The organism is Myceligenerans halotolerans (genome assembly GCF_054782975.1).
In genome coordinates, this window is the sequence record NZ_BAAGRL010000033.1 from 57,085 (window position 1) to 151,125 (window position 94,041).

Genomic DNA, 94,041 nt, shown 5'->3' on the forward strand with positions numbered 1-94,041 from the left:
GCGGGAACTCGGGCACGCCGGAGTCCGCGAGGAAGCACTTGAACCCGAACACCCCCGCGTCCCAGAGCGGCTCCAGGTCGTCGACATTGCCGGGGACGGCCCCGCCCCAGAAGCCGACGTCGCAGGCCAGGCCACCGCCGAAACCGGACCCGCGGCCCGGGCTCACTCCGCGACCCGCCCGGGACGCGGCCTTTTCGCCGGCGGCGCGGGCGGCCCGCCGCTTGATCTCCAGCGCCTCGACGGTGGTGGTGGACGGGATCGAGTTCAGCGGCATGTCGATCACGGTGGTGACACCGCCGAGGGCCGCGGCCCGGGATGCCGACAGGAATCCTTCCCACTCGGTGCGGCCGGGCTCGTTGACGTGCACGTGCGTGTCGACCACGCCGGGCAGGACGACGGCGTCGCCTGCCGCCAGGACCGACGGGCGTGCCGGGATGCCCGCCACCGGCCCGCCGAGCACCTCGTCGTCACTGCCGTCGCCCGCGATCCGGTCCGGGTCGGAGGTGCCCCACCACACCTGGGCGATCCGCCCGGCCTCGATCCGCAGAACCCCGGGACGCAGCTCGCCCTCGACCAGCATCCGCTCGGACCCGATCAGCATGTTCATACGAAGCCCCCGATCGTCGCCCACACCGGATGCTCCGGGCGAGGGCCGGCCTGGGCGCCGTCGCCGGACCGGGTCACCGCAGCCTCGATGAGCCCGTACGGGCGGTCGGCGGCGAAGAACACCTCGCCGGGGTTGTCCAGGCCGAACGGCTCCAGGTCCACGAGGAAGTGGTGGTTGTTGGGGCAGCTCAGCCGGATCTCGGCGATGTCGTCGAACTCCTCCAGCACGGCCCGCCCCATCGCGAACACGGTCTGCTGGAGCGCGAGGGAGTGCAGGTCGGCGAAGGTCTGCAGCAGGATCGAGCGGACGGCGTCGTACCGCGCGTCGAAGACGGCGCCCGCGTCCCCGGCGTCGAGCGTGCCGGCCGCGAAGTCGTCCGTGTAGCGCCACCAGGCGGTGACGTCGGTGGCGAGGATCCGGTCGGTGACCTCGGGCAGCGTGGTGTAGCGGTCGCGGGGGAAGCCGTGGAACTCCGAGCCGGTGGACTTGAGCAGCGTCGCGTCCCGCAGGCCGGCCAGGACGGTCAGGCTCGGCCCGCCGTCGGCGGGGGTGTCTGCGTGCACGAGCGCGGTCCGCTTCTCCCCGCCGGAGCGGACGAACGCGTGGTCGTGCCCGGCCGCGCCGCCGGGCCGTGGCACGGCCGCGGCATCGCGCACGGCCGCCCCTCCACGTTCCGGCCCGGCCTCGGCGCCCGGACCCGGCCCGGCGGCGTCGGCCCCGATCCGTTCCCAGGTGTACTGCTCCGCGGCCCAGCGTCCGCCCGTCACCTGGGGTTGCGCGAGGAAGTGGCGCGCGAGCCGCGCGAGGAAGGCCTCCGGCGAGCCGACGCCGTCGCGCGCGAACGCGTACACGGTGTTCTTCTGGGTGTCCGTCGCGATGACACCGCTGTTGTCGCCGGTGAGGTGCGTCGCGGCGAAGTCGCCGCGGAGCTGGGAGGTGACGCTCAGATCGGTGAGGCGGTGGCGCGGGGTGTCGCGGTCCACGCGGACCAGCCGCACCTCGGCCTTGCCGTACTGGTTGGCGCCCAGGACGATCGGCATTCGTCAGCTCCCCCGGTAGGTCGTGTAGGCGAACGGGCTCAGCAGCAGCGCGACGTGCGTGTGTGCGGCGCCGAGCGCCACCTCCAGCACGACGCGGGGGTAGAACGTCTCGCGGTCCTGCGCCGCGAACCAGTCGCCGGTCGTGAGTTCCAGCGTGTAGGTGCCGGGGCCGGGCAGGTCGCCCCAGGCGATGCGGCCGTCGTCGTCCGTGATCGCGTAGCGTGGCTCCGCGCCCGCGTCCCCGGCGGGGTCCGGCAGCGGTCCTGTCAGCCTCGCGGCGAGGCCGGCTGCCGGGAGGCCGCGGGCGGCGTCGAGCACGTGGGTGGAGGCGGTGGTCATGCGGGGGTCTCCTCGTCGATCAGGCCTTCGAGGCGCAGCAGGGCGATCTGGCGCAGCTCGTTGATCGCCACCAGCGTCTCCGTGGGCTCGTCGTTCCGCAGCCTGGCGGTGAGGTTCTCCAGGATCTCGGGTCCCGTCCGGCCGGCGGCACGGATGAGGAAGATGCGCCCGAACCTCTTCTCGTACACGGCGTTGCCGTTGGCGATCGCGGCCGCCGTCGCGCTGCCCGCCGACGACGACGTCCCCTGCTCCTTCCGCGACATGGCCGCCTCGCGCGTGTTGCCCCCGGCGCGCTCGCCGATCCGCGGATGGTGCGCGAGCGCGGCCTCGAGGTCGGCCTCGCCCCAGTGCGCGGCGGACCGCGTCGCGCGGCGCAGCAGGGCGTCACGCGTCGGGTAGGGGCGGCCGGAGACGACGTCGTCCACCCATGCCGGGATGTCCGCGCACGGCCGCACGACGGCGACCGCCTCGGCCTCGGGCAGAGCGTTGAAGCTGGCCAGATCCATGGTGCTGAACCTACTGTTTCACCGCATCGCTTCTGCGACACACATGTTTCGCCAAGGTAAAAGATCGCGTCCGGAGCGCCGACCACCCCGGGCATGCGACCGAGGCACCCGCCAGCCCAGGAGATCGCTGAAGGCACGTGTCGAGGCGGCAGGCCTCACCGAACAGCCGGTCTCGACGCTGCGCCTCAGCGAGGACGGGAGCTACTCGATCCGGATCGGCACCTCCGAGAGCATCGCCTACCGCGCCCTCGGCGTCGCCCAGCCCGAAGGACAGACCGACCCCGACGACTTCAGCATCGATGTCGGTGAGGAGAACCTCGACCTGCTCGACTCCGCCCACACCCTGTTCGTCTACGTCGACGACACCGCCGACGGCGAGCGCGAGAAGGTCGAGTCCTCGCCGCTGTGGAAGACGCTGCCGGCGGTCGAGAACAACCGTGTCCACTTCGTGGACTCCGGCGTCTGGAACAGCGCGGGTAGATGTGACCTCGTGCGTGTGGTCGGGGGATTGGCGTGTGGTCGGTCAAGTGATTGACCGACCACACGCAGAACGACCGACCACACCTATCCGCGCGACCTCTCGGCGACCGTCGGGAGCTCGCGGGGGTGGGCTAGCAGGGCTGGGTCAGCAGGGCTGAGCCAGGAGGACCGGGTCAGGGGACCAGCTCCGTCGCCAGGGCCAGGAGAGCACGATCGGAGCCGGGAGGGCCGACGAGGCAGGCAGCCGTCGGGAGTCCGTCGGCAGTGCGCAGCGGAACCGTCAGCGCCGGCAGACCACCGAGCACCACCGTGGCACACAGCGCCACTGTCGCCGCCCGGACCGCCTCGGCCGCCCCAGGGTCGCCCGCGGGCAGCGCCACCGAGGACGCGGCAGGCAGCACCAGCAGGTCGCCACCGAACAGCCCGCGGATGGTGGAGCGCGCCTCGGCGGCGACTCCCCGTGCCTCAGCGGCCTGATCCGCGGTGATCGACCGGGCGAACTCGAACCGGCCCCGCACCGCGGACCCGAGACCGTCCAGGTGCCCGGCTATCCATTCGCCGTGTTCGGCCCAGGCCTCGGCGGCCTGCACCACCCGGACCGCGTCGACCCACTCCTCCGGGAGCCCGGTGAACGGTGGGGCGTCCTGGGCACCCCGGCCGAGCGTTCCGGCTGCCGAGATGGTAAACCCAGCCGAGAAGGCACGCCGCCCGCCAGGGGCAGTGTGCTCACCCGGGGCAGTGCGCCCCTCCGTACCGGCACTCCCACCGGGAGGCGCTCCATCACCCGAGGCCTCGCGCCTCTCCAGCGCGGCGAGCCAGCCGTCGACGGCTGCGCGGACATCCGGTGCGGCCAGGCCGAGGAGAGCCTCAACCGGCATCAGCCGGCCCGCGAGCGCTCCCGGCTCGGCGAACATCCCCGAGCCTGGCTGCCCCGCCGGCCCCGCGAGCGCCGGGCCGCCGCGTGCGGGCCCGCGGACGGCTGCGGCCCCGTCCGGCGGGAGCGGCATGTCCGCGGTGGCCGTGTGCGCGGCGGTCGACGACGCCGGCCGGGCCTCCCTGTCCGGCGCCGCGGTTCCGCCGAGCGGCAGCAGCACGTCCCCCACGCGGGCGAGCAGCCCGGGATCCCGGGACAGCCAGCCGACCGTGTCGAACGACGGCGCCAGCGGGAGCACACCCTCGCCGCTGATCGCCCCGTGAGTGGGCCGGAAGCCCCACAGCCCCTGGTAGGCAGCGGGGACGCGGATCGACCCGGACGTGTCGGTGCCCAGCCCGATGCTCACCTCGCCGCCCGCGACCGCCGTCGCCGGTCCCGACGTCGAGCCGCCGCTGATCCGGCCCGGCGCGGCGGGGTTCGGTGGTGTGCCGTAGTGCGCGTTCGCGCCGGTCAGCGACCAGGCGAACTCCTCGGTCCGCGCGATCCCGGCGACCGACGCGCCCGCCTCCAGGAGCCGCGCGACGGCGGGAGCGTGCGCCGTCTCGACGGGCGCCTCCGCGAGCCAGGCGGGGTTCCCGGCCCCGACCCGCTGCCCGGCCACCGCGAAGAGATCCTTGACGGCAACGGTCTCGCCGTCCAGCACGCCGGACGCCGTCGGCGCCACCAGCGCTCCGCCGTCGTCCCCGAGCACCCGCCACACAGAGGTATCCATGCGGGCCATCGTGCCAGCCCTCGGAGCGGGCCGGTCGGCAGTTCCGTGAGTGATCGGCACGTTGAACTGCCGATCACTCACACACGTACCGATCGCTGGTGACGCAATGATCGCGTCAACCCGTCACGACCCCGGGCAGGCCGCGTCCTCAGCCCGCGAAGTCCGACTTCCGGATTCGAGCGTGCACGCCCTTGACCACGTCCACGACCTGGGAGATGTTGAAGTCCGTCGCCGCCGACAGGTAGGCGTACGCGTGCCCGGCGTCCATCCCGTACCGGGCCTGCAGCAGGGCGATCGCCGCGCGGACGCAGTTCTGCACGGCCACGTCGAGGTCGCGGTCCAGGCCTGTGGGGACGAGGAACTCGCTCGTCTCCCCCAGCGGTCCGGCGAGTTTCCCGAACATCGCGGTCGCGTCGCCGGCCGGGATGAGGTCCAGGCGCAGCCGCATCCGCAGCGACGCCTCGAACGCGGTGAGCGCCACCTCGCCGTCGCCCTGCGCGAAGTGCGGGTCGCCGACGTACGCGAGCGCGCCGTCGGCCTGCACGGGCAGGTAGAGCGTGGTGCCCGCGCCGAGGAGGTTGATGTCGATGTTGCCGCCGAAGCTCCCCGGCGGCACGGAGTGTGGCCGTTCGCCGCCCGCGGCGGCGACGCCCATGATCCCGCAGAAGGGCGCGAGGTCGAACCCGACCGTCGGCGTGCCGCCCCCAGCGTTCGTGCCCGACGGCGCGACGCTGTCCGACGTCGGCCCGCTCGGCGCCGGCCCGCCCGACAGCGGGAGTCGCCCCCGGTCGTCGTCGTCCACCTGGGCGAACACGCTCACCACGTCGGCGCCGGCGGCGGGGTACTCCCCGGGCAGCGCCCCGCGGCCGTGGCGGTTGGAGATCACGCCGTAGGGGACGCGCGGTGTCGCCTCCAGCACGCGGATCGCGAGCAGGTCCCCCGGCCGGGCGCCCCGCACCGCGATCGGCCCCGTGACCACGTGCCCGCCGTGGGCTCCGGGCGAGTCGGGCAGGCCGGGCGCGCGGACGCCGAGCCGGCTCGCACGCCGGCCCGCGCGGGCGGCTCGCGCCAGGTCGACGGCGTCGGCCAGCACCGCCCGTTCGGACACGCCCCGCTCGCCGAAGTACGTGAGCGGGTCCGATCCCTGGTCCTCCAGGAGTCCCTCGTGGGACAGGGTGTCGACCACGACGTCGTCCCCCGGGTCGACGGTGAGGACCGGCTCGTCGGCGGCGCACGGCAAGCGGCCCCAGAAGGCTGTGTCCTGCTCGGTGGCCAGGTAGTGCACCTCCGGCGGGACGTCGGTGCCGGGCTGGAGGATGGTCTGGTCGCGCATGGCCCGAAACTACCTGCCCACGACCTCCACGGTCGCACCTGCCCGTTCCAGCGCGGTGCGGTAGCGGTCGGCCTCGGCGGCGGTGACCCGCTCCGCGACCGTCGCCGGGATCGTGCGGAACAGGTCACGGGCGTCGTCCATCCCGAGGGCCGTCACCCGGCACAGCGCGCTGATGAGCTCCACCGCGTCGTGATCGAGTGTCGCGTCCACGCCCACGAGCCGTACGGTGAACGGCCCGTCGACGGAGAACGCGGGATCCGCCGCGCCCGGCCGCGGCACCAGCACGTCGATCGCCAGGTAGGCGAGGAAGACGAGCACCGCCCACCCGGCCACGGCGCTGAGCGGGCCCACGAAGGGCAGCAGGTCGAGCCCGCCGACCGCCGTGAGCACCACGGGCGCGCTGAGCACGGGAGCGGCGTGCAGCAGCAGCCGGTGCAGGACGGCGCGCGAGTCCACGTCCCGCACGGCGCGGATCCCCCGCACCGCGAGGTGCGCCACCGCCTGCTCTGCCCGGACGCTGGTCAGGCCGTGCGCGACGACCCAACCCTCGGCCTCGGGCCCCGCGCCCGGGCGGGGTGCGCCGGGCGGGCGCTGCCGTGCGGCTGCGCCGAGGGGCTCGAGCCCGAGGATCGTGCGCACCCGGTCGCGCGACGAGCCGCCGGTGTCGAGGACGCGCACCACGAAGCCCTTGGGGTCGGCGACGTCGTGGGCGGGGTGCCGCACCGCCAGGACCAGCAGAATTGCGGCAACTGCCCACAGAACGCCGTCGAACCACCCGGCGAGCGCCTCGCGCGCTTCGACCGCGATGGTATAGACGAGCGCCCCGACCAGGAACAACGCAACCCGTGTTCCGTGCTTCACAGGTGGCAGTGTGCCAGACTCCAGGAGCCGCACCGGGTGATTCTTGACGTCAGAACGCCTCGGGGTAAAGCGCCTGGGCGACCTTCTCGACCGCGCTGACGTTGCCGACGGAGCCCGGGAAGAGTCCCGACGACGGGACGGCCACGAGACGGTCCTCCTTGACGGCGGTCACCTCGGGGAACGTCGTGGTCAGGCTCGCGTCGTGGTCGTGGTCGCGCACCGGCCCGAGTCGCTCGACGGCGTCCGCCGCGTCCTCGAACTGCAGGCCGAGCTGCGCCACGAGTACCGCGCCATCGCGCTCACCACGGCCGTCGTCACGGTCAGCCTGCTCGCGCTGAGCACGCTCACCGTGCTGCCCGCCTTCGCGCTGGGCCGTGCCGTCGTGCTCGGCGAGGTGCCCGCCCCCTGGTTCTGGGCCGCCATGGCCGGACTCGTCCTGACCCGCGCCCTGCTCACCTGGTCCGAGATGGACCTGTCGCACTCGGTCGCGTACCGGGTGCTCGCGCGCCTGCGCATCGCCTTGTTCGACCGGTACGCCGTCGCCCTGCCGTCCCGCCGCCGCGAGAACACCGGCGACGCCGCCGCCACCGCGCTCACCGACACCGAGAAGCTCGAGTTCTTCTACGCCCACACCGTCGCGCAGCTCTTCGCGGCGGCCGTCGTCTGCCTGACGGGCCTCACGCTCCTGACCGTCGCGTACCCGCCGCTCGCCGTGGTGGCGCTCGTCTGCCTCGCCGGCGTGGGCGGCACGGCGGTCATCGGCCGACGCCGGCTCCACGACCTGGGCGTGCTCGCCACCGAGCAGACCGGCGCGCTGTCCTCGCACGTGGTGGACGTCCTGGGCGGCCTGCGTGAGGTGCTCGGCTACGGCCTGGCCGCCCGCGTCGGCGCCGACGTCGCCGCGCGAGGAGCCGACGCCGCCCGCACCGCCGGACGCATCGAGACCACCCAGCGCGTCCTGGCCGCGCTCCGCGAGACCGGGGTGACCGTCGCGGTGGTGGCGGTCCTCACCGTCGCCGCGTTCGGCGGCGTGGCCCCCGAGCATCTCGCCGGGCTGGTCACGATGGCGCTCGCGACCATCGCCGCGGCCGCCGACGCCGCCACCACGCTCACGCAGCTGCGCCCGATCGAGGCCAGTGCGGCCCGCGTGCGCGACGAGCTCACCCGGCCCGCCGTCGTCGTCCCCGCCGAACGGCCGCGGCCTCTGTCCGACGGACCGCTCGCGCTGTCGTTCCGGGACGTGACGTTCGGGTACGGGGGAACGGTGGTGCTCGACCGGTTCTGCCTGGACGTCGCACCCGGTGAGCGTGTCGGCGTGCGAGGGCCGTCCGGAGCCGGGAAGTCCACGCTCGTGGCGCTGGCCGGCCGCCTGTGGGACCCCGACGACGGCGTCGTCGCGCTGACCGGGGGTGGCGGCACCGGCGCGGTGGACGGATCCCCTGGCGCGCCTGGGCGGGCCGAGGTCGGGCTGACCGAGCTGGCGGACGCCGAACTGCGCGGCGCCGTCGGCGTCGTCGAACAGGACGGGCGGCTGTTCTCCGGGACCGTCGCGGAGAACCTGCTGCGCGGCACCGGGGCGAGCGAGGCCGAGCTGCACCGCGTGCTCGAGGCCCTCGGGCTACGGGGCGTCGTCGGGCCCGACGACGGCGTGGGCGAGGGAGGTCTCCGGCTCTCGGGCGGGCAGCACTCCCGGCTCCGGCTGGCCCGCGCCGCGCTGCGACGCCCCCGGGTGCTGGTCGTGAACGAGCCGACCGCCGACCTCGACGCCGACAGCGCCCACCGCGTGCACGAGCTGCTCGCCTCCCTGTCCTGCACCCTGCTGGTGGTCTCGCACCAGGAGCGGACCCTGGCCGGCATGGACCGCGTGATCGACCTGAACCGCACCCCGGTCACGGCGGAGGCTCGCTAGGGTCCTGCGCCTGAGGTTCATGGTGGAAGTCCGTTGCGGTTCGTCGCGAACCGCAACCTCATGCCGGGCTGTCGAACCGCAGTCTGAGTCCGCTGGTGTCCGCCGAACCGCACCCTGAGTCCGCCGGTGTCGGCCGAATCGCAGCTCGCAGACGGATTCCGTCGCCGAGCCGCAGCGACACGCCGACAATTCCCGGTGTTCTCGGCGTGTCCCTGCGGTTCGACGGCGGTCAGCAGACGCAGGCTGCGGTTCGAAGACGGTCGACGCACGCAGACTGCGGTTCGCCGACGCCGACCGACACACGATTGCGGTTCGCGACGAACCGCAACGGACTTCCACCATGGATCTCCGGCGCAGGACACCAGGAGCACGCCAGCTGGAGCAGCTCGGGCCGCACGCCGGCGGCCGCGGCGTTCCTGAACGTCCTCGCCCTCCCGCCTGACCCGGCACCCTGACACCCCTGACACCCCTGACACCCCATGACGTCCAGGGCCGACGGCGTGAGGGCGGCCCGTTGTCGAGTGTTCGGTCCCCCGGGGAGCCGATCACGCGACAACGGACCGACCTCACGGCAGGAGAGCGACCACACGGCCGGCGACCTGGACGGCAGAAGGCGGGGACGGCGCGCCGTCCCCGCCTTCCGGAGGAATACCTCAGTCGCCCGTGCGCTCCGCCCGGTTGACCGCCGAGACGATCGCCTTCAGGGACGCCGTGGTGATGGACGGGTCGATGCCCACGCCCCACAGCACGTCGTCGCCCACCTGGCACTCGACGTAGGCGGCCGCGGTCGCGTCGCCGCCCTCGGACAGCGCGTGCTCGGTGTAGTCGAGCACACTGACCTTCACGCCCACGTGGGAGATGGCGTCGACGAACGCGTCGATCGGGCCGTTGCCGGACCCGGTCAGCGTGTGCGACTCGCCCCGGTCGACGACCTCGACCTCCATGGTGGCGGTCCCGCCCTCGGCGCCCGTCACGCGCGTGTGCTCCAGCGTGAGCCGGCCCCACGGCCGCAGGCCCGACTCGACGGTGCCCGCGGAGCCCTCCTCGATCGGCAGGTACTCGTCGGTGAAGATGCGCCAGATGTCCTCGCCGCTGACCTCGTGTCCGCCGACGTCGGTGACCCGCTGCACCGCGCCGGAGAACTCGATCTGCAGGCGGCGCGGCAGGTCCAGGCCGTGGTCGTGCTTGAGCAGGTAGGCGATCCCGCCCTTGCCGGACTGGCTGTTCACGCGGATGACGGCCTCGTAGGAACGGCCCACGTCACGCGGGTCGATCGGCAGGTACGGCACCCCCCACGGCAGGTCGTCCACGCTCACGCCGGCGGCCTCCGCCTGGCCGGCCATGTGCTCGAAGCCCTTCTTGATCGCGTCCTGGTGGGACCCGGAGAACGCGGTGAACACCAGGTCGCCCACGTAGGGCATGCGCTCGGGGACGGGGAGCTGGTTGCAGTGCTCGACGGTGCGGCGGATCGCGTCGATGTCGGAGAAGTCGATCTGCGGGTCGATGCCCTGCACGAACAGGTTCATGCCGAGCGTGACCAGGTCGACGTTGCCGGTGCGCTCGCCGTTGCCGAACAGGCAGCCCTCGATGCGGTCGGCGCCCGCCAGGTAGCCGAGCTCGGCCGCGGCCACCGCCGTGCCCCGGTCGTTGTGCGGGTGCAGCGACACGATGACGTTCTCACGGTGGTTCAGGTGCAGGCACATCCACTCGATCGAGTCGGCGTACACGTTGGGCGTGGCCATCTCGACCGTGGCGGGCAGGTTGATGATGACCTTGCGCTCCGGGGTGGGCTCGAAGACCTCGAGCACCTCGTTGCAGACGCGGACCGCGAACTCCAGCTCGGTGCCCGTGTACGACTCCGGCGAGTACTCGTAGTAGATCCGGGTCCCGGGCAGGGTCTCCTCGAGCTTGCGGCACAGCTTCGCGCCGTCGAGCGCGATGTCGACGATGCCGTCCTGGTCGGTGCGGAACACCACGTCGCGCTGCAGCACCGACGTCGAGTTGTACAGGTGGACGATCGCCTGCTTGGCGCCGCGGATCGAGTCGTAGGTGCGCTCGATCAGGTGGGCCCGCGACTGCGTCAGGACCTGGATGACGACGTCGTCCGGGATCCTGTCCTCCTCGATGAGGCGGCGGACGAAGTCGTAGTCGGTCTGGCTCGCCGACGGGAAACCGACCTCGATCTCCTTGTAGCCCATCTTCACGAGCAGATCGAACATCCGCAGCTTCCGCTCGGCGTCCATCGGCTCGATGAGGGCCTGGTTGCCGTCCCTCAGGTCGACCGCGCACCAGCGCGGCGCCTGCTCGATGCGCTTGGTGGGCCAGGTCCGGTCGGGCAGTTCGACGGCGAACTGCTCGTGGAACGGCCGGTACTTGCTCACCCGCATGCCCGACGGCTGCTGCGGGTTGTCCTCGACGAGTCCGCCGGCGGTGCCGTACACGGGGTCACCGTGGGTCGTGACAGGGGCGGTCGTGCTCTCCGTGCTGGTGTTCATGACTTGCGCGTCCTCCGGGTAGAAGTGACCTTCTCTCAGCGACGGCCCGGGTCACGGGCCGCGGCCGGCATCACGAAGCCACCGCGGCGAGGAAACCGGCCTCTCTATGGGGCCTCGCCGCGGCACCGAAGGAGGAGGCTCTTCGCCGGGTGCACGCTGTCACTGTACCTCCGCGTGTTGCCCGCACCACACCTGTCCACCATGTGGTGCGGGGTTGGTCACGGACGGCCGGTCGGCAATTCGTCGGGTGGTCGGCGGGATGTCGGATGATCGGCCGCTCGGGGGACCGATCATCCGACATCCGACCGACCACCCGACATCGGACCGATCTCAGACCCGCTTCTTCTCCAGGAAGTCCGCGATGCGGCCGATCGCGTCCTCCAGGACGTCCACGGCGGGGAGCATGACGAGACGGAAGTGGTCCGGGGTGGGCCAGTTGAAGCCGGTCCCGTGGGTCACCAGGATGTGCTTCTCCCGGAGCAGCTCCAGCACCAGCTTCTCGTCGTCGTCCACGGCGTAGACCTCGGGGTCCAGGCGCGGGAAGCAGTAGAGCGCGCCCTGCGGGGCGACGGTATGCACCCCGGGGATCGCGTTGAGCAGGCGGACGGCCGTGTCGCGCTGTTCGAGCAGCCGTCCGCCGGGGAGCAGGAGCTCGTCGACGACGGCCGGGTCGCCGCCCAGCGCCGCGGGGATCGCGTACTGCGCCGGGACGTTCGCGCACATGCGCATGTTCGCCAGCAGGGTCAGGCCCTCGAGGAAGTCGGTGGCGAGCCGCCTCGGCCCGGTGACCGCGACCCAGCCGGTGCGGAACCCGGCCACGCGGTACGCCTTGGACAGCCCCGAGAAGGTCAGGCACAGCACGTCGTCGCCGGCGAACGTGGCGGTGTGGTGGTGGCTCACGCCGTCGAACAGGATCTTCTCGTAGATCTCGTCGCTCAGGAGCACGAGCCCGTGCCGCCGCGCGATGTCGGCCAGCGCCCGCACCGTGTCGGCCGGGTAGACCGCGCCGGTGGGATTGTTCGGGTTGATCACCACGAGCGCCTTGGTGCGCGGCGTGATCCTGGACTCGATGTCGGCCAGGTCGGGCGACCATCCGGCGGACTCGTCGCACACGTAGTGCACGGGCGTGCCGCCGGTGAGCGTCACGGCGCCGGTCCACAGGGGGTAGTCGGGCGCGGGGATGAGCACCTCGTCGCCGTCGTCCACGAGCGCCTGCAGCACGAGCGAGATCATCTCGGACACGCCGCTGCCGATGAACACGTCGACGGGGGTCATGTCCAGCCCGCGGCCCCTGTAGTAGGCCGCCACGGCCTCGCGCGCGGGAAGGATGCCGCGCGAGTCGGAGTAGCCCTCCGCCTCGCGCAGGTGCTGCCGCAGCCCGTCGACCACCGCGTCCGGCGCCTCGAACCCGAAGGGCGCCGGGTTGCCGATGTTCAGCTTCAGGACCTTGTGGCCCTCGGCCTCGAGCCGCTCGGCCTCGACCAGGATGGGCCCGCGCACGTCGTAGCGGACGTCGCGGAGCTTGTTCGACTGGGTGATGGGGCGCACAGGCAGCATTCTCACATTTATCGGCGGGAGCGGAGCGCGGCGTCCACGTCCGGGTCGCCGAGCGCGCCCAGCCAGTCGAGCAGCGCCGGGTAGGTGGCGGGGTTCCGTGCGACGTGCGGCCGCAGGTGCGGAGCCTCCTGCACGATGACGGCGAGGTCGGCCAGCGGCGTGCCCGGGTCGAGGGCGGCCTCGGGCGTCCAGCCGCGCGGCTGCGGCTGGACGGAGCGCGGGGTGTGGCCCACGGTCGTGGGCTGCGAGCCGGTCCCCACCGGCTGCATGACGGCGGTCTCGCGCGCGGCGTCCTGTCCCGGCAGCCCGCGCATCTCGCGCGCCGTCGGCTCCTGCGCCGCCTGCGACACGGACGGCTGCTCCCCCGAGGCGGCGCGATGTTCCTGACCCGCGTACGTGCGGACGGCACCGGACGAGGAGACCCGCTTGCGCGGCCGGTCCGGCGTCGCCGGCGTGCTGCCGGTGTCCGACGGCGTGACGGCGGGCGAGGACCCGGTGGCGGCGGCCGACGCCGCGGCGGCAGCGGCCACCGCGGCCGTGCCGGGCCTCGTCCTCGAGCCGGAGCCCTCGGGCACCGGGCGCAGCATCGCGGTGACGTCCCGCGTGGACCGGTCGTCGCCCGCGGCCGAGTCGGCGTTCGTCACGGGCTGGGCGCCGGACACGGGCACCGCCCCGGACCACGTGGCCTGGTCGGTGGCCGGACCACCGGTCGCCGCACCACCCTGCGCGTTCGCGGCCCGCTGCGTGCCGCCCGTGGGGATCTGCTCGCGCTCCCGGGCGGGCTTGTCCGGCAGTGTCGCCGGGCGCGCCTCGGCTGCCGGTGCCCAGATCCAGGCGGGGCTGTGGTCGACGGCGCCGTCACCGGCGATCCCGGAGGTCTGGAAGTGTTCGCGCACGGCCTTCGGGACCATGAGCGAGGACGCGGCGATGCCCGGGAGCCCCAGCGCCATGACGAGGTCCACGATCCGCACGCCGTCCCCGGCGCCGGACGTCGCGACGACCACCACGAGGCCCAGCACACCGGTGACGCAGGCGGCGCCGACGGCCGGCACGTGCCCGGCCGAGGTGTCGCGCCGCAGCGAGCGCTGCCCGAACCAGGCGATGCCCGCGATCACGAAGCTGAGGATGAGGCGGAGCAGGGGGGCCAGGTCGAACCCGTCGGCGACCAGGGTGACGAGGCCGCCGACGCCGCTGCACAGCGCCACGAGCAGGAGCACCTGGAAGGCGCGGATCGCCGCGCGGACCCACACGTCGACGGCGCCGGGCACGGACGACGCGCCACGCGCCTCCCAGACCGGCGACCGTCGCACGGCCGGGGCGCCGGCCAGGGCGGCGAGGGCCGGGAAGAGCACGAGTCCGAACCGCTGATCGTGGGTGGACTCCACACCGTGCAGGGCGCCACCGGAGGTGAACACCGCAAGGACGATGAGCACGACGCCGAGGGCGAGCAGGACGAGCCGCGCGGCGCGGTCACGACGCCACGTCGCGACCACCAGGAGCAGGAGAAGTCCCGCGACCAGGGCGAACCCGAGGGGCGCGCGCAGCATGGGGCCGAGCTCGCGATCGGCGACGTAGGTCTGGACGAACGAGAACAGGGCGCCGAGGGCGACGAGCCCGCCGGCCACGGCGAACACGGCGCGCCACCGGTCGTGGACGCGGCCGTCGAGCTCGGGCGGCCCGAGCTCGCTGTCGCGCGGCGTGGCCGCCAGCAGCGCGCCGGCGAGGCCGAGGCCGAGGCCCGTTCCCACACCCGACCCGTTCGCCAGGTCGAGGACGACGACCAGCAGCGCGACGGCGACGGCGGGCACGTTCGCCCAGACCCGCCACTTGCGCGTGGTCTGGACCGTCCACGACGCGGGCAGCGCGCCGAACCGCGCCAGGTACGGCAGCGCGAGGGACGCGAGCGAGACCGCCGTGACGAGCACGACCTCCACCCGGTCGGCACCCCGGTCCGCGGAGGTCCACGGCAGGGCGAGCGCCAGCAGGAGGACGAGCGCGGCGACGACGTCACGCACGTAGTCACCCGGCCGGTAGCCGGCGAAGGGGGAGGCGGCAGCGTCCGGGACGTTCCGAGGGGCGACGCCGGCTCCGGCGCTCCGGTGCTCCTCACGCTCTGGGGCGTGGATATCCGTCATTCACTACTCCTGAGGTGACGCCGCGGGCCAGGGTTGCGGGACAGGGCGGCATGGGTGTCCGCCACCGTTTCTACCCGGTCAAGCGTGGGCGTGTCGTTCCGAAGCGCGGCGAGTCGCATCACAGCGTGGGATCTCCGCACCTCCCTCACAACCGCTCCGTCATCGATCGCCGGGGCGTTCGGCGGACGCGACCCGGCGTCCGGGTCAGATGCCGAGCTGGTAGACACCCCAGTAGGCCAGGACCAGGCCGAGCGCGACCGTCCCTCCGGTGACGGCCCAGAACGCCACCGTCACGATCCGGGTGCCGACCGGGTGCCCTCCGTCGGACACGCCGCCGGAGGCGACGCGCCACCTCACCGCCTGGCAGCGCAGCAGCAGGATCGCCGCCGCGACCACCGCGACGATGCCGAGTGTCCGCACCCCGATCCAGCCACCCTGGACCATCACCGGGTTCTGGTCGTAGTCCTGTGCCAGCCGCGCCACCGCGACCAGGTACGCCACGAGCCCGACGGCGGTCGCGACGGCCACCCCGGCCATCACGGCGAGCGGCCCCGCCAGCCCGGGCGCCGGCCTCGGGGTGTCGTGGTCGGGGGTTATCCGTGTGGTCGGTCGATCACTTGCCCGACCACGCGGAAACCCCCCGACCACACGACGGGCGACCCGCGTGCGGCGTACTGCCATCGCCACCAGGGTCAGTCCGCCGCCCAGCATCAGCACGGCGGAGCCGATCAGGATCCCCAGCACGACGCCGCCGTCGGCGTACCACTGCGGCTGCGGCACGGGCCCCGCGAGATTCAGCTGCTCTGGCTGCGCACCCGCGATCCGGGGCTTCGCCGTCGCCGATGCCGGCAGACCGTGCACCCAGGCGGCCACGTCACGCGCGTAGCCGGGATGGAGGTGCAGATCCTCGCCGTGGGGCACGATGTCGCCGTTCAGCGGATCGTCCGACACGTTGATCCCGTGGTTCGCGCCGCCGTAGAACCGCACGGTGACCGGCGCCTCCCCGCCTCCGGCGGCCGTGTCGGCGAGGACCTGCCGGACGGCCTGCTCGATCGGCATCGAGGGGTCCGTCGCGCCGTACGCCATGAAGATCGGCGCCGTCTGACGGGCGAGCCACGGGCTCACGTCGAAGTCCGCGTACTCGAATCCGCCGCCCGGCAGCCGCATGCCGACCGCCCGGGGGATCGCCCGGAACACGCCTTCGGGCACGTCCGTGTTGCGCAGGTAGCTGTCCATGGCGAACGCCGCCTGCTGCCGTGGCGGCACCACGGGGGCGGACACCCAGATCTGGAACGCCAGGCCTGCGTCCTGGGTCATCATGACCGGCGCCACCCAGCAGCCCTCCGACTCCGCGTACAGGCCCACGCGAGCCGGGTCGACGCCGGGAACCGTCCGCAGGAACTCCACGGAGTGCTGGTAGTCGCCGGCCATCTCGACGTAGTCGCGGTGGCGGGTCGAGTAGTGGGCGAGGTACTTGTCGGGCACGAGCGTGACGACGCCGGCGCTCGCCAGTGCGGTGGCGGCCTCGGTGAACGCGTCGCTCGCCTTCCCGGTGCCGGCCCCGTGCACGAACACGACGCCGGGAGCGCCCGCGTCGCTCCCCGCATCGTCCGGTGGCGGCGCGCCGGGGCCGGCCTCGGACGACTCGCCGACGCCATCGTCACCAGCCCTGTCGGACTCCGCCGCCCCGACGCTCCCGTCGCCGGTCTCGTCGCCATGGACGACGCCGGTCACCGGCTCGCGCAGCAGCCCGCCGACCGACGCGCCGTCGTCCAGCTCGATCGCTACGGCGGTCTCCAGCACCTCGAAGCGGCCGGGCTCCGGGAGGTCGTCGAGGCCGCCCAGATCTCCCGCGTCCGCCGGCGGTTCGGACCCGCCGATCGTCGTGTCCGCCGAGGCCGGCCTGATGTGGTCCGTGACGGGGACGGGGTCCCATCCTGGCCCGGCGAGCGCACCCGCGGCCGCCAGCCCGAGCAGTATCGCGGCGCTGGCGGAGGCTGTCCGGAAGAGCATCTTCCGAGGCTACTCGGCAATCTTGACGGGCCAGGCGAGCCACGAGGCGCGCGTCGGCCGATACGCGATCCCTGCGGCGCGGGGCGGCGACCCGGCGACCACGAGGTCAGCAACGCAACCACGAGGTCACCGGCCGTCCCTCTCGGGCGATGCGCGGCAACCTCGTGCTCGTGTCGACAACCTCATGCCACGCCGCAGGCACGGGTCGGGAACGCCGACGTCGACGGCGGCTTGACGCGCATGCCCCGAAGGGGCCATGATCGTCTTGCTCAATCGATTTATCAGACCACGTCGCTGTGGGGAGGACGAGATGGCCCGAGTTCGGATCTCCGATGTCGCCGCTGCGGCGGGCGTGTCGACGAGCACCGTCTCCCTCGTCCTGAACAACCGGACGGCGCGGATCTCGGAGGAGACCCGCGAGCGGGTGCGCGCGGCGGCGGCCTCCGTGGGCTACACGCCGAACTCGATCGCCCGCGGACTGCGGACGCAGCGGACGCGGACCATCGGCCTCGTCTCGGACGTGATCGCGACGACGCCGTTCGCCGGCCGGATGCTCGCCGGTGCGCAGGACGCGGCGCGGGAGCACGGGCACCTCCTCGTCCTCGTGAACACGGACGCCGACCCGGTCGTGGAGCGGGAGGCGATCCGCGCGCTGGTCGACCACCAGGTCGACGCGATGATCTTCGCCACGATGTGGCACCGGGTCGTGGAGACGCCGGAGGGACTCCCCGACCGGACGGTGTTCCTCGACTGCCGCCCGGTGGACGGGACTCACCCGGCCGTCGTGCCCGACGAGGTCGGCGGGGGCCAGGCCGCCGTGCGAGAGCTTCTGGCCGCCGGGCACAGGCGCATCGCCTGGGTCGACATCGACGAGCCGCTCGCGCCCGTCGCGTCAGGACTGCGCCACCAGGCGTACCTGGAGGTGCTCGCCGAGGCGGGCATCACACCGGATCCGGCCTGGCACGTCCGTGGCGAGGAGACCACGGCCGCGAGCGGCCGCGCGGCGACGGAACGTCTGCTCGACCTGCCGCCGCACCGTCGGCCGACGGCAGTCTTCTGCTTCAACGACCGTATGGCCGCGGGGGCGTACGTCGCCGCCCGGCATCGCGGGCTGGAGATCCCGGCCGGCCTCTCCGTCGTCGGCTACGACGACCAGCAACTCGTCGCGGGCGAGCTCGACCCGCCCCTGACCACCATCGCCCTGCCCCACTACGAGATGGGGCGGTGGGCGGCCGAGGTCGCCCTCGGTGCCCGGGAACCCCCGGAGCCCGATCACGCCTACCTCATGCCGTGCCCGATCATCCGTCGGGACTCCGTGACCTCGCCGCCGGCAGCAGCAGCCAACTCCGGCCGGCGGCGAGCCTGACACAACCCCATGACCGCCTCGGCGGTCGCAGAGCGGTGACCGACGTGGACGTCGGTCACCAGGAAAGGAATTCCTCATGAACCGAGGATCCCTCGCGAAGATCCTATCCGTGTCCGCACTGGGGGCCCTCGCCCTCAGCGCATGTGGCCAGGCCGGCCAGGGCGGCACCACGTCCGAGGACGGGCGTGCGCAGCTGACGATGTGGACCCACTCGGCGGGCAACCCCGCGGAGCTGGAGGTCTACGAGCAGATCATCGCCGACTTCAACGCGTCCCAGGACGACTACGAGGTCGTCACCGAGGCGTTCCCGCAGGGCGCGTACAACGACGCGATCGTCGCCGCGGCCGCCGCGGACGACCTGCCGTGCCTGCTCGACATGGACGGCCCGATCGTCCCCAACTGGGCGTGGGCCGGATACATCCAGCCCCTCGGTCTGCCGCAGCAGATCACGGACTCCCTGCTCCCCACGGCGGTGGGCACGTACCAGGACGAGATCTACAGCGCGGGCTACTGGGACGCCGCTCTCGGCATCGTCGCGCGCGAGTCGGTGCTCGAGGAGCACGGCATCCGCATTCCGACGGTGGACGAGCCGTGGACGATCGACGAGTTCGACGCCGCGCTCGCCACGCTCCAGGAGGCGGGGTACGAGACGCCGCTCGACATCGGCGCCGAGGACACCGGTGAGTGGTGGCCGTACGCCTACTCGCCCATGCTGCAGAGCGCGGGCGGCGACCTGATCGACCGCGACACGATGCGCACGGCCGAGGGTGCCCTCGACGGGCCGGAGGCCGTGGAGTTCTTCACCTGGTTCCAGGACGCCTTCACCAAGGGCTGGGCCAGCAACTCCGGGACGATCGGCAACGAGGAGTTCAACAACGACGAGGTCGCCCTGAGCTACACGGGCATGTGGAACGCGCTCGACGCGCTCGAGGCGGCAGGCGACGACGTCCTGTTCCTGCCCCCGCCGGACTTCGGCAACGGCCCCAAGATCGGTGGCGCCTCCTGGCAGTGGGGCATCTCGTCGTCGTGCAACTCACCCGAGGGTGCCCGGGCCTACCTCGAGTTCAGCTTCCAGGACGAGTACATCACCGCGTTCAGCGACAAGCAGGTCGTGATCCCGGCGACCGAGGGCGCCACTGCGGCCTCCGAGCACTTCGGGCCGGACGGCGCACTGCGGCCGTTCGTCGAGCTGTCGCAGCAGTTCGCCGTGCCACGGCCGGAGACACCGGCCTACCCGGTGATCTCCTCGACGTTCGAGAAGGCTGCGAAGGACATCATGAACGGCGCGGACGTGCAGCAGGCGCTGGACACCGCCGTCGCCGAGATCGACGCGAACATCGAGTCCAACGACGGGTACGGCTTCTAGCCGACCGTCCTGAGGCGCGCGGGGCGACCTCCGGGGCGTCCCGCGCGCGGACGGAGTCGATTCATCATGACAACACCCATCTCGACGTCTCCGGCAGCGGGCGTGCCCGTCCCGGACGCACCTCGGGAGGCAGGCACGAGGCGGTCGACGCGCGGCGTCGCACTGCGTCGCGAGCGCCGGACCGGCCTCGCGATGGCTGCACCCGCGCTCATCCTGCTCCTGCTCTTCCTGGTGATCCCGGTGCTGCTCGCGTTCGGGCTCTCCTTCACCAACGCGCGTCTCATCTCGCCGAACCCGCCGCGGTTCGTCGGGCTCGACAACTTCGTGCGCGCCTTCACCGCCGACCCCGCGTTCCTGCGCTCGACGATCAACACGTTCGTGTTCGCAATGGTCGTCGTGCCGGTGCAGGCGGGCCTCGGCCTCCTGCTCGCGGTGCTCGTGAACCGGAAGATCCGCGGCGTCACCATGTTCCGGGTCATCTACTTCATCCCCGTGGTCACCTCGATCGTGGTGGTGTCGATCCTCTGGAAGTTCATGTACCAGGAGGACGGCCTGGTCAACTCGTTCATCGACACGATCACGTTCGGCGCGTGGCAGGGCACGGCCTGGCTGAACAACCCGAGCACGGCGCTCGGCGCGATCATCGTGCTGTCGATCTGGCAGGCCGTGGGCTTCCACATGCTCATCTGGCTGTCCGGCCTGCAGACCATCCCCGAGGAGCTCTACGAGGCCGCCCGGATGGACGGTGCGACGCCGTGGCAGCAGTTCACCAACGTCACCTGGCCGGGCCTGCGCTCGACCATGGTGTTCGTGCTGGTGACCATCACGATCGCCGCGCTCGGCCTGTTCGTGCAGATCGACGTCATGACGCAGGGCGGGCCGGTGAACTCGACGTCAACCCTCGTCTACCACGCGGTGCGCAAGGGCTACCGGGAGATGGAGACGGGTTACGGCGCCACGATCTCGCTGATCTTCTTCGTGCTGGTGCTGATCGTCGCGCTGGTTCAGCGGTTCCTCACGCGAGAGAAGGACTGAACATGGCCACCGATTTCCTCACGTCCGGAACTCGTTCCCGCACCGCCTCCCGGACCGCGACCGATCGCGGCGAGCACGACCTGCGCCGCCGCCGCAAGGTCTGGTCCTACGTCGCGATGAGCGCCCTCGCCGTCGTCTTCATGTTCCCGCTCGTGTTCATGTTCGTCTCGTCCCTCAAGCCGGACGCGCAGATCCTCGGGGACGTGGATTCGCCGCGCGCGTTCCTGCCCGTCGGGGACATCAGCCTCGACAACTACTTCGGCGTGTTCGACCGGGTGCCGGTCGGGCAGTTCCTGTTCAACTCCGTGCTGGTCACGGTGCTGACGGTGGGGCTGGGCCTGGTCGTCAACTCGATGGCCGGGTTCGCGCTGTCGCGCCTGCGCTGGAAGGGCCGCTCGGTGGTCCTGGCGCTCGTCATCGCGACCCTCATCGTGCCCTTCGAGACGATCGCCGTCCCGATGGTCTACTGGGTCTCCAAGCTGCCGACCCTCGTCATGGAGGGCGGCATCCTCAAGTACGACTTCGGCTGGCTGAACAGCTACCACGTGCAGATCGTGCCGTTCATCGCGAACGCCTTCTCGATCTTCCTGTTCACGCAGTACTTCTCCACGATCCCGAAGTCGCTCGACGAGGCCGCGCGCATCGACGGCGCGAGCTGGTTCACGATCTACCGCCGGATCGTCGCCCCGCTGGCGGGTCCCGCCTTCGCGACGGTGGCGATCCTCACCTTCCTGCCCGCGTGGAACCAGTACCTGTGGCCACTGATGGTGGTCCAGCAGGAGGACCTGCGCCCCGTGATGGTCGGCATGCAGTACTTCTTCCAACTCAACACGGCGTGGGGCGAGGTCATGGCGTACACGTCGCTCATCACTCTGCCCGTGCTCATCGTCTTCCTGTCCTTCCAGCGGGCGTTCGTCTCGAGCGTCGCCGCGAGCGGGGTCAAGGGCTAGCGAGCCCACCTGTCCGTACTTCCGTACTTCCGTACTTCCGAAAGGCTCATATGTTCACGCTGCCCGACTCCTGGGTGTGGGACTTCTGGTTCGCCGACGACGGCGAGCGGCACCATCTCTTCTTCCTCTACGCCTCGCGCGCCCTGCACGAGCCGGACGCACGGCACTACCGCGCCTCGATCGGGCACGCGGTCTCCGACGACCTCGTGACGTGGACGCGGGTCGAGGACGCGCTCGTACGCTCCGACTCAGGCGCCTGGGACGACCTCGCCACCTGGACCGGCTCCGTGGTGCGGCATCCCGACGGCACGTGGTTCCTCTTCTACACGGGCTCGACCCTCACGCCCGCGGGGAACGTCCAGCGGGTCGGGTACGCGACGTCGGCGGACCTCATGACCTGGCGCAAGGTGCCCGAGAATCCGGTGCTCGCCGCCGACGACCGGTGGTACGAGACGCTCGCCGACGGGCAGTGGCACGACGAGGCGTTCCGCGACCCGTGGGTCTTCGCCGACCCCGGTGGCGACGGCTGGCACATGCTGCTCACCGCGCGCGGGCGCACGGGCCCGGCGGACGACCGGGGCGTCGTCGGGCACGCGTGGTCGCCCGACCTGCGGACGTGGGAGCAGCGCCCGCCGCTCACGCAGCCGGGGCAGGGATTCGGCCAGCTCGAGGTGACGCAGGTCGAAGAGGTCGACGGCGTCCCGGTGCTGCTCTTCTCGTGCCTCGCCGGCGACATGTCCCAGGCCCGCGCGGCCGGCACGACGGGAGGTGTGTGGGCGGCACCCGCCGCCTCGCTGCTCGGCCCCTACGACATCGCGGGCGCGCAGCAGCTCACGGACTCCTCGCTCTACAGCGGGCGCCTGGTGCGCGACCGGACCGGGCGCTGGGTGCTGCTCGCGTTCCACCACGACGCGCCGGACGGGTCGTTCGTCGGCAGCGTCAGCGACCCGATGCCGGTGCGCTGGGTGGACGGCCGGCTCGTCGTCGAACGGGCGATGGCCGGCAGGTGATGGCCCCGATCGGCACGCCCCGCCCCGCGCGGCGGGGCGTGCCGGTCGCGCACGACCCTGCTCAGAACCCCAGGCGCCGCAGCTGCTTCGGGTCGCGCTGCCAGTCCTTGGCGACCTTCACGTGGAGGTCGAGGTACACGCGGGCGCCCAGCAGCGCCTCGATGCCCCGGCGGGCCTCCGTGCCGACGGAGCGCAGGCGGGAGCCTCCCCGGCCGATGACGATCGCCTTCTGCGAGTCGCGCTCCACGAACAGGTTGACGCGGACGTCCAGCAGCGGCGGACGCCCCTTCGCCTCGTCGCCCGTCCCCTCGCGCTCGAGGATCTCCTCGACCACGACGGCCAGCGAGTGCGGCAGTTCGTCGCGGACGCCCTCCAGCGCCGCCTCGCGCACGAGCTCGGCGACCATGACCGCCTCGGGCTCGTCCGTGAGCTCGCCGCCCGGGTAGAGCTCGGGCCCCTCGGGCAGGTGCCCGACCAGGACGTCGGCCAGCTCGCCGACCTGGAACCCGTCCTTCGCCGAGACCGGCACGATGTCGGCCCACTCGCGTTCCACGGACTTCGCGAGCTCCTGCACGGCGATCAGGTGCTCCACCATCACGGCGCGGTCCACCGCGTCGGCCTTGGTCACCACCGCCACGACGGGCACCGCCCGGCGTCCCCGCATCAGCTCGGCGAGCTGCTGCGCGATGTACCGGTCGCCCGGCCCCACCTTCTGGTCCGCGGGCAGGCAGAACGCGATGACGTCGACCTCGCTCAGCGTGTCCCGCACCAGGTCGTTCAGCCGCTCGCCGAGCAGGGTCCGGGGCCGGTGCAGCCCGGGCGTGTCCACCAGGATGAGCTGGGCGTCGGGCCGGTGCACGATCCCGCGGATGGTGTGCCGCGTGGTCTGCGGCCGCGCGGACATGATCGCGACCTTCTCCCCCACCAGGGCGTTCGTCAGGGTGGACTTGCCCACGTTGGGCCGGCCGACCAGGCAGGCGAAGCCGGACCGATGGGCCGGTGAGGTGTCGTCGTTCACGCGTGTGCTTCTTTCTCGTGCTTCTGTCGCCCGGTCTCCGGGTGCCCCGCCTTCGGCGGTTGCGCTGCCCTCGGGGGCTGCGCGGCCTTCGGCGGCTGCCCGACGGCGTCGGGCGGGCCGGGCTCGCCCCCATTGTCGCCGTCCACGGGGCTCACCCGGCGCACCACGAGGGTCGCGAGCTGTTTGCGACGTCCCTCGACACGCTCCGCCATGAGGTGCAGGCCCGACACCTCGGCCGCCGAGCCCGCGAGCGGCACCTTGCCCAGCGCCTTGGCGAGCAGCCCGCCGGTCGTGTCGACGTCGTCGTCCAGGCGCAGGTCGAAGAGCTCGCCGAGCTCGTCCACGGGCATCCGGGCCGGCACCCGGAACGCGCCGTCGGGCAGCTCCTCCGGCTCCTGGACCGGGACCGTGTCGTGCTCGTCGGTCAGCTCGCCGACGAGTTCCTCGAGCAGGTCCTCGATCGTGACCAGGCCGGCGATCCCGCCGTACTCGTCCACGACGAGCGCGATGTGCGACGTCGAGGTCTGCATCTCGCGGAGCAGGGCGTCGACCGGCTTGGACTCGGGCACGAACACCGCCTCGCGCGCGACGTCCGCGGCGGGGCGCACGCCCGCGGGCCCCGCGTCGTCGTCCACGGGCCAGTGCACGGCGGCGACGACGTCCTTGAGGTAGGCCACGCCGACGACGTCGTCCACGGACTCCCCGACCACCGGCACGCGTGAGAATCCGGAGCGGAGGAACAGGCGCAGCACCTTGGTCAGCGGGGTGTCGGCGGCGACGGTGATCATGTCGGTGCGCGGCACCATCACCTCGCGCACGATCGTGTCGGCCAGCTCGATGGCCGACCGCAGCAACTCCCGGTCCTCCTCCTGGAGGTCCTCGGACTCGCCGACGCGGTACGCGACGTCGCGCCGGTCCTCCTCCGACGACGGCGGCACCCGCGGGACCGACAGCCGCGTGAGGCGCGCCACGCCGCGCGAGACCACCGTCAGCGTCGGCGCGAGGGAGAGGAGCACCTGGACCGGTCGCCGGAAGCCGAGCGCGCGCGGCGAGACGCGCACGAACAGCACGCCGACCCCCAGGCCGGCGGTCAGGGCGACGAGCATGACGACCAGTTCCGGGACCGGATCGCCCGACGCCGGGTCGGGGATCGCCTGCTGGACCAGCAGCGTCGCGGCGGCGATCGCCACCACCTCGGCGGTGACGCGCACCAGGGCGAACGACGCCACGGTCGCCGTCGGCTCCACCACGAGGGCCAGCGCGGAACGCGCGCGGGCGGCGCGGCGAGCGTCGGGTTCGGGCCCGTGCTCGGCCTCGGCGAGGCACTCCACGAGGCCGGACCGGGTGACGCGCAGGAGCGCGGCCTCACCGGCCGAGAGCACGCTCGCCAGGACGAAGCCCACGAGGGAGGCGAGAGCGAGAAGACTGACGGTCACGGGGGCAGTTCCTCAGCGGTTCGCGAGAAAGGTCAGGAGAAGCTTGCGCTGCAGCGCGAACATCTCCTTCTCCTCCTCAGGATCTGCGTGGTCGTAGCCGAGGAGGTGCAGGATGCCGTGCACGGTCAGCAGCAGGAGTTCCTCGGCCGTCGAGTGTCCCGCCGTCCGCGCCTGCTTGGCGGCGACCTCCGGGCACAGCACGATGTCGCCGAGCGTCCCCGGGGCCAGTTCCTCGCCCTCCCGGCCGGGGCGCAGCTCGTCCATCGGGAACGAGAGCACATCGGTGGGGCCGGGCTCGTCCATCCACTGCACGTGCAGGTCGGCCATCGTGGCGGTGTCCACGAACAGGATCGACAGCTCCGACTGCGGATGCACGTGCATGGCATCCAGCACGTACCGGCCCAGCGCGGCGAACTCCGCCTCGTCGGTCTCGTGCCCCGACTCGTTGTTGACCTCGATACTCACCCGTGCTCCTCGGAGATCAACGCCGGCGACGCTGCTGCTGCGGCGGCCGGTGATCCTGCGGCTGACGCCCGGGCCGCTGCCCGTCCGTGATGACGTCCCACCGCGCGTACGCGTCGATGATGTCGCTCACGAGCCGGTGGCGCACCACATCGGCCGAACCCAGCCGGCAGAACTCGACGTCGTCGACGCCGGCCAGGATGTCCTCCACGACCCGCAGGCCGGAGGTCTGGTTGCCGGGCAGGTCGACCTGCGTGGAATCGCCGGTGATGACCATGCGGGAACCGAAACCGAGACGCGTGAGGAACATCTTCATCTGCTCGGTGGAGGTGTTCTGCGCCTCGTCGAGGATGATGAACGCGTCGTTCAGCGAGCGCCCGCGCATGAAAGCCAGCGGAGCGACCTCGATGGTCCCGCTCTCCACGAGCTTCGGGACCTGCTCCGGGTCGATCATGTCGTGCAGGGCGTCGTACAACGGGCGCAGGTACGGGTCGATCTTGTCGCTGAGCGTGCCGGGCAGATAGCCGAGCCGCTCCCCCGCCTCGACGGCCGGGCGCGTGAGGATGATCCGGTTGACGTGCTTGGCCTGGAGGGCCTGGACCGCCTTCGCCATCGCAAGGTACGTCTTGCCCGTGCCGGCCGGGCCGAGCCCGAACGTGATCGTGTTGGCGTCGATCGCCTCGACGTAGTGCTTCTGACCGGGCGTCTTCGGCCGGATGGTGCGACCGCGGTTCGACAGGATGTCGAAGGTCAGCACGTCGACGGGGCGCTGGGCCGACGCCGCCGTGAGCATCCTGATCGAGCGGGTGACGACCTCAGGCGTGAGCTGCGTGCCGGCCTCGACCACCTGGATCAGCTCGTCCAGGAGCCGCGAGACGAGCTCGACGTCGCCAGGAGGGCCGGAAACGGCGATCTCGTTGCCCCGGGCGTGGACGTCGACCTGGCCGAACCCGTCCTCGATCGCGCGGAGCACCGCGTCCTGACTACCGAGCAGAGCCACCATCGGGATGCGGGCCGGGACGACGACGCGATGTTCGGTGCCGCGCTGCGGCTTGCGGTCCGTCTGCTGAGCGGGTGCGTGCGATGCGGAAGTTGTCATGGGCCGGCTGATGCCGATGCGCTCCTCGGTTCCAGGACTGGGTAACAACCTCATCCTATCGACCAGGGACCGGTCTGTGTCGCCCGATTTCCCCGGAGATTCGGAGTGCGTCGCCGAGCCTCCTCGGACTCCGCTCCGGGCACGTGCCACTGCGCCCTTGGCCGGCTCAGAAGCCGGTGAGCTGGGTTCCCGCCAGGACGTGGGCGTGGGCGTGGAAGATCGTCTGGCCGGCCTTCGGGCCGACGTTGCAGATGAGGCGGTACTGGCCGTCCGCCAGGTCGGTGGCGACCTGATCGGCCAGCGCGACGACGTCGGCCAGGAGCTCGGGGCTGGCGCCGGCCAGCGCGCTCACGTCGGCGTGATGCCTGCGCGGCACGACCAGGACATGGACGGGCGCTTTCGGGTTGATGTCCTTGAACGCGACCGCCGAGTCGGACTCCGCGACCAGGTCGGCCGGGATCTCGCCCGCGACGATCTTGCAGAACAGGCAGTCCGCGATCATCTCCGCGGTCGCGCCCGTGCTCGTCTCCGTCGTCCTCACCATGGCCGCAGGCTACCGGGCGCGGGACGCCGCTGCGCGGGGGTGCCGTCGCCGCTACCGCTACCATCCGGGGCATATTCGAAATTGTTATCTCGTCCGAAGTGCCAGACTTCGCCAACTGTGGTTGAGTCTGCCCGTTCGACGGGTGGCGCCCCAGACCCCCGCAGATCGGACACGTTCTCGCCGATGCCGCCGCCCTGACCGGCGGTTGTCCGTACACCCAGGAGGTTCAGCGTGGGTTGGTTCATCACCCAGTCGCTCCTATTCATCATCATCACCGCGATCATCTTCTTCCTGATCGGCCTGTGGGTCGGCTGGATCCTGTGGGCCCGCCGGAACAAGGCCACCGGCAAGCACACGGCTGAGACGGTCGAGAAGAAGTCGACGGCGAGCACGACCACGAAGACCCGCACCGCGAAGTCCGACACCGCGAAGTCCGACACCGCGACGAAGGCCGATGCCACGGCCAAGGCTGGTGCCACGGCCAAGGCTGGTGCCGCGACGGCCGCCGCTGCGGGCTCTGCGGACGCCGACACCGGAACCACGACGGCCGATGCCAGGACACCCGACACCACGGCTCCCTCGGGCGACACCGAGGCGGACACGGACACTCCCGCGCCGGCGGCCACGCCTCTCGCCGCTCCCGCCGACGACGCGAAGACCGACGACGCGGCCGAGAACACCGCGGACGCAGGCACCGAGTCCCCCGCCAAGAAGTCCACCACCGAACCGTCCGACATCGAGGACGAGAACCTCGCGGTCTTCGCGGGCGCCGAGGCCGAGGTCGTCGCCGAGGCGGAGGCCGCCACGCGCGAAGCCGTGGTCGACGGCGAGACCCCGGGCGGCACCGACGACACGGCCGGCGCCACGCTCGCCGGCGCTGCCGCGGGAACTGCGGCAGCCGCCGTCGTCGGCTCCGACGAGGATGCGGACAGCGAGGCCGAGGCCGACGACCTCACCCGCATCGAGGGCATCGGCCCCAAGATCGCCGCCGCGCTCCAGGCCGGGGGCTACGGCTCGTACGCCAAGGTCGCCGCGGCCTCCGAGGACGACCTCCGGAAGGCCCTCGCGGACTCGGGCATCAAGTTCGCGCCGGCCGCGATGTCCTTCGCCGCCCAGGCGCAGTACCTGGTGGAGGGCGACGAGGAGGGCCTCGAGGAGTACCAGGACTACCTGATCGCCGGGCGGGAGCGGCGCAGCGCCGACTTCGTCGAGGACGTGGACTACACGGACGTCGACGAGGTCGAGGGCGAGGCCGCCAAGCAGGCCGCGCTCGCCGCCGACGCGGAGAAGGCCGCCGAGGCGACCGGCGAGGACGTCGACGCCGAGGCGGTGGCCGCCGACGCCGCGTCCGTCGTCGCGCCGGAGCCGGAACAGCCGGCCGACGAGGACCTCAAGGTGGTCGAGGGCATCGGCCCGAAGATCGAGAAGGCCCTCAAGGCTGACGGCATCACCTCGTACGCCCAGGTCGCGGCCGCCTCCGAGGCGGAGCTGCGCGCGTCGATCCGCAAGAGCGGCATCAAGTTCGCCCCGTCGGTCAAGACGTGGGCCGCACAGGCGCAGTACCTGGTGGACGGTGACGGCGAAGGCCTCGGCGAGTACCAGGACTACCTCATCGGCGGTCAGGAGCGCGGCACGACGAAGTTCGTCGACGAGGTCGACTACACCGACGTCGACGAGGTCGAGGGTGAGGCCGCGAAGCAGGCCGCGCTCGCGGCGGACGCACGGAAGGTCGCGGAGGCCGAGGGCGGGAAGGCATGAGCACGCTGAAGGCACTCCTCGCTCCGATCATCGTCGCGGTCCTGGTCCTCGCCGGGCTGTCGAGCTGGCAGGACACCGCGTTCCGCGAGCAGATCGAGGGCACGCTCACCACGAGCTCGCAGGAGGCCCTCGCCGAGGCCGACCTCGGCGACGCGGACGTCAGCTTCGTCGGTCGCGACGCGACCGTGGAGGCGGACACCGCCGCTGCCGCGGTCACGGCGGGCGCCGTCGTCGGGGATGTCACGGGCGTGCGGGTGGTGCAGGCCGTCGGCCCGGAGGGCGAGGTGGACCTGGACTCCTCCGCGGCCGGCGCGCTGGACGACGACGGCGCGGGTGACGGCGCTGCTGGTGACGACGCGACCGACAGCGGCTCCGACGACACCGGGGACGGCAGCGCCGAGGGCGGCTCGGAGTCCGATTCCGCAGACGACTCCGACTCGGACGACGGCTCCGACTCCGGCTCCGGCTCCGGCTCCGACGACGGCGACTCGGACGGCGGCGACTCCGGTTCCGGATCGGACGACTCCGAGGCGGGTGACGGGGACGACTCCGAGTCCGACGACTCCGACGACACCGACGACACCGACCGCGAGCCGACGAAGAAGGAGAAGACCGAGGCCCAGGAGGACCTGGTCGAGATCCCGAACATCACCTTCGTCACGGACAGCGCTCGGCTGACCAAGGACGGCAGGAAGGTCGTGCGGCACGCGGCCGACGTCCTGGAGGAGCACCCGGGCGTGCGGGTCCGGATCGAGGGTCACACCGACTCGCGCGGCGACGCGGACGACAACCTGAAGCTGAGCAAGCGCCGTGCCATCACGGTGCTGGACCGGCTCGTCGACCTGGGCGTGGACGAGGACCGGCTGTCGTTCAAGGGATTCGGCGAGTCCGACCCGCTGGTCACCCCCAGGACGTTCGCGGACCTGGAGAAGAACCGCCGGGTGGAGTTCGTGGTCCTGAACTGACCCGGACACCCCGGCATCCGTCGCCGAACCGCAGGATCATCCCAGCGGCCGACGCCGAACCGCAGGCTGATCCCGGTGGCCGTTGCCGAACCGCATGGTGAATCGTGCAATTCGCAGATTAGTACGATTCACCACGCGGTTCGGCAACGGCCGCCGGGATGATCCTGCGGTTCGACAACAGCCGCCGACATCAGCCTGCGGTTCGACGACCGTCGGCGGGGCCGGATCTTGCGGTTCGGCGGCCGTGACGGGTCGTCAGTGACCCGAGGCCGTCCTGGCGCCAGGACGGCCTTGGGTCACGGGATCAGGACGGTCCCGGATCAGGACAACCCCGGGATCAGGACAACCCCGGGATCAGGACAACCCCGGGTCAGGACCGCCCCGGGTCAGGACCAGCGGCCCAGGCGTTCGTTCAGCATCGCCACCGCCACCGGGCCCGCGGTCGACGTGCGCATCACGTGGGGGCCCAGCCGGGCGGTCACGGCGCCGGCCGCGGTCAGGGCACCCACCTCCGCGTCGGAGATCCCGCCTTCCGGGCCGACGATCAGCAGCAGCTCCCGCCGCTCCCGCCGCCCGGCGACGGCAGGATCCGTCCCCGGTTCGGACACCGCCTCCGAGTTCGCGGTGTCCCGGAACGTCGCCCCCTCCCCGGAAGGCACAGCCTCACCGGAGGCCGCCGCCTCCCTCTCCTCCGCCGACGCCGCCGTGCCCGCGGGCGCCGCCCCCGCCGGCAACGGCACCCCCCGCAGCGGCGTCGTCGCCTCCTCGTGGAGAACGACGACGGTGCCGCCAGCGCCGACCACGTCCCGCACCCGTGCGGTGAGCTGTTTCGTCGTCAGCGGCGCGGCCACCTCGGGAACTCGCGCCCGCCGCGCCTGCTTCGTCGCCGCGCGCACCGTCGCCACCCATTTGGCCTGCGACTTCGCCGCGCGGGGTCCGCGCCACACCACGATCGACCGCTCGGCCTGCCACGGCACGACGGCGTCGACACCTGTCTCCGTCGCGGCCTCGATCGCCTGTTCGTCCCGGTCGCCCTTCGCGAGCGCCTGGACGAGGGTCACGACGGGCACCGGCGGGTCCTCGGCCACCACGCGCTGGACCCGGAGGTGGACGTGACCGTCGTCGACGGACTCGACCACTCCTTCCAGGCGCAGGCCGTCACCGTCGACGACGTCGATCCGCTCGCCCGGCCCGCGACGCTGCACGACGCCGGCGTGGCGCCCTTCCGCGCCGTCGAGCACGAACACCGAGTCGACGCCGTAGTCGCCGAGCGGCGTGCCCTCGGCGAGGAAGACCGGTGCGCTCATCGCGGGCCCACCGGGTTCAGCGTCCGGACAGCTTGTCGCGCAGGCGGGAGAAGACTCCCGGGTGCGCGGCGGCCAGGCGCGGCTCGGGGCGTTCCTCGCCGCGTAGCGCCGAGAGCTGCCGCAGGAGCTCGGTCTGCTCGTCGGTGAGTCCGGTCGGCACCTGGACCTCGATGTGCACGTTGAGGTCGCCTCGCCCGCTGATGTGCAGGTGGCCCACGCCCAGGCCCTTGAGCGTGACGATCTGCCCCGGCTGGGTGCCGGGCCGGATGTCGATCTCCTGCGGCCCGTCGAGCGTGTCGAGCGAGAGCCTCGTGCCGAGCGCGGCGGCCGTCATCGGGACGGGGAGCGTGCAGTGCAGGTCGTCGCCGCGGCGCACGAACGTGTCGTGCGACTTCTCGCGGATCTCGACGTACAGGTCGCCTGCCGGGCCGCCGCCGGGGCCGGTCTCCCCCTGCGCCGACAGCTTGATGCGCGTCCCGGTGTCCACGCCGGCCGGCACGTTCACCGTCACGGTGCGCCGGGAGCGCACGCGGCCCTCGCCGGAGCAGTCCGGGCAGGGCTCCGGGATGACCGTCCCGAACCCGCCGCATGCGGAGCACGGCGCAGTGGTCATGACCTGGCCGAGGAACGACCGGGCGACCCGCTGCACGGAACCGCGCCCGTGGCAGACGTCGCAGGTGCGGGACGTGGTTCCGGGGCGGGCGCCGTCGCCGGTGCAGGTGGAGCACACCACGGCGGTGTCGACCTGGAGCTCGCGCTTGACGCCGAACGCGGCTTCGGCGAGGTCGATGTCGAGCCGCACCAGAGAGTCGTTGCCGCGGCGCGCGCGCGGCACGGGGCCGCTCGGCTGGCCGCCGCCGAAGAACGTCTCGAAGATGTCCTGGAATCCGAACCCGTTCCCGAATCCGCCGCCGGCGCCACCACCGGGGGCGCTGGGGTCGACGCCCATGTCGTACTGCTGGCGCTTCTCCGGGTTGGAGAGCACCTCGTACGCGCGCGCGACGTCCTTGAACTTGTCCTCGCCGTCGCTCCCGGCGACGTCCGGGTGCAGGGTGCGGGCGAGCTTGCGGTACGCCTTCTTGATCTGCTCGGGCGAGGCGTCCCGCGGGACACCCAGGATCTCGTAGTAGTCGGTCACAGGTCTCTCTTCGCTCGCTCTGGGTCGGAAGGCAGCGCTGCCCGACGGTCGTCGTGGCGCACCCGGGTCTGCGGGTGGCGCTGGTCGTCGGGCGGGTCGGTCGGGATCCTGGGGCTCACGTGGGCAGCACCCGGGACAGATAACGGGCCACGGCACGCACCGCGGCGATGGTGCGTGGATAGTCCATGCGCGTCGGCCCGATGGAACTGAGCAGGGCGACCGTGTCCCCGTCGGTCCCGTAACCGGTGCTCACCACGGACGCGCGCGAGAGCCCGGCCAGTCTGTTCTCGTGGCCGATGCTGACCGCCACGTTCTCGTCGGACGTCATCTCGGTCAGCAGCCCCAGGAGCACGACCTGCTCCTCGAGCGCCTCCAGCAGCGGACTCAGGCCCTGGTCGAACCCCATGCCCGCGCGGGCCAGGTTCGCCTGGCCCGCCACGACCAGCCGTTCCTCCTGCTCCTCGTCGAGTGCGCTGGTCACGACCTCGCCGATCGCGGTGACGAGCGGCCGGTGCTCCGGCGCGACGACGGCGGCCACCTCGCCGAACGCCACGTCCATCTGCGTGAGCCGGCGCCCGGCGGCCGCGGCGTTGAGCCGGGCACGCAGTTCCCCGAGCGTCGCCTCGTCGGCGTCCTCCGGCACGTCGAGGAACCGCTGCTCGACGCGCCCGTTGTCGGTGATGACGACGACGAGCAGCCGGCTCTCGCCGGTGGGCACGAGTTCGAGGTGCCGCAGCCCCGAACGCCGCAGCGACGGGTACTGCACGACGGCGACCTGGCCGGTGAGCTGCGCGATGAGCCGGCCGGCACGCCCGATGACGTCGTCCAGGTCGACCGCCTCGGACAGGAACTTCTCGATGGCCCGCCGCTGCGGCTGGCTCAGCGGCCGGGCCTCGGAGAGCCGGTCCACGAACAGCCGGTAGCCCTTGTCCGTGGGGATGCGGCCGGCGGACGTGTGCGGCTGGGCGATGTACCCGGCGTCCTCGAGCGCGGCCATGTCGTTGCGCACCGTGGCGGGCGAGACGCCGAGCTGGTGGCGCTCGGTGAGCACGCGTGAGCCGACCGGCTCCTGCGTGTGCACATAGTCCTCCACGATGGCACGCAGCACATCAAGGCGACGCTGGTCGCTCATGGGGTCACCTCCGCCCAGCACTCTCGTTCTACGAGTGCCAATCTTACGCGGGGTGACCGACACGCCGAACGCGCCGCGCCAGGGCCGCCTCCGTGATCCGTGCCGCACGTGCCAGGTGCCGCCGCGCGTTGCGGCTGGCGCCCGTCGCGTTCGCGAAGGCGTGCACGTGTCCGCTCGCCACCTGCACCGTCGTCGGGACCCCCGCCTCGCGCAGCCGCTCGGCGTAGGCCAGGCCCTCGTCGCGCAGCACGTCGAACCCCGCGACGACGACGTGTGCGGGCGCCACTCCCGTCAGGTCCTCGGCGAGCATCGGCGACACCCGCGGGTCCTTCGTCTGGCCGGGTTCGGTGAGGTAGCGGTCCAGGTACCAGTTGACGCGCGCGGCAGGAAGGCCGTACCCGTCGAACATCGTGCTCGACGGGTACCGGGTGGTCGCGTCCGTCGCCGGGTAGAGCATCAGCTGGAAGTCCGGCCCCCCGGCACCGGGGCCGGCGGGGCCGTCGTCGTCCCGCGTCAGGTTGGCGACGACCGCGGCGGCGTTGCCGCCGGCACTGTCCCCGCCGACGGCGACCGGGAGGCGGCTCAGGTCAGGCCGCCAGCGGCGGGAGTTGTCCCGCACCCAGCGGAACGCGGTGACGGTGTCGTCGACGCCTTCGGGGAACGGATGCTCGGGGGCCAGCCCGTAGCGGACCGCCACGATCACCAGGTTGGCGCTCAGCGCCAGGGAGCGGCAGACCGGGTCGGCCGTGGACAGGCCACCCACCACCCAGCCGCCGCCGTGGTACCAGACCAGGACGCCGTCGGGCCGGCGGTCCGGGTCGGCCTGGTACACACGCAGCGGGATGCGGTCCCGCGGACCGGGAATCGTGAGGTCCTCGACCCGGCCGACGGCGGGCCGCGACCCCATGACCCTGGCCTGGCGTTTCACGCGGTCGCGGGTCTCGCCGACACCGGCGTCGGGCAGAGGGCGCAGCACGCGGAGCCGCTGGGCGATGCGCACCTCCGGATAGAGGGTCTGCCCGTCGATGACGTGCGGCGCACCCGCGAGCCGGCGCAGCACCGGCTCCGGGATACGGCCGATTCCCACGGCCGCGGCGTGCGCGGCCCCGACAGCGAGGTCCACCAGGAGAGGCGCCATGTTCAGAAGCTACCGGCGCGACGCCGAACCCTCGCGCCGGGGCGGCCTCTAAGGTGCACACCGCCTGCTCGGCCGTCCCCCGGATCCGGCGTCTAGGGCGATGCCTTAGGCGGGCACCGCGCCCGCCCGGATCGGGGTCGCGAAGATACGGCGACCGCCCGATCCGCCGGTGCTACCTCATCGCCGAGGCTGGTACCAGCGCCGATGAGGAACCGGCGACCGACCGCCAGAAGGTAGAGGGATCAGAGATGTTCGGGTTCACCGATTACTCCGAGTACCGCCGGAACGAGCAGGAGATCACCCGCCGGAACGAGCAGAAGCGACACGAGCGCGAGATCCGGGACGCCCGGAGGACGAAGGACGCGCGGGACACCGGCCGTCGGGCCGGCCGCCCCGCCGCCGAGCCCCGCGCCACCCGGGCACGCTGGGCATGACCGGGGCGGGCCGCGAAACGGCCGCAGCGGGCACCGGCGAACCGGCATGGGACGATGCTCCCATGCCGGTCAGCCGTGCCCGTCTCGCGGGTCGCACCCACGAGCTCGCGGAGCTGCGGACGGCGCTGGACGAGGTCCGCGCCGGCGCGGGGCGCACCGTGATCGTGGCCGGCGAGGCCGGGATCGGCAAGACCCGCCTGATCGAGGAGCTGACCTCGGCGGCCGCGGACGCCACGGTCGTCGTCGGACAGTGCGCCGACTCGGGGTCCGGTCCGGTGCCCTACGCCGCCCTCACCGGGGTTCTTCACGGCGTCGTCCAGGAACTCGGCACGGAGGCCGTCCTCGCGGCGGCCGGACCGGCTGCCGGTTCGCTGTCCGTCGTCGCGCCTCAGCTCGTCGAGCCCGACGGCGACCCCGGCGCCGAGCGCCTCCCCGAGGTACTCGCGAGCCTCGCCACCGGCCTGGCGGCCACGCGCCCCGTCCTGCTCGTCCTCGAGGACCTGCACTGGTCCGACGACGTCACGCGTGCCCTCGCCGTCCGGCTGGCCCGCATCGCGCCCGCCGGCCTGCTCCTGGTGCTCACCTACCGCAGCGACGACGTCGGGCGCGGGCACCCGCTGCGCGCCGCCGTCGCCGAGCTCGACCGCGCGCGGGTCGCGACGCGCCTCGACCTGGGCCGTCTCGGGGAGGACGAGGTCCGGACGATGGCGCACGACCTGAGCGACGCGGCCGACCTCGACCCCGCCGCCCTCAACGACCTCGTCGAACGCAGCGCGGGCGTGCCGTTCTACGTGGAGGAACTCGCGGTGTTCCTCGGCTCGGAGCTGCCCGGGTCGCTGCGGGACATCCTCCTGCTGCGCTACTGGCGCCTGAGCCCGCAGGCCCAGGCGCTGTGCCGGGTCGTGGCCGCCGCCGGGCCGCGCGTCTGGCACGACGTGCTCGACGACGTCGTCGCCGACGCCGGCCCTGCCGTCGGTGACGACCCCGACCAGATCACCCGCGAGGCCGTGGAGGGTTCCGTGCTCGTCGCCACCGACGTGGGCTACGAGTTCCGGCACGCCCTGGTGCAGGAAGCCGTCTACGCCGAGCTCCTTCCCGGCGAACGACGCCGGCTCCACGCCGCGTACGCCCGCGCCCTGACCACCGCGCTCACCACCCGCACCCGGTCGGTCGCGAAGCTGTCGCGCATCGCCGACCACTGGTGGAAGGCGGGTGTGCTGGACAACGCCCTCGCGGCCGCCGTCGTCGGGCACGACGCCGCGGCGGGCGCGGCCGCGGTCTCCACCGCCGTGTCCCTGGGCGAACGAGCCCTGGAGCTCTGGGAGCAGGTGCCCGACGCCGCGGGCGTCGCCGGGCGGACGCACCACGAGCTGCTCATGCACGTGGCCGAGTCCGTCCGGGGCTCGACACGGACCGAGCGGGCCCTGGCCCTGGCGCACGAGGCGCTGGCCGAGTGGCCGCAGGATGACCCGGTCGGCCTGGCCCGTGCTCGGACGACGACGGCTCTCATCGCGGGCCATGCCGGGACGGACGAAGGGCCGGACCTGCTCGACCGCGCCCTCGCCCTGGTACCGCCCGGCGTCGATGACTCGGTGCGCGCTCAGGTCCTGATCATGCGGGCGCGACATGCCATGCTCGCGGGATGGCCGAGCGAGGCGATCGAGGCGGCGAACGGCGCCTATGACGCCGCGGAGGCCGCCGGGGACCGCCCGAGCCTCGCCACCGCCCTGAACCTGCGTGGCGTGAGCCGGCACCTGACGGGCGACACCGGGGGCCTCGACGACATCGAGCACGGGTTCGAGCTCGCGGGCACCGACTGGTACGCGGCGAGCCGCTACTACATCAATGGGTCGGACGCCCGCCTGATCGTGGGCGACTGGGCGGGTGCGGAGGCCATCGCCGCCCAAGGCGCCGAGCGCCGGCACGGCTCCACGGGCGGGAAACTGTCCATACCCGACGGCACGCGTTCCATGCTGGGGGGAAACATCGCCGAGGCATGGATCGGGCAGGGACGGTGGGCCGACGCCGCCACCTGGTACGAGCGCCAGATCCCCCTGTTGCACACCAGCATCCACGCCGCGTACCTCACCGAACGCTGGACATGGCTCTCGATGTGGCGAGGTCTGGTCGACGAGGCCCAGGCCGAGGCGCGGCGGCGGTCTGCCACCTGGGATCGGTTCGGGAGCCTGGAGGTGCAGGTCCGGTCCAAGGTGGCCGTCACCCAGGCGGAGCTCGCGCTGCTGCGCGACGAGCCGGCTCAGGCCCTGCTCCTCGTGTCCGAGGTCGTGGCCGCAGGACACCAGGCCCTCCCCCCGTACGACCTGCCGAGGCTCGCCGTCGCGGCTCGGGCGATCACACGCCTGCGAGCGGCGGGTGAGGTCGTGGACGACGCACCCTACCGTGCCGCGATCGACGCGTGCTCCTTCTGGCGGACGTACCCCGTGTGGGCGGCGCTGTTCGAGGCGGAGCTCGGTACCGGGCCGTGGTCCGCAGTCGTCGACCTGCCCGGGCCCGCCCATCTCCGCCCGTACGCGCTGTACCGGGAGGGTGAGGCGCTGCTCGACGCCGGCGACCGGGCCGGCGCTCGCGACCGGCTGGAACGCGCGGTGGCCGAGGCCGAGCGCATCGGCGCGGGGCTCATCACCGGCTGGGCGAGCAGGCTGCTGGAGCGGGCGGGGCTGGCGGCGAGGCGTACCGGGGCGTCGGGCGCGCAGGCCGGACGGTCCGGCGAACTGACAGGACCGTCGGCCGAGGCGGGCGGGCTGCCGGGCGGGCTCTCGGAGGGTGACAGCAACGAGCGTTCCGGGGAACCACGTGCCGAGGGCCGGTCCGACGCAGCGAACGCGGTGGCGTCGTCGGGCACGGAGCCGCTGGTGTCGCTGACGGCGCGCGAGCAGCAGGTCCTCGATCTGGTCGCGAAGGGGATGACCAACGGCGAGATCGCCGGTCGCCTGTTCATCTCGCCGAAGACGGTCTCTGTGCACGTCTCCGCGATCCTGCGCAAGCTGGGTGTCTCGTCCCGCACGGAGGCCGCTCTCCGCGGGCGTTCGTAGGTGCCGTACGGCGGGGGCAGTCGGACGGATGTCGAGTGGTCGGCGCGTTGTCGGATGGTCGGTCCCCCGGGCGACCGACTTCGCGACATCGGGCCGACCGCGCGGCTCCGAGGGTCGGGTGGTCGGCGTGGCCTGCCGGGGGCGAGGGCGCCAGCGGCCTACGATCGGCGTCGTGCACGACCGATACGGAGCCGACGTCCTGAACCCCGAGTTTCCCGGGGCGCACCGCGGGCGGCGCAAGCCCGAGACGCGGCCTGTCGTGGCCGAGCCCGGACTCGTCGTCGAGGACGTGGAGACCGGGTGGGTCGGCGCGGTGGTGCGGGTCGAGAAGTCGGGCGGGATGCGGGTCGTCGTGCTGGAGGACCGGCGCGGGCGGACGCGGTCGTTCCCGCTCGGCCCCGGCTTCTGGGTCGAGGGGCGGTCCGTCGAGCTCACGGCGCCGGTCGTGTCCGGCGCCCCGCGACCGCCGTCGCGCACGGCCTCCGGATCGGTGGCGGTGCCGGACTCGCCCGCGCGTGTGGCGCGCGGCTCGCGCATCTGGGTCGAGGGGAAGCACGACGCCGAGCTCGTGGAGAAGGTCTGGGGCGACGACCTGCGCATCGAGGGCGTGGTGGTCGAGATGCTCGACGGCGTGGACCACCTCGCCGAGCGGCTCGCGGAGTTCGGGCCCGACGACGGCCGCCGGGTGGGAGTGCTCGTCGATCACCTGGTCCCCGGGTCGAAGGAGCGACGACTTGCCGACGAGGCGCTCCGCGAGGTCCGGCCGGGCTCCGTGCTCGTGCTGGGGCATCCCTACGTGGACGTGTGGCAGGCGGTGAAGCCCGGGCGGCTGGGGCTGGAGCGCTGGCCGGTGATCGAACGCGGCGTCGAGTGGAAGCACGGGATCCTGCGGGAGCTGGGCTGGCCTGCGGCCTCGCAGGCAGATGTGGCGCGGGCCTGGCAGCGGATCCTCGGATCGGTGCGGGACTTCCGCGACCTCGACCCCGCCCTGCTGGGCCGGGTCGAGGAACTCATCGACTTCGTGACGGCGCCCGGGGCGGCCTGACGGCATCATTACGACAACGACCGCGTGGTTGTCAGCCCATTACCGCGTGCGAAGCCCTAGGGTGGGTGTATGTCCGAGACGCCCCAGACTCCCGGCGCCGAGCCGAACCCGCAGCCGGGTGCGACGCCGCAGCCGGAGTCCACGCCCCAGCCGAACTACGACCCCCAGCCTGGCGCCGCCGGTGCGCAGCCCCCGGCCGGTGACCCGGCCGCCGGTGCGCCGCAGCAGCCGTACGGTGCGCAGCCGGGTCAGCAGCCCTACGGCGCCCCGCAGCCGGGTCAGCAGCCTTACCAGGGTGCGCCGGGCTACGCACCACCGGTTCCGCTGCGCCCCGACGAGGAGCGCACCTGGGCGCTCGTCGCGCACCTCGGCGGCCTCATGTGGATCATCGGCCTGGGTTTCGTCCCCTCGCTCATCGTCTGGCTCGTGTACAAGGACCGCAGCCGGTTCGTGGAGGCCGAGGCGAAGGAAGCGCTGAACTTCCAGATCACGCTCGTCATCGCCGGTATCGGGATCGCCATTATCACGGCCATCACGTTCGGGCTCGGCGCGCTCCTCTACCTGGTGTTCATCGCGGCGCTCGTCTTCATGATCATGGCCGCCGTCGAGGCGTCGAAGGGGCGCCCGTACCGCTACCCGGTCAACATCCGCCTGATCAAGTGATCGGGTTCGCCTGATCCCACATCGAGGTGGTGGGTCCCCGTGGGGGCCCGCCACCTCGGTCGTGTGAGAGCAACTGTCTCGCGCTGCGGAGCTGTCCGTCAGGCCATGACCGGGCCGCCGGTGAGGCGGCGGTACGCGAAGGACAGGGCGATGTAGCTCAGCGGGATCGTGACCAGCAGGCCAAGGCCGCACGGGATCAGTCCCAGGATGTTGATCCCGAACAGGGCGAGTTCCAGGAGGAACACCGCGCCGAAGTTCTGCCCCACCAGCTTGAAGCTCGCGATGAAGGCTTCCCAGGCGTTCTGGTTCTTGTCGATCACGCCCTGATAGGTGAAGACGGCGAAGACCAGGACCACCGGAAGGCCGATGAGGCACAGCAGCACGCCGACGAACTGCGCTGCCATCAGCAGGAGCGCGGCGACGACGATCATCCCGAGGTTCGGCGCCCGGAACAGGGACGCGAACGTCGGCTTCCGGCCCGAGACCTCACTCAGGGCAGCGTTGGTTCCCAGGCCCTGGAGGATGCCGACGAGCACCGCTCCGATCAGGCCCAGCAGCGAGCCGCCGGTGTCGATCTCGGCCGACGCACGGCCGGCGTCCCACACGTCCTGGTAGCTCGTCGCGTTGCCCGTGTTGAACACGATGCCCACGACGAGCAGCAGCAGGGCGAACAGGATCCAGACCAGCGCATTACCCGCGAACTTGCCCCAGCCGTACCCGAGCGCCTCGCCGACCCGGAAGCTTCCGGTCGGCACACCCGCGCCGCCGCCCGCCGGACCGCCACCGCCGTACGGGGGCGGCGTGCCCTCTCCACCGGGAGGCGGCGCCCCGAATCCGCCGCCGGGCTGGACCCCGGGCCCCCCGGCGGGCTCAGCCCCGGCTGCTCCTGCTCGGGACCCCTCGGCCCCCTCGGGCGAGGACGCACTGTGCCGGCCATGCGGCGAGGCCCCGTATCCACCGGACGGCGGCGCCGCTGCCGGAGTCGCCCCGGCGGGTGGCTCCGCGGACGACGGCGTCTCGGATGCGGGTTCGGCGGGCTGCCGCGGTTCTGCGGGGCGGTCGGACGTCGGTCGCTGCTCGGCATCGTCCGTACCCGGTGCGTCGGGCTCGGGGTCGCGCGGGTCGTCGGGATCACGCGGCGGGTTCTCGGTCATGGTGCGACTTCCTCTCGGGACTCTCCCGAGCAACTGTCACCCGCAGCCCCGCACGTCGCGACCCGAACTCGCACTCACCGGTCGATAGCGGGCACCAGGAGGCCGCGCGAGCGCCCGGCGGGCCGCAACCCACCCGGGCGATCGCCGGGATCAGGCCGCCAGCTGCTCCGCCTCGATCGGCTCGCCATGCAGCCTCCGGAAGAGGTGCGCGCCGAAGATCGCCGAGAACGGCCAGACCACGAAGAACGCGAGACCACACGTGCACACGGACGCGAACGCGTACCCGACGACGATCAGGTACGCGAGGACGACGATCCCTAGATGAGACGTCACCAGTTTGACGCTCGAGGTGACCGCCTCGATGGCGTTCATGTCCTTCGCCAGGACGAAGTAGGGCGCGGCGATCATCAGCACGCCGGCCACGATCGAGAGAAGCCAGCCGGCGACGGGGATCATCCCGAGCACGGTGCTGATGACGACCATGAGGAGGGCGAGCAGCAGGATGCCGGCCCAGTTCCGCAATGCGAAGAAGTCGCCGAAGCCGATCCGCTGCTTCCGCGTGGACGCCAGCCCGGCCGCGTAGAACGTCATCGAGATCACCTGCAGCATCGCGCCGGAGAGGGCCCCGAACACCACTGCGGCGGGCTCATACGACGCGGCCGTCATCTCTGTCTCCCACCGAGCGATCGCCGCGGGATCGGGGGTCGTCATCAGAGCTGGAAACTGAGCGAGCGCCGACCCGAACCACGGGTTCATCACGGCGTAGACGACGATCCCCACCACGAAGAGCAGCAACCCCATCACGATCCAGACCCCGGCGTTCCGGCCGAACGACTGCCAGGCGTACCGGTGCGACTCACCGATCGACGGGGGCGCCCAGGGCACCGAGTGACCCATGGGAACCGGGGTCTGAGCCTGATATCCGGGCGGAGCGTACTGGCCGTACTGCGGCTGCCCGTACCGCGGAACGCCGGGCTGCTGCTCACCGGGGCCCTGCGGCCCATTCGGCGGCTGCTGCCAGCCGCCGCCGGCGGCAGGCCGCCCGTACGGGTCCTGCGGATCCTGCGGGTTCTGCCCGCCCTGGCCGGGCACGCCACCGTCGTTGCTCATCGACTCATCTCCCGAAGAGGTGCTGGTGGCCACAACCTAGCCTCACTGGCTGACACTCCCAACCACATAGCCTGTGCCGATACCGGATCGCGGCCGATACCGGATCGCGTCAGGCCGTGAGCTCGCGCACGACGGCGTCGGCGAGCAGCCGCCCGCGCAGCGTCAGCACGACCCGGGGTGGCACGCCCCCGGCGCCGAGCGCGGCCGCGCCGTCGAGCAGCCCGCGGGCGACCAGGCCCGCCACCGCCTGGCGCCCGGCCGGCCGCAGCACGCCCAGGTCGAGTCCCTCGGCCAGCCGCACACCCAGCATGACCCGCTCCAGGTAGGCCTCGTCCTCCGTCAGCAGTTCCCGGCCCGCACCCGGCGATCCCCCGGCCTCGAGTGCTGCCGCGTACCGCCGCGGGTGCTTGACGTTCCACCAGCGCACGCCGGCGCGGGCGCCGTCGGCCCCAGCCTCCGCCACGTCCGCGGCCGCCACGTAGGAGTGCGCCCCCGGCCCGATCCCCCACCAGTCGTGCCCGCGCCAGTAGGCCAGGTTGTGCCGGCAGGCGTCGTCGTCGGTCCGCGCCCAGTTCGACACCTCGTACCAGCCCAGGCCCGCCGCCGTGAGCAGTTCGTCCGCGAGCTCGTACTTGGCGGCCTGGTCGTCCTCGTCGGGCAGCGTGAGCTGCCCGCGCCGCACCTGGGCCGCCATCTTCGTGCCGGGCTCCACCACGAGTGCGTACGCCGACACGTGGTCCACCCCCGTTGCGGTCGCCACCTCGAGCGACTCGCGCCAGTCGGCCAGTGTCTCGCCCGGGGTGCCGTAGATGAGGTCCAGCGAGACGCGCAGCCCGGCGTCCCGCGCCCACCGTACGACGTCAGGGATCCGCGCGGGATCGTGCGTCCGCTCCAGCGTCGCCAGCACGCGCGGCACGGCGGACTGCATCCCGAACGAAACCCGGGTGAACCCGGCCTCGGCCAGCGCCTCGAGGTACGACGGCGTCACGCTGTCCGGATTCGCCTCGGTCGTGACCTCGGCCCCGGGCTCCAGCCCCCACGCGTCCCGGACGCCGTCCAGCATCCGTACGAGGTCGCCCGCGGGCAGCATCGTGGGCGTCCCGCCCCCGAAGAACACCGTCGAGGCCGGGCGTTCCGGCAGCCCGACGTCGGCCAGGACCTTCGCGGCGAGCGTCACCTCGCGCAGTGCGGTGTCGGCGTACGCGACCTGCGACGCCCCGCCGCCCAGCTCGGCAGCGGTGTACGTGTTGAAGTCGCAGTACCCGCACCGCACGGAACAGAACGGCACGTGGACGTACACCCCGAACTGCCGCTCCGGGGCGACGCCGGACCGCGCCGTGCCCACCCACGCAGGCAGGGCGCCGTCGTCGGGCACCGGAACACCATCGGGCAGTGCCGGCACTACTTCTTCTTGTCCTTGCCCGACGACGGGTCGCTGGACAGCGCGGCGATGAATGCGTCCTTCGGGACCTCGACGGACCCGATGTTCTTCATGCGCTTCTTGCCTTCCTTCTGCTTCTCCAGCAGCTTGCGCTTACGGCTGATGTCACCGCCGTAGCACTTGGCGAGCACGTCCTTGCGCATCGCCCGCACCGTCTCGCGTGCGATCACGCGCGCGCCGATCGCGGCCTGGACCGGGACCTCGAACTGCTGCCTCGGGATGATCTCCTTGAGTTTCGCGGTCATCAGGACGCCGTAGTCGTAGGCCTTGTCCCGGTGCACGATCGCGCTGAACGCGTCGACCTGGTCGCCCTGCAGCAGGATGTCGACCTTGACGAGGTCGGCCGTCTGGTCGCCGGTGGCCTCGTAGTCGAGCGACGCGTAGCCACGGGTGCGGGACTTGAGCTGGTCGAAGAAGTCGAAGACGATCTCCGCGAGCGGGATGGTCCAGCGCAGCTCGACGCGGTCCTCGGACAGGTAGTCCATGCCCTGCATCTGCCCGCGCCGGTCCGTGCACAGCCCCATGACGGTACCCACGAACTCGCTCGGCGTGAGGATCGTGGCCCGCACGACCGGTTCGCGGACGTCGCGGATCTTACCGGTGGGGAACTCGGACGGGTTGGTGACCTTGACCTCCTCGCCGTCCTCCATCGTGACGTCGTAGATGACGTTCGGCGCGGTCGAGATGAGGTCGAGGTTGAACTCGCGCTCCAGGCGCTCCCGCACGATCTCCAGGTGCAGCAGGCCGAGGAATCCCACGCGGAAACCGAAGCCCAGTGCCACCGACGTCTCCGGCTCGTAGTTGAGCGCGGCATCGTTCAGCTTGAGCTTGTCGAGGGCCTCGCGCAGCGCCGGGTAGTCCGAGCCGTCGATCGGGTACAGGCCGGAGAACACCATGGGCTTGGGGTCGTCGTAGCCCGCGAGCGCCGTGGTGGCCGGCTTGTGGGCGTTCGTGACCGTGTCACCGACCTTGGACTGCCGCACGTCCTTCACACCGGTGATCAGGTAGCCCACCTCGCCGACGCCGAGGCCCTTGGTGGGCGTCGCGTCCGGCGAGTGCACGCCGATCTCCAGGAGCTCGTGCTGCGCGCGCGTGGACATCATGACGATGCGCTCGCGCGGGTTGAGGTCGCCGTCGATGACGCGGACGTAGGTGACGACGCCGCGGTAGGTGTCGTAGACGGAGTCGAAGATCATGGCGCGAGCGGGAGCGCCGGCATCGCCGGTCGGCGCGGGAACGGTCGCCACGATCTTGTCGAGCAGGACCTCGACGCCCTCGCCCGTCTTGCCGCTGACCTTGAGCACGTCCGACGGTTCGCCGCCCACGAGGTGCGCGAGCTCCTCGGCGTACTTCTCGGGCTGCGCGGCCGGCAGGTCGATCTTGTTCAGGACCGGGATGATCTCGAGCTCGTTCTCCATGGCCAGGTACAGGTTGGCCAGGGTCTGGGCCTCGATGCCCTGGGCGGCGTCGACCAGGAGCACGGCGCCCTCGCAGGCGGCGAGGCTGCGCGAGACCTCGTAGGTGAAGTCGACGTGGCCCGGCGTGTCGATCATGTGCAGCGCGTGCGGCGTCTCGGTCCCGTCCTCGCCGATGACGGCCCACGGCATGCGGACGGCCTGGGACTTGATGGTGATGCCGCGCTCGCGCTCGATGTCCATGCGGTCCAGGTACTGTGCCCGCGCGTCCCGGGGCTGCACCACGCCGGTGTACTGCAGCATCCGGTCGGCGAGCGTCGACTTGCCGTGGTCGATGTGCGCGATGATGCAGAAGTTGCGGATCAGCTCGGGTGCCGTGGCGTTCGGCTGGATGCGCGCGGTGGCGGGCTCGGTGGGGATCGGGGGCAAGGCGGGTTGCTCCTGGACTGTGGTGGGCGGCGATGCGTGAGTCTGTGGACGACGGCGGCGTGGCCGGGTTGGCCTGACCACTGACCGTCAGGGAAATTGTCCCACGGGTGACGGGAGCGGGGGGTGGTGTCTCTGTCGCCGGCCTCGTGCGAGAGACGCCGGCCTCATCCTGCCGGCGCGACCTCTAAGCTTGCGCGCGAGGCGGGATCGTGGCCCGCCCCTGGCGAACGAGGAGCGACACACGATGTCCGAGCGCGAGATCAAGTCCTGGCTCACCGACATGGACGGTGTCCTGGTCCACGAGGGGACGGCCCTGCCCGGCGCGGCGGACTTCGTCGAGCGCCTGCGCGACAAGGACGTGCCGTTCCTCATCCTGACCAACAACTCCATCTTCACGGCACGTGACCTGCGAGCGCGTCTGGCGTCGAGCGGTATCGAGGTGCCCGAGGACGCGATCTGGACGTCCGCCCTGGCGACGGCCCAGTTCCTGCACGACCAGATCCCCGGCGGCAGCGCCTACGTCATCGGTGAGGCCGGCCTGACCACGGCCCTCTATCAGGCCGGGTACACGCTCACCGAGTCCGACCCGGACTACGTGGTGCTCGGCGAGACGCGCACCTACTCCTTCGAGGCGATCACCAAGGCGATCCGGCTGATCCACGGCGGCGCGCGGTTCATCGCGACCAACCCCGACGTCACCGGTCCCTCGCAGGAGGGGCCGCTGCCCGCGACCGGCTCGGTGGCCGCCATGATCACCGCGGCCACGGGCCGCAAGCCGTACTTCGTGGGGAAGCCGAATCCCATCCTGTTCCGCTCCGCGCTCAACCAGATCGGCGCGCATTCCGAGGTCACCGCGATGATCGGGGACCGGATGGACACCGACGTGCTGGGCGGCCTCGAGGCGGGGTTGCAGACCTTCCTCGTGCTCACCGGCTCCACGCGGCCCGACGAGGTGCAGGACCACCCGTTCCGCCCCAGCCGGGTCGTGGACTCGATCGCGGACCTGATCGACCTGATCTGAGTGTCGGTGTGCGGCGCTACCTTGGGCCCATGACGACGGCAGGCATCCCGGACTACCTCCCCCTGCTCGAGCGACTGCAGAACGCCTTCCACGCCTCGATCGACGGCGTCGATCCTGCGGCGGTCGTGCCCGCCTGTGGTGACTGGACGGCGCGAGGCCTCGTCGAGCACCTCGCCCAGATCCACCACTGGGCCGGCGCGAAGGCCCGTGCGCGGGACACGCCCGGGCTGGGGCCGGGGCCGTACGACCTGGCGCCGCACTATGCGGCGCAGGCCGCCGAGCTCCGGGAGATCCTCCGCCTCCTGGGGCCCGACGCGACGGCGCACGTGCTCTCCTACCCGGAGCCGCTCGGCCCGGGGCCCGCGTCGTTCTGGCACCGGCGCCAGGTGCACGAGACGCTGATCCACCTGCACGACCTGCGTGCGGCCGCGGCCGGGCACGCGCGCGAGGACCTCGTCGCGGACGTGCCGCCCGTCGTGTGGGCCGATGCCGTGGACGAGGTGGTCACGCTGTTCCAGCCGCGCCAGGTGGGGCTCGGGCGGATGCGTCCGCTGCGGGTCCACGTACTGCTCGAGGCCGAGGACGCGCCGGCCCCGCACGCCTGGGTGCTCGGCGCCCCGGACCGGGACCGCGCGCAGGAGGTCGTGCCCGATGTGACGGTGACGGGCCCGTCCCGCTCCCTCGCCCTGCTGCTGTGGGGCCGGCTCACGCCGGACCAGGCGAGCGTCGCGGTGGAGGGAGACCGCCGGGACCTGGACGCGGCCCTCGCGGAGCCGATCGTTCCCTGATCGGCGTCCGAGGGGCTAGCAGCCGGGACAGGGTTCCGCCACTCAAGTGAAGGTGAAATACTCCCAGATAGGTGCCCATTTCGACCGGTTCCCGGCACGATGGGCACGGCCCGCGCCATAGCGGGCTCAACCCACTTGTCCCGACTGCCGGAGCACCGACATGCCGCACCCCGTGAGGCTCACCGAGCTCACCGATCTCATGCCCATCACCCGGACCACCACGGCTCAGGACCCCCACGCCGTCTACCGAGATCTGCGCGAGCAGTGGGGGCCGGTCGCACCCATCGAGCTGGAGCCCGGCGTCCCGGCGTGGCTCGTGCTCGAGCACGCCGACATCGTCCGCATCTCCCGGGACGACACGCTGTTCTCCCGTCGCAGCGAGAACTGGAACGGCCACGAACGAGGGCTGCTCCCCGCCGGCAGCCGCCTGCCGCCCATGATCCCGGCCAGCGAGCGGTTCTCCTCCCACTTCCAGGACGGCGCCGAGCGCGCACGGCTGCGGGCGCCGCTCGACGACGTCTTCAACGACCTGGACGAGCCGTTGCTCGGTGCGATGCTCCGGCGCACCTGCAACCAGCTCATCGACGAGTTCGCCGAGGACGGGAAGGCCGACATCGTCTCCCAGTACAGCGCCGTCCTGCCCCTGCTGGCCGTCGGCCAGCTCTTCGGGTTCGACTTCCGGACCGGCCGCCGCGTCGCTCACCTGGCGCGCGAGGTGATGAGCCCGATGGCGAACAACACCGACGTACTGCCCGAGCTCGAGGGCCTCCTCACCGAGCACATCCGCGCCAGGTACGCCGAGCCGACCGACGATCTCACGAGCCGGCTGATCGAGCACGGCGCCTTCACCGCACCGATCGAGGTGGCCCACTCCCTCATCACCGTCCTCGCCGGTGCGAACGGACCGCTCGAGTCCTGGGTGTCGGCCACCCTGCTCAGCCTGCTCACCGACCAGCGCACGCCCGGCAAGGTGGGCAGCGGCTACTACGGCGTGGACCAGGCCATGGAGGAGACCCTGTGGGGCAACTCCCCGAGCGGCAACCTGCCGCCGCTCATCGCGACCAAGGATTTCCTGATGGGCGACAAGTACATCGAGCGCGGTGACGCCCTGGTCCTCGCGGTCAGCGCGGCCAGCCACGAGATCGCCCGGCAGAGCCAGGATGCCTGGGACCGCGCCGAGAACCGCAGCCAGCTCGCCTTCGGCAACGGCCCGCACCGCTGCCCGGCTCCGCGGCTCGCGCGCATCGTCACGCGGAACGCCGTCGACACCCTGCTGAAGCGGCTCGACGTGCGCCTCGCCGTCGACCTCGACCAGATCGACTGGATCCCGTCGCCGTGGGAACGCCGGCCGATGCGGCTGCCGGTGACGTTCACGCCGCCGATCGAGGTCCGGCCGCACTGGAGCGACTCCCAGGTCCCCGCGTACGCCGGCCGGCCGGTGCGCACCTGATCCGATCCGGTAGCGTCCACTTCGTGACATTTTCAGCAGAGAACCCGTATCCCGGCGACTTCGAGGGTGAGGTCCACCCCATCTACAACCCGGAACTGGACGGCGAGCCCGACCCGGGCGAGGTCGTGTGGACCTGGGTGCCCTACGAGGAGGACCACGCCCAGGGGAAGGATCGTCCGGTGCTGCTGGTCGGCAAGGACGGGCCGTACCTGCTCGGTCTGCAGCTCACCAGCAAGGACCACGACCAGGACGCTCTGCAGGAGGCACGCGAGGGCCGCATCTGGATGGACATCGGCACCGGCCGCTGGGACCGGGACGGTCGTGACTCGGAGGTCCGCATCAACCGTGTCATCCGGATCGACCCGGACGACGTGCGCCGCGAGGGCGACATCCTCGACGAGAAGATCTTCGACGAGGTCGTGAAGTACATGGACCGCGCCCTCGAACTCACCTGAACCGCGCCCTGTCCCGGTCGGCCGGTAGCCTTCCCGCGTGAGCGACAACCGGTGGATCCGGCTGCTCGGCGAGATCGCCCAGGCAGTCATCAAGGCATTCCTGTCCGACGGCGGCCGTGGTGCGTCGTCCCGCGACGCGTCGTCGGACACGCGGGCGCCCAAGCCGCGGCCGCCGGTGGACGGCCGACGAGCGTCGCCGGGACCGTCGTCGGGCAACGGCGCCTATCCGGGCGACTTCACGGGGACCATCCGGCCCGCCTACTCCCCCGACCTGGACGGTGAGCCCGACCCGGGCGAGGTCGTGTGGACCTGGGTGCCCTACGAGGAGGACCACAGCCAGGGCAAGGACCGGCCGGTGCTGCTCGTGGGGCGCGACGGCAAGTGGCTCCTCGGCCTGCAGCTCACCAGCAAGGACCACGTGCAGCACGGCAAGCAGGAAGGCCACGGCGGTCGCCGCTGGATGGACATCGGCACGGGCGGCTGGGACCGCCAGGGTCGCCCCAGTGAGGTGCGGCTCAACCGGGTCATCCGGATCGCCCCTGACGCGGTCCGCCGCGAGGGCGACATCCTGGACAAGGCGATCTTCGACAAGGTGGTCGCGGCGCTCTGAGCGGGCTGCGCGCCGCGTGGTCGGTCTGAAGTCGTGACGCAGGTCGCCCGAGGGACCGACCATCCGACGTCGGACCGACCATACACAACCGGCGGCCCCGGGCCCGTCCGCGGTCCCCCGCGGCAGGCGCCGGTTCAGCCCAGGTACGCCTGCACGACGGCCTCGTCCTCCAGGAGCTCGGCCGCGGGGCCGGACCGCACCACCTCGCCGCCCGCCAGCACGTAGCCGTGATCGGCGGCGGCCAGGGCGCGGCGCGCGTTCTGCTCCACGAGCAGCACCGCCGTCCCGGCATCGCGGATCTCGGCGATGACGCGGAACACCTCGTCGACGATCTTCGGCGCGAGCCCCATCGACGGCTCGTCCAGCAGCACGAGACGCGGCCTGGCGACGAGCGCCCGCCCGATGGCGAGCATCTGCTGCTCGCCGCCCGACAGCGACCCGGCGGGCAGGTCGCGCCGCTGCGCGAGCACGCCGAACCGCTCGTAGACCTCGCCGATCAGGCCCGGCCCGGAATGCCATCCCGCGAGCCTCAGATTCTCGTCGACGGTGAGCGTCGCCAGGACCTGCCGCCCCTCCGGCACCTGGACGAGCCCGGCCTTCACGAGCCGGTGCGCGGGCCAGCGCGTCACGTCGCGCCCGTCGTACGTGACGGTGCCGACGGCCGGCCGCACCACGCCCGAGACGGCGTTGATCACCGAGCTCTTGCCCGCGCCGTTCGCGCCGACCAGCGTCACGAGACCGCCGTCGGGCACATCGAGGGACAGCCCGCGCACCGCGTGCACGCGCCCGTACCGCACATCCAGGTCTCGAACCGTGAGCATCAGTCCGCCTCCGTCCCGAGATAGGCCGCCACGACGTCCGGGTGGTCGCGCACGTGCGCGGGTTCGCCCGAGGCGATGACGGCGCCGAAGTCGAGCACCGTGACCCGGTCGCAGGTGCGCATCACGAGGCCGACGTCGTGCTCGATGAGCAGGACCGTCAGCCCGTCGTCGGCGAGCGAGGTGATGAGGTCGCCGAGCGCCGCCGCCTCGACGCGGTTCATCCCGGCAGCGGGCTCGTCGAGGATCAGCAGCGCCGGGTCGGCGGCCAGTGCGCGCGCGATCTCGACGCGCCGCTGGTCGCCGTAGGACAGCTCCCCGGCGGCGAGGCCCGCCTTGTCGGCGATGCCGACACGTTCCAGGCAGGCGCTCGCGTGCACGACGGCGGCTCGCTCCTCCCGCCGCGCCGAGGGCAGCCAGAGCAGGCGGCGCAGGTAGGTGCCGCGGGTGACGAGGTGGGCGCCGGCGAGCACGTTGTCCAGCACCGACAGCCTGCCGAACAGCTTGGCGTGCTGGAACGTCCGGGCCACGCCGGCGGCCGCGACGCGGTGCACGGGCGTACGGACGGGGTCGGTGCCGAGCACCTCGACCGTGCCGCCCGACGGCGGGACCAGCCCGCTGAGGATGTTCACGCACGTGGTCTTCCCGGCGCCGTTGGGCCCGATCAGGCCGACGACCTCCCCGGCCCGCAGCTCCAGGTCGACGCCGCGCAGCGCGTGCACGCCGCCGTAGTCCTTGGAGACGCCGGTCAGCCGGGCCACGACGTCCCCGGCGCTGACCTGTGTACGACGGCGGCCGCGCCGGAGCGTGCCGGAAGCGCCGTCGTCGGCGGGCGCACCTCCCGCGCCGGCCACGAGCGGTCGCGTGCCGCGGCCGGCCGGGAAGAAGCTCGCCAGGCCGCCGGGCCGGAACAGGATGACCGCGAGCAGCAGCAGGCTCGCGAGGAACGGCCGGATCCAGCCCGCCTCCAGCCCGGCGGCCCGCTGGATCTCCGGGACCAGGGTGAGGAACGCACCGCCGAGCACGGGACCGAACCACACCGTGGAACCGCCGACCACCGCCATGACGAGACCGTCGATGGCGGAGGCGAAGTCGAACAGGCCCGGGTCGATGAAGCGCATGGTGAACGCGACGAGCGCGCCGTACGCGCCGGAGATCGCGCCCGCCGTGACGAACGCGGTCAGGCGGTGCGCCCCGACGTCGATCCCGGTCGCGCGGGCGGCGAGCTCGTCCTCACGGATCGCGGCCAGCGCCCGCCCGTAGCGGGTGGGGCCCTGCCGCCAGAACAGGTAGGCGACGACGGCCAGCAGCGCCCACGCGATGCCGGGGGTGACGATCTTCGGCACGCTCATGCCCTGCGCGCCGCCCGTCCACTCGGCGTTGACGAGCAGGATGCGCACGGCCTCGGCGAACCCGAGGGTCGCGATGGCGAGGAAGACGCCGCGCAGCCGCATGGTCGGGAGGCCGAGCAGCACCGCCGCGACGGCTCCGACGACGACACCGATCCCCAGGGCGACGACGAGCGTGACGGCGTCACCGGCCTCGGCGGGGTCGGGGGCGAGCACCGCGGACGCATAGGCCGCGAGCGCGGCGAAGCCCGCCTGGCCGAGGCTGAGCTGCCCGGCCACGAGCACCGCGTAGAAGGAGAAGGCGAAGATCCCGGCGAGCGCGACGAAGACGAGGGTGGAGTCGGTGAACATCACACCTCCCGCAGCCGTCGGGACCCGAAGAGTCCCTGCGGGCGCAGGATCAGCAGCCCGAAGAGCAACGCGAACGCGACGAGGTCGCGCCACGAGGACCCGATGTACTGCACGGCGAGCACCTCGGAGACGCCGAGCAGCAGTCCGCCCACGAGCGCGCCGGGCAGTGACCCCATGCCGCCGACGATGATCACGGCGAGCCCCTTGAGCTCGATCGCGGACCCCATGCCGAGCTGTGCGCTGTTCACGTTCATCGCGAACAGCGCGCCCGCCACCGCGCCGAGCGCGGCGGAGATCGCGAACGTGGTCGCGGTGACCCTGTCCACGTCCACGCCGAGCACGCGGGCGGCGGTGGGGTTCTCGGCCACGGCCCGCATGGCGCGGCCGAGTCGTGACTTCGCGACGAGCCACGCGAGGGCGACCATCAGCACCACGGAGATGATGAGGATCGACGCCTGCAGGATCGTGAACCGGGCGCCGAGCAGCTCCAGCTGCCCGTCGGGGAACGTTCCGGCCGGGAATCTCCGGGTGTCCGGCCCGTAGCGCCACTGCAGCAGCGCGATGATCATGCCGCCGAGCGCGATCGACGAGATGAGGCCCGCGAAGTGGGCGTCGGCGCGCCCCTTGAGCGGGCGGAACGCGACGCGTTCCACGACGATGCCGAGCACGCCGCCGACGACGGCGACCGCGGGCAGGGCCGCCCACCAGGGCAGCCCTGCCACCTCGACGAGCTCGATCCCGATGAACGCCGACGCCGCGAACACCGACGGGTGGGCGAGGTTCAGCCGGTCCAGGATGCCGAACACGAGCGTGAACCCGATCGCGAAGAGGGCGTAGATCGACCCGACGAACAGGCCGTTGAGGAGCTGTTGCACAGTGCTTGCCGTTCTGTTCCCGGGAGGTCAGTCGAGGGCGACGAACGCGCCGTCGGTCACGACCTGGACGACGGCCTCGTGCTCGGCGTCCCGGGCGTCGTTGATGGTGAGCGCTCCGAGCACGGTGTCGAGCCCGTCGATCGTGCCGAGGCCGTCCTTGATCGCCTCCGGCTCGCCGGAGCACTCGGCACGGACGGCGGCGTCGATGGCCATGAGACCGGTGTAGGCCTGGGCGGCGAACTGGTCCGGGGCCTTGCCGTACTCCTGCTCGTAGGCGGTGAGGAAGTCGGTGTTGAGCTCGTTCTGCGTCGCGGCGGAGTTCCAGGCGGCGCCGACGACGACGCCCTCGGCCGCCTCACCGGCGTCGGTCATGAGCTGCGGGTTGTTGAAGCCGTTGCCGCCGACGATCGGCACGTCGAGACCGGCCTCGCGCGCCTGGGTGACGAGCGGGATGGCGGCCTCGATGAGAGCGGAGACGATGATGGCGTCCGGCTCGGCCTTCGCCGCCTCGGTCAGGAGCGGGCGGAAGTCGGTGTCCGTCACGGAGAAGGTCAGGGTCTCGGCGACCTCGACGCCCTCGTCCTCGAGCGCCTGGGCGAACACGTCGTAGCCCGACTCGGTGAACGCGTCGTCGTCGCTGTACATGACGACGACCTTCTCCAGGCCCTCGGACTCGGTCACGGCGGCGACGGTCTGCGGGATGACCTGGCCCTCGGTGAGCGAGACACGGTGGATGTACTCGCCCTGCTCGGTGATGCCTGCCGCCGTGTTCGAGACGGCGACCACGGGGACGCCCTCGTCGTTGGCGATCGGCTGTGCCTGGAACGCGGTGGTGGACAGCGTGGGCCCGATGATCGCGGACATGCCGTCGTTCGTGAACTGCTCGAAGAGGGTGATGCCCTGCCGCTCGTCCGTCTGGTCGTCCTCGACCGCGAGCTCGTAGGTGACGCCGCCCTGCTCGTTCAGCTGCGCCGCGGCGAGTTCGAGCCCGTTGCTCTGCGACTCCCCGTAGCTTCCGGCAGCTCCCGTGAGGGAGAGCGCCGCGCCGACCGGGACGGGGTCGGGGATGGTGCAGTCGGCGCCGGAGCCCTCGCCCTGGAGGTTCCCGCTGCCTTCCGAGCCGCCCGACCCACAGGCGCTCAGGCCCAGCAGGGCAGCCATCGCAAGGGACAAAGGAGCACTACGTCGCATCATGAGCCTCCGGACATCATCGTGCTTTGCGTGCGTTCGTAACGACGCTGGTTGAAATAGTAGAAACATCCGGTACGCACACTAGCGCCCCTGACCGACATGCCCGCGGAGAATCTCAGCGAGCGAGCTTCTGGTAATGTTGAGGGCTGCGTGTCCGCCCAGGTCGGCGGGCACCGTCGCAGATCCTCTCCACGGGTTCCCCACCCCAGTCCCGGAGCTGCGGCCGCTCTCTACGACCTATCCGCTCGCCGACAGGCGAACACACCAGGAAGTCCACCAGTGGCAAACATCAAGTCCCAGCTCAAGCGCATCAAGACGAACGAGAAGGCGCGCCAGCGCAACCGTGCCGTCAAGTCGGAGCTCAAGACGCACGTGCGCAAGGTGCGCGAGGCCGTCGCCGCGGGCGACAAGGAAGCCGCGACCACCGCGCTGCAGACCGCGACTCGCAAGCTCGACAAGGCCGTCTCGAAGGGCGTCATCCACAAGAACCAGGCCGCGAACCGCAAGTCGGCCATCGCGAAGTCGGTCGAGGCGCTCTGATTCAGCCTCCGCGCTGATCGCTGGCGAAAGGCGCCGCCGCCCTCCGGGGTGGCGGCGCCTTTCGGCGTGCCCGGACGTCCGGTGTCGCACCACCGTGCCGCCAGAGTGAAATAGACTTTTAGTACCGACCTATACCAAACGACAGAAACCGGCTACGGTGGTCGCTTCAGATCGGAGTCTCGCCAAAGGAGGTCACTCCGATGCTCCAGATCCACCGTGCGTCGGCGGCCGTGTTCTGCGCTGTAGCGATCACGACCGCCCTCGGCCTGTCCGGCTGCGCCGCTCCCGGACCGACGAACGCCTTGACCGGCACGTCTGCCTCGCAGAGCCCGACTGCCTCGGAGAGCCCGGCGGTCACGCAGAGCCCGACGACGAAGCCGGAACCGGTCACGACGACCAAGAAGATCACGAAGAAGGAAGCGATCCCCTTCCAGAAGGTCACGAAGAACGACCCGAACCTCGACAAGGGAACGAAGAAGGTCACGACGAAGGGCGTCAAGGGAGTTCGGACCAAGACGATTCGCGTCACCTACGTCGACGGTGAGGAGACCGGCCGCAAGGTGGTCAAGAAGGTCGTCACCAAGAAGCCTGTCGACCAGGTCACCTCGATCGGCACCCGCACACCCCCGCCCCCTCCCCCCGAGCCGGCCGACCCCGAGCCGTCGAACTGCGACCCGAACTACTCGGGCTGCGTGCCGATCGCCTCGGACGTCGACTGCGCGGGCGGGAGCGGCAACGGGCCCGCGTACGTCACCGGTCCGGTCCGAGTGACCGGGACCGACATCTACGGGCTCGACGCCGATGGGGACGGCATCGGCTGCGAATAGGCGGCCGTGGCCGGAAACCGGTGCATCCGGCACCGGCCGGACGGCGCGCGCCACGAGTCATCACGACTCGTGGCGCGCGCCCTCGCACGTCGTTCCGGCCCCCGTCAGCGGCGGGAGGGCCGGCACGGCAGCATCAGGACGCGACGGCGTCCTTCGCCGACGCGTGTCGGGTCGCCTCGGCGAACTCCTCGCGGATCGCCTCGGACGGCGCCGGGGTGATCAGGCTGACGACGATCGCGACGAGCGCGCCCAGGACGAAGCCGGGGACGATCTCGTAGAGCGTGTCGCCCAGCTCGGTCCGGCCCCAGACGAAGGCGACCGTGGCGCCGACGACCATGCCGGCCAGCGCACCCCAGCGGGTGAGGCGGCGCCAGTACAGGCTCAGGATGACGATCGGGCCGAACGCCGCGCCGAATCCGGCCCAGGCGAACCCGACCAGGTCCAGGATGGTGTCCGTGCGGTCGAACGCGATGAGCCCGGCGATCACGGCGACCAGCAGGACGCCGAGGCGGCCCAGCATCACCTGGAAGCGAGCGGTCATCTCCTTGCCCGCGATCTTGACGAGATCCTCCACCAGCGCGGAGGAGGACACGATCAGCTGCGACGAGATCGTCGACATGATCGCGGCGAGGACCGCGGCCAGGACCAGGCCCGCGACCAGCGGGTGGAACAGCACCTGCGACAGGTACAGGAACACCGTCTCCGGGTTCTCCAGCGTCTCGCCGCGGACGTTGACGTAGGCGACGCCGATCAGGCCCGTGAGGATCGCGCCGACCGTGCTGACGATCATCCAGCTGATGCCGATGCGCCGGCCGGCGACGGCATCCTGCGGGGAGCGGATCGCCATGAAGCGGACGATGATGTGCGGCTGGCCGAAGTAGCCCAGGCCCCATGCCGCGGCGGAGATGACTCCGGTCACGGACGCACCGGCCAGGAACGAGAGGTGGTTGACCGCGCCGCTGGTCTCCGCGGCAAGGAGGCCCTCACGGACCGGTCCCCAGCCGCCGAGATCGAAGAAGGCCACGATCGGCACCGCCACGAGAGCGAGCAGCATCATGCTTCCCTGCGCGACGTCGGTCCAGGTGGCACCGAGGAAGCCGCCGAACAGCGTGTACGCCAGCGTCACCCCGCCGACGACCCAGATGCCCGTGGTGTAGTCCAGCCCGAACGAGCCCTCGAAGAACGTCCCGCCGGCCACCAGGCCGGAGGAGACGTAGAAGGTGAAGAACACGAGAATGATGGCGCCCGAGGCGACGCGCAGCAGGCGCGACGTGTCGTGCAGTCGGTTCTCGAAGTAGCTGGGAATCGTGATCGAGTTCCGCGCGGTCTCCGTGTAGGCACGCAGGCGGGGCGCGACGAACTTCCAGTTGAGCCAGGCGCCGATCGTGAGGCCGATCGCGATCCAGGACTCGACGAGCCCGCTCACGTAGATGGCACCCGGGAGGCCCATGAGGAGCCAGCCGGACATGTCCGAGGCACCGGCGCTGAGCGCGGCGACGCCCGGACTCAGGCGCCTGCCGCCGAGCATGTAGTCGTCGAGGTTGTCCGTGCGGCGGAACGCCGCGTAGCCGATACCCAGCATCACTGCGAGGTATCCGACGATCGCGATCGTCTTCCAGACATCGGGGGACATGGAGTCACTCCAGGTTCGTTGCGGAAAAGGCACTCACGCATGGGTGGCACGCGCGCCCGGCGTTCTGGTTCCGGTGCCGGCGGCACGCCTGTGTCACTCGCCGATCGGATCCAGGTTGGGGCTCCGCAAGATCATTCAGGAAGAGACGTCCTGTGTATTGTTCACATCACCCGCGACGAGCCTGTGTTATTGCCAAAACGGCCTTCTCGACGGCATAGACCGGGTCGCGGGTCTCCCCTTTGACGTCCGCATCGGCCTGGGCGACGGCCGTGATCGCGGCGGCCAGCCCTTCCGGGGTCCAGCGGCGCAGGTCCTTCGTGGCACGGTCCACCTGCCACGGCGCCATGCCCAGCTCGCGGGCCGTGATCCCGCCGCCGCGCATCGCGGCGACCTTCGCGAGGTTGCGCAGCCGGACCGCCAGTGCCGCCACGATCGGCACGGGGTCGAGCCCGGTCGAGAGCGCATGACGCAGGAGCGCGACGGCAGCGCCCGAGTCCCCCGCCACGGCCGCATCGGCCACGCGGAAGCCGGTCGCCTCGACCCGTCCTCCGTAGTACCGGTCGACGGTGGCCTCGGTGATGGTGCCTGTCGTGTCCGCGATGAGCTGGGAGCAGGCGGAGGCGAGCTCGCGCAGGTCGTTCCCGAGGCCGTCGACGAGCGCCCGCACGGCGTTCGCGTCCGCGCGCCGGCGGGCGGCCTTGAACTCCTCCATGACGAACGATGCCTTCTCGCCGTCCCGGGTGATCGGATCGCAGACCATGACGGGCGCGCCGGCCTTGGTCACGGCGTCGAGCATCTTCTTGCCGCGCTGGCCACCACCGTGCACGACGACGACCGTGGTCTCCTCGTCCGGCCGCGCGACGTAGGCGACGACATCGTGGATCAGATCCTCCGTGCCGGACTCCCCACCCCGCACGACGACGATCTTCGCCTCCCCGAACAGCGACGGGCTGGCGGCGACGGTGAGCTGCCCCGCCGTGTAGGTGGCGCCCTCGAGCTCCACCTTCTCCGCCTCGGGATCGCGCTCGCGCGCGAGGCGGACGACGCCGTCGACCGCACGCTCCGTCAGCAGCGGCTCCGCCCCGCGGACCAGCACGACCGGGGCGAGCGCGGGCTCGTTCCAGGAGCGGCCGGGTGTCTTGGCCGAAGGACGGGAACCGGTCTTGCGACGGGTAGCTGGAGGCACGAGGCAAACTGTAGTTCGCCACTCCGACATCGACGCGAGGGCCGCGCGAGGTGCGAGCCGGCGGGCCCGATCCCGTCAGCATCCTCCGACCGCCAGGGCGTCGTCCCGAACCACCAGCGCGAACGTGCCGCACTCGTCCGTCCGGAGCACCTCGGCGCCCACGCGCTCGTAGAGGTCGAGCGCCGTGTCCGTCGGATGGCCGTAACCGTTGTCACGACCCGCGGAGACGAGCGCCACGGCCGGGCTGAGCTGCTCGGCGAGCGCCTGCGACTGGACGCGGGACCCGTGGTGGGCGACCTTCACGACGTCGACGTCCACGATCCCCCGGCTCCTCGCCTCGGACAGCACGGCCTGCTGGCCCGCGTCCTCCAGGTCGCCGAGCAGCACCACGTCCAGCCCCGCCACCCGGACGAGCAGGGTGACGCTGGCATCGTTCGGGCCCGCCCCGGTAGGCCCTGACGCCGTGGAGAGGCTCGTCCCGTCTCCTGGTGTCCCGCCGGCCGGCGCCGCGGGCAGCCCGGCGAGCAGCACGTCCCAGCTGACGTTCCCCGCCGTCCCGCGCTCGCCCGCCACAGGACTCCGTACGGGGACGCCGGCCGACGCCAGCTCGTCCAGGGTTCGTGTCGCGTTGGCTTCTGGCTCCGCGACCGTGGAGACCAGGGCGGACTCCACCTCGCGCCCGTCCAGCACGGCAGTCAGGCCGCCCACGTGGTCCGCATGGAAGTGGCTGAGCACGAGCAGGTCCACTCGGGTGACCCCGAGCCGGTCGAGGCAGCGGCCTGCCGCGTCGCCGTCCGGCCCGACGTCCACGACGACGGCCGACGCCGGTCCCGTGCGCACCGCGAGCCCGTCGCCCTGCCCGACGTCGCACGCGGCGACCACCCAGTCCTGCGGCACGGCCGCGCCGGTGACCATGCGCGGCACCGTCAGGACGACGGCACCGAGCATCACGCCGACGAGCACGATCCCGGCCGGCAGCGCCAACCGGTTCCCACGCGGCGCCGCCCCGCCCGGCGCTCTGCCCGCCGCCCCGCCCCGTGCCCTTCCGTCCGACGCTCCGCCCGGCGTCGCGCGGAAACCGGATGACGCCGGGAGCCACAACTCACCTCGGCGGCCGTGCGGCAGAAGGCTTCGCCCGAAACCACGACCGGACGGGGACCGGGCTCCGGGAACGGCCCCGCTGACGGCCAGGTACACCTGCCGGAGCCCGGACCGTGCCGCGCGTCGCCACGGGTCCGGCCATCCCCGTGGGCGCCGGAGGAGCATCACGGCGAGCGCGGCCGCCGTCGCCACGGCGAGCAGTACCGCACCCGCGGGACCGCCCGGCCAGGGCACGGCGCGGCCGGGCAGCGCCGCGCCATGGAGCGCGACCTGCGCGATCCACCACGTGGCCCCGCCGGCGACCCAGGCCACGAGGTGAGCACCCCAGGGCCACCACGGCGCGAGGACGGTGGCGGCGAGTCCGAGCACCGTGGCCGGCACGAGTGCGGGCGCGGCGAGCAGGTTGGCGGGAACGGACACGAGCGACGCCTCCGGATCGAGAAGAACGAGCACCGGCCCGCACGCGGCCTGTGCGGCGAGCGGGACGGCCAGCGCGAAGGCGAACGCCTTGCCTGTCCACGGCGCGATGCGCGCCACGAGCGGCGGCACGAGCAGCACCAGCCCGGCGGTGGCCGCCGCCGACAGCGCGAACCCGAACGAGCGCGACAGCCACGGGTCGGCCACCAGCAGCCCGATCACTGTTCCCGCGAGCGCGGGCACGGACTGCGCGGGTCGCCCGAGAACGATCCCCGCCATGGCGAACCCGGCCATGACGGCGGCCCGCAGCACGCTCGGTTCGGGCCGGACCAGCGCGACGAACGCCGCGCCCGCCACGGCCAGGAGCACCACTCGCGCCCAGCGCGGCGCGCCGAACATCGCGGCGATGCCGGTGAGCACCGCGATCACGATGGAGAAGTGCCCACCCGAGACCGCCGTGATGTGAGTCAACCCGCACAGCTTCATGGCTTCCGCGAGCTCGTCGGACAGGCGCGTGGTGTCGCCGATCGCTGCGCCGGGCACGAGGCCACGGGCCTGCGGCGCGAGGTCACCGGTCACCGCCATGAGGGTGTCGCGGTGCCGATCGAGCAGCCGGAGGGGCGCGGGTGGTGAACGCTGCACCGCGAGGACGTCCGCGGTCAGCCGCGCCGACTCGGGCCCGCCCGGTTCTGCGGGTCGCAGCCCGCCGCGCACCACGACGACCGAGCCGAACCGCGGAGACGACGCGGCGACCACGTCCTCGCCACTGCCGCTGCCGCTGCCGCTGCCGCTGCCCGGAGCATCGGACACGCTCGCGGAGGAGAACCCGCCGACCCCGCCCCGGGCGGGACCCCCGCCTGTCGTCTCCGGCTTGCTGGCTACGGGCGGCGTCCACGTCACCGTCACCCGAGCACGTGCCGCGGTCGTCACTCCCCGGGCCGTGACCTCTCGGACGTCCAGCATGAAGCGGACGGGCCCGCCGGCGCCCCGCTCGGCCGCAGCCCCATCCCCGGCCCCGTCCCCTCCGCCCCTCCCAGCGCCCGCCGCCGTCCCGCCGTCGGCCGTCCTGCCATCGATCGCCCCGGCATCAGCCGTCCCGGCACGCACCGCCGACGCCGGCCCACCCCATGAGACCGGCTCCGGCTGCGAGACCACCGTGCCCGTCAGCTCGGCGGTGAACCGCCCGTCCGCCAGTTCCTGGATCGCCGCCGCACGGGCGGTCGTCACCGTCGCGGTCGCGACGACGCCGAGCGAGCACGCGGCGGCGAGGGCGACGTGGACGACCACGCTCGCCACGGCCCCGCCGCGCGTCACGCTCTGCATTCCGGCCAGCGCGATCGCCCCGGCGCCCGCGAGCGCCGCCAGCCATCCGCACGCCACCGCGAGCGCCGTGGCTCCGGTTCCTCCTGTCGCGGCCCAGGCGGCGATCCAGGCGAGCACGGCGGCGGGTGCCAGGCGCAGGTCGAGGCTTCTCATACGCGCGCCGCCGGCCGGATCTGTTCCAGCACCGCGGGTCCGATACCGGAGACGTCGTCCAGTTCGTCGACCGACGCGAAGGGGCCGTTGGCCGTGCGCCAGTCGATGATCCGTTGCGCCAGCGCGGGTCCGATGCCGGGCAGGGTCTCGAGCGTGGCGGCGTCGGCGGTGTTGAGGTCGACCACGTCGCCGCCGCCGGTGTCGGGGACGGCGCCGGGGTCGCCGGAGGTCACGGGTGTCTCGCCGGGCTTCGGCACGTGGATCTGTTCGCCGTCGGCGACCGGGCGTGCGAGGTTGACGCCGGACAGGTCGGCTTCGTCCGTCGGCCCGCCCGCCGCCTCGACGGCGTCGGCGATGCGTGCGCCGCCGGGTAGTTCGACCAGCCCGGGGTCGCGCACCGCACCCACGACGTGCGCGACGACCTCGAGGCCCGCCGCGCCCGCCGGCGACCCGGCACCCGTTCCAGCCCCGTGGCCGGTGCCCGCTTCACCCGCGTTGCCGGCCTCGCCCGCAGCGCCGTCGTCGTCGGCTCCGAGCTCACCGGCCGAGGCGATCGGTCGCACGCCACCGGTGCCCAGTGCGTCCCGTCCGAGCGCGACGGCGCCCGTGACGCAGGCCAGCAGGAGCACGGTCACGACCGCGACGACGCCGGTGCGTCCGCCGAGGGCCCAGCGTCGCCCGGGGGCGTCGTCGTCCATTCCGAGGGGATGTCCGTGGGCTGCGGCGTAGGCGGTCGCGACCCTGCCCGCCGACCGCCGCTGCCGCAGCCGGTCCACGAGGTCGTCGGCGGTCTCGGGGACCGCCGGCATCACGTCCGTGTCTGCTCTCATGCCGCGACGCTAGGCAGGCGCGGCGCACGCCGGGGCGGCGCCGAGCGTCGCCTGTGCACAAGTCCGGTGATCCACAGCCTTCGGTCGGTGTCTCTTCGGCCCGGGTTCGGTGGGAGGGGCGCCACTCCCGAGCACCTTCTTCCGCCCGGCTCCTGAGCGAGCGGCCTCGTGAACACGTCGGCAGAATGACGACGAGCCGCACCGATGAGTTTCGCGGACCACCGGCGTCAACCTCATCGACCGGCGGACACCCCGTCGGCAGGCCGTGAAGGAGACCCCCATGCCCGACAAGAAGACTCTCACCCTGGACGTCCCCGGAGCCGTCCTCACCTACGACGTACACGAGCCGACGACGCCGTCCGGCGCCCCGACGCTGGTCGTGATCGGCCTGCCCATGGGTGCGCACGGCTTCGGCAGCCTGGTGGCCCACCTCACCGACCGCACGGTCGTCACCTACGATCCCCGCGGCGTCGAGCGCAGTACCCGTGAACCGGACAGCAGCACCCTGCTCGCGGATCATGTCGACGACGTGCTCCGTGTGATCGAGGCGGTGGGTGGCGGGCCGGTGGATCTCGTGGGCTCGAGCGGGGGCGCCGTCGTGGCCCTCGAGCTCGCCGTGCGCCGTCCCGAGGTGCTGCGCACCGTCGTCGCGCACGAGCCGCCGCTGCCGGCGCTCCTGCCGGACCGGGACGTCGTCGTCGCCGCCATGCAGGACATCCACGAGACCTACCGCGCCCAGGGCGCGGGCCACGCCATGGCGAAGTTCATCGCGCTGGTCATGGAGCCCGGCGAACTGGGTTCCGACTATGTCGGCCGCCCGGCCCCCGAACCGGCCGTGTTCGGTCTTCCGGCCGACGACGACGGCGCCCGTGACGACGTGATGCTCGGGTCGAGCATGGTCTGGCTGCCGCGCCACGAGCCCGACTGGGAGGCCCTGACCCGGTCCGAGCCCCGCATCGTGGTGGGCGTCGGCGCCGAGACCGGCGAGGAGATCACGGGCCGCACGTCCCGCAGCATCGCGGAACGTCTCGGCCGGCAGCCCGTCGTGTTCCCGGGCGGCCACGGCGGCTTCAGCGGCGGCGAGTACGGCCAGCCCGCGGGTGACCCGGAGGGCTTCGCGGAGATGCTCCGCCGCGTCATCGACGCCTAACCGTGAGGATGGCTGTCGCGGCCCGCCCGGCCCGCCCGGCCCGCCTCGTCAGTGCTCGTGGTCCCCGAGGTCGGCGACGACGACGGCGAGCGTCCCCGGGCCGACGTGCACCCCGATGACCGCGCTGATGTCGGAGATCTCCACCTCCGCCCGGGTGCGGGTGCGCAGCCGTCCTGCCAGGGTGCCCGCGCGGTCCAGCGCGCCGAAGTGCTGCACGCCCACCACCGGCCGGGTCGCGGTCGCGACGGACTCGCCGGCCAGGTCGAGCAGGCGCTCCAGCCCGGCCGCGCGAGTGCGGACGCGCTGGGCGAGCTCGATCCGGCCGTCGCGCATCGCCAGGATCGGCCGGACGCCGAGCACGGTCCCGAGCGCGGCCACGGGGCCGGACAGGCGGCCGCCGCGGCGCAGGTGCTCAAGGGTGTCGACCATGAACACCGAGGTCGAGGAGTCCGCCACCGCGCGCGCCCGCGCCGCGACGTGCGCGGCGTCGCACCCGGCCGCCGCGCATTCCGCGGCCGCGCGCGCGGCGAATCCGAGGCCGGACCCGACGGTCCGGGAGTCGACGACGCGCACCGCGAGCGGTGACCGCGCCGCGGCCACACTCGCCGCGCCGACCGTGCCCGACAGCTCGCCCGACATGTGCAGGGAGACGATCGCGCGGGCGCCCTCGTCGGCGAGGTCGCGGTAGGTCGCGGCGAAGCGTTCCGGGGACGGGTGGGACGTCGTGACACGGACCCCGGCGTCGAGCATCCGGACGACGTCGGCGGCGGTGACCTCCACGCCCTCGTCGTAGGACTCGTGCTCGGTCACCACCCGCAGCGGGACGACGCGGGCCCCGGGCTCCGGCGTGTCCACCGGGAGGCACGACGTGGAATCGGTGACGACACGGACGGCCTGGTTCGAGCGCGTCTTCCCCGTGCGCGGCTCAGGGTGGCGACGGAAGAGTGGCATGGCCGAGCGATTCTATCGGCAGATCCTCCTGCCGAGCGCTGCGCCGGAGTTGTCCACAGGCCCCCGCGGCCCTGGCCAGCCAGGACGGCCGTCCGGCGCCTCGCCACACACATGATGAGAATGAATCTCAGAGTCGCGGTACGATCCCAGCGCGAATCGTTCCGACGAGCCAGGAAGGTCCTCCTCCCCGTGCCCACCCTGCTGATGATCGAAAGCTGGCTACAGTCCACCGGCCTGAGCCTCCCGCCGCTGCTCCGTTCGCTCGGGCACGAGTACGTGCTGGTCACACGTGATCCGCGGGTCTACACGCTGCCCGGCGGCGGCACGCACCCGGTGCTCGCCCTCGCGACCGAGGTCGTGGTCGCCGAGACCAACGACGACGACGCCGTGGTCGACGCCGCACGCCGCGTGGCCGCCCGGTACGACGTCCACGGCGTGCTGACCACCTGCGACTACTACCTGCCGACGGTCGCGGTCGTGGCCGAGGCGCTCGGGCTCCCCGGTTCGCCCGCGGGCGCGCTGCGCACCGCGACGAACAAGCACCTGGTCCGGGCCGCCGTGGCGCGCGCGGGCATCCCCGACGTGCCGCACGAGGTGGCCGCCACCTGGGAGGAGACGCGTGCCGCCGCGGCCGCGCTCGGCTACCCGGTGGTGGTCAAGCCCGTGGACCTGAACTCCGGCACCGCCGTGCGGCGCGTCTCCGACGAGACCGGCTTGGCCGACGCGTTCTCCGAGGTCACCGCGTCCGAGCGGAACACCCGGGACCAACCGCTGGCCAGGCTCGCCCTGGTCGAGCGGGTGCTGGACGGCCCGGAGTACAGCGTCGAGGCGGTCACGCGCGACGGCGTGACGACGGTGCTGGGCATCACGGCCAAGTCGGTGGCCGAGGTGAACCGGCCGGTGGCGGACGGCGCGGACGCCGTCGGCTACGTGGAGAGCGGGCACGACTTCCCCGCCCCGCTGGACCCCGCCACCCGCGCCACGATCACGGGGCATGTCACGCGCGTGCTCGGCGCGGTCGGCTACACCCACGGCATCAGCCACACCGAGGTGCGGCTCACCGCCGACGGGCCGCGCCTGGTGGAGCTCAACCCCCGCCAGGGCGGCGGGTACATCTTCGAACTGGTGCGGCTCGTGACCGGCTACGACCCGCTGCGCGTGCTGACCGACCTGGCGCTGGGCCGCGAACCCGCCGCCGACGCGCCGGCGGCCGGGAGCGCCGCCGTCCGGTTCCTCCTGGCCCCGGAGGACGGCTTCCTCGCCGAGGTGTCCGGCGCCGAGGCGCTGGCCGACGACGACCGCGTGGTCGCCCACGATCTGCCCCGCCCAGGCGCGGTGCTCCGCGCCGCGGACAACAACGACCGGATCGGCCACGTGCTGGTGGCCGACCGTGACGGCGACCGCGCGGCCCGCTGGGCGGACGAGATCATGGCCGGCCTGGCGGTGGACGTGCGCCGCACGGCGCCCGTGCCCGCGCGCGCTCACTCCTGACCCGGTTGCGGCGCGGCGCCCCCGGCGTTCTCCTGGAGTGGTCGGCACCGCCCGACCCGAGAGCGAGGAGCGATCATGACCACCGAGGCACACATCGCGGAGCACACCGTCGCGGAGCACCAGCACGGCGAGGGCTGCGGACACGAGGCCGTCTCCCACGGCAGCCACGTGGACTACGTGCACGACGGCCACAAGCACGCTCCCCATGGCGACCACTACGACGAGCACGAGTCGGTCGCGGAGCACACCGCCACGGAGCACCAGCACGGCGAGGGCTGCGGACACGAGGCCGTCCCGCACGGCAGCCACGTGGACTACGTGCACCACGGCCACAAGCACGCCGCCCACGAAGACCACTACGACGAGCACTGATCCTCGTCGCCCGGCGCCGGGCGAAGCGCGGTCCGGCCCGGGTCTTCCACCCGGACCGGACCGCGCCACTCAGTCACTGATCACAGCAGGCCGCGACGGGCCGCGCGGGCGAGCCGCTGCGGCACCCGCACCACGCTCCCGTCCGGAGTGGTGACCTCGACCAGCTCGGGCAGGCTCGTCTTCCACTGTGCGCGGCGCGAACGTGTCCGGGACCGCGACATCTTCCGCTTCGGGACCGCCATCAGGCACGCCCCTTCCCGCTCGCGCCGCCGTCGGCCGCGTCGCTGCCCGCGGCACCGCCACCGGCCGCACCGCCCGTGGCAGCACGCGTGCCGTACCGCTGCCGGAACTTCTCCACGCGCCCGGCGGTGTCGACCACGCGGGAGCTGCCGGTCCAGAACGGGTGGCTCGCACTGGAGATGTCGACCTCGACCAGCGGGTAGGTGTTGCCGTCCTCCCACTCGATCGTGGCGTCCGGGCGGCCCGGCCCTGCCGCCGTGCGGCCGGCCAGGGTGGACCGCGTCAGGAACGCGAAGCCCGCGCTCCGGTCGCGGAACACCACGGGCCCGTACTCGGGGTGGATGCCCTGCTTCATCGGTCAGCCCTCCTCGTGATCCTCGTCCTCGTGGTCCTCGTGGTCCTCGTCCTCATGGTCCTCGTCCTCGTGGTCGTGGCCCTCGTGCGCGTCGTGCTCGGGCGCCTCGCCCAGCACGCCCGCGATCTCGTTCGGCACCACGCCCAGCTCCGCCGACTTCCAGACCTCGCCGGTCTCGACGTCCACGGCGTGGATGGCGCTGTTCGCCGGATCGGTCACGTACACGGACCCGTCCAGCGTGAGGATCGCCGGGCGCGGCTCCTGCCACTCGAGCGGCTCCTCCCAGGCGTCGATCACCTCGATCGAGTCGGTGATCTCCCCGCTCTCCGGGTCGATCACGTGCACCTGGCCGTCGGTGCCGAGCACGAGCGCCTCGCCGTCGTCCCCGCGTGCCAGGGACCGGAAGTTGTACGACGACGGCAGGTCCACCAGCGTGAGCTCGCCGGACCGGGTGTCGATCAGCGAGACGCGCTCGGGCCGCTCCAGCTCGGCGTCCTTGTCCACCTTGTAGTCGCCGAGCACCACCGGCGACTCCTCGGAGCCCGCCTGGTTCCCGATCCGGCCGTAGGAGTCGGGCGCGTCCACCTTGGTGATCTCGCCGTCGCGCACCAGGATCGCGCCGTCCTCGCAGCCGATCAGGACCGCCTCGTCGGCAGCCATGGCCTCGCCGTGCACGCCGGGGCAGTCGTCGCTCGCGGCGATCTCCTCGCCGTCGGCGTCCAGGACGCGGATGCCGGTGCGCCCGTCCTCGGTCCCCTCGGACACCACGAGGGTGTCGTCGGTCAGCTCGACCGCGACGCCGTGGTGCGGGGACGGAAGCGTCTCGGAGCGCGCCACCTCGCCTTCGGCCACGTGCTCGGTGTCGAGGACGGAGATCTCCCCGGTGCCGTCGTCGAACAGCGCCGTCCGCCCCTCGTGGACGACGACGTGCCCCGGCTCGGTCGCCGGATACACCACGTCGGTGAGGGCCGGGTCGGCCGTCCAGTAGTGCGCGTGGTCGCCGTGCGCCGCGGCCCAGGTGCCCAGGTCCAGGACCTGGAAGCCGCCCGTGGTGGAGACCATCAGGTGCTGCTCGTCTCCCGCCGGGTTGAGCCGGTTGAAGCCCTCGAGCGGGATGTCGCCGACCTCCTCCAGGCTGAGGGCGTCGAGCACCTTGATGCCGCCGTCGTAGGTGACGGCGATACGCGCGGTGCGCGACTGCGCCTCGGTCGCCTCACGGCTCGCGGCGGCCGACGGCGTCGCCTCGCCCGCGTCCTCACCGGCCGACGAGCCGGTCGAGGCGCAGGCGCCGAGCAGCGCGAGCGGGAGCGCGGCGGCCATCACCGCGGCGGCACGCCTGGTGCGATGACGGGCATGGGACAGGGTGTTCATCGAGACTCCTTGAAGTCGACGTGGCGCCGGACCACCGGGTCGTACTTGCGCAGCACGAGCCGGTCCGGGTCGTTGCGCCGGTTCTTGCGGGTGACGTAGGTGAAGCTGGTCCCCGCGGTGGAGACCATGCGGATGATCGGGCGCACGTCGGCGCGCTTCGCGGCCATCAGCCCTGCCTCGCCTTCCAGCGCGGGTTGAGCTTGTTGATGACGAACGTCTTGCCACGGCGGCGGACCACCTTCGCACCTGGCTTGTCCTTCAGTGAGCGCAGGGAGGCACGCACCTTCATCTCGGTTCTCCTTCTTGTCGGTCGGTGGGAGGGGACGGGCGGCCGGGGCTCACCAGCTGGACTTGGTGACGCCGGGCAGCTCGCCGCGGTGCGCCATCTCGCGCAGCCGGATGCGGGACAGCCCGAACTTGCGCAGGTGGGCGCGCGGCCGGCCGTCGACGACGTCCCGGTTGCGCACGCGGGTGGCGCTCGCGTCCCGCGGCTGGCGCCGGAGCTCGGCGGCGGCCTCGGTCTTCGCCTCCTCGGAGGCGGACGGGGACGCGATGATCTGTTTGAGCTCCGCGCGACGCTCGGCGTACCGCGCGACGACGGCGCGGCGCCGCTCGTCAGCGGCGATCTTCGACTTCTTGGCCATCAGACCTTCTCCCCCCGGGCGAGGATCTCGGCGACGACGACGTCGATACCCCGCCTGTCGATCGTCTTGATGCCCTTCGTGCTCACGCGCAGCGTGACGGTCCGTCCGAGCGACGGCACCCAATAGCGCTTCTTCTGGATGTTCGGGTTCCAGCGGCGCTTGGTGCGCCGATGGGAGTGCGACACCGAGTTCCCGAACCCGGGCTTGGTGCCGAGCACCTGGCAGACGGCCGACATGGCTACCCCTCCTTGCTCACGACAATCATTCTCAAACTCGGGGTACAGTACCCGCATTGAGAATGGTTATCAAATGCGTGCGAGCCGCCCGGCGGCGGCCCGCACGCCGATCACAAGGAGGTCCGCATGCCCCGTCACCACCCCGCCGACCAGCGCATCCCGATCAGCGTGCTCGCGTCGGTCGACCCCGTCCTGCGCGACTCCGCCGTGCTCGGTCTGGTCGTCGACTCGCCCGGCACCGTGGCGCTGCGGCACGACATCCTCGCCGACGAGGGCCTGATCCGGCGCGTGGTGGTCGACGCGTCGGGCGTCGTCGAGCAGGTGCTCGTGCCGCTCGAGCACGCGTGCCTGTCGTGCTCCGTGCGGGAGGACGCCCTGCCCACCCTCGCGGCCCTCACCGAGGACGGACGCTGGACCGACGTGATCATGGCACTGCCCGTGAGCGCCGAGTCGCTGCCCGTCACGCGCGCGCTCGCCGCCGAGACCCGGCGCGGCGGCCTGCTGCACGGAGCCCGCATCGCCACGGCCGCCACCGTCGCCGACGTCGAGACGTTCGAGCACGACCTGCTCGCCGCCGACCTCCTCGCCGAGCGTGGTATCGCCCTGACCCCCGACGACGAGCGTTCCGTGGGCGAGGCCCTCGCCGCGCAGGTCGAGCACGCCGACCTGGTCGTCGCCGCCGGCGAGTCCGCCGCCGCGCCCACGGGGTCCGGACTCATGGACCGGATCCGCGCCGAGGACTCCCACCGGGTCGAGGGCCTGCACGGCGTGACCGCCGCCGAGCTGGCCGCGGGCCGGTACGACCCGGTTCGCGGTGAACGCCGCAGCAACCCGCTCGGGGCCCGGCGCACGTCCCCCGCCGGGCGCGCGGGAGACCGGAGCTGGACCCTCGAGCTGCGCTCCGACCGCCCGTTCCACCCGGAGCGCCTGCTGGACCGCATCGAGGACCTCGGCACGGGACGGATGCGCAGCCGCGGCGTCTTCCACGTGGTGGACCGCCCGCTGTCCGCGTGCCTGTGGGACGGGGCCGGCGGCCAGCTCTTCCTGGGCGACCTCGGCACCTGGGACGAGGCCGCGGCGTCGGCCGAGCCGCACACGCGGATCGTCGTCGTCGGATCGGCGGACGACGTGGACCCGGACGTGAACCAGGACGTCCGCCACGACCTGGTCGACGCCTTCCACGACGCCCTGGTCCGCCCGGACGAGATCGCGGACGGCGGGCTGTCGTGGCTCGGCCGCCAGGACGTCCTGAGCCCCTGGCTCGGCTCCCGCTCCTGACCCGCGCGGGGCGTTCAGTCCGGCGTCTCCGTGTGCGTGTGGATGCGGGCGCCGTCGTCGTTGAAGATGCTGATCACCTGGGCCGGTTTGCCGCCGGCCGCGCTCATGGCGTGCGGGGTGCGGGTGTCGAACTCGGCGGCCTCGCCGCGGGTGAGCACCAGGTCCTGGTCCCCGAGCCGCAGGCGGAGCCTGCCGCTGAGCACGTAGAGCCATTCGTAGCCGTCGTGGACCCGCTGCTCGGGCGGGGTCGCGGCGGGCGGGTAGGTGATCTTGTAGGTGTGGATCGCCGAGCCCTCCGGGGCGAGCGGGGCGATGACCAGCCCGTCGCGCCGGATCACCGGCCGCCGCACCCGCGGGTCGGTGTCCTCGGGCGGCAGCAGGTCGTCCACGCGGATCCCGAGCCGGCGGGTGAGCGGCAGCAGCAGCTCGAGGCTCGCCTGCCGCTTTCCGGACTCCAGCCGGGAGAGGGTGCTGGCCGACATGCCCGCGCGGGAGGCCAGCTCGTCCAGGGTCCAGCCACGCGCCCGGCGCGCCGCGCGCAGCCGCGGGCCGATCTGCCTCAGCTCCTCCGCCATTGGTCCTCCTTGCCAATTCTGCAAGATTGTTTGCACAAGCCTAGCGTCCCGGCGATGGTGGACGCATGAACGAGACATGGGATGTGATCGTGATCGGCGGCGGCGCGGCCGGGCTGTCGTCCGCGCTGATGCTGGGCCGGGCCAGGCGCCGGGTCCTGGTGGTCGACGCCGGGAGCCCGCGCAACCGCTTCGCAGCGCACATGCACGGCGTGCTCGGCAACGAGGGCACCGACCCCGCGGACCTGCTGGCCCGCGGACGCCAGGAGGCCGCCCGCTACGGCGTCGAGGTCCGCGGCGGCCGGGTGGACCGGGTGGACGAGGAGGCCCGCACCGTCGTCGTCTCGCTCGACGACGGGACCACGCTGTCCGCGCGCGCACTGGTCGTCGCCACCGGGATCACCGACCGACTCCCGGACGTGCCCGGCCTGGCCGAGCGCTGGGGGAAGTCGGTGCTGCACTGCCCCTACTGCCACGGCTGGGAGGTGCGGGACCGGAGACTCGGCCTCCTCGCGACCTCGCAGATGGACGTGCACCGGGCACAGCTCGTGCGGCAGTGGAGTGACGACCTCGTGGTGTTCACCGCCGGTGTCGGCGCCCTCGATCCCGACGTCGAGGCGCGGCTCCGCGCCCGCGGGGTCCAGCTTGTCGCCTCCCCCGTGACCGAGGTGCTGGGCGACGGCGACGCGATCACCGGGGTCCGCACGGCCGACGGGGCGATCGTCGAGGTGGACGCGATCTTCGCCGGCGGGGAGCCCGTGCCGCACGACGCCTTCCTCGCCCACCTGGGCCTGAACCGTTCCGACACCCCGATGGGCAGCTTCCTCGCCGTGGACGAGACGGGCAGGACCAGCGCCGAGCGCATCTGGGCGGTCGGCAACGTGGTGAACCCCGGCGCGACGGTACCGATGGCGACCGGGGCGGGCGCGATGACCGGCGGCGCGGTGAACATGGCCCTCGTCACCGAGGAATTCGACCTCGCTGTCGCAGCCGACGTCGCCGAGGAGCCCGCGCGATGAGCGACACGATGACCGCCCGGGAGTTCTGGGAGGACCGCTACGCCGGGACCGACAGGGTCTGGTCGGGGCGTGTCAACCAGGTGCTCACCGACGTCGCCGGCGAGTCGGCGCCCGGCCGCGCGCTCGACCTGGGCTGCGGCGAGGGCGGCGACGCCGTCTGGCTGGCCCGGCAGGGCTGGACGGTCACCGGTGTCGACCTCTCCCCCACCGCCGTCACCCGCGGACGGGCCGCGGCGGCGGCCGCCTGCCTTCCGCCGGACCGGTTCCGGCTCGTCGCCGCGGACCTCGCCACCTGGACCACCGAGGAGTCCTACGACCTGGTCACGGCGTCGTTCCTGCAGTCGTGGCCCGTGGAGATCCCGCGCGCGGAGATCCTGCGGCGGGCCACGTCGTTCGTCGCGCCCGGCGGCCGGCTGCTCGTCGTCGCGCACGCGGCGGCCCCGTCGTGGGCCCCGCCGGAGATGGTGCAGGGCTACCCCTTCCCCAGCCCGGACGGCGACCTGGCCGCCCTCGCGCTCGACGCCGGCTGGACCGTCCTCGCGGCGGAGACGCGGAAACGCGCCACCACGAGCCCCGACGGCGGCCCGGCGACCCTGCTCGACGGCGTGGTCCTGGTCCGCCGCGACCGCTGACCGCAGGCCGCTGACCGCAGGCCGCGTGCGGTCGGCAGTTCGTCGGGAAGTCGGCTCCCCGAGCGACCGATCTCGCGACAACGAGCCGACCACTCGACATGCGACCTACCTCAGGCCCGCGCCGCCCGCGCCGGCCCCGGCACGGCCAGCGCGGCGATGCCGGTCGTGACGGGGATGGCGAGCACCAGCCCGATCGAGCCCACCAGCGTGCGGACCACCTCCTCGGCGATCTCGCCGGAGGTCAGCGCCAGTACCGGCGACTGGTCCACCAGGGACACCATCATGAGCAGCGGGAGCGCCGCGCCCACGTAGGCGAACGCGATGGTGTAGACGGTGGAGGCGATGTGGTCGCGCCCGATCCGCATCGCGCGGGCGAACAGCACGCCCCGTGAGGCGCCGGGCGCGACCTCCCGCAGTTCCCACACGGCCGACGCCTGCGTGATCGTGACGTCGTTGAGCACACCCATCCCGGCGAGCACGAGCCCGCACAGCGCGACGCCGCGCAGGTCCGTCAGGGGCGCCTCGGTCAGGAGGAACTGGGCGTCGTGGTCGGCCGCGCCGAGGTACGTCGCGCCGGCCGCCCACACCCCGATTCCCGCGGTCAGCGCCAGCCCGAGCAGCGTCCCGAGCAGCGCCGCCGACGTCCGGGCGCTGAAGCCGTGCGCCAGGTACAGCGTCACGAACATCACCAGCGACGACGTCACCAGCGCCACGCCCAGCGCGCCCTCTCCCGTGAGCAGCGCGGGCATGGTGAAGCCGAGGAGCACGACGAACGCGATGCCGAGACCGGCGAGCGCCGCCAGCCCGCGCCACCGGGCCACGGCCAGCACGACGATCGCGTACGCGGCGGCCAGCCACCCCACCGGCACCTTGCGCTGATGGTCCTTGAAGACCAGGGGGTCGGGTGACATCGGCGAGACGGTCGAGATGTCCACGGCCACGATCCGGTCGCCCGGGGACAGGGGCACCGACGGTCCGGGCGAGGCCATGGTGGTCTCCTCGCCGTCGGCCAGGCGTACCCGGACGCTCGCACCCTCGGGCGGTGCCTCGAGAACGGTCGCGTCCACCGTCGTCGCCCCCTCGACGACGGCCGGCACCCGCTCGGGGACCGATCCGCCGTCGGGCCACAGCAGGAACAGCCCCGCGAGCGTGGCGAGCATCGCCGGTATCAGCGCGGCGGCGAGGACCGCCCGCGTCCTGGGCGACGACGGCGCCACCGGGCCGCCGTGCGCGTGCGAGTGGGAAGGGGTGTCGAGGACGGACTGCGCCATGGCGGAATGCTGTCACGTCCGGCGGCCCTGGACATGCCGGCCGGCGTGGTCGGACCCGCGCGATCCCTCAGGCCGGCACGATGTTGACCAGCTTCGGCGCCCGCACGATCACCTTGCGGACCTCGCGGCCGTCCAGGAACCGGACCACGTTCGGCTCGGCCAGGGCGGAGGCCTCCAGGTCCGCCTCGGAGACGTCGGGTGCGACCTCCATCTTGGCGCGCACCTTGCCCTGGACCTGGACCACGCAGGTCACGGTCTCGGCCACCAGGTACGCCTCGTCCGCGACCGGGAACGGCTCGTGGGCCAGCGACTCGGTGTGTCCCAGCCGCTCCCACAGCTCCTCGGCGATGTGCGGCGCGAGCGGTGCCGTCATCAGGACCAGCGGCTCCACCGCCGCGCGCGGCACGGTGTCCAGGCCGGTCAGGTGGTTGTTCAGCGTGATCAGCTTGGCGATGGCCGTGTTGGGGCGCATCCCCTCCATCTCGGTCCGCACGTCCGCGATGGTGCGGTGCAGCACGCGCAGGGTCGCGGTGTCGGGGGCGTCGTCGGACACGGTGACCTCGCCGGTCTCCTCCGACACGACGTTGCGCCACAGCCGCTGCAGGAACCGCTGCGAGCCGACGACGTCGCGGGTGTTCCACGGCCGCGACTGGTCCAGCGGGCCCATCGACATCTCGTACAGGCGGAACGTGTCGGCGCCGTAGGCCTCGTACATGTCGTCGGGCGAGACGACGTTCTTCAGCGACTTGCCGATCTTCCCGTACTCGCGGTTGACCGGCTGTCCCTGCCAGGTGAAGCCGGTCTGCTCGTCGCCCTCGACCTCCTCGGCGGGCACGTACGCCCCGCGTGAGTCCGTGTACGCGTACGCCTGGATGTAGCCCTGGTTGAACAGCCTGCCGAACGGCTCCAGGCTCGACACGTAGCCCAGGTCGAACAGGACCTTGTGCCAGAACCGCGCGTACAGCAGGTGCAGCACGGCGTGCTCCACGCCGCCGACGTACAGGTCGACGCCGCCCGCCGGGCCCGACGTCGCGTTGTGCCGCGGCCCCATCCAGTACTTCTCCAGCGCGGGGTCGGCGGCGTGCCGGGTGTCCGCCGGGTCCAGGTAGCGCAGGTAGTACCAGCACGATCCGGCCCAGTTCGGCATCGTGTTCGTGTCACGGCGGTACTGCTGCGGCCCGTCCCCCAGGTCCAGGGTCACGTTCACCCAGTCCTCGTTGCGGCCCAGCGGCGCCTCCGGCTCGGAGTGGAAGTCGTCGGGCTCGAAGGTGCGCGGCGCGTAGTCGGGCACGTCGGGCAGGTCGACGGGCAGCATGCTGTCCGGGACTGCGATCGGCCGGTTGCCGGAGTCCCACACGACGGGGAACGGCTCGCCCCAGTACCGCTGCCGGGAGAACAGCCAGTCGTTCAGGCGGTACGTGGTGGTCCCCTGCCCGACGCCGTGCTCGCCCAGCCAGGCGATCATCCTGGCCTTGGCCTCGTCGACGCCCAGGCCGTTCAGGCTCAGGGTCTCGCCCGAGGAGTTGATCGCGACGCCGTCGCCGGAGTACGCGCCCTCGAAGCCTTCCGGCAGGCCGCCCTCGGGGGCCACCGTGTGGATCACCGGCAGGTCGTAGGCGCGCGCGAAGTCGTGGTCGCGTTCGTCGCCGCCCGGGACGGCCATGATGGCGCCCGTGCCGTAGCCCATCAGGACGTAGTCCGCGGTGAAGACGGGGATGTGCGTGCCGGTCACGGGGTTGACGGCCAGGTGGCCCGTGAAGACGCCAGTCTTCTTGCCGGCGTCGGCCTGCCGCTCGACCGCGCTCTTCCCCGACGACTCCTTGCGATAGGCGGCCACGGCCGCGACGGGGCTCTCGTGGCCGCCGGTCCAGGCGCTCCGGGTGCCGTCCGGCCACGCGACCGGGACCTCGTCCAGCAGCGGGTGCTCGGGTGCCACCACCATGAAGGTCGCGCCGAACAGCGTGTCCGGGCGGGTGGTGAAGACCTCGATCTCCTCGCCGGCGCCTGCGGCGTCGTTGTCGGCCGTGCCGACGACGTCGAACCGCACGTGCGCACCGTGCGAACGGCCGATCCAGTTGCGCTGCATCGCCTTGACCTTGTCCGGCCAGTCGATCAGCTCCAGGTCGTCCGTCAGGCGGTCCGCGTACGCGGTGATGCGCATCTTCCACTGGCGCAGGTTCTTGGTGAACACGGGCATGTTGCCGCGTTCGGACCTGCCTTCGCTGGTGACCTCCTCGTTCGCCAGGACGGTGCCCAGTCCGGGGCACCAGTTCACCGGCGAGGAGTCGACATAGGCCAGGCGCTGCGCGTCGACGACATCGCGCCGCTCGGCCTCGCTCAGGGCCGCCCAGACCGCGCCGCCGGCGTTGTCGCCGTCGTGCCCGGGGACGGGGCGGGTGCCCGCGGCCAGCTCGTCGCGCAGCTCGGAGATGCGGCGCGCGCGACCGCGGCCGGTGCCGCCCGGGGCCGGCTCGGCGTCGGCGTCGTACCAGGACTCGAAGATCTGCAGGAAGATCCACTGCGTCCAGCGCACGTACTCGGGGTCGATCGTGGCGAACGAGCGGCGCTTGTCGTGGGCCAGGCCGGCGCGGCGCAGCTGGCGCCGGTAGGTGACCATGTTCCGCTCGGTGACCCCGCGCGGGTGCTCGCCCGTGGCCACCGCGTACTGCTCGGCCGGCAGGCCGAACGCGTCGAAGCCCATGGTGTGCAGCACGTTGTCGCCGCACATGCGCTTGAAGCGGCCCACCACGTCGGTGGCGATGAAGCCCAGCGGGTGCCCCACGTGCAGGCCCGCGCCCGACGGGTACGGGAACATGTCCATGATGAAGTAGGGGCTGCCCGAGGCGTTCTCGCCGTCCGCCCCGACCAGGTCGCCTGACGGGTTCGCGGCGTGGAACGTGCCGCGCTCCTCCCAGCGGTCCTGCCAGCGCAGTTCGATCTCCTGCGCGAGTTCCGGGGTGTAGCGGTAGCGGGGCCCTTCGGGCGTGCTCGTGGTGCGTTCAGCGGCGGGGGTCGTCACCCGCGGGATTCTACCGACCGGCCGGGGTTCGGACCCGGGTTGGCCGATGGCCGGGCTGAAGATCGTGTCGGTCATGATCGCTGCTCCGTCTGCGTGATCGGGTTCCGGGCACGAAAAAGCCCCCATGCTCCGAGGAGCAGCAGGGGCGGCCGCACCGGATGTGCCCGATCAGGGGGCGGGAGCCGGTGCGGCTACATAAGCAGCGAGCGGATAGACCTCATAGATCCAGGATGCCAGGCCTGTCCGGTGGCAGCAACCATGAGGCTGCTTACGAACCACGAGGTTGCTTTCGCCTCGCAAGGGTGGGGCGAAAGCAACCTCATGCCTCGTAAGGAACACCTCGGCGGGCCGGGCCGCATCGCCCTCCGCGCGATCGCTCAGAAGGAGCGGACCAGGTCGCCGCCCACGGCCAGGAGCAGCCAGCCGATCGCGACCACGTAGCCGATGGCCAGGATGATCGTGCGGTTGCCGACCAGCGCGTCCCGCAGCCCGGCGGCCATCGGCAGGTCCCCGGTCTGCGCCCCGCGCACGATCTGGTACCAGAGCAGCGGCCACATGATCGTCCACACCACCATGCAGTACGGGCACAGCGCCACGATCGCGTAGAAGCTCGTCCACATCAGGAAGAACACCAGCACCTGGCCCAGCACCGTCCCGACCAGCAGCGACGTCCAGTACCACCGCGGCAGGCGCGCGCCGGTGAGCAGCACGACACCGGTGGTGATCACCACGGGGAACGCCGCGACGCCGAGGTAAGGGTTCGGGAAGCCGAGCAGCGCACCCTGCCACGAGTCCATGGCGGCGGTGCAGGTGACGAACAGATTGAGCGAGCACGACGCCGCTCGGTCCGGCTCGATGAAGCCCAAGTACTTCTCCCAGGCCAGCGCGAACGACGCGGCGAACCCGATCGCCCCGAGCGCCAGGAGGAGGAACGCCGTCGTCCGCTCGCCGAGCGGCTTCGGGCGGGGTACGGCGGCGAGCTCGTCGTCGGCCAGCCCGTCCGGTACGTCGTTGTCCGACGACGCCACGGCCGCCGCGCTCTTCTCGTTCACAAAATAAACATACTGTCTCACCCTGAGCCCCCGCTGAGAGAGCCGATCCCGCTCAGTCCCGGTCGACCCAGAGGCGGGATGCCACCAGGAGGCCGAGATCGGCGGAGCCGGGCACCGGCGACGTCCACTCCACGTGCAGGGTTCCCGCGAACTCGCGCCGCGTCGTCACCGCCACCTGTGCGTCGAGGCCGAGCCCGATCTCGTCGAGGTACCGCAGGGCCTCGGGGTCGGCGTCCGAGATCCGCACGACGACGCCGGACTCCCCCGCCGCCATCTCCGACATCGGTACCGCCTCCGGCCGCACCACGGTCCCGTCGGCGGACGGGATCGGGTCGCCGTGCGGGTCGCGGGTCGGGCGCCCGAGCCGCACGTCGAGCCGTTCGACCAGCAGGTCGCTGACGGCGTGCTCGAGGACCTCCGCCTCGTCGTGCACCTCGTCCCAGCCGTAGCCGAGCTCGTTGACCAGGAACGTCTCCAGCAGGCGGTGGCGCCGTACCATCTGCAGCGCGAGCAGCCGGCCGGATTCGGTCAGCTCCACGGCTCCGTAGGGCGCGTGGTCGAGGAGTCCCTGGTCGCAGAGCCGGCGGACCGTCTCGGACACCGTCGAGGCCCCGACCCCGAGCCGGTCCGAGAGCTGTTTGGAGGTCACCTTCTTGGTGGACCACTCCTGCTCCGACCAGACCGCCTTGAGGTAGTCCTGCGCCACGGGCGTCAGCTCGGCGGGCACGGTCGGCACGGAGGAGTTCACGCCTCCGAGCCTATCGGCCCCGGCCGCGCTCACCGAGCCTCACCGCGGCTCGCCCGGGCGTACCGGTTCGTTGCCCGGGAGCGGCCAGGCCGGTGGCATGGCCTCCCAGTCGCCCACCGCGACGTCCTGCTCCGGGTCCACGGTGATCTCCCGGAGCTGCGTGAACGACCGCGATACGGTGTCGAACCGCAGCACCGTCATCGCCGTCGGGTACTGGAGCGGGCCTACCGACAGCTTGCCGAGGCTCGCGCCGCCGGTCGTGCTGTTCACGTACCGCAGGCCGTAGCCGATCGCTTCCGGCCCGATGCGCTTGTGCATGTGGCCGCTGAGCTGGAACGGCACGCACCCGGAGCGCAGCCCGGTGTCGCCGACGGCGGGCGTGTGCACCAGCAGGACGTCGATCCGCTCCCCGGCGTCGCGGGCCTCGCACGCGACGTCGCGCAGCCGCTGCCCCGCCTCGGCAGGCGTCTCCTCGCGGACGGCAGTGGTGCCGCCGCCGATGCGGGTCTCCAGTGGGTCCCGGTCCCCGAGGATGCGCAGCCCGGCCACCTCGACGATCTCGCCGTCGAGCACGATCTCTCCCTGCCGACGCTCGGCCGCCGAGGTCAGCACCGAGTCGTGGTTGCCGTCGGAGACGACGAACGGCACGTCGTCGGGTACCGCCGTCGCGAACGAGTCGACGCACACGTTCTCGACGTCGGTCCCGTTGATCGTCGTGTCGCCCGCGTTGAGCACGAGCCCCGCCCCGGACCGCGCCACGGCTGCCCGCAGCAGCGGCGTCATGCCGGTGTTGCAGTGCAGGTCGGAGACCAGCAGCACGGTGATCGTGTCCGACGGCGGCTGTGGGGGCCCGCTCGGCTGCGGCGCGCCGACGCCGTCGCCGGCCCCGGGCTCGCCCTCCCCCGGGATGTCCGGCCGGCCGGCGGTCGCGGCCTGCTCGCGGGCGTCGGCCTCGTCCCACGCCGCCTCCAGGTTCTCCCGGGCGACCGTGTAGTAGCTGGAGTTGTTCCGGTAGAGCCCGGTGAGCTGGCCCGCATAGGTGTCGATCACGCGGGCGAGGCGGCCGGTGAGCGTGGCGCCCTCCAGCGCCGTTCCCGTGAAGACCATCGAGGCCTCGGCGGGCTCGGAGGCCCGGCGCACGGGGACGCTCCCGGTGGACGTCGCCCAGACGATGACCACGAGGGCCGCCGTGCCTACGATCTGCCAGGTACGCGGCGCGAGCATCACGGCCAGTTCGCCGCGGCGCCGGGCGCCGAGGGCCGTGCGGACGGCGACGCCGACCAGCACGACGAATCCGAACGCGCCCAGGGAACGGGTCACCGCGTCCTCGATCAGCGCCCGGGACGCGGTGTCGATCGTCTGGTCCGGCGAGTCGAAGAACTGCAGGTAGGCGTCGAGGTCGCGGCTCATCGCGTCGAGCGTCCGGGGGGCGTCGACAGCGGTCAGGTCGGCGGGGATCTCCTGCACGGTGACCGACACGCCGAGCCCGAGGGGCAGCGGCGAGGACGACACGATCCGGCCCAGGGGCCCGAGGTCGACCACCAGGTGCGGGTCGCCCGTCACCTCGTACAGTGCCTGGTGCGGGCCGAGGCTGAGCTCGGCGCGGGCCGTCGTCACGCCGAACCCGGCGCACACCAGCAGCGCGGCCACGACGGCGAGGGTCCACCGAGCCCAGCGGGGCGGCAGATGGTTCTGATCGTGCATCGCCCCAACCCTATGCCGGGCCGGGCAGGCGCCGGACCGCACGTTCACGTCACCCGCCGGCGCCGAGCCGTGGTCGGCAGCGGGGCCGGTCAGCCGGTGCGGCGTTCCTTGGCCTCGTCCACGCTGCGGCGCAGGGCCTCCATGAGGTCGATGACCTTGCCGCCCTCGCCCTCCTCGGCGGCGGCCTCGCCGAACGTCGCCTCGGTGTCGATGACGTCGCCCTGCTCGATCTTCGCGTCGATGAGGGTGCGGAGCTGGACCTGGTAGTCGTCGGTGTAGTCGTCGGGCGCGAAGTCGGACTCGAAGCTCGTCACGAGCTGGGCCGACATCTTCAGCTCCTGGTCCGTGACCGCGGCCGGCTCGTCGAGGGAGCCGAAGGCCGGCTCGCGGATCTCGTCGGCCCACAGCAGGGTCTGGAGCACCAGGACCTCGTCCCGCACCCGGAGGGCGGCGAGCCGGGTGCGCTGCCGCAGCGCGAACTTCACGATCGCCGTCCGCTCGGTCTCCTCGAGCGTGCGGCGCAGCAGCACGTACGCCTTCGTGGACCTGGAATCCGGCTCGAGGTAGTACGTCTTGTCGAGCATGATCGGGTCGATCTGGTCGCTCGGCACGAACTCGACGACGCCGATCTCGCGGTCCTTCTCGGCGGGCAGCGCCGCCAGGTCGTCACGGGTGAGGACCACGGTGTGCTCGCCGTCGTCGTAGGCGCGGTCGATGTGCTCGTACGGGACCTCGTCGCCGTCGAGCTCGCAGACCCTGCGGTAACGGATGCGCCCGCCGTCGGCGTCGTGCACCTGGTGCAGGGGCACGTCGTGGCCCTCGGTCGCGCTGTAGAGCTTGACCGGGACGTTCACGAGCCCGAAGGTGACGGCACCCTTCCAGATAGCGCGCATACCCCGATGGTGCGCCCGATCCGGCGGTCACGCGAGAAGGCCAGGTCAGAGGCCCCGGTGGTCCAGGTGTGCGGCCAGTTCCGCGTTGGTCGGCTCGACCAGGTGGGAGCCGTCCGGGAAGACGATCACGGGGATGGTCTTGCGGCCGGAGATGTCCTCGGCCTCGCACGCACGCCCCGGGTCGCCCTCGAGATCGACGTAGTCGAAGTCGATGCGGCGGATGTCGAGCACCGCCTTGGACCTACGGCAGTCCCGGCACCACTGAGCTCCGTACATCGTGAGGCGATCCGGCCGGCGGTGCGCGATGTCCGCGACGGGAACGGAGCGGCGTTCTGACAGGTTCACGGGCGATGAGCCTAGACCCCGAACCCCCACCAGAAGGTAAAGGTCAGGCAACGATCAAGGTGTGTCGAGATGTGAATCTCGTCGCAGGTGCGGACCATGAAGACATGACCGGACCTCCCGGGATGGACGCGCGCTCGGGTGACACCACCGTCACCGTCGACGGACGCCGCCTGCGCCTGTCCAACCTGGACAAGATCCTGTACCCGGCCACGGGCACCACGAAGGGCGAGGTGCTGCACTACCTCGCACAGCTCGCACCCGCCATGCTCCCGCACGTCACCCGCCGTCCGGCCACCCGCAAGCGCTGGCCCGACGGCATCGACGGCCAGTCGTTCTTCCAGAAGAACGCCGCCCCGGGGACGCCGTCGTGGGTGACGCTCCACGAGATCCGGCACAAGACGTCGGTCAACGAGTACGTCCTGGTCGACGACGTCGCCACCCTCGTCTGGCTCGGCCAGACCGCCACGCTCGAGATCCACACCCCGCAGTGGCGCGTGGGCCGCACCGGCACGGAACTCCCGCCGGACCGCCTCGTCCTCGACCTGGACCCCGGCCCCGGCGCCGGACTCGCCGAGTGCGCCCAGGTCGCCCGCTGGGCGCGCGACATCCTCACCGGCATGGACCTCGACCCGCTCCCCGTGACCAGCGGCTCCAAGGGCATCCACCTCTACGCGGCGCTCGCGGGAGCCGCCCAGCCGACGTCGGACCAGGTCACCGCCGTGGCACGTGAGCTCGCCCGGCACCTCGAGGCCGAGCATCCCGACCTCGTGGTCAGTGACATGAAGAAGTCCCTGCGCGCGGGGAAGGTCCTCGTGGACTGGTCGCAGAACAACGGCGCCAAGACGACCATCGCGCCCTACTCCCCGCGGGGCCGCGAGCGCCCCTGGGTCGCCGCGCCCCGCACGTGGGCGGAGCTGGACGACCCCGAGCTGCGGCAGCTCGACATCCACGAGGTGGCCGAGCGTGTGGCGGCGGACGGCGACCTGCTCGCCCCGCTGCTGCGGGGCCACTACGCGGCGCTGGAGCCGACGGCGGAACGCATGGCCGCGTGGTCCCGGCTCGCGGAGTACCGCGCCAAGCGCGACCCGGGGCGCACACCGGAGCCGTTCGGTGACGGGAGTCCCGCGGCGGGGCCGCCGTCGTACGTCATCCAGGAGCACCACGCGACGCGCCTGCACTGGGACTTCCGGCTCGAGCACGACGGCGTACTGGTGTCCTGGGCACTGCCGCGCGGCGAGCCGACCGACCCGAGCCGCAACCATCTGGCGATCCAGACCGAGGACCATCCGCTGGAGTACGGCACGTTCGAGGGCACGATCCCGCGCGGTGAGTACGGCGCGGGTGAGGTCACGATCTGGGACTCCGGCACCTACGACCTGGAGAAGTGGCGCGACGGCGAGGTGATCGCCGTCCTGCACAGCGAGCGCCGCGGCACCCGCCGCCTGGCGCTGATCCGCACGGGCGGCAACCAGTGGCTCATCCACCGCACGAAGGCACAGCCCGCGGGAGACCGCGGCGCTGGGGCCGGTCCGGGCGAGCAGGCCTCAGGCGGGGCAGCAGACCCGGTGGAGGTCACCGGGCACACCGGTCAGCCGCTCGGCGCGGAGACACCCCCGGACCTGCGCCCGATGCTCGCCACCAGCGCCGACCCGCGCGAGCTGCCCCGCCTGGAGCCGGACGACTGGGCGTTCGAGATGAAGTGGGACGGGTTCCGCGTGCTCGCGCACCTCACGGCCCCGGGCGAGGTGAGGCTGGTCAGCCGCGCCGGGCTCGACATGACCGCGACGTTCCCGGAGCTGGGGGCGCTCGCGGAGGCGGTGGGAGCGGAGGCCCTGCCCGCGGTGCTGGACGGTGAGGTCGTCGCCCTCGACGCGGACGGCAGGCCGAGTTTCCGCCGGTTGCAGCAGCGCGCCAACCTGTACAAGGAGCGGGATGTCGAGCGCGCGCGGCGGCGGGTCGGGGTGGAGGTGTTCCTTTTCGACGTGCTGCGGGTGGGCGGCCGTGACCTGACGGGCGAGCCGTGGTCGGCGCGGCGCGAGGTGCTGGAGCTGATCGTGGCGGAGGGGCCGCTGGTGCACGTGCCGCCGGTGCTCGACCTCGGCGGGGTCGCCGCGCTGGACGCTTCGCGGGACCTGCGGCTGGAGGGGGTGGTCGCGAAGCGCCGGGCCTCGCGGTACGCGCCGGGCCGGCGGTCGCGGGAGTGGCTCAAGGTGAAGCACGTCGAGTCGCAGGAGGTGGTGGTGGTCGGCTGGCGCCCTATGCACGCGGACACCGGCCGGCCGGACCCGCGGACGGCGGGAGCGCTGCTCCTCGCGGTCCCGGAGCGCGCGCACGACGACGGTTCCGACTCCCTCCCGCTCCGGTTCGCGGGCCGCGTGGGCACGGGCTTCTCGGAGAAGGATCGCCGCGAGATCGTCCGGCGGCTCGACGAGATCGGCACCAGAACGCCCGCCGTGGCCGATGTCCCGGCCCTCGACGCCCGCGCCGCCCGCTGGTGCGAGCCGACGCTGGTGGGCGAGGTGAACCACGCGGGCTGGACCGAGGACGGCCGCCTCCGCCACCCGGTCTGGCGCGGCTGGCGCCCGGACCGCTCCCCGGACGACGTGTGATCCGCCAGCCATGAGCCTGCTTACGCCACGACCGGCCTGTCGGTAAGCAGGCTCGTGGTCCGCGAGCGCCACGGACCGACGTGCCGGGCGCCGGTCAGCTCTGCGATGCCCTGCCGTGCTTCCAGTAGCCCACGAAGTCCACGTGCCCCTTGGGCAGCTCCCGGTCGTTCACCAGGTGCCGGCGCGTGCCCGTGGCCAGTGCCGATTCCCCGATCGCGAACGCGTAGCCGACACCGTCGGGCAGTTCGGCGGTGCGCACGGCGTCCAGCGCGGCCGCGCCGGGGACGACGTCGTGTCCGGCGCCCGCGTCCGCCGTCGCACCCTCGAGCTCGTCGCGCACGACCCACCGCACCTCCACGCCGGGCGGGACCCGGAACTCCTGCTTGTCGGCGGCGGTGGGGACCTCGACGATCGCCAGGCCCTGCCTCCCGGAGGGGAGGGACTCGGAGATGCCGGCCACGGCAGGCAGGCCGGACTCGTCGGCGACCAGCAGGACCCAGTCGTGGTCGTGCCGCGGGTTGTAGCCGATCCCCTGGTCGAGGATCCCGACGCGCTCACCCGTGGTGCAGCTCGTGGCGAACCCGGCGCCGGGGCCGGTGCTGCCGTCGGCCTCCTCGTGCACCACGAAGTCGATGTCGATCTCGTACATCTCCTCGCGCGAGGCGCGGACGGTGTAGTTCCGCACGTACGGCCGCCTCGACCGGGGCGTGGCGAGGTACTGGGCGTACCACCAGCCGGAGGACGCCGTCGGCAGCTTGAGGTTCTCCTGGCCGGGCCGCGTCATGAACAGGCGGAACCACTGGTCGTAGCCCTGCAGCGTGAGCCGGCCGACCCCCTCCCCGCCGAGCGTCACGCGCATCATGTGGGGTGAGACTCGCTTGGTCCCCACGACCTCGGCCATGACGACCTCGGGGTCGACGGCCCTGCGCCCGTTGTATCCACTCATGCGGGCAAGGTTAGGCAAACCTTAGTATCCCTGGCAAGCGGCGTCGGCTTCAGCCGATCTCCGCCTCGCTGCGCAGGATGCAGAACTCGTTCCCCTCCGGGTCCGCCATCACGATCCAGCCCGTGCCCGGGCCGTCGATCCCCCGGTGGTCCTCCACCTTGGTCGCGCCGAGCCGCAGCAGGCGCTGATACTCGGCGTTGCGCTCCCCGGCCCTGGGCCGCAGATCGAAGTGGAGCCGGTTCTTGACCGTCTTCCCCTCCGGGACCTTGATGAACACCACCGGGACCCGCCTGCCCTTCGGATCCTCGATGTAGCACTCCTCGTGCTCCGGGTCGTTCGGGTCGTCCGGGTCCTCGACGTAGCCGAGCACGTCCTTCCACCACTCGGACAGCGAGTAGGGGTCGTGGCAGTCCACGGCGACATGAGAGATGAAGGCAACCATGCCCTGACTCTAACGACGCCGCGAGCACCGATGAGTTTCGGGATGCCGCTCCGTCGACAGAGGTGTACGCACGAAGGACACACCGACTCCCAGGAGCAGACCGATGTCTATCAACCAGATCTACGTCAACCTTCCCGTCGCCGACGTCGCCAGGAGCACCGAGTTCTACGAGGCCATCGGCTTCGCGAAGAACCCGCAGTTCAGCGACGAGAACACGACCGGCCTCGTGATCGGCGAGAACATCTTCGCCATGATCATGACCAAGGAGAAGCTCCAGGGCTTCACCTCGCACGAGGTCGCCACCGACGGCGTCCGCACGATCACGGCGCTCGGCGCCGGGTCGCGCGAGGAGGTCGACCGCATCGTCGACGCCGCCCTGGCCGCGGGCGCCACGGTCCCGAACGAGACGCAGGACTACGGCTGGATGTACAACCGCGCGTTCGCCGACGCGGACGGCCACCACTGGGAGGTCGCCTACATGGACGAGGAGGCCATGAAGGAGGCCTTCGCGCAGGAGGCGTGAGTCAGCGTCGCGCCGCCGGCCAGGGCAACAGCTCCGGGAGCGGGACGTCCGCGCCCCCTCGCGTCGCGTGGACCGGACCCGCCGGTTCACGGCCGGCCAGCCAGGCGACGACGTCGACCGGGGTGCCCGAGACGACCGTCACCGAGTCCGACGGCGCGGGAGACGGAGACCCGGACAGCACCACGTCCCCCGGCAGACGCACCCCGAGGAAATCCCGCAGATGCGCCTGCAGCTCCGCGTCCCACGTGTCGAATCCGATACCCACGCCCGCATCGACGGCATGGATGCGAATCTCCCGCCACCAGGCCAGGAGGCAGCCGTTCACCGGGCCCTCCCGGTACGACGTCGGCGCGTCCCACAGCGACGAGCCCGGCTCCGGCCACGCGGCCGCGAGGCGCTCGCGGGCGGCGGTCAGCGCGCCGACGTGCTCCGCGACGGTGCGGGTGGCCGCCGCCTCGATCGCGGCGTTGCGCCCCTCGACCCCGCCGTCGTACGGCTGGATGCGCTCCCCGCGCGCCGCGTACTCGGCCTGCCGGGCGAGCGCGCGGGCGACACCGTCCACGTGCGCCAGGACATGACCGCGGGTCCAGTCCGGCAGCGCGGACGGCTCGCCGCACACTCCGTCGGAGAGGGCACCGACGGCGTCGATCAGCGCGTCGAGCGCGGCGGCCGAGTCGGTGCGGGCGTGCTCGATCAGGAGGTCGGCCACGGGGCCGGCGACTGGTCCGGTGTTCGTCTCGGTGTTCATCGTGACTCCCTGTTCTCGTGGGTCGGTCGGACGGTGGCGGGAGGCGTGAGTGCTCACGGCCAGAGCAGGCCTGTGGTCCAGCCCGCATCGCCCTCGCGGTAGATCAGGCGGGTTTGCGGGCCGTCGTCGGGTGCCTGCCAGAACTCGACGTCGGTGGGTGCGAGGACGAAGGCCGTCCAGTCCGGCGCGACCAGCCCAGGGTCCGCCGTCACGGCGTCGAGGGCCGCGGCGAACGCGGCCTCGTACTCGGCGAGCGATCCGAGCGGCTGGCTCTGCCGGTCCACCAGGCACGCGGCGCGCGACATCTCGGGGCGGGCGAGGAAGTCGGCGCGGCTCGTCTCGGGGTCGGCCGGGGTCGCCGTGCCCGTCACCCTCACCTGACGGCCCAGAGCCGGCCAGAGGAACGTCATCGCCGCGTGCGGGTTCGCCTCCAGGTCCCGCCCCTTCGGCCCGCTCGACTGCGACGCGAACCACCAGCCCTCGCCGGTGACATCCTTGAGGATCACGGTGCGCGCGTGCACGTTCCTGGCGGCGTCGGCCGTCGACAGCACCACGGCGTGCGGGGCCAGGACGCCCGCGTCGATCGCCTCGTCGAGCCACGTCGTGAACAGCTCGTGCGGCGTGGCGGGCGCGGCTCCGGGATCCAGCGACGGCAGTCCGGGGCGGGGAAAGGTCGGGAGCGCGCGCAGGCGCTCGCGAAGGGTGGCGGGCTCGGACATGCGGGTGCTCCTGTGGTCGGGAGGGCGGGATGCGGTGGTCACGCGCGGGCGGCGACGTCGGGCTCGGCCAGGAGCGCGACGAAACCGCGCACCGCCGCACTCATCGCCTCGTCGTCGCCGGTGGCCCGGGCGAGAACGTACCCGCCCTGGATGATCGCCACCGTGGCGTGTGCGCGGTCGCGAGCGGCGCCCTCGGGCAGGCCCGACTCGCGGAAGGTGGCGGCGACCTCGTCGAGGAGGTCCGTGAAGTAGCGGCCGACGACGGCGTGCAGTTCGGCGTCGTCCATCACGGCCTGATCGCTCGTGAGCCGGCCGACCTTGCACCCGGCGAGCGCATCGCGCCGCCTGCCGACATAGTCCCGGACGCGGTCGAGGGCTGCGGAGTCGCCCCGCAGGTCGGCTCGGGCCCGCTCGACGGCGTCGGCGGTGGTGGCCGCGACGCCCGCCAGGGCGAGGTCGTGCTTGGTCGGGAAGTGGTGGTACAGGCTGCCCTGACCGACACCGCTGGCGCTCATCACCTGCCGCGGGCTGGTCGCTCCCACCCCCTGACGCGCGAACAACTCCTGAGCGGTGGCGACGAGGCGGCCACGGGCCGAACCCTCGCCTGACGACTTCATCTCGGGCACCCGCCGACCATACCTACCTCCAGGTATGGAGGCAACCTCCGGGCGCCGGGATCAGAACAGGGTGAGGACGCCCAGCACGCCGACCGTGAGACCCAATAGCAGCGAGACCGCGATCAGGACCGCGTGCACGGTGAGGAACCGGGTGGGGCGGCCGGCGTCGTCGCGGGAGCGCGGGTCGGCGACGATGCGCCGCCAGAAGCTCGGCCAGATCAGGAGGTTCCATCCGGCGGTCACGATGAGCACGACGGACCAGGCGACAGGAAGATTCACACGGCAAGTATCGCCCTCCGCCCGGGTTCGCCCGCCCCGCCGCCGTATCTCCCTCGTCGATGTCGGTGTCCGCGGGTAGTGTCGCGGCCATGACCTTGACCGTCCGCCGCGTCACCTATGACGACCAGCCCGCATACCAGCGCCTCGGCTCCGAGGCATTCGGCGGTGGACCCCGCCCGGTCCTGCCACGCGAGACGTGGGAGTCATCGGCGAACCGCGAGTGGGGCGTGTTCGACGACGGCGCGCTCGCGGCCCGGCTGCGCGTGTACGGGTTCACGTCGTGGTTCCACGGCGGGCGCGTCCCGACCGCCGGGATCGCGGGCGTCGCCGTCGAGCCGGAGCGACGCGGCGGAGGGTTCGTCGCCGCGATGTTCGACGCCGCCCTCGAGGAGGCTCGCGAGCGCGGCGAGGCGATCTCCACGCTGTTCCCGAGCGCCCCCGGCATCTACCGGCGGCTCGGCTACGAGGTAATCGGCTCGTTCGACGACGTCGATGTGCCGCTGGACCGGGTAGCGCGCACGGCTCCGCCGTCGGGCATCGTCACGCGACGCGCCACCACTGCCGACGTCGAGGCGATCACGGCGGTGCACGCCGCCTGGGCCGCCGGGCAGAACGGCCCGGTCAGCCGCGCCGAGGAACCGTTCTGGACGCCCCCGGAGAAGTACGTCGAGGACTACACGGGCATCACGCTCGCCGCGGACGACGGCACCGTCGTGGGCTTCGCGAGCTGGACCCGCGGCACGGGTGACACACCGGCGAGCACCGTGATGGAGGTCGACGACCTGATCGCGCTGACTCCTGACGCGGCGCGCGCTCTGTGGCGCACGCTCGGCACCTTCTCGACAGTGGTCGGGACCGCCCGGGTGTCGACCTCGGGCAGCGGGGCGAGCATCGACCCGGCGTGGCTCGTGCTTCCGGACCTCAGCGTGCGGCGGTTCGCGGAGCACCCGTACATGCTCCGGATCCTCGATGTGGAGCGGGCGCTGGAGGGCGCGTGGCTCGCGCCGGTGGCGGGCGCTGTTCCGTTCGCCGTGGAGGACACCTCAACGATCGCGGGGCATCGCGCCCGCTCGCGAGCGGACCTGTCGGGTGCGTGGACCATCGACGTCGCCGGCGGTGTGGCTCATCTCGAACCCGACGCGATCGACGTGGCTGACGCGCACCACGATCGTCCCGTGCTCACGGCGAACGGTCTGGCCCTCCTGTACGCCGGGGCGCAGTCGGCGCGGAACCTGCGCCTCGCGGGGCACCTGTCAGGCCCGGAGAAGTGGGACACCGCACTGACCGCGATGTTCTCCGGGCAGCAGGTCCACGTGCGGGACTACTTCTGACCGTGAGCCTGCCTGCCCGCACCTTCCGGCTGATGACCACCTGGAGTGTTCCCGCACCGGCACCGCGGGTGTGGGAGGTGCTCGCCGACCCCGGGTTCACCTGGCCGGTCTGGTGGCCGGGCCTCCGCTCGGAGTCGGCCGGTGTCGTCGCGGGCCCCGACGGGCTCGGCGGCGCCGGGTCGTGGGTGCGGCTGCGGGTGCGAAGCCCGGTGGGCGGCGCGCTCGATCTGCGTCTGGATCTCGTCGAGGCCCGCGCTCCCGACCCGGAGCGCTCCGGGCGGGCGAAACTGCGGGTGTCGGGCGACCTGCGCGGCGGCGCGTCGGTGTCGGTCGCCGAGCGGCCGGAGGGCCATTCCGAGATCCGTCTCACCTGGGTCGTCACGCCCGTGCGCGGCCGGCCGGCCCTGGCCGCGCGGGTGGCGCCCGCACTCTGCATCTGGGCGCACTCCCGCGTGATGCGCGCGGGAGAACGGGGTCTGGCGCGGCACCTGGCGTAAGCAGGCCCCGTGAGCGAGGTCACCGCCGGATCCTTGTGACCTGCACCACCAACTTTGTTCCAGTCTTCACAAGCGCCCTACAGTGGAACGCGTGAACTTTCCGCGCACCACTGAGAAGCCCCTCGCGACCGACGTCGACGTCGCGCTGATCGGCGGCGGCATCATGAGTGCCACGCTCGGCGCCATGCTGTCGGTCCTCGAACCGAACTGGCGGATCGGCATCTACGAGCGGCTGGACGAGGTCGCCCAGGAGTCCTCCAACCCGTGGAACAACGCGGGTACCGGCCACGCCGCCCTCTGCGAGCTGAACTACACGCCGGAGCGCAAGGACGGCTCGATCGACATCTCCAAGGCCGTCAAGATCAACGAGCAGTTCCAGACCTCGCGCGAGTTCTGGAACCACCTGCTCACGGCCGGCCTGATGGAGGGCACGGACTTCATCAACGTCACCCCGCACATGACGTTCGTGCGCGGCGAGGAGAACGTGGACTACCTCCGGCGCCGCTGGGAGACCCTCCGCGAGCACCCGCTCTTCGACGACCTGGAGTTCACGGACGACCCCGCCGTCATCGCCGAGTGGGCCCCGCTGCTCACGAACGGTCGCGACACCGACGAGCCCGTCGCCGCCACGCGCGCCGCGGCCGGTACCGACGTCGACTTCGGCGCCCTCACCCGCAAGCTCATCGGACTCGCGACAGACCGCGGCGCCGACCTGCACACGAACCACGAGGTCACCGGGCTGAAGAAGCAGCGTGACGGTCGCTGGCGCATCTCGCTGCGCGACCGCACCTGGAACGCCGAGACCCGTGGCCGGACCGTCACGGCACGTTTCGTCTTCGTCGGCGCGGGTGGCGGCGCGCTGCCGCTGCTGCAGGCGGCGGGGATCAAGGAGATCCGGGGCTACGGCGGCTTCCCGATCTCCGGCGAGTTCCTGCGCAGTTCCAGCCCCGACGTCGTCGCCGAGCACAACGCCAAGGTGTACGGCAAGGCCGAGGTCGGCGCCCCGCCGATGTCCGTGCCGCACCTCGACACCCGCGTGGTGGACGGCAAGAGCTATCTCATGTTCGGGCCCTACGCCGGGTTCTCGCCGAAGTACCTCAAGAAGGGCAAGTTCCTGGGGCTGATCACCAGCCTGCGCACGCACAACCTCTTCTCGATGCTCGGTGCGGGCCTGAAGAACCTCGACCTGACGCAGTACCTCGTCGGTCAGGTCGCCGCGGCGCCGGAGACGAAGTTCCACGAACTGCAGAAGTTCATGCCCACGGCGAAGCCCGGCGACTGGGAGAAGATCACCGCCGGCCAGCGCGTCCAGGTCATCAAGTGGGTCAAGGGCAAGGGCGGCGTCCTGGAGTTCGGCACCGAGGTCATCGCCGGGAAGGACGGCTCGATCGCGGGCCTGCTCGGCGCCTCGCCGGGCGCGTCCACCGCGGTGTCCGCGATGCTCGGCGTGCTCGAGCGGTGCTTCGCCGACCGTTACGAGACCTGGAAGCCCCAGCTCGCGACGATGATGCCTTCCTTGGCCGGCGAGGGTTCCGCGATCGCCGACGACGCCGCCGCGCTCACCCGGACGGAACGGGTCGCCGCGCGCTGAGACGCCTCGTGGCAGAACGGGCCCGACACCGTCACGCGACGAATGCCTCGTGGCCGGCAGGCGTTTACCTGCCGACCACGAGGCATTCGTCCGTCCGCGCCCCCCGCGGCGGAACGGCGGTTCTGGGCGCCGCTCCCCTACGCCTGGGCGCGGGTGCGGACACGGGCGGCGGGATCGTCAGCCTTCGCCGTGTCTAGTGGTAGATCCGAGAGTTACCGAACCCCTCGCAGTAGTTGGAGACGCATACCCGGAAGATGCGATAGGCGCCGCTGCCCCCGGCGTTGCCGTGGGCGCTGTTACCGCGCTCGAACTGCACGTAGCCACGAGAGCCGTTGTACATCACCCAGGTGCTGGACGAGTTCCACCGCAGGCGGCCATCGGCATGCCCCCAGGTCTGCGGACCGACCTGCCCGTCGGTCCCCAGGTCGTAACGGTTCTGGTAGTTCCACGTCGCGGTCTCGGTATCGGAACCGAACTTGCCGTCGGCCTGACCACGCTGAAGCAGCCCCTCCGCGATCAGGATCGCCTGCCAGGCCCGAACGCCTTGCGTGTCCCACGAGTTCGCGCACCCGTTGCACAGCGAGTTGCCGATCTCGCCGTAGTGGTCACCGAAGTCGTCGGTCAGCGCGCCTCCGCCGTCCCAGAACAGCGTGCTGTACACGCCCTCATCGAGCTCATCCGCCGACGCCGTCGCGGACACTCCCGCGACCGCCACCAGCGCCCCGACCGCCACCACGGCCAGACGCGTCACCATCCGTGATCCACGCATCCGTGAACCCACCATCCTCTCGTCGCGCTTCGTCGCACGGCTCGCGGGGCGAGCCGCGAGCATCGGCCCCTGAGGGCCCGGTGCAGGAAACGTGCATCACGGTATGAATCACCCGTGGCCAGCATCAATACCTTTCAGCCCCCGCTGAAACATCAGCCCTTGCCACCGGGTGTAGAACGGGAAGGTGGACCCCGTCGTCGCCGAGTACCTGCGCGAGAAGGCGGACGCGCTGCGTCGCCACGAGGACGCCGTGCGGGCCGACGTCCCCGACAGCGTCCACCAGGCACGGGTCGCCGTCCGCAAGATCCGCAGCGCCCTGCGCGTGTTCGCCGCTGACGAGCCCGGAGCCGACCCGCTCAGCAGCCGCCTCCAGGAGTGGGGCAGGGTGCTCGGCAAGGCCCGCGACGCCGAGGTCTTCCGCGAACTGCTCCGCTCCCGCGTATCTGCGGCGTTGGACGACGACGGAGCGCCCGCGGTCGCGGACCTCGCTGCCCAGCTCGATCGCGAGCTCGCACACGAGTACGAGCGCGCCCGGACCGCCGTCGTCGACCTCCTCGACACGCCCGGGCACGTCGCGCTGCTCGCGGACCTCGACCAGCTCATCGAGGCATCCGCCGGCGGCTCCGCGCTTGGTCGCCGTCCGACCGGCGACGAGGCACGCCGCCTCGTCGCCGCCGCACGGAGCGCGAGGAAGAGATTCGCCAAGCTGGAACGAAAGGCCGACAAGCGCACCGGGGCGGCTGCCGACGTCGCATGGCACCGCGCCCGCCGCGCGGCCAAGCGAGCCCGCTACGCCGCGGAACTCGTCGCGGAGGCGGTGTCCGGCAAGCCCAGCCGCAACGCACGCGACCACGCGAAACGCCTCAAGAAGGTCCAGTCCCGCCTGGGCGCCCGGCAGGACGAAGTGGCACTCCGCGCCTGGTTGGAACAGGAACGTTCCCGCGCGGAGTCCGACGGCGAGGACCTTGCCCCTTACGACACCCTGCTCGGCGCCACGAACTCGAGATCGGCGGCGTCATAGGCCAAGTCGGCGAGCCGGATCCGCACTGCCCGGATCGATCGCACGACCGATACGCCGCTCAACGCGGCGAACGAGTCAGGGGTGGACAGGCATCCGCAGGCCCGCGTGGCGGGCGATGTCGTCAGGCGGCGTGTTGCGCGGGTGTGGGTGGTGGTGGCGCGATGGAGTCGTATCGGAGTCCGGTGGGTGTGGTGGTGGTGACGCGGTGTCGTCCGGTGGTGGGGTCGGTGTCGGTGTCGGCGGTCCAGCCGGGGGCTTCTTTGGTCTGGTTGCATGCTTCGCACAGCCCTTGGCCGTTG

The 94,041-nt window shown here is 72.3% G+C and carries 88 protein-coding genes (1 of these 88 only partly in view); 32 read left to right on the plus strand and 56 right to left on the minus strand.

Annotated features, from left to right (window positions below):
• The 4 genes in view from ACYVK5_RS19795 to uraD are tightly spaced (at most 3 nt apart) and all read right to left on the minus strand, a layout consistent with a single transcriptional unit that may run on beyond the window.
• On the minus strand, positions 1-607 hold the start of the coding sequence (locus ACYVK5_RS19795; RefSeq protein ID WP_460707691.1) for an amidohydrolase family protein. The gene continues 1,034 nt to the left of window position 1, outside the view; the window shows 607 of its 1,641 coding nt (coding positions 1-607); its start codon is at positions 605-607; the stop codon falls past the left edge of the window.
• Positions 604-1,647 carry a factor-independent urate hydroxylase gene (gene pucL, locus ACYVK5_RS19800; RefSeq protein WP_460707692.1) on the minus strand — a complete coding sequence of 348 codons (1,044 nt, stop codon included), beginning with the start codon at positions 1,645-1,647 and terminating at the stop codon, positions 604-606. Before pucL ends, ACYVK5_RS19795 begins: the two co-directional genes overlap by 4 nt.
• Before the next feature lie 3 nt (positions 1,648-1,650).
• Positions 1,651-1,986: a hydroxyisourate hydrolase gene (locus ACYVK5_RS19805; protein WP_460707693.1), complete on the minus strand. Its 336-nt coding sequence runs from the start codon at positions 1,984-1,986 to the stop codon at positions 1,651-1,653.
• Positions 1,983-2,492, minus strand: a complete 510-nt coding sequence (gene uraD / locus ACYVK5_RS19810; RefSeq protein WP_460707694.1) for a 2-oxo-4-hydroxy-4-carboxy-5-ureidoimidazoline decarboxylase — start codon at positions 2,490-2,492, stop codon at positions 1,983-1,985. Before uraD ends, ACYVK5_RS19805 begins: the two co-directional genes overlap by 4 nt.
• 43 nt (positions 2,493-2,535) lie before the next feature.
• On the opposite strand from uraD, the gene ACYVK5_RS19815 reads away from it, so the two are divergent.
• Entirely contained in the window at positions 2,536-3,027 is a 492-nt protein-coding gene (locus ACYVK5_RS19815; protein WP_460707695.1) for a TroA family protein, read from the plus strand.
• 118 nt (positions 3,028-3,145) lie between these two features.
• Here ACYVK5_RS19815 and ACYVK5_RS19820 read toward each other — a convergent pair whose 3' ends face one another.
• The 4 genes from ACYVK5_RS19820 to ACYVK5_RS19835 all read right to left on the minus strand — a co-directional run bounded on the left by ACYVK5_RS19820 (position 3,146) and on the right by ACYVK5_RS19835 (position 7,032).
• On the minus strand, positions 3,146-4,618 hold the full coding sequence (locus tag ACYVK5_RS19820; protein WP_460707697.1) for an amidase family protein: 1,473 nt from the start codon (positions 4,616-4,618) through the stop codon (positions 3,146-3,148).
• 148 nt (positions 4,619-4,766) lie between these two features.
• Entirely contained in the window at positions 4,767-5,951 is a 1,185-nt protein-coding gene (locus tag ACYVK5_RS19825) for an acetamidase/formamidase family protein (protein ID WP_460707698.1), read from the minus strand.
• 9 nt (positions 5,952-5,960) lie between these two features.
• A complete protein-coding gene (locus ACYVK5_RS19830) occupies positions 5,961-6,812 on the minus strand; it encodes a ribosomal protein L7/L12 (RefSeq protein WP_460707699.1) in 852 nt (283 codons plus the stop codon).
• A gap of 49 nt (positions 6,813-6,861) precedes the next feature.
• A complete protein-coding gene (locus ACYVK5_RS19835) occupies positions 6,862-7,032 on the minus strand; it encodes a hypothetical protein (RefSeq protein ID WP_460707700.1) in 171 nt (56 codons plus the stop codon).
• Between ACYVK5_RS19835 and ACYVK5_RS19840 the strand changes: the two genes are divergently transcribed.
• Positions 7,015-8,721: an ATP-binding cassette domain-containing protein gene (locus ACYVK5_RS19840; RefSeq protein WP_460707701.1), complete on the plus strand. Its 1,707-nt coding sequence runs from the start codon at positions 7,015-7,017 to the stop codon at positions 8,719-8,721. The two genes, ACYVK5_RS19835 and ACYVK5_RS19840, sit on opposite strands and share 18 nt — an antisense overlap.
• A gap of 653 nt (positions 8,722-9,374) precedes the next feature.
• Here ACYVK5_RS19840 and leuA read toward each other — a convergent pair.
• The 4 genes from leuA to ACYVK5_RS19860 all read right to left on the minus strand — a co-directional run bounded on the left by leuA (position 9,375) and on the right by ACYVK5_RS19860 (position 16,921).
• Complete coding sequence (gene leuA / locus ACYVK5_RS19845; protein WP_460707702.1) at positions 9,375-11,216, minus strand: 2-isopropylmalate synthase; 1,842 nt, start codon at positions 11,214-11,216, stop codon at positions 9,375-9,377.
• Positions 11,217-11,546: 330 nt separating this feature from the next.
• Entirely contained in the window at positions 11,547-12,764 is a 1,218-nt protein-coding gene (locus ACYVK5_RS19850; RefSeq protein ID WP_460707703.1) for a pyridoxal phosphate-dependent aminotransferase, read from the minus strand.
• Positions 12,765-12,781: 17 nt separating this feature from the next.
• The gene (locus ACYVK5_RS19855) at positions 12,782-14,908 is read right to left on the minus strand and encodes a DUF7937 domain-containing protein (protein ID WP_460707704.1); all 2,127 of its coding nucleotides are present in this window, start codon (positions 14,906-14,908) and stop codon (positions 12,782-12,784) included.
• Positions 14,909-15,112: 204 nt separating this feature from the next.
• Positions 15,113-16,921, minus strand: coding sequence for an alpha/beta hydrolase family protein (locus tag ACYVK5_RS19860; protein WP_460707705.1), 1,809 nt, complete (start codon positions 16,919-16,921; stop codon positions 15,113-15,115).
• A gap of 310 nt (positions 16,922-17,231) precedes the next feature.
• On the opposite strand from ACYVK5_RS19860, the gene ACYVK5_RS19865 reads away from it, so the two are divergent.
• The 5 genes from ACYVK5_RS19865 to ACYVK5_RS19885 all read left to right on the plus strand — a co-directional run bounded on the left by ACYVK5_RS19865 (position 17,232) and on the right by ACYVK5_RS19885 (position 22,648).
• Entirely contained in the window at positions 17,232-18,287 is a 1,056-nt protein-coding gene (locus ACYVK5_RS19865) for a LacI family DNA-binding transcriptional regulator (protein ID WP_460707706.1), read from the plus strand.
• A gap of 76 nt (positions 18,288-18,363) precedes the next feature.
• Complete coding sequence (locus ACYVK5_RS19870; RefSeq protein ID WP_460707707.1) at positions 18,364-19,653, plus strand: sugar ABC transporter substrate-binding protein; 1,290 nt, start codon at positions 18,364-18,366, stop codon at positions 19,651-19,653.
• Between the two features lie 192 nt (positions 19,654-19,845).
• On the plus strand, positions 19,846-20,688 hold the full coding sequence (locus ACYVK5_RS19875; protein WP_460707784.1) for a carbohydrate ABC transporter permease: 843 nt from the start codon (positions 19,846-19,848) through the stop codon (positions 20,686-20,688).
• 2 nt (positions 20,689-20,690) lie between these two features.
• A complete protein-coding gene (locus tag ACYVK5_RS19880) occupies positions 20,691-21,638 on the plus strand; it encodes a carbohydrate ABC transporter permease (protein WP_460707708.1) in 948 nt (315 codons plus the stop codon).
• A 50-nt stretch (positions 21,639-21,688) separates the two neighbouring features.
• A complete protein-coding gene (locus ACYVK5_RS19885) occupies positions 21,689-22,648 on the plus strand; it encodes a family 43 glycosylhydrolase (RefSeq protein WP_460707709.1) in 960 nt (319 codons plus the stop codon).
• A 61-nt stretch (positions 22,649-22,709) separates the two neighbouring features.
• On the opposite strand, the gene era is transcribed toward ACYVK5_RS19885, so the two are convergent.
• The 5 genes from era to ACYVK5_RS19910 all read right to left on the minus strand — a co-directional run bounded on the left by era (position 22,710) and on the right by ACYVK5_RS19910 (position 27,207).
• On the minus strand, positions 22,710-23,666 hold the full coding sequence (era, locus tag ACYVK5_RS19890) for a GTPase Era (protein WP_460707710.1): 957 nt from the start codon (positions 23,664-23,666) through the stop codon (positions 22,710-22,712).
• Positions 23,663-25,102: a hemolysin family protein gene (locus ACYVK5_RS19895; protein WP_460707711.1), complete on the minus strand. Its 1,440-nt coding sequence runs from the start codon at positions 25,100-25,102 to the stop codon at positions 23,663-23,665. The genes era and ACYVK5_RS19895 overlap by 4 nt, the downstream gene beginning before the upstream one ends.
• Positions 25,103-25,114: 12 nt before the next feature.
• Complete coding sequence (ybeY, locus tag ACYVK5_RS19900; protein ID WP_460707712.1) at positions 25,115-25,567, minus strand: rRNA maturation RNase YbeY; 453 nt, start codon at positions 25,565-25,567, stop codon at positions 25,115-25,117.
• A gap of 16 nt (positions 25,568-25,583) precedes the next feature.
• Positions 25,584-26,663, minus strand: a complete 1,080-nt coding sequence (locus ACYVK5_RS19905) for a PhoH family protein (RefSeq protein WP_460707714.1) — start codon at positions 26,661-26,663, stop codon at positions 25,584-25,586.
• A 166-nt stretch (positions 26,664-26,829) separates the two neighbouring features.
• The gene (locus ACYVK5_RS19910) at positions 26,830-27,207 is read right to left on the minus strand and encodes a histidine triad nucleotide-binding protein (protein ID WP_460707715.1); all 378 of its coding nucleotides are present in this window, start codon (positions 27,205-27,207) and stop codon (positions 26,830-26,832) included.
• Between the two features lie 231 nt (positions 27,208-27,438).
• Here ACYVK5_RS19910 and ACYVK5_RS19915 point away from each other — a divergent pair, with 231 nt between their 5' ends.
• Positions 27,439-28,965 carry a helix-hairpin-helix domain-containing protein gene (locus tag ACYVK5_RS19915; protein ID WP_460707716.1) on the plus strand — a complete coding sequence of 509 codons (1,527 nt, stop codon included), beginning with the start codon at positions 27,439-27,441 and terminating at the stop codon, positions 28,963-28,965.
• Positions 28,962-29,930: an OmpA family protein gene (locus tag ACYVK5_RS19920; protein ID WP_460707717.1), complete on the plus strand. Its 969-nt coding sequence runs from the start codon at positions 28,962-28,964 to the stop codon at positions 29,928-29,930. The genes ACYVK5_RS19915 and ACYVK5_RS19920 overlap by 4 nt, the downstream gene beginning before the upstream one ends.
• Positions 29,931-30,316: 386 nt before the next feature.
• Here ACYVK5_RS19920 and ACYVK5_RS19925 read toward each other — a convergent pair whose 3' ends face one another.
• The 4 genes from ACYVK5_RS19925 to ACYVK5_RS19940 all read right to left on the minus strand — a co-directional run bounded on the left by ACYVK5_RS19925 (position 30,317) and on the right by ACYVK5_RS19940 (position 34,645).
• Positions 30,317-31,237, minus strand: a complete 921-nt coding sequence (locus ACYVK5_RS19925; RefSeq protein WP_460707718.1) for a 16S rRNA (uracil(1498)-N(3))-methyltransferase — start codon at positions 31,235-31,237, stop codon at positions 30,317-30,319.
• Between the two features lie 16 nt (positions 31,238-31,253).
• Positions 31,254-32,375, minus strand: coding sequence for a molecular chaperone DnaJ (dnaJ, locus tag ACYVK5_RS19930; protein WP_460707719.1), 1,122 nt, complete (start codon positions 32,373-32,375; stop codon positions 31,254-31,256).
• A 115-nt stretch (positions 32,376-32,490) separates the two neighbouring features.
• A complete protein-coding gene (gene hrcA, locus ACYVK5_RS19935; RefSeq protein ID WP_460707721.1) occupies positions 32,491-33,507 on the minus strand; it encodes a heat-inducible transcriptional repressor HrcA in 1,017 nt (338 codons plus the stop codon).
• A gap of 43 nt (positions 33,508-33,550) precedes the next feature.
• Positions 33,551-34,645: an alpha/beta hydrolase gene (locus ACYVK5_RS19940; protein WP_460707722.1), complete on the minus strand. Its 1,095-nt coding sequence runs from the start codon at positions 34,643-34,645 to the stop codon at positions 33,551-33,553.
• 248 nt (positions 34,646-34,893) lie between these two features.
• Between ACYVK5_RS19940 and ACYVK5_RS19945 the strand changes: the two genes are divergently transcribed.
• The 4 genes from ACYVK5_RS19945 to ACYVK5_RS19960 all read left to right on the plus strand — a co-directional run bounded on the left by ACYVK5_RS19945 (position 34,894) and on the right by ACYVK5_RS19960 (position 39,840).
• Positions 34,894-35,079, plus strand: a complete 186-nt coding sequence (locus ACYVK5_RS19945) for a hypothetical protein (protein ID WP_460707724.1) — start codon at positions 34,894-34,896, stop codon at positions 35,077-35,079.
• Positions 35,080-35,141: 62 nt separating this feature from the next.
• On the plus strand, positions 35,142-38,132 hold the full coding sequence (locus ACYVK5_RS19950) for a helix-turn-helix transcriptional regulator (protein ID WP_460707725.1): 2,991 nt from the start codon (positions 35,142-35,144) through the stop codon (positions 38,130-38,132).
• A gap of 172 nt (positions 38,133-38,304) precedes the next feature.
• Positions 38,305-39,177, plus strand: a complete 873-nt coding sequence (locus ACYVK5_RS19955; RefSeq protein ID WP_460707726.1) for a DUF3097 domain-containing protein — start codon at positions 38,305-38,307, stop codon at positions 39,175-39,177.
• Between the two features lie 69 nt (positions 39,178-39,246).
• Positions 39,247-39,840 (plus strand): DUF4870 domain-containing protein, encoded by a 594-nt coding sequence (locus tag ACYVK5_RS19960; RefSeq protein ID WP_460707727.1) that lies wholly within the window; start codon positions 39,247-39,249, stop codon positions 39,838-39,840.
• Positions 39,841-39,938: 98 nt separating this feature from the next.
• Here the strand turns inward: ACYVK5_RS19960 and ACYVK5_RS19965 are convergent, their stop codons facing one another.
• The 4 genes from ACYVK5_RS19965 to lepA form a co-directional block, all read right to left on the minus strand.
• Positions 39,939-40,994, minus strand: a complete 1,056-nt coding sequence (locus ACYVK5_RS19965; protein ID WP_460707728.1) for a DUF2189 domain-containing protein — start codon at positions 40,992-40,994, stop codon at positions 39,939-39,941.
• A gap of 150 nt (positions 40,995-41,144) precedes the next feature.
• Positions 41,145-42,104 carry a hypothetical protein gene (locus tag ACYVK5_RS19970; RefSeq protein ID WP_460707729.1) on the minus strand — a complete coding sequence of 320 codons (960 nt, stop codon included), beginning with the start codon at positions 42,102-42,104 and terminating at the stop codon, positions 41,145-41,147.
• A gap of 109 nt (positions 42,105-42,213) precedes the next feature.
• Entirely contained in the window at positions 42,214-43,506 is a 1,293-nt protein-coding gene (gene hemW / locus ACYVK5_RS19975) for a radical SAM family heme chaperone HemW (RefSeq protein ID WP_460707730.1), read from the minus strand.
• Positions 43,506-45,389 (minus strand): translation elongation factor 4, encoded by a 1,884-nt coding sequence (lepA, locus tag ACYVK5_RS19980; protein ID WP_460707732.1) that lies wholly within the window; start codon positions 45,387-45,389, stop codon positions 43,506-43,508. The genes hemW and lepA overlap by 1 nt, the downstream gene beginning before the upstream one ends.
• 244 nt (positions 45,390-45,633) lie before the next feature.
• Here lepA and ACYVK5_RS19985 point away from each other — a divergent pair, with 244 nt between their 5' ends.
• From ACYVK5_RS19985 to ACYVK5_RS20005, 5 genes are all read left to right on the plus strand, one after another.
• A complete protein-coding gene (locus ACYVK5_RS19985; protein ID WP_460707733.1) occupies positions 45,634-46,410 on the plus strand; it encodes an HAD-IIA family hydrolase in 777 nt (258 codons plus the stop codon).
• A 29-nt stretch (positions 46,411-46,439) separates the two neighbouring features.
• Positions 46,440-47,198 (plus strand): maleylpyruvate isomerase family mycothiol-dependent enzyme, encoded by a 759-nt coding sequence (locus tag ACYVK5_RS19990; protein WP_460707734.1) that lies wholly within the window; start codon positions 46,440-46,442, stop codon positions 47,196-47,198.
• 160 nt (positions 47,199-47,358) lie between these two features.
• Complete coding sequence (locus tag ACYVK5_RS19995; RefSeq protein WP_460707736.1) at positions 47,359-48,648, plus strand: cytochrome P450 family protein; 1,290 nt, start codon at positions 47,359-47,361, stop codon at positions 48,646-48,648.
• A gap of 23 nt (positions 48,649-48,671) precedes the next feature.
• Entirely contained in the window at positions 48,672-49,103 is a 432-nt protein-coding gene (locus tag ACYVK5_RS20000; protein ID WP_460707737.1) for a type II toxin-antitoxin system PemK/MazF family toxin, read from the plus strand.
• A 37-nt stretch (positions 49,104-49,140) separates the two neighbouring features.
• On the plus strand, positions 49,141-49,713 hold the full coding sequence (locus ACYVK5_RS20005; protein WP_460707738.1) for a type II toxin-antitoxin system PemK/MazF family toxin: 573 nt from the start codon (positions 49,141-49,143) through the stop codon (positions 49,711-49,713).
• 134 nt (positions 49,714-49,847) lie between these two features.
• On the opposite strand, the gene ACYVK5_RS20010 is transcribed toward ACYVK5_RS20005, so the two are convergent.
• Genes ACYVK5_RS20010 through ACYVK5_RS20025 form a run of 4 tightly spaced genes read right to left on the minus strand, consistent with a single transcriptional unit; the run spans position 49,848 to position 54,267 of the window.
• Entirely contained in the window at positions 49,848-50,534 is a 687-nt protein-coding gene (locus ACYVK5_RS20010; protein ID WP_460707739.1) for an ABC transporter ATP-binding protein, read from the minus strand.
• Positions 50,534-52,231, minus strand: coding sequence for a branched-chain amino acid ABC transporter ATP-binding protein/permease (locus ACYVK5_RS20015; RefSeq protein ID WP_460707740.1), 1,698 nt, complete (start codon positions 52,229-52,231; stop codon positions 50,534-50,536). The genes ACYVK5_RS20010 and ACYVK5_RS20015 overlap by 1 nt, the downstream gene beginning before the upstream one ends.
• Complete coding sequence (locus tag ACYVK5_RS20020) at positions 52,231-53,106, minus strand: branched-chain amino acid ABC transporter permease (RefSeq protein ID WP_460707741.1); 876 nt, start codon at positions 53,104-53,106, stop codon at positions 52,231-52,233. Before ACYVK5_RS20020 ends, ACYVK5_RS20015 begins: the two co-directional genes overlap by 1 nt.
• Positions 53,107-53,133: 27 nt before the next feature.
• Complete coding sequence (locus ACYVK5_RS20025; RefSeq protein ID WP_460707742.1) at positions 53,134-54,267, minus strand: ABC transporter substrate-binding protein; 1,134 nt, start codon at positions 54,265-54,267, stop codon at positions 53,134-53,136.
• 309 nt (positions 54,268-54,576) lie between these two features.
• Here ACYVK5_RS20025 and rpsT point away from each other — a divergent pair, with 309 nt between their 5' ends.
• Positions 54,577-54,837 (plus strand): 30S ribosomal protein S20, encoded by a 261-nt coding sequence (rpsT, locus tag ACYVK5_RS20030; protein WP_460707743.1) that lies wholly within the window; start codon positions 54,577-54,579, stop codon positions 54,835-54,837.
• 200 nt (positions 54,838-55,037) lie between these two features.
• Positions 55,038-55,664, plus strand: a complete 627-nt coding sequence (locus ACYVK5_RS20035) for a G5 domain-containing protein (RefSeq protein ID WP_460707744.1) — start codon at positions 55,038-55,040, stop codon at positions 55,662-55,664.
• A gap of 133 nt (positions 55,665-55,797) precedes the next feature.
• Here ACYVK5_RS20035 and putP read toward each other — a convergent pair whose 3' ends face one another.
• From putP to ACYVK5_RS20055, 4 genes are all read right to left on the minus strand, one after another.
• Positions 55,798-57,297 carry a sodium/proline symporter PutP gene (gene putP / locus ACYVK5_RS20040; RefSeq protein WP_460707745.1) on the minus strand — a complete coding sequence of 500 codons (1,500 nt, stop codon included), beginning with the start codon at positions 57,295-57,297 and terminating at the stop codon, positions 55,798-55,800.
• Positions 57,298-57,463: 166 nt separating this feature from the next.
• Complete coding sequence (holA, locus tag ACYVK5_RS20045) at positions 57,464-58,483, minus strand: DNA polymerase III subunit delta (protein ID WP_460707746.1); 1,020 nt, start codon at positions 58,481-58,483, stop codon at positions 57,464-57,466.
• A gap of 75 nt (positions 58,484-58,558) precedes the next feature.
• Positions 58,559-61,477: a ComEC/Rec2 family competence protein gene (locus ACYVK5_RS20050; RefSeq protein WP_460707747.1), complete on the minus strand. Its 2,919-nt coding sequence runs from the start codon at positions 61,475-61,477 to the stop codon at positions 58,559-58,561.
• Positions 61,474-62,307, minus strand: coding sequence for a helix-hairpin-helix domain-containing protein (locus tag ACYVK5_RS20055; RefSeq protein WP_460707748.1), 834 nt, complete (start codon positions 62,305-62,307; stop codon positions 61,474-61,476). Before ACYVK5_RS20055 ends, ACYVK5_RS20050 begins: the two co-directional genes overlap by 4 nt.
• Before the next feature lie 280 nt (positions 62,308-62,587).
• Between ACYVK5_RS20055 and ACYVK5_RS20060 the strand changes: the two genes are divergently transcribed.
• Positions 62,588-63,457, plus strand: a complete 870-nt coding sequence (locus ACYVK5_RS20060; RefSeq protein ID WP_460707749.1) for an alpha/beta fold hydrolase — start codon at positions 62,588-62,590, stop codon at positions 63,455-63,457.
• A 48-nt stretch (positions 63,458-63,505) separates the two neighbouring features.
• Here the strand turns inward: ACYVK5_RS20060 and ACYVK5_RS20065 are convergent, their stop codons facing one another.
• Positions 63,506-64,408 carry a DegV family protein gene (locus ACYVK5_RS20065; protein ID WP_460707750.1) on the minus strand — a complete coding sequence of 301 codons (903 nt, stop codon included), beginning with the start codon at positions 64,406-64,408 and terminating at the stop codon, positions 63,506-63,508.
• 189 nt (positions 64,409-64,597) lie between these two features.
• Here ACYVK5_RS20065 and ACYVK5_RS20070 point away from each other — a divergent pair, with 189 nt between their 5' ends.
• Together ACYVK5_RS20070 and ACYVK5_RS20075 are read left to right on the plus strand one after the other, a co-directional pair.
• Entirely contained in the window at positions 64,598-65,899 is a 1,302-nt protein-coding gene (locus ACYVK5_RS20070) for an ATP-grasp domain-containing protein (protein ID WP_460707751.1), read from the plus strand.
• A gap of 75 nt (positions 65,900-65,974) precedes the next feature.
• Positions 65,975-66,271: a hypothetical protein gene (locus ACYVK5_RS20075; protein ID WP_460707752.1), complete on the plus strand. Its 297-nt coding sequence runs from the start codon at positions 65,975-65,977 to the stop codon at positions 66,269-66,271.
• Positions 66,272-66,351: 80 nt separating this feature from the next.
• On the opposite strand, the gene rpmF is transcribed toward ACYVK5_RS20075, so the two are convergent.
• The 7 genes from rpmF to rpmB are packed head-to-tail and all read right to left on the minus strand — an operon-like array spanning position 66,352 to position 69,117.
• Entirely contained in the window at positions 66,352-66,513 is a 162-nt protein-coding gene (gene rpmF / locus ACYVK5_RS20080) for a 50S ribosomal protein L32 (protein WP_460707753.1), read from the minus strand.
• A complete protein-coding gene (locus ACYVK5_RS20085) occupies positions 66,513-66,866 on the minus strand; it encodes a type B 50S ribosomal protein L31 (RefSeq protein ID WP_460707754.1) in 354 nt (117 codons plus the stop codon). The genes rpmF and ACYVK5_RS20085 overlap by 1 nt, the downstream gene beginning before the upstream one ends.
• A 3-nt stretch (positions 66,867-66,869) precedes the next feature.
• A complete protein-coding gene (aztD, locus tag ACYVK5_RS20090) occupies positions 66,870-68,237 on the minus strand; it encodes a zinc metallochaperone AztD (protein ID WP_460707755.1) in 1,368 nt (455 codons plus the stop codon).
• Complete coding sequence (rpmG, locus tag ACYVK5_RS20095; protein ID WP_460707756.1) at positions 68,234-68,404, minus strand: 50S ribosomal protein L33; 171 nt, start codon at positions 68,402-68,404, stop codon at positions 68,234-68,236. Before rpmG ends, aztD begins: the two co-directional genes overlap by 4 nt.
• On the minus strand, positions 68,404-68,526 hold the full coding sequence (gene ykgO / locus ACYVK5_RS20100; RefSeq protein WP_129787201.1) for a type B 50S ribosomal protein L36: 123 nt from the start codon (positions 68,524-68,526) through the stop codon (positions 68,404-68,406). Before ykgO ends, rpmG begins: the two co-directional genes overlap by 1 nt.
• Before the next feature lie 49 nt (positions 68,527-68,575).
• Positions 68,576-68,881 carry a 30S ribosomal protein S14 gene (gene rpsN, locus ACYVK5_RS20105; RefSeq protein ID WP_460707757.1) on the minus strand — a complete coding sequence of 102 codons (306 nt, stop codon included), beginning with the start codon at positions 68,879-68,881 and terminating at the stop codon, positions 68,576-68,578.
• Positions 68,881-69,117 carry a 50S ribosomal protein L28 gene (rpmB, locus tag ACYVK5_RS20110; protein WP_460707758.1) on the minus strand — a complete coding sequence of 79 codons (237 nt, stop codon included), beginning with the start codon at positions 69,115-69,117 and terminating at the stop codon, positions 68,881-68,883. The genes rpsN and rpmB overlap by 1 nt, the downstream gene beginning before the upstream one ends.
• Positions 69,118-69,243: 126 nt before the next feature.
• Here rpmB and ACYVK5_RS20115 point away from each other — a divergent pair, with 126 nt between their 5' ends.
• Entirely contained in the window at positions 69,244-70,395 is a 1,152-nt protein-coding gene (locus tag ACYVK5_RS20115) for a CobW family GTP-binding protein (protein ID WP_460707759.1), read from the plus strand.
• 14 nt (positions 70,396-70,409) lie between these two features.
• On the opposite strand, the gene ACYVK5_RS20120 is transcribed toward ACYVK5_RS20115, so the two are convergent.
• Positions 70,410-70,970, minus strand: coding sequence for a helix-turn-helix domain-containing protein (locus ACYVK5_RS20120; protein WP_460707760.1), 561 nt, complete (start codon positions 70,968-70,970; stop codon positions 70,410-70,412).
• A 65-nt stretch (positions 70,971-71,035) separates the two neighbouring features.
• On the opposite strand from ACYVK5_RS20120, the gene ACYVK5_RS20125 reads away from it, so the two are divergent.
• Together ACYVK5_RS20125 and ACYVK5_RS20130 are read left to right on the plus strand one after the other, a co-directional pair.
• Positions 71,036-71,986: an NAD(P)/FAD-dependent oxidoreductase gene (locus ACYVK5_RS20125; protein ID WP_460707761.1), complete on the plus strand. Its 951-nt coding sequence runs from the start codon at positions 71,036-71,038 to the stop codon at positions 71,984-71,986.
• Complete coding sequence (locus tag ACYVK5_RS20130; protein ID WP_460707762.1) at positions 71,983-72,618, plus strand: class I SAM-dependent methyltransferase; 636 nt, start codon at positions 71,983-71,985, stop codon at positions 72,616-72,618. The genes ACYVK5_RS20125 and ACYVK5_RS20130 overlap by 4 nt, the downstream gene beginning before the upstream one ends.
• A gap of 110 nt (positions 72,619-72,728) precedes the next feature.
• Here ACYVK5_RS20130 and ACYVK5_RS20135 read toward each other — a convergent pair whose 3' ends face one another.
• From ACYVK5_RS20135 to ACYVK5_RS20165, 7 genes are all read right to left on the minus strand, one after another.
• Entirely contained in the window at positions 72,729-73,889 is a 1,161-nt protein-coding gene (locus ACYVK5_RS20135) for a YibE/F family protein (RefSeq protein WP_460707763.1), read from the minus strand.
• Positions 73,890-73,956: 67 nt separating this feature from the next.
• Positions 73,957-76,908, minus strand: coding sequence for a leucine--tRNA ligase (leuS, locus tag ACYVK5_RS20140; protein ID WP_460707764.1), 2,952 nt, complete (start codon positions 76,906-76,908; stop codon positions 73,957-73,959).
• Between the two features lie 377 nt (positions 76,909-77,285).
• Positions 77,286-77,960, minus strand: coding sequence for a vitamin K epoxide reductase family protein (locus ACYVK5_RS20145; RefSeq protein ID WP_460707765.1), 675 nt, complete (start codon positions 77,958-77,960; stop codon positions 77,286-77,288).
• A 52-nt stretch (positions 77,961-78,012) separates the two neighbouring features.
• Complete coding sequence (locus ACYVK5_RS20150) at positions 78,013-78,708, minus strand: metal-dependent transcriptional regulator (protein ID WP_460707766.1); 696 nt, start codon at positions 78,706-78,708, stop codon at positions 78,013-78,015.
• 39 nt (positions 78,709-78,747) lie between these two features.
• Positions 78,748-80,412: a metallophosphoesterase family protein gene (locus tag ACYVK5_RS20155; RefSeq protein WP_460707767.1), complete on the minus strand. Its 1,665-nt coding sequence runs from the start codon at positions 80,410-80,412 to the stop codon at positions 78,748-78,750.
• Positions 80,413-80,501: 89 nt separating this feature from the next.
• Positions 80,502-81,305 carry a non-homologous end joining protein Ku gene (gene ku / locus ACYVK5_RS20160; RefSeq protein ID WP_460707768.1) on the minus strand — a complete coding sequence of 268 codons (804 nt, stop codon included), beginning with the start codon at positions 81,303-81,305 and terminating at the stop codon, positions 80,502-80,504.
• Positions 81,306-81,350: 45 nt separating this feature from the next.
• On the minus strand, positions 81,351-81,650 hold the full coding sequence (locus tag ACYVK5_RS20165) for a glutaredoxin family protein (RefSeq protein WP_460707769.1): 300 nt from the start codon (positions 81,648-81,650) through the stop codon (positions 81,351-81,353).
• Positions 81,651-81,754: 104 nt separating this feature from the next.
• Between ACYVK5_RS20165 and ACYVK5_RS20170 the strand changes: the two genes are divergently transcribed.
• Positions 81,755-84,259: an ATP-dependent DNA ligase gene (locus ACYVK5_RS20170; protein WP_460707770.1), complete on the plus strand. Its 2,505-nt coding sequence runs from the start codon at positions 81,755-81,757 to the stop codon at positions 84,257-84,259.
• A gap of 94 nt (positions 84,260-84,353) precedes the next feature.
• Here the strand turns inward: ACYVK5_RS20170 and ACYVK5_RS20175 are convergent, their stop codons facing one another.
• Complete coding sequence (locus ACYVK5_RS20175; protein ID WP_460707771.1) at positions 84,354-85,205, minus strand: siderophore-interacting protein; 852 nt, start codon at positions 85,203-85,205, stop codon at positions 84,354-84,356.
• A gap of 49 nt (positions 85,206-85,254) precedes the next feature.
• Positions 85,255-85,647 carry a VOC family protein gene (locus tag ACYVK5_RS20180; RefSeq protein WP_460707772.1) on the minus strand — a complete coding sequence of 131 codons (393 nt, stop codon included), beginning with the start codon at positions 85,645-85,647 and terminating at the stop codon, positions 85,255-85,257.
• Positions 85,648-85,750: 103 nt separating this feature from the next.
• Here ACYVK5_RS20180 and ACYVK5_RS20185 point away from each other — a divergent pair, with 103 nt between their 5' ends.
• Complete coding sequence (locus tag ACYVK5_RS20185) at positions 85,751-86,170, plus strand: VOC family protein (RefSeq protein ID WP_460707773.1); 420 nt, start codon at positions 85,751-85,753, stop codon at positions 86,168-86,170.
• A gap of 1 nt (position 86,171) precedes the next feature.
• On the opposite strand, the gene ACYVK5_RS20190 is transcribed toward ACYVK5_RS20185, so the two are convergent.
• From ACYVK5_RS20190 to ACYVK5_RS20205, 4 genes are read right to left on the minus strand one after another with little or no spacing between them, the layout of a single operon-like run.
• The gene (locus ACYVK5_RS20190) at positions 86,172-86,918 is read right to left on the minus strand and encodes a maleylpyruvate isomerase family mycothiol-dependent enzyme (protein ID WP_460707774.1); all 747 of its coding nucleotides are present in this window, start codon (positions 86,916-86,918) and stop codon (positions 86,172-86,174) included.
• A gap of 53 nt (positions 86,919-86,971) precedes the next feature.
• Positions 86,972-87,637, minus strand: coding sequence for a pyridoxine/pyridoxamine 5'-phosphate oxidase (locus tag ACYVK5_RS20195; protein ID WP_460707775.1), 666 nt, complete (start codon positions 87,635-87,637; stop codon positions 86,972-86,974).
• Between the two features lie 38 nt (positions 87,638-87,675).
• Complete coding sequence (locus tag ACYVK5_RS20200) at positions 87,676-88,254, minus strand: TetR/AcrR family transcriptional regulator (RefSeq protein ID WP_460707785.1); 579 nt, start codon at positions 88,252-88,254, stop codon at positions 87,676-87,678.
• A 60-nt stretch (positions 88,255-88,314) separates the two neighbouring features.
• Positions 88,315-88,533, minus strand: a complete 219-nt coding sequence (locus ACYVK5_RS20205; protein ID WP_460707776.1) for an SCO4848 family membrane protein — start codon at positions 88,531-88,533, stop codon at positions 88,315-88,317.
• An 89-nt stretch (positions 88,534-88,622) separates the two neighbouring features.
• Between ACYVK5_RS20205 and ACYVK5_RS20210 the strand changes: the two genes are divergently transcribed.
• From ACYVK5_RS20210 to mqo, 3 genes are all read left to right on the plus strand, one after another.
• Positions 88,623-89,864 carry a GNAT family N-acetyltransferase gene (locus ACYVK5_RS20210; protein ID WP_460707777.1) on the plus strand — a complete coding sequence of 414 codons (1,242 nt, stop codon included), beginning with the start codon at positions 88,623-88,625 and terminating at the stop codon, positions 89,862-89,864.
• 32 nt (positions 89,865-89,896) lie between these two features.
• Positions 89,897-90,361, plus strand: a complete 465-nt coding sequence (locus ACYVK5_RS20215; protein WP_460707778.1) for an SRPBCC family protein — start codon at positions 89,897-89,899, stop codon at positions 90,359-90,361.
• Positions 90,362-90,452: 91 nt separating this feature from the next.
• Positions 90,453-91,952: a malate dehydrogenase (quinone) gene (gene mqo / locus ACYVK5_RS20220; RefSeq protein ID WP_460707779.1), complete on the plus strand. Its 1,500-nt coding sequence runs from the start codon at positions 90,453-90,455 to the stop codon at positions 91,950-91,952.
• Between the two features lie 193 nt (positions 91,953-92,145).
• On the opposite strand, the gene ACYVK5_RS20225 is transcribed toward mqo, so the two are convergent.
• Positions 92,146-92,706, minus strand: a complete 561-nt coding sequence (locus tag ACYVK5_RS20225; RefSeq protein WP_460707780.1) for a peptidoglycan-binding domain-containing protein — start codon at positions 92,704-92,706, stop codon at positions 92,146-92,148.
• 199 nt (positions 92,707-92,905) lie between these two features.
• Between ACYVK5_RS20225 and ACYVK5_RS20230 the strand changes: the two genes are divergently transcribed.
• Positions 92,906-93,742, plus strand: coding sequence for a CHAD domain-containing protein (locus ACYVK5_RS20230; RefSeq protein ID WP_460707781.1), 837 nt, complete (start codon positions 92,906-92,908; stop codon positions 93,740-93,742).
• Positions 93,743-94,041 lie beyond the last annotated feature (299 nt).

What these genes read in the sequence shown, in the direction of transcription:
- pucL (WP_460707692.1), bottom strand. Translation starts at nt 1,647, where the DNA reads ATGCCGATCGTCCTGGGCGCCAACCAGTACGGCAAGGCCGAGGTGCGG.
- ACYVK5_RS19805 (WP_460707693.1), bottom strand. Translation starts at nt 1,986, where the DNA reads ATGACCACCGCCTCCACCCACGTGCTCGACGCCGCCCGCGGCCTCCCG.
- uraD (WP_460707694.1), bottom strand. Translation starts at nt 2,492, where the DNA reads ATGGATCTGGCCAGCTTCAACGCTCTGCCCGAGGCCGAGGCGGTCGCC.
- ACYVK5_RS19815 (WP_460707695.1), top strand. Translation starts at nt 2,536, where the DNA reads ATGTTTCGCCAAGGTAAAAGATCGCGTCCGGAGCGCCGACCACCCCGG.
- ACYVK5_RS19820 (WP_460707697.1), bottom strand. Translation starts at nt 4,618, where the DNA reads ATGGATACCTCTGTGTGGCGGGTGCTCGGGGACGACGGCGGAGCGCTG.
- ACYVK5_RS19825 (WP_460707698.1), bottom strand. Translation starts at nt 5,951, where the DNA reads ATGCGCGACCAGACCATCCTCCAGCCCGGCACCGACGTCCCGCCGGAG.
- leuA (WP_460707702.1), bottom strand. Translation starts at nt 11,216, where the DNA reads ATGAACACCAGCACGGAGAGCACGACCGCCCCTGTCACGACCCACGGT.
- ACYVK5_RS19855 (WP_460707704.1), bottom strand. Translation starts at nt 14,908, where the DNA reads ATGACGGATATCCACGCCCCAGAGCGTGAGGAGCACCGGAGCGCCGGA.
- ACYVK5_RS19860 (WP_460707705.1), bottom strand. Translation starts at nt 16,921, where the DNA reads ATGCTCTTCCGGACAGCCTCCGCCAGCGCCGCGATACTGCTCGGGCTG.
- ACYVK5_RS19865 (WP_460707706.1), top strand. Translation starts at nt 17,232, where the DNA reads ATGGCCCGAGTTCGGATCTCCGATGTCGCCGCTGCGGCGGGCGTGTCG.
- ACYVK5_RS19870 (WP_460707707.1), top strand. Translation starts at nt 18,364, where the DNA reads ATGAACCGAGGATCCCTCGCGAAGATCCTATCCGTGTCCGCACTGGGG.
- ACYVK5_RS19875 (WP_460707784.1), top strand. Translation starts at nt 19,846, where the DNA reads ATGGCTGCACCCGCGCTCATCCTGCTCCTGCTCTTCCTGGTGATCCCG.
- ACYVK5_RS19880 (WP_460707708.1), top strand. Translation starts at nt 20,691, where the DNA reads ATGGCCACCGATTTCCTCACGTCCGGAACTCGTTCCCGCACCGCCTCC.
- ACYVK5_RS19885 (WP_460707709.1), top strand. Translation starts at nt 21,689, where the DNA reads ATGTTCACGCTGCCCGACTCCTGGGTGTGGGACTTCTGGTTCGCCGAC.
- ACYVK5_RS19905 (WP_460707714.1), bottom strand. Translation starts at nt 26,663, where the DNA reads ATGACAACTTCCGCATCGCACGCACCCGCTCAGCAGACGGACCGCAAG.
- ACYVK5_RS19910 (WP_460707715.1), bottom strand. Translation starts at nt 27,207, where the DNA reads ATGGTGAGGACGACGGAGACGAGCACGGGCGCGACCGCGGAGATGATC.
- ACYVK5_RS19920 (WP_460707717.1), top strand. Translation starts at nt 28,962, where the DNA reads ATGAGCACGCTGAAGGCACTCCTCGCTCCGATCATCGTCGCGGTCCTG.
- ACYVK5_RS19925 (WP_460707718.1), bottom strand. Translation starts at nt 31,237, where the DNA reads ATGAGCGCACCGGTCTTCCTCGCCGAGGGCACGCCGCTCGGCGACTAC.
- hrcA (WP_460707721.1), bottom strand. Translation starts at nt 33,507, where the DNA reads ATGAGCGACCAGCGTCGCCTTGATGTGCTGCGTGCCATCGTGGAGGAC.
- ACYVK5_RS19940 (WP_460707722.1), bottom strand. Translation starts at nt 34,645, where the DNA reads ATGGCGCCTCTCCTGGTGGACCTCGCTGTCGGGGCCGCGCACGCCGCG.
- ACYVK5_RS19945 (WP_460707724.1), top strand. Translation starts at nt 34,894, where the DNA reads ATGTTCGGGTTCACCGATTACTCCGAGTACCGCCGGAACGAGCAGGAG.
- ACYVK5_RS19950 (WP_460707725.1), top strand. Translation starts at nt 35,142, where the DNA reads ATGCCGGTCAGCCGTGCCCGTCTCGCGGGTCGCACCCACGAGCTCGCG.
- ACYVK5_RS19960 (WP_460707727.1), top strand. Translation starts at nt 39,247, where the DNA reads ATGTCCGAGACGCCCCAGACTCCCGGCGCCGAGCCGAACCCGCAGCCG.
- ACYVK5_RS19965 (WP_460707728.1), bottom strand. Translation starts at nt 40,994, where the DNA reads ATGACCGAGAACCCGCCGCGTGATCCCGACGACCCGCGCGACCCCGAG.
- ACYVK5_RS19970 (WP_460707729.1), bottom strand. Translation starts at nt 42,104, where the DNA reads ATGAGCAACGACGGTGGCGTGCCCGGCCAGGGCGGGCAGAACCCGCAG.
- ACYVK5_RS19985 (WP_460707733.1), top strand. Translation starts at nt 45,634, where the DNA reads ATGTCCGAGCGCGAGATCAAGTCCTGGCTCACCGACATGGACGGTGTC.
- ACYVK5_RS19990 (WP_460707734.1), top strand. Translation starts at nt 46,440, where the DNA reads ATGACGACGGCAGGCATCCCGGACTACCTCCCCCTGCTCGAGCGACTG.
- ACYVK5_RS19995 (WP_460707736.1), top strand. Translation starts at nt 47,359, where the DNA reads ATGCCGCACCCCGTGAGGCTCACCGAGCTCACCGATCTCATGCCCATC.
- ACYVK5_RS20010 (WP_460707739.1), bottom strand. Translation starts at nt 50,534, where the DNA reads ATGCTCACGGTTCGAGACCTGGATGTGCGGTACGGGCGCGTGCACGCG.
- ACYVK5_RS20015 (WP_460707740.1), bottom strand. Translation starts at nt 52,231, where the DNA reads ATGTTCACCGACTCCACCCTCGTCTTCGTCGCGCTCGCCGGGATCTTC.
- ACYVK5_RS20025 (WP_460707742.1), bottom strand. Translation starts at nt 54,267, where the DNA reads ATGGCTGCCCTGCTGGGCCTGAGCGCCTGTGGGTCGGGCGGCTCGGAA.
- ACYVK5_RS20035 (WP_460707744.1), top strand. Translation starts at nt 55,038, where the DNA reads ATGCTCCAGATCCACCGTGCGTCGGCGGCCGTGTTCTGCGCTGTAGCG.
- putP (WP_460707745.1), bottom strand. Translation starts at nt 57,297, where the DNA reads ATGTCCCCCGATGTCTGGAAGACGATCGCGATCGTCGGATACCTCGCA.
- ACYVK5_RS20050 (WP_460707747.1), bottom strand. Translation starts at nt 61,477, where the DNA reads ATGAGAAGCCTCGACCTGCGCCTGGCACCCGCCGCCGTGCTCGCCTGG.
- ACYVK5_RS20055 (WP_460707748.1), bottom strand. Translation starts at nt 62,307, where the DNA reads ATGAGAGCAGACACGGACGTGATGCCGGCGGTCCCCGAGACCGCCGAC.
- ACYVK5_RS20060 (WP_460707749.1), top strand. Translation starts at nt 62,588, where the DNA reads ATGCCCGACAAGAAGACTCTCACCCTGGACGTCCCCGGAGCCGTCCTC.
- ACYVK5_RS20065 (WP_460707750.1), bottom strand. Translation starts at nt 64,408, where the DNA reads ATGCCACTCTTCCGTCGCCACCCTGAGCCGCGCACGGGGAAGACGCGC.
- ACYVK5_RS20075 (WP_460707752.1), top strand. Translation starts at nt 65,975, where the DNA reads ATGACCACCGAGGCACACATCGCGGAGCACACCGTCGCGGAGCACCAG.
- rpmF (WP_460707753.1), bottom strand. Translation starts at nt 66,513, where the DNA reads ATGGCGGTCCCGAAGCGGAAGATGTCGCGGTCCCGGACACGTTCGCGC.
- ACYVK5_RS20085 (WP_460707754.1), bottom strand. Translation starts at nt 66,866, where the DNA reads ATGAAGCAGGGCATCCACCCCGAGTACGGGCCCGTGGTGTTCCGCGAC.
- aztD (WP_460707755.1), bottom strand. Translation starts at nt 68,237, where the DNA reads ATGAACACCCTGTCCCATGCCCGTCATCGCACCAGGCGTGCCGCCGCG.
- rpmG (WP_460707756.1), bottom strand. Translation starts at nt 68,404, where the DNA reads ATGGCCGCGAAGCGCGCCGACGTGCGCCCGATCATCCGCATGGTCTCC.
- ykgO (WP_129787201.1), bottom strand. Translation starts at nt 68,526, where the DNA reads ATGAAGGTGCGTGCCTCCCTGCGCTCACTGAAGGACAAGCCAGGTGCG.
- rpsN (WP_460707757.1), bottom strand. Translation starts at nt 68,881, where the DNA reads ATGGCCAAGAAGTCGAAGATCGCCGCTGACGAGCGGCGCCGCGCCGTC.
- rpmB (WP_460707758.1), bottom strand. Translation starts at nt 69,117, where the DNA reads ATGTCGGCCGTCTGCCAGGTGCTCGGCACCAAGCCCGGGTTCGGGAAC.
- ACYVK5_RS20115 (WP_460707759.1), top strand. Translation starts at nt 69,244, where the DNA reads ATGCCCCGTCACCACCCCGCCGACCAGCGCATCCCGATCAGCGTGCTC.
- ACYVK5_RS20120 (WP_460707760.1), bottom strand. Translation starts at nt 70,970, where the DNA reads ATGGCGGAGGAGCTGAGGCAGATCGGCCCGCGGCTGCGCGCGGCGCGC.
- ACYVK5_RS20125 (WP_460707761.1), top strand. Translation starts at nt 71,036, where the DNA reads ATGAACGAGACATGGGATGTGATCGTGATCGGCGGCGGCGCGGCCGGG.
- ACYVK5_RS20130 (WP_460707762.1), top strand. Translation starts at nt 71,983, where the DNA reads ATGAGCGACACGATGACCGCCCGGGAGTTCTGGGAGGACCGCTACGCC.
- ACYVK5_RS20135 (WP_460707763.1), bottom strand. Translation starts at nt 73,889, where the DNA reads ATGGCGCAGTCCGTCCTCGACACCCCTTCCCACTCGCACGCGCACGGC.
- ACYVK5_RS20155 (WP_460707767.1), bottom strand. Translation starts at nt 80,412, where the DNA reads ATGCACGATCAGAACCATCTGCCGCCCCGCTGGGCTCGGTGGACCCTC.
- ku (WP_460707768.1), bottom strand. Translation starts at nt 81,305, where the DNA reads ATGCGCGCTATCTGGAAGGGTGCCGTCACCTTCGGGCTCGTGAACGTC.
- ACYVK5_RS20170 (WP_460707770.1), top strand. Translation starts at nt 81,755, where the DNA reads ATGACCGGACCTCCCGGGATGGACGCGCGCTCGGGTGACACCACCGTC.
- ACYVK5_RS20175 (WP_460707771.1), bottom strand. Translation starts at nt 85,205, where the DNA reads ATGAGTGGATACAACGGGCGCAGGGCCGTCGACCCCGAGGTCGTCATG.
- ACYVK5_RS20180 (WP_460707772.1), bottom strand. Translation starts at nt 85,647, where the DNA reads ATGGTTGCCTTCATCTCTCATGTCGCCGTGGACTGCCACGACCCCTAC.
- ACYVK5_RS20185 (WP_460707773.1), top strand. Translation starts at nt 85,751, where the DNA reads ATGTCTATCAACCAGATCTACGTCAACCTTCCCGTCGCCGACGTCGCC.
- ACYVK5_RS20190 (WP_460707774.1), bottom strand. Translation starts at nt 86,918, where the DNA reads ATGAACACCGAGACGAACACCGGACCAGTCGCCGGCCCCGTGGCCGAC.
- ACYVK5_RS20195 (WP_460707775.1), bottom strand. Translation starts at nt 87,637, where the DNA reads ATGTCCGAGCCCGCCACCCTTCGCGAGCGCCTGCGCGCGCTCCCGACC.
- ACYVK5_RS20200 (WP_460707785.1), bottom strand. Translation starts at nt 88,254, where the DNA reads ATGAAGTCGTCAGGCGAGGGTTCGGCCCGTGGCCGCCTCGTCGCCACC.
- ACYVK5_RS20210 (WP_460707777.1), top strand. Translation starts at nt 88,623, where the DNA reads ATGACCTTGACCGTCCGCCGCGTCACCTATGACGACCAGCCCGCATAC.
- ACYVK5_RS20215 (WP_460707778.1), top strand. Translation starts at nt 89,897, where the DNA reads ATGACCACCTGGAGTGTTCCCGCACCGGCACCGCGGGTGTGGGAGGTG.
- ACYVK5_RS20225 (WP_460707780.1), bottom strand. Translation starts at nt 92,706, where the DNA reads ATGGTGACGCGTCTGGCCGTGGTGGCGGTCGGGGCGCTGGTGGCGGTC.